This window comes from Paragemmobacter ruber (genome assembly GCF_009908315.1).
GTDB lineage: Bacteria > Pseudomonadota > Alphaproteobacteria > Rhodobacterales > Rhodobacteraceae > Paragemmobacter > Paragemmobacter ruber.
Genome location: NZ_JAAATW010000001.1, coordinates 53,264 through 168,013 on the forward strand (window position 1 = coordinate 53,264; position 114,750 = coordinate 168,013).

100 protein-coding genes and 2 tRNA genes (1 of these 102 running past the window's edge) are annotated in these 114,750 nt (G+C 65.6%); 60 read left to right on the top strand and 42 right to left on the bottom strand.

Going from position 1 to position 114,750, the window contains the following annotated elements; translation table 11 throughout:
- From GU920_RS00355 to lexA, 6 genes are all read left to right on the top strand, one after another.
- Positions 1-431, top strand: the 3' portion of a protein-coding gene (locus GU920_RS00355; protein WP_161764834.1) for an anthranilate synthase component II. The gene continues 160 nt to the left of window position 1, outside the view; the window shows 431 of its 591 coding nt (coding positions 161-591); its start codon lies off the left edge, out of view; its stop codon occupies positions 429-431.
- Complete coding sequence (gene trpD / locus GU920_RS00360) at positions 428-1,444, top strand: anthranilate phosphoribosyltransferase (protein ID WP_161764836.1); 1,017 nt, start codon at positions 428-430, stop codon at positions 1,442-1,444. Before GU920_RS00355 ends, trpD begins: the two co-directional genes overlap by 4 nt.
- A 50-nt stretch (positions 1,445-1,494) precedes the next feature.
- Positions 1,495-2,301, top strand: a complete 807-nt coding sequence (gene trpC, locus GU920_RS00365) for an indole-3-glycerol phosphate synthase TrpC (RefSeq protein WP_161764838.1) — start codon at positions 1,495-1,497, stop codon at positions 2,299-2,301.
- A 5-nt stretch (positions 2,302-2,306) separates the two neighbouring features.
- Positions 2,307-2,792: a cyclic pyranopterin monophosphate synthase MoaC gene (gene moaC, locus GU920_RS00370; RefSeq protein WP_161764840.1), complete on the top strand. Its 486-nt coding sequence runs from the start codon at positions 2,307-2,309 to the stop codon at positions 2,790-2,792.
- Positions 2,789-3,967 (top strand): molybdopterin molybdotransferase MoeA, encoded by a 1,179-nt coding sequence (locus tag GU920_RS00375; protein ID WP_161764842.1) that lies wholly within the window; start codon positions 2,789-2,791, stop codon positions 3,965-3,967. Before moaC ends, GU920_RS00375 begins: the two co-directional genes overlap by 4 nt.
- Positions 3,968-4,061: 94 nt before the next feature.
- Positions 4,062-4,766 carry a transcriptional repressor LexA gene (lexA, locus tag GU920_RS00380; protein WP_161764844.1) on the top strand — a complete coding sequence of 235 codons (705 nt, stop codon included), beginning with the start codon at positions 4,062-4,064 and terminating at the stop codon, positions 4,764-4,766.
- Here lexA and GU920_RS00385 read toward each other — a convergent pair whose 3' ends face one another.
- Entirely contained in the window at positions 4,767-6,845 is a 2,079-nt protein-coding gene (locus tag GU920_RS00385; protein ID WP_328799218.1) for a ComEC/Rec2 family competence protein, read from the bottom strand.
- A 76-nt stretch (positions 6,846-6,921) separates the two neighbouring features.
- On the opposite strand from GU920_RS00385, the gene gltX reads away from it, so the two are divergent.
- Both gltX and GU920_RS00395 read left to right on the top strand, forming a co-directional pair.
- Entirely contained in the window at positions 6,922-8,355 is a 1,434-nt protein-coding gene (gene gltX / locus GU920_RS00390) for a glutamate--tRNA ligase (protein ID WP_161764846.1), read from the top strand.
- 86 nt (positions 8,356-8,441) lie between these two features.
- Positions 8,442-9,737 carry a citrate synthase gene (locus GU920_RS00395; protein WP_161764848.1) on the top strand — a complete coding sequence of 432 codons (1,296 nt, stop codon included), beginning with the start codon at positions 8,442-8,444 and terminating at the stop codon, positions 9,735-9,737.
- A gap of 45 nt (positions 9,738-9,782) precedes the next feature.
- Here GU920_RS00395 and aguB read toward each other — a convergent pair whose 3' ends face one another.
- The 3 genes from aguB to GU920_RS00410 all read right to left on the bottom strand — a co-directional run bounded on the left by aguB (position 9,783) and on the right by GU920_RS00410 (position 14,244).
- The gene (aguB, locus tag GU920_RS00400; protein ID WP_161764850.1) at positions 9,783-10,664 is read right to left on the bottom strand and encodes an N-carbamoylputrescine amidase; all 882 of its coding nucleotides are present in this window, start codon (positions 10,662-10,664) and stop codon (positions 9,783-9,785) included.
- A gap of 62 nt (positions 10,665-10,726) precedes the next feature.
- Positions 10,727-12,997, bottom strand: coding sequence for a xanthine dehydrogenase family protein molybdopterin-binding subunit (locus GU920_RS00405; protein WP_161764852.1), 2,271 nt, complete (start codon positions 12,995-12,997; stop codon positions 10,727-10,729).
- A 101-nt stretch (positions 12,998-13,098) separates the two neighbouring features.
- Positions 13,099-14,244 (bottom strand): type III PLP-dependent enzyme, encoded by a 1,146-nt coding sequence (locus tag GU920_RS00410; protein ID WP_161764854.1) that lies wholly within the window; start codon positions 14,242-14,244, stop codon positions 13,099-13,101.
- A 217-nt stretch (positions 14,245-14,461) separates the two neighbouring features.
- On the opposite strand from GU920_RS00410, the gene GU920_RS00415 reads away from it, so the two are divergent.
- From GU920_RS00415 to GU920_RS00430, 4 genes are all read left to right on the top strand, one after another.
- Positions 14,462-14,893: an Lrp/AsnC family transcriptional regulator gene (locus tag GU920_RS00415; protein ID WP_161764856.1), complete on the top strand. Its 432-nt coding sequence runs from the start codon at positions 14,462-14,464 to the stop codon at positions 14,891-14,893.
- A gap of 135 nt (positions 14,894-15,028) precedes the next feature.
- Positions 15,029-17,938: a valine--tRNA ligase gene (locus GU920_RS00420; RefSeq protein WP_161764858.1), complete on the top strand. Its 2,910-nt coding sequence runs from the start codon at positions 15,029-15,031 to the stop codon at positions 17,936-17,938.
- A gap of 119 nt (positions 17,939-18,057) precedes the next feature.
- Positions 18,058-18,390, top strand: coding sequence for a DnaJ family domain-containing protein (locus tag GU920_RS00425; protein ID WP_161764860.1), 333 nt, complete (start codon positions 18,058-18,060; stop codon positions 18,388-18,390).
- A gap of 163 nt (positions 18,391-18,553) precedes the next feature.
- Positions 18,554-19,660, top strand: a complete 1,107-nt coding sequence (locus GU920_RS00430) for a pyridoxal phosphate-dependent aminotransferase (RefSeq protein ID WP_161764862.1) — start codon at positions 18,554-18,556, stop codon at positions 19,658-19,660.
- Here the strand turns inward: GU920_RS00430 and GU920_RS00435 are convergent, their stop codons facing one another.
- The 3 genes from GU920_RS00435 to GU920_RS00445 all read right to left on the bottom strand — a co-directional run bounded on the left by GU920_RS00435 (position 19,661) and on the right by GU920_RS00445 (position 22,133).
- A complete protein-coding gene (locus GU920_RS00435) occupies positions 19,661-20,026 on the bottom strand; it encodes a DUF4177 domain-containing protein (protein WP_161764864.1) in 366 nt (121 codons plus the stop codon).
- A 115-nt stretch (positions 20,027-20,141) separates the two neighbouring features.
- The gene (gatB, locus tag GU920_RS00440; protein WP_161764866.1) at positions 20,142-21,653 is read right to left on the bottom strand and encodes an Asp-tRNA(Asn)/Glu-tRNA(Gln) amidotransferase subunit GatB; all 1,512 of its coding nucleotides are present in this window, start codon (positions 21,651-21,653) and stop codon (positions 20,142-20,144) included.
- A gap of 105 nt (positions 21,654-21,758) precedes the next feature.
- Complete coding sequence (locus GU920_RS00445) at positions 21,759-22,133, bottom strand: hypothetical protein (protein WP_161764868.1); 375 nt, start codon at positions 22,131-22,133, stop codon at positions 21,759-21,761.
- 72 nt (positions 22,134-22,205) lie between these two features.
- On the opposite strand from GU920_RS00445, the gene GU920_RS00450 reads away from it, so the two are divergent.
- Positions 22,206-22,865 carry a transglycosylase SLT domain-containing protein gene (locus tag GU920_RS00450; protein WP_161764870.1) on the top strand — a complete coding sequence of 220 codons (660 nt, stop codon included), beginning with the start codon at positions 22,206-22,208 and terminating at the stop codon, positions 22,863-22,865.
- A 51-nt stretch (positions 22,866-22,916) separates the two neighbouring features.
- On the opposite strand, the gene pepN is transcribed toward GU920_RS00450, so the two are convergent.
- Together pepN and GU920_RS19670 are read right to left on the bottom strand one after the other, a co-directional pair.
- The gene (pepN, locus tag GU920_RS00455; protein ID WP_161764871.1) at positions 22,917-25,475 is read right to left on the bottom strand and encodes an aminopeptidase N; all 2,559 of its coding nucleotides are present in this window, start codon (positions 25,473-25,475) and stop codon (positions 22,917-22,919) included.
- Positions 25,476-25,558: 83 nt separating this feature from the next.
- A complete protein-coding gene (locus GU920_RS19670; protein WP_161764873.1) occupies positions 25,559-27,691 on the bottom strand; it encodes a sensor histidine kinase in 2,133 nt (710 codons plus the stop codon).
- A 191-nt stretch (positions 27,692-27,882) separates the two neighbouring features.
- Between GU920_RS19670 and GU920_RS00465 the strand changes: the two genes are divergently transcribed.
- The 3 genes from GU920_RS00465 to GU920_RS00475 are packed head-to-tail and all read left to right on the top strand — an operon-like array spanning position 27,883 to position 30,154.
- The gene (locus tag GU920_RS00465) at positions 27,883-29,397 is read left to right on the top strand and encodes an FAD-binding domain-containing protein (protein WP_161764875.1); all 1,515 of its coding nucleotides are present in this window, start codon (positions 27,883-27,885) and stop codon (positions 29,395-29,397) included.
- On the top strand, positions 29,397-29,576 hold the full coding sequence (locus GU920_RS00470; RefSeq protein WP_161764877.1) for a DUF2256 domain-containing protein: 180 nt from the start codon (positions 29,397-29,399) through the stop codon (positions 29,574-29,576). Before GU920_RS00465 ends, GU920_RS00470 begins: the two co-directional genes overlap by 1 nt.
- Positions 29,577-29,599: 23 nt before the next feature.
- On the top strand, positions 29,600-30,154 hold the full coding sequence (locus tag GU920_RS00475) for an REP-associated tyrosine transposase (protein ID WP_161764879.1): 555 nt from the start codon (positions 29,600-29,602) through the stop codon (positions 30,152-30,154).
- Between the two features lie 20 nt (positions 30,155-30,174).
- Here GU920_RS00475 and GU920_RS00480 read toward each other — a convergent pair whose 3' ends face one another.
- From GU920_RS00480 to GU920_RS00490, 3 genes are read right to left on the bottom strand one after another with little or no spacing between them, the layout of a single operon-like run.
- Positions 30,175-31,074 (bottom strand): SRPBCC domain-containing protein, encoded by a 900-nt coding sequence (locus tag GU920_RS00480; RefSeq protein ID WP_161764881.1) that lies wholly within the window; start codon positions 31,072-31,074, stop codon positions 30,175-30,177.
- Positions 31,071-31,553 carry an SRPBCC family protein gene (locus GU920_RS00485; protein WP_161764883.1) on the bottom strand — a complete coding sequence of 161 codons (483 nt, stop codon included), beginning with the start codon at positions 31,551-31,553 and terminating at the stop codon, positions 31,071-31,073. Before GU920_RS00485 ends, GU920_RS00480 begins: the two co-directional genes overlap by 4 nt.
- Complete coding sequence (locus GU920_RS00490) at positions 31,543-31,890, bottom strand: ArsR/SmtB family transcription factor (protein ID WP_161764885.1); 348 nt, start codon at positions 31,888-31,890, stop codon at positions 31,543-31,545. The genes GU920_RS00485 and GU920_RS00490 overlap by 11 nt, the downstream gene beginning before the upstream one ends.
- A gap of 201 nt (positions 31,891-32,091) precedes the next feature.
- Here GU920_RS00490 and GU920_RS00495 point away from each other — a divergent pair, with 201 nt between their 5' ends.
- Positions 32,092-34,242, top strand: coding sequence for a malate synthase G (locus tag GU920_RS00495; RefSeq protein WP_161764887.1), 2,151 nt, complete (start codon positions 32,092-32,094; stop codon positions 34,240-34,242).
- A 249-nt stretch (positions 34,243-34,491) separates the two neighbouring features.
- Here GU920_RS00495 and GU920_RS00500 read toward each other — a convergent pair whose 3' ends face one another.
- Positions 34,492-34,743, bottom strand: a complete 252-nt coding sequence (locus tag GU920_RS00500; RefSeq protein ID WP_161764889.1) for a BolA family protein — start codon at positions 34,741-34,743, stop codon at positions 34,492-34,494.
- A 77-nt stretch (positions 34,744-34,820) separates the two neighbouring features.
- Here GU920_RS00500 and GU920_RS00505 point away from each other — a divergent pair, with 77 nt between their 5' ends.
- Positions 34,821-35,456: a J domain-containing protein gene (locus GU920_RS00505; RefSeq protein ID WP_161764891.1), complete on the top strand. Its 636-nt coding sequence runs from the start codon at positions 34,821-34,823 to the stop codon at positions 35,454-35,456.
- Here GU920_RS00505 and GU920_RS00510 read toward each other — a convergent pair.
- Positions 35,441-35,923, bottom strand: coding sequence for a hypothetical protein (locus GU920_RS00510; protein ID WP_235932971.1), 483 nt, complete (start codon positions 35,921-35,923; stop codon positions 35,441-35,443). The genes GU920_RS00505 and GU920_RS00510 overlap by 16 nt on opposite strands.
- 50 nt (positions 35,924-35,973) lie before the next feature.
- Positions 35,974-36,447, bottom strand: a complete 474-nt coding sequence (gene msrB / locus GU920_RS00515) for a peptide-methionine (R)-S-oxide reductase MsrB (protein WP_161764895.1) — start codon at positions 36,445-36,447, stop codon at positions 35,974-35,976.
- A gap of 214 nt (positions 36,448-36,661) precedes the next feature.
- On the opposite strand from msrB, the gene cobS reads away from it, so the two are divergent.
- From cobS to GU920_RS00540, 5 genes are all read left to right on the top strand, one after another.
- Positions 36,662-37,648, top strand: coding sequence for a cobaltochelatase subunit CobS (gene cobS / locus GU920_RS00520; protein ID WP_161764897.1), 987 nt, complete (start codon positions 36,662-36,664; stop codon positions 37,646-37,648).
- Between the two features lie 79 nt (positions 37,649-37,727).
- Complete coding sequence (locus GU920_RS00525; RefSeq protein ID WP_161764899.1) at positions 37,728-39,818, top strand: AAA family ATPase; 2,091 nt, start codon at positions 37,728-37,730, stop codon at positions 39,816-39,818.
- Between the two features lie 584 nt (positions 39,819-40,402).
- Positions 40,403-41,926 (top strand): methyl-accepting chemotaxis protein, encoded by a 1,524-nt coding sequence (locus tag GU920_RS00530; RefSeq protein ID WP_161764901.1) that lies wholly within the window; start codon positions 40,403-40,405, stop codon positions 41,924-41,926.
- 235 nt (positions 41,927-42,161) lie between these two features.
- The gene (locus tag GU920_RS00535) at positions 42,162-43,685 is read left to right on the top strand and encodes a methyl-accepting chemotaxis protein (RefSeq protein WP_161764903.1); all 1,524 of its coding nucleotides are present in this window, start codon (positions 42,162-42,164) and stop codon (positions 43,683-43,685) included.
- Positions 43,686-43,827: 142 nt separating this feature from the next.
- A complete protein-coding gene (locus GU920_RS00540; RefSeq protein ID WP_161764905.1) occupies positions 43,828-44,220 on the top strand; it encodes a hypothetical protein in 393 nt (130 codons plus the stop codon).
- A 118-nt stretch (positions 44,221-44,338) separates the two neighbouring features.
- Here the strand turns inward: GU920_RS00540 and GU920_RS00545 are convergent, their stop codons facing one another.
- Positions 44,339-44,923 (bottom strand): NADPH-dependent FMN reductase, encoded by a 585-nt coding sequence (locus GU920_RS00545; protein WP_161764907.1) that lies wholly within the window; start codon positions 44,921-44,923, stop codon positions 44,339-44,341.
- Between the two features lie 234 nt (positions 44,924-45,157).
- Here GU920_RS00545 and cobT point away from each other — a divergent pair, with 234 nt between their 5' ends.
- The 3 genes from cobT to GU920_RS00560 all read left to right on the top strand — a co-directional run bounded on the left by cobT (position 45,158) and on the right by GU920_RS00560 (position 49,401).
- Positions 45,158-47,026: a cobaltochelatase subunit CobT gene (gene cobT, locus GU920_RS00550; RefSeq protein ID WP_161764909.1), complete on the top strand. Its 1,869-nt coding sequence runs from the start codon at positions 45,158-45,160 to the stop codon at positions 47,024-47,026.
- 80 nt (positions 47,027-47,106) lie between these two features.
- Positions 47,107-48,903, top strand: coding sequence for an aminopeptidase P family protein (locus tag GU920_RS00555; protein WP_161764911.1), 1,797 nt, complete (start codon positions 47,107-47,109; stop codon positions 48,901-48,903).
- 141 nt (positions 48,904-49,044) lie between these two features.
- On the top strand, positions 49,045-49,401 hold the full coding sequence (locus tag GU920_RS00560) for a DUF427 domain-containing protein (protein ID WP_161764912.1): 357 nt from the start codon (positions 49,045-49,047) through the stop codon (positions 49,399-49,401).
- 18 nt (positions 49,402-49,419) lie between these two features.
- Here GU920_RS00560 and GU920_RS00565 read toward each other — a convergent pair whose 3' ends face one another.
- Both GU920_RS00565 and GU920_RS00570 read right to left on the bottom strand, forming a co-directional pair.
- On the bottom strand, positions 49,420-50,616 hold the full coding sequence (locus GU920_RS00565) for a calcium-binding protein (RefSeq protein WP_161764914.1): 1,197 nt from the start codon (positions 50,614-50,616) through the stop codon (positions 49,420-49,422).
- 150 nt (positions 50,617-50,766) lie between these two features.
- Complete coding sequence (locus tag GU920_RS00570) at positions 50,767-51,174, bottom strand: SufE family protein (protein WP_161764916.1); 408 nt, start codon at positions 51,172-51,174, stop codon at positions 50,767-50,769.
- A gap of 152 nt (positions 51,175-51,326) precedes the next feature.
- On the opposite strand from GU920_RS00570, the gene GU920_RS00575 reads away from it, so the two are divergent.
- Positions 51,327-51,782 (top strand): hypothetical protein, encoded by a 456-nt coding sequence (locus GU920_RS00575; RefSeq protein WP_161764918.1) that lies wholly within the window; start codon positions 51,327-51,329, stop codon positions 51,780-51,782.
- Between the two features lie 46 nt (positions 51,783-51,828).
- Here GU920_RS00575 and rnd read toward each other — a convergent pair whose 3' ends face one another.
- From rnd to purM, 3 genes are all read right to left on the bottom strand, one after another.
- Positions 51,829-52,986: a ribonuclease D gene (rnd, locus tag GU920_RS00580; RefSeq protein ID WP_161766453.1), complete on the bottom strand. Its 1,158-nt coding sequence runs from the start codon at positions 52,984-52,986 to the stop codon at positions 51,829-51,831.
- A 101-nt stretch (positions 52,987-53,087) separates the two neighbouring features.
- Complete coding sequence (gene purN, locus GU920_RS00585) at positions 53,088-53,681, bottom strand: phosphoribosylglycinamide formyltransferase (protein WP_161764920.1); 594 nt, start codon at positions 53,679-53,681, stop codon at positions 53,088-53,090.
- The gene (gene purM / locus GU920_RS00590; protein WP_161764922.1) at positions 53,678-54,715 is read right to left on the bottom strand and encodes a phosphoribosylformylglycinamidine cyclo-ligase; all 1,038 of its coding nucleotides are present in this window, start codon (positions 54,713-54,715) and stop codon (positions 53,678-53,680) included. Before purM ends, purN begins: the two co-directional genes overlap by 4 nt.
- Before the next feature lie 214 nt (positions 54,716-54,929).
- Here purM and GU920_RS00595 point away from each other — a divergent pair.
- Positions 54,930-55,005, top strand: a tRNA-Ile gene (locus GU920_RS00595).
- Here the strand turns inward: GU920_RS00595 and GU920_RS00600 are convergent.
- Positions 54,962-55,891 carry a LysR substrate-binding domain-containing protein gene (locus tag GU920_RS00600; protein ID WP_161766454.1) on the bottom strand — a complete coding sequence of 310 codons (930 nt, stop codon included), beginning with the start codon at positions 55,889-55,891 and terminating at the stop codon, positions 54,962-54,964. The genes GU920_RS00595 and GU920_RS00600 overlap by 44 nt on opposite strands.
- Positions 55,892-56,026: 135 nt before the next feature.
- On the opposite strand from GU920_RS00600, the gene GU920_RS00605 reads away from it, so the two are divergent.
- The 3 genes from GU920_RS00605 to gph all read left to right on the top strand — a co-directional run bounded on the left by GU920_RS00605 (position 56,027) and on the right by gph (position 59,415).
- A complete protein-coding gene (locus GU920_RS00605; RefSeq protein WP_161764924.1) occupies positions 56,027-57,268 on the top strand; it encodes an acyl-CoA dehydrogenase in 1,242 nt (413 codons plus the stop codon).
- 99 nt (positions 57,269-57,367) lie between these two features.
- Positions 57,368-58,756 carry an NAD(P)/FAD-dependent oxidoreductase gene (locus GU920_RS00610; RefSeq protein WP_161764926.1) on the top strand — a complete coding sequence of 463 codons (1,389 nt, stop codon included), beginning with the start codon at positions 57,368-57,370 and terminating at the stop codon, positions 58,754-58,756.
- A gap of 5 nt (positions 58,757-58,761) precedes the next feature.
- Positions 58,762-59,415, top strand: coding sequence for a phosphoglycolate phosphatase (gene gph / locus GU920_RS00615; protein ID WP_161764928.1), 654 nt, complete (start codon positions 58,762-58,764; stop codon positions 59,413-59,415).
- A 133-nt stretch (positions 59,416-59,548) separates the two neighbouring features.
- Here the strand turns inward: gph and GU920_RS00620 are convergent, their stop codons facing one another.
- On the bottom strand, positions 59,549-60,229 hold the full coding sequence (locus GU920_RS00620) for a VOC family protein (protein WP_161764930.1): 681 nt from the start codon (positions 60,227-60,229) through the stop codon (positions 59,549-59,551).
- Between the two features lie 227 nt (positions 60,230-60,456).
- On the opposite strand from GU920_RS00620, the gene GU920_RS00625 reads away from it, so the two are divergent.
- Both GU920_RS00625 and GU920_RS00630 read left to right on the top strand, forming a co-directional pair.
- The gene (locus GU920_RS00625) at positions 60,457-61,662 is read left to right on the top strand and encodes an efflux RND transporter periplasmic adaptor subunit (RefSeq protein ID WP_161764932.1); all 1,206 of its coding nucleotides are present in this window, start codon (positions 60,457-60,459) and stop codon (positions 61,660-61,662) included.
- Positions 61,659-64,721: an efflux RND transporter permease subunit gene (locus GU920_RS00630; RefSeq protein WP_161764934.1), complete on the top strand. Its 3,063-nt coding sequence runs from the start codon at positions 61,659-61,661 to the stop codon at positions 64,719-64,721. The genes GU920_RS00625 and GU920_RS00630 overlap by 4 nt, the downstream gene beginning before the upstream one ends.
- Before the next feature lie 231 nt (positions 64,722-64,952).
- Here GU920_RS00630 and GU920_RS00635 read toward each other — a convergent pair whose 3' ends face one another.
- Both GU920_RS00635 and GU920_RS00640 read right to left on the bottom strand, forming a co-directional pair.
- On the bottom strand, positions 64,953-65,237 hold the full coding sequence (locus GU920_RS00635) for a DUF1330 domain-containing protein (RefSeq protein WP_161764936.1): 285 nt from the start codon (positions 65,235-65,237) through the stop codon (positions 64,953-64,955).
- Positions 65,237-65,935 (bottom strand): GntR family transcriptional regulator, encoded by a 699-nt coding sequence (locus GU920_RS00640; protein ID WP_161764938.1) that lies wholly within the window; start codon positions 65,933-65,935, stop codon positions 65,237-65,239. The genes GU920_RS00635 and GU920_RS00640 overlap by 1 nt, the downstream gene beginning before the upstream one ends.
- 122 nt (positions 65,936-66,057) lie before the next feature.
- On the opposite strand from GU920_RS00640, the gene GU920_RS00645 reads away from it, so the two are divergent.
- From GU920_RS00645 to GU920_RS00665, 5 genes are read left to right on the top strand one after another with little or no spacing between them, the layout of a single operon-like run.
- Positions 66,058-66,660, top strand: coding sequence for an amino acid synthesis family protein (locus tag GU920_RS00645; RefSeq protein ID WP_161764940.1), 603 nt, complete (start codon positions 66,058-66,060; stop codon positions 66,658-66,660).
- Positions 66,632-67,462, top strand: a complete 831-nt coding sequence (locus tag GU920_RS00650; RefSeq protein WP_161764941.1) for an alpha/beta fold hydrolase — start codon at positions 66,632-66,634, stop codon at positions 67,460-67,462. Before GU920_RS00645 ends, GU920_RS00650 begins: the two co-directional genes overlap by 29 nt.
- Complete coding sequence (locus GU920_RS00655) at positions 67,459-68,418, top strand: flavin reductase family protein (RefSeq protein WP_161764943.1); 960 nt, start codon at positions 67,459-67,461, stop codon at positions 68,416-68,418. Before GU920_RS00650 ends, GU920_RS00655 begins: the two co-directional genes overlap by 4 nt.
- Entirely contained in the window at positions 68,415-69,452 is a 1,038-nt protein-coding gene (locus GU920_RS00660; RefSeq protein WP_161764945.1) for an LLM class flavin-dependent oxidoreductase, read from the top strand. Before GU920_RS00655 ends, GU920_RS00660 begins: the two co-directional genes overlap by 4 nt.
- 20 nt (positions 69,453-69,472) lie before the next feature.
- Positions 69,473-70,939, top strand: coding sequence for an aldehyde dehydrogenase (locus GU920_RS00665; protein WP_161764947.1), 1,467 nt, complete (start codon positions 69,473-69,475; stop codon positions 70,937-70,939).
- A gap of 218 nt (positions 70,940-71,157) precedes the next feature.
- On the opposite strand, the gene GU920_RS00670 is transcribed toward GU920_RS00665, so the two are convergent.
- The 10 genes from GU920_RS00670 to GU920_RS00715 all read right to left on the bottom strand — a co-directional run bounded on the left by GU920_RS00670 (position 71,158) and on the right by GU920_RS00715 (position 81,636).
- Entirely contained in the window at positions 71,158-71,511 is a 354-nt protein-coding gene (locus GU920_RS00670; RefSeq protein ID WP_235932973.1) for a winged helix-turn-helix domain-containing protein, read from the bottom strand.
- Between the two features lie 13 nt (positions 71,512-71,524).
- Positions 71,525-73,132, bottom strand: a complete 1,608-nt coding sequence (locus GU920_RS00675; protein ID WP_201743941.1) for a CRTAC1 family protein — start codon at positions 73,130-73,132, stop codon at positions 71,525-71,527.
- Positions 73,123-74,439, bottom strand: a complete 1,317-nt coding sequence (locus tag GU920_RS00680; protein ID WP_161764949.1) for a vanadium-dependent haloperoxidase — start codon at positions 74,437-74,439, stop codon at positions 73,123-73,125. The genes GU920_RS00675 and GU920_RS00680 overlap by 10 nt, the downstream gene beginning before the upstream one ends.
- A gap of 92 nt (positions 74,440-74,531) precedes the next feature.
- Positions 74,532-75,890 carry an FGGY-family carbohydrate kinase gene (locus GU920_RS00685; protein ID WP_161764951.1) on the bottom strand — a complete coding sequence of 453 codons (1,359 nt, stop codon included), beginning with the start codon at positions 75,888-75,890 and terminating at the stop codon, positions 74,532-74,534.
- A 3-nt stretch (positions 75,891-75,893) separates the two neighbouring features.
- The gene (locus GU920_RS00690) at positions 75,894-76,208 is read right to left on the bottom strand and encodes an L-rhamnose mutarotase (protein WP_161766457.1); all 315 of its coding nucleotides are present in this window, start codon (positions 76,206-76,208) and stop codon (positions 75,894-75,896) included.
- A complete protein-coding gene (locus GU920_RS00695) occupies positions 76,208-77,200 on the bottom strand; it encodes an ABC transporter permease (protein WP_161764953.1) in 993 nt (330 codons plus the stop codon). Before GU920_RS00695 ends, GU920_RS00690 begins: the two co-directional genes overlap by 1 nt.
- Positions 77,197-78,162 carry an ABC transporter permease gene (locus tag GU920_RS00700; protein ID WP_161764955.1) on the bottom strand — a complete coding sequence of 322 codons (966 nt, stop codon included), beginning with the start codon at positions 78,160-78,162 and terminating at the stop codon, positions 77,197-77,199. The genes GU920_RS00695 and GU920_RS00700 overlap by 4 nt, the downstream gene beginning before the upstream one ends.
- Before the next feature lie 76 nt (positions 78,163-78,238).
- A complete protein-coding gene (locus GU920_RS00705; RefSeq protein ID WP_161764957.1) occupies positions 78,239-79,747 on the bottom strand; it encodes a sugar ABC transporter ATP-binding protein in 1,509 nt (502 codons plus the stop codon).
- A gap of 50 nt (positions 79,748-79,797) precedes the next feature.
- Positions 79,798-80,790 (bottom strand): rhamnose ABC transporter substrate-binding protein, encoded by a 993-nt coding sequence (rhaS, locus tag GU920_RS00710; protein WP_161764959.1) that lies wholly within the window; start codon positions 80,788-80,790, stop codon positions 79,798-79,800.
- Between the two features lie 33 nt (positions 80,791-80,823).
- Entirely contained in the window at positions 80,824-81,636 is an 813-nt protein-coding gene (locus GU920_RS00715) for a DeoR/GlpR family DNA-binding transcription regulator (RefSeq protein WP_161764961.1), read from the bottom strand.
- A gap of 163 nt (positions 81,637-81,799) precedes the next feature.
- On the opposite strand from GU920_RS00715, the gene GU920_RS00720 reads away from it, so the two are divergent.
- The 9 genes from GU920_RS00720 to GU920_RS00760 all read left to right on the top strand — a co-directional run bounded on the left by GU920_RS00720 (position 81,800) and on the right by GU920_RS00760 (position 93,567).
- Positions 81,800-83,896 (top strand): bifunctional rhamnulose-1-phosphate aldolase/short-chain dehydrogenase, encoded by a 2,097-nt coding sequence (locus GU920_RS00720; protein ID WP_161764963.1) that lies wholly within the window; start codon positions 81,800-81,802, stop codon positions 83,894-83,896.
- 26 nt (positions 83,897-83,922) lie between these two features.
- Positions 83,923-85,167, top strand: a complete 1,245-nt coding sequence (locus GU920_RS00725) for an L-rhamnose isomerase (RefSeq protein ID WP_161764965.1) — start codon at positions 83,923-83,925, stop codon at positions 85,165-85,167.
- 193 nt (positions 85,168-85,360) lie between these two features.
- Positions 85,361-86,011 (top strand): ABC transporter ATP-binding protein, encoded by a 651-nt coding sequence (locus GU920_RS00730; protein WP_161764966.1) that lies wholly within the window; start codon positions 85,361-85,363, stop codon positions 86,009-86,011.
- The gene (locus GU920_RS00735; protein WP_161764968.1) at positions 86,008-88,395 is read left to right on the top strand and encodes an FtsX-like permease family protein; all 2,388 of its coding nucleotides are present in this window, start codon (positions 86,008-86,010) and stop codon (positions 88,393-88,395) included. Before GU920_RS00730 ends, GU920_RS00735 begins: the two co-directional genes overlap by 4 nt.
- Complete coding sequence (locus tag GU920_RS00740) at positions 88,385-89,422, top strand: lipocalin-like domain-containing protein (protein ID WP_161764970.1); 1,038 nt, start codon at positions 88,385-88,387, stop codon at positions 89,420-89,422. The genes GU920_RS00735 and GU920_RS00740 overlap by 11 nt, the downstream gene beginning before the upstream one ends.
- On the top strand, positions 89,412-89,981 hold the full coding sequence (locus GU920_RS00745; protein ID WP_161764972.1) for a pyridoxamine 5'-phosphate oxidase family protein: 570 nt from the start codon (positions 89,412-89,414) through the stop codon (positions 89,979-89,981). The genes GU920_RS00740 and GU920_RS00745 overlap by 11 nt, the downstream gene beginning before the upstream one ends.
- A 127-nt stretch (positions 89,982-90,108) precedes the next feature.
- Entirely contained in the window at positions 90,109-91,572 is a 1,464-nt protein-coding gene (locus GU920_RS00750; protein WP_161764974.1) for a metal-dependent hydrolase family protein, read from the top strand.
- A complete protein-coding gene (locus GU920_RS00755; RefSeq protein ID WP_201743942.1) occupies positions 91,569-92,294 on the top strand; it encodes a hypothetical protein in 726 nt (241 codons plus the stop codon). The genes GU920_RS00750 and GU920_RS00755 overlap by 4 nt, the downstream gene beginning before the upstream one ends.
- Before the next feature lie 133 nt (positions 92,295-92,427).
- Complete coding sequence (locus GU920_RS00760; RefSeq protein WP_161766459.1) at positions 92,428-93,567, top strand: lytic murein transglycosylase; 1,140 nt, start codon at positions 92,428-92,430, stop codon at positions 93,565-93,567.
- Between the two features lie 37 nt (positions 93,568-93,604).
- Here GU920_RS00760 and GU920_RS00765 read toward each other — a convergent pair whose 3' ends face one another.
- Positions 93,605-94,534 carry a LysR family transcriptional regulator gene (locus GU920_RS00765; RefSeq protein WP_161764976.1) on the bottom strand — a complete coding sequence of 310 codons (930 nt, stop codon included), beginning with the start codon at positions 94,532-94,534 and terminating at the stop codon, positions 93,605-93,607.
- Between the two features lie 156 nt (positions 94,535-94,690).
- Between GU920_RS00765 and GU920_RS00770 the strand changes: the two genes are divergently transcribed.
- From GU920_RS00770 to GU920_RS00805, 8 genes are all read left to right on the top strand, one after another.
- The gene (locus GU920_RS00770; RefSeq protein WP_201743943.1) at positions 94,691-95,746 is read left to right on the top strand and encodes an ABC transporter substrate-binding protein; all 1,056 of its coding nucleotides are present in this window, start codon (positions 94,691-94,693) and stop codon (positions 95,744-95,746) included.
- 59 nt (positions 95,747-95,805) lie between these two features.
- Complete coding sequence (locus GU920_RS00775; RefSeq protein ID WP_201743944.1) at positions 95,806-96,777, top strand: Bug family tripartite tricarboxylate transporter substrate binding protein; 972 nt, start codon at positions 95,806-95,808, stop codon at positions 96,775-96,777.
- A 27-nt stretch (positions 96,778-96,804) separates the two neighbouring features.
- Positions 96,805-97,257, top strand: coding sequence for a tripartite tricarboxylate transporter TctB family protein (locus tag GU920_RS00780; protein WP_201743945.1), 453 nt, complete (start codon positions 96,805-96,807; stop codon positions 97,255-97,257).
- Between the two features lie 25 nt (positions 97,258-97,282).
- A complete protein-coding gene (locus GU920_RS00785; RefSeq protein WP_161764978.1) occupies positions 97,283-98,755 on the top strand; it encodes a tripartite tricarboxylate transporter permease in 1,473 nt (490 codons plus the stop codon).
- Positions 98,756-99,636: 881 nt separating this feature from the next.
- Complete coding sequence (gene dndC / locus GU920_RS00790) at positions 99,637-100,797, top strand: DNA phosphorothioation system sulfurtransferase DndC (protein WP_201743946.1); 1,161 nt, start codon at positions 99,637-99,639, stop codon at positions 100,795-100,797.
- A complete protein-coding gene (locus GU920_RS00795; RefSeq protein ID WP_161764980.1) occupies positions 100,798-100,998 on the top strand; it encodes a hypothetical protein in 201 nt (66 codons plus the stop codon).
- Between the two features lie 5 nt (positions 100,999-101,003).
- Positions 101,004-103,088 (top strand): DNA sulfur modification protein DndD, encoded by a 2,085-nt coding sequence (gene dndD / locus GU920_RS00800; protein ID WP_161764982.1) that lies wholly within the window; start codon positions 101,004-101,006, stop codon positions 103,086-103,088.
- Positions 103,085-104,620 (top strand): type IV secretion system DNA-binding domain-containing protein, encoded by a 1,536-nt coding sequence (locus tag GU920_RS00805; protein ID WP_161764984.1) that lies wholly within the window; start codon positions 103,085-103,087, stop codon positions 104,618-104,620. Before dndD ends, GU920_RS00805 begins: the two co-directional genes overlap by 4 nt.
- A 10-nt stretch (positions 104,621-104,630) precedes the next feature.
- Here the strand turns inward: GU920_RS00805 and GU920_RS00810 are convergent, their stop codons facing one another.
- Positions 104,631-105,692, bottom strand: a complete 1,062-nt coding sequence (locus tag GU920_RS00810; protein ID WP_161764986.1) for a class I SAM-dependent methyltransferase — start codon at positions 105,690-105,692, stop codon at positions 104,631-104,633.
- A 319-nt stretch (positions 105,693-106,011) separates the two neighbouring features.
- On the opposite strand from GU920_RS00810, the gene GU920_RS00815 reads away from it, so the two are divergent.
- From GU920_RS00815 to GU920_RS00825, 3 genes are all read left to right on the top strand, one after another.
- Positions 106,012-107,172, top strand: coding sequence for a tyrosine-type recombinase/integrase (locus GU920_RS00815; protein WP_161764988.1), 1,161 nt, complete (start codon positions 106,012-106,014; stop codon positions 107,170-107,172).
- Positions 107,165-107,770, top strand: a complete 606-nt coding sequence (locus GU920_RS00820; protein WP_161764989.1) for a hypothetical protein — start codon at positions 107,165-107,167, stop codon at positions 107,768-107,770. Before GU920_RS00815 ends, GU920_RS00820 begins: the two co-directional genes overlap by 8 nt.
- 307 nt (positions 107,771-108,077) lie before the next feature.
- The gene (locus tag GU920_RS00825; RefSeq protein ID WP_161764991.1) at positions 108,078-110,375 is read left to right on the top strand and encodes a VapE domain-containing protein; all 2,298 of its coding nucleotides are present in this window, start codon (positions 108,078-108,080) and stop codon (positions 110,373-110,375) included.
- A 288-nt stretch (positions 110,376-110,663) separates the two neighbouring features.
- Here GU920_RS00825 and GU920_RS00830 read toward each other — a convergent pair whose 3' ends face one another.
- A complete protein-coding gene (locus GU920_RS00830; protein ID WP_161764993.1) occupies positions 110,664-111,338 on the bottom strand; it encodes a hypothetical protein in 675 nt (224 codons plus the stop codon).
- Between the two features lie 134 nt (positions 111,339-111,472).
- On the opposite strand from GU920_RS00830, the gene GU920_RS00835 reads away from it, so the two are divergent.
- Entirely contained in the window at positions 111,473-111,673 is a 201-nt protein-coding gene (locus GU920_RS00835) for a helix-turn-helix domain-containing protein (RefSeq protein ID WP_328799220.1), read from the top strand.
- 6 nt (positions 111,674-111,679) lie between these two features.
- On the opposite strand, the gene GU920_RS00840 is transcribed toward GU920_RS00835, so the two are convergent.
- The 4 genes from GU920_RS00840 to GU920_RS00855 all read right to left on the bottom strand — a co-directional run bounded on the left by GU920_RS00840 (position 111,680) and on the right by GU920_RS00855 (position 114,200).
- A tRNA-Thr gene (locus GU920_RS00840) sits at positions 111,680-111,755 on the bottom strand.
- Between the two features lie 216 nt (positions 111,756-111,971).
- Positions 111,972-113,009, bottom strand: coding sequence for an alcohol dehydrogenase catalytic domain-containing protein (locus GU920_RS00845; protein WP_161766464.1), 1,038 nt, complete (start codon positions 113,007-113,009; stop codon positions 111,972-111,974).
- 105 nt (positions 113,010-113,114) lie between these two features.
- Positions 113,115-113,354: a phosphoribosylformylglycinamidine synthase subunit PurS gene (gene purS, locus GU920_RS00850; RefSeq protein WP_161764997.1), complete on the bottom strand. Its 240-nt coding sequence runs from the start codon at positions 113,352-113,354 to the stop codon at positions 113,115-113,117.
- A 78-nt stretch (positions 113,355-113,432) separates the two neighbouring features.
- Positions 113,433-114,200: a phosphoribosylaminoimidazolesuccinocarboxamide synthase gene (locus tag GU920_RS00855; protein WP_161764999.1), complete on the bottom strand. Its 768-nt coding sequence runs from the start codon at positions 114,198-114,200 to the stop codon at positions 113,433-113,435.
- Between the two features lie 207 nt (positions 114,201-114,407).
- Here GU920_RS00855 and GU920_RS00860 point away from each other — a divergent pair, with 207 nt between their 5' ends.
- Positions 114,408-114,722 (top strand): DUF1476 domain-containing protein, encoded by a 315-nt coding sequence (locus GU920_RS00860; protein WP_161765001.1) that lies wholly within the window; start codon positions 114,408-114,410, stop codon positions 114,720-114,722.
- Positions 114,723-114,750 lie beyond the last annotated feature (28 nt).

The following is a 114,750-nucleotide window of genomic DNA, read 5'->3' on the forward strand; positions in this document are numbered from 1 at the left end:
GCGATCCGGCACAGGCAGGCATCTGCCTGCCGCTGACCACCGCCGCCGCCGAGGCGCGCATCCCCCTTCTGGGCGTCTGCCTCGGCCATCAGACAATTGGTGAGGCCTTCGGTGGCCACGTCATCCGCTGCCACGAGATCGTGCATGGCAAGATGGGCACCATGCACCATGCGGGCCGGGGCGTGTTCCGTGGCCTGCCCTCGCCCTTCCTCGCAACGCGCTACCATTCGCTGATCGTGGAACGCGAAACCCTGCCCGATTGCCTTGAGGTCACGGCATGGCTCGAGGACGGCACCATCATGGGCCTGCGCCACAAGGAGCGGCTGATCGAAGGCGTGCAGTTCCACCCCGAAAGCATCGCCTCCGAACACGGCCATCAGCTTCTGCGCAACTTCCTCGATGAGGCCAAGGCCGCCACGGTGGCGGCATGAGCGATGTGCTGCGCCCGCTGATCGGGATCGCCGCCGAACGCCCGCTCACCCGGGCCGAGGCGGAAACCGCCTTCACGGCGCTGTTCAACGGCGAAGGGACGCCCGCCCAGACGGGCGGCTTCCTGATGGCGCTGCGCACGCGGGGCGAGACGGTGGATGAATATGCCGCCGCCGCATCGGTCATGCGCGCCAAATGTAACAAGGTCGAGGCCCCGCCCGGCGCCATGGATATCGTGGGCACCGGCGGCGACGGGAAGGGCACGCTCAACATCTCCACCGCTGCGGCCTTTGTCGTGGCGGGAGCGGGCGTGCCGGTCGCCAAGCACGGCAACCGCAACCTGTCGTCCAAATCCGGCTCTGCCGATGCGCTGACAGAGCTTGGCCTGAACGTCATGGTCGGCCCGGACGTGGTGGAACGCTGCCTGACCGAGGCCGGGATCGGCTTCATGATGGCCCCCATGCACCATCCCGCCATGCGCCATGTCGGCCCCGTGCGGATGGAACTTGGCACGCGCACCATCTTCAACATCCTTGGCCCCCTGACCAATCCCGCAGGCGCCAAGCGGCAATTGACCGGCGCCTTCACTGCCCGATTGATCCGCCCGATGGCGGAAACCCTGCTGGCGCTGGGGTCGGAAAAGGCCTGGCTCGTCCATGGCGGCGACGGCACGGATGAATTGTCCATCGCCGCACGCTCCAAGGTTGCCGCCGTCGAAGGCGGCCTGATCCGCGAGTTTGACGTAGGCCCCGAAGATGCGGGCCTGCCCTATCATCCGTTCGAATCCCTGCTCGGCGGCAGTCCGGCCGAAAACGCCGTGGCGCTGCGGGCGCTGCTCGATGGCGCGCCGGGGGCCTATCGCGATGCGGTCCTCTTCAACGCCGCCGCAGCGCTGGTCGTGGCGGAAAAGGTGCGCACCCTGCACGAAGGGGTCGAGGCCGCGCGCGCCTCCATCGACAGCGGGGCCGCCAAGGCCAAGGTCGCCGCGCTCGCCCGGATCACCTCGGCGGCCTGACGCCCCGCCCTGCCCTTCCCTTCCCGCCCGCCAAAGGGTAGCAACGCCGCATGAGCACCATTCTCGACCGTATCAAGACCTACAAGCTGGAAGAGGTCGCCGCCCGCAAGGCCGCGCGATCCCTACATGATCTGGAAGAGGCGGCCAACGCCGCCCCCGCCCCGCGCGGCTTTGCCCGCGCCCTGACCGAGGCCGCACAGGATGGCTATGGCCTGATCGCGGAAATCAAGAAGGCCAGCCCGTCCAAGGGTCTGATCCGCGCCGATTTCGATCCGCCCGCCCTCGCCCGCGCCTATGAGGCCGGGGGCGCCACCTGCCTGTCCGTCTTGACCGACGCGCCCAGCTTTCAGGGCGCCGACGAATACCTGACGCAGGCGCATCAGGCCACCAGCCTGCCCTGCCTGCGCAAGGATTTCCTCTACGACCCCTATCAGGTCGTGGAAGCGCGCGGCCTGCATGCCGATTGCATCCTCTTGATCATGGCCTCGCTGACCGACAGTCAGGCGGCGGAACTGGAAGATTGTGCCATGGAATGGGGCATGGATGTCCTGATCGAGGTGCATGATCAGGCCGAACTTGACCGCGCCGCCCGGCTGAAATCGCCGCTGATCGGGATCAACAACCGCAACCTGCACACCTTCGAGGTGACGCTGGACACCACCCGCACCCTTGCCCGCCGCGTGCCCGAGGATCGCGTGATCGTGGCGGAAAGCGGCCTCTACACCCCTGCCGATCTGGCCGATCTGGCCCGCTTCGGCGCCCGCTGCTTCCTCATCGGTGAAAGCCTGATGCGCCAACAGGACGTGGAGGCCGCCACCCGCGCCATCCTCGCCCGCCCGCTGACCGGACAGAGATAGCCGCCATGGCCCGCACCCCGCTGACGCATTTCGATGACAGGGGCCATGCCCATATGGTCGATGTGTCGGCCAAGCCGGTGACGGACCGGGTGGCGGTGGCCGAGGGCCGGGTGCTGATGTCGGCGGAAACGCTGGCGCTGGTGACGGAGGGGCGCGCGAAAAAGGGCGATGTCTTGGGCGTCGCGCGGCTCGCGGGCATCATGGGGGCCAAGCGCACCGCCGATCTGATCCCGCTCTGCCATCCCCTGCCCATCACCAAGGTCGCGCTCGACCTGACGCCCGACCCTGCCCTTCCCGGCATCCTCGTGCAGGCCACGGTCAAGACCGGCGGCCAGACGGGCGTGGAGATGGAGGCGCTCACCGCCGTCTCGGTCGCGTGCCTCACGATCTATGACATGCTCAAGGCCGCCGAAAAGGGGATGCGGATCGACGGCATCCGCCTGATCCTGAAAGAGGGCGGCAAGTCCGGGCGGTATGAGGCCACCCCATGATCTCGGTCGATGAGGCGCTGGCGCGCTGCTTCGCCCTTGTCGCGCCGCTCGGCACGGAAACCGTGCCCCTGCGCCAGGCCGCGGGCCGCGTACTGGCCGAACCCGCCATCGCCCGCCGCGACCAGCCACCCTTTGCCGCCTCGGCCATGGATGGCTACGCCCTGCAGGGCGACCCCGCCCCCGGCGACCGCTTCACCGTGATCGGCGAGGCCGGGGCAGGACATGCCTATCACGGCCGCATCGGCCCCGGTCAGGCCCTGCGCATCTTCACCGGCGCGCCCATCCCCGATGGCGCCACCCGCGTGGTGATCCAAGAGGATGTCACGGTGGACGGCACCACCATCACCCTGCGCGCCAATGCCGATACAGGCACCCATATCCGCCCCTTGGGGCAGGATTTCCGCGCCGGGGCCGCGCTGTCGCCGCGCCGCCTGCGGCCCAATGACCTTGCGCTCATCGCCGCGATGAACCTGCCCGCGGTGACGGTCCGCCGCCGCCCCGTGGTGGCGATCATCCCCACGGGGGATGAACTGGTGATGCCCGGCGAAGACCCGCGCCCGGACCAGATCATCGCCTCGAACAGCTACGCCCTCGCCGCCATGGTCGAGGGCGAGGGGGCCGAGGCCCGCCTTCTGCCCATCGCCCGCGACACCGAGGCAGAGCTGTTCACCGTGCTGACGATGGCGGAAAGCGCCGATCTGGTCGTCACCATCGGCGGCGCCTCGGTGGGCGACCATGACCTTGTCGGTCGCGTGGCCGAAAGCATGGGGATGGAGCGGGCCTTCTACAAGATCGCCATGCGCCCCGGCAAACCGCTGATGGCGGGCCGCCTGCGCGGGGTGCCGATGCTGGGCCTGCCCGGCAACCCCGTGTCGTCCATCGTCTGCGGGCATCTGTTCCTTCTGCCCATGGTGCGCGCCATGCTGGGCCTTGGCGCGCACCCGCCCGCCACGCAGCGCGCGATCCTCGCCCAGGACACCGGCCCCACCGGCCCGCGCACCCATTACATGCGCGCGCGCCTCACGCCCGGCGCGGGCCTGCCGCACATCACCCCGTTCGACAGGCAGGACAGCGCGCTCATCACCATCCTGACCGAAGCCGACGCCCTGCTGATCCGCCCCTTGGGCGACGGCCCCCGCCCGGCTGGCACCGAAGTGGCCTATCTGCCGCTCTGATCCCGCCAATCCGCGCCCCGATTCGGGAATGGGTTGACACAAAAGGGGAACACTGGCAGAACATTGCACCAACACAGCCGCGTTGGAGGGGCCTATGCTGACCCGCAAACAGCTTGAACTTCTGGATTTCATCAAGACCCGGATGGATGCCGACGGCGTGCCTCCCTCGTTTGACGAGATGAAGGAGGCGCTCGATCTGCGCTCCAAATCCGGCATCCACCGGCTCATCACGGCGCTGGAGGAACGCGGCTTCATCCGCCGCCTCGCCCATCGCGCCCGCGCGCTCGAAATCATCAAACTGCCCGAGGCGATGGAAAAGACGGGCTTCAAACCCCGAGTGATCGAAGGCGCCCGCCCTGCGGCACCCGCCCCCGCCACTCCGCCCCGCGCCGCCATGGCCGTAGAGGCGATCCACGCCATGGAACTGCCCGTCATGGGCCGCATCGCCGCTGGTGTCCCGATCGAGGCGATTGCCGAAGTGTCCCATCACGTCGCCGTCCCCGGCTCCATGCTCTCGGGGCGCGGGCATCACTACGCGCTCGAGGTGAAGGGCGACTCGATGATCGAAGCCGGGATCAACGACGGCGACATCGTGGTGATCCGCGAACAATCCACCGCCGAGAATGGCGATATCGTCGTGGCGCTGGTGGAAGAGGCCGAGGCCACGCTGAAACGCTTCCGCCGCCGCGGCAGCATGATCGCGCTCGAAGCCGCCAACCCCGCCTATGAAACCCGCGTCTTTCCCGATCACGCGGTCCGCGTGCAGGGCCGCCTCGTGGGCCTGATCCGCAGCTACTGATCACTCCGGCAGGGCAAGCGCGGGCGCCGCCCCCCGGGGCGACCAGATCCGCGCCTGCCCCCCGGTCGTGCGCAGGGCAAATCTGCCCTGCACGCCAACCACCGCAACCGTCCCGCTCTGCGCCAGTTCCGCAGCACCCAGCTGCAGGCATGGCCCTGCCATCGCCAACGCCTCCGCCGCAACGATCACCGCATGGCGGGCGCAGGCGCCCGTTGCCGCCACCTCACCCCGGCGCAGGACCAGCCCCGTCAGCGGCCCCTCCTCCCCCGCACCGATCGCAAAGATCATCCCCCCGTCGCCCGCAACAAAACCGGGCCGTGCCGCCGCCTCGGCCCGGCTGGCCAGATCGCCATCATTCTCTAGCCAGTTCTGCACCATGAACCCCGCCCCCCGCGGGGCGGATATCGCCCGCCCCTCCGGCCCCATCACACCGACGATCCCGCCCGGCCCGATCAGCACCGCAGGCCGCGCCGCCCCCAGCCACAGCACCAGCGCCCCCACCACCCCCGTCAGCCCGGCCCAGCGCAGCCGACCGGGCCAGAACACCAGCCAGCACAGCCCCAGCGTCAGGATGGGCAGCACCGCCCCCGGCGGGGCCGGGATCGCCGTCACCGCACCCTCCAGCGCGGCCACCTCATGCGCCACATACAGGATCCAGCGGCAGCCCAGTTCCATCACCGCCAACGGCAGGCCATGCAGCCCCACCGGCGCCAGAAGCCCCGCCACCGCGCCCGCAGGCATCACCACCAGCCCCATTACTGGCCCCGTCAGCAGGTTCGCCAGCAGCCCGTAATCGGTGAAGCGGTTGAAATGCGCCGCCGCATAGGGCGCGGTCGCCACGCCCCCCAGCACTGATGACAGCACCAAGGCCAGCCCGAACTGCACCGCCCGCGGCGCAGCCCCCGGCTCCATCCGGCGGCTGACCAGCCCGAACCCCGCGATCAGCGCCACCGTGGCCGCGAAACTCATCTGGAAGCCGGGCGACAACAGCGCCTCCGGCTGCCACAAAAGCACGATCACCGCCGCGATGGCCACCGACCGCAGGGTGATCGCGCGCCGGTCCAGAAGCACCGCCACCAGCATGACCGCCACCATGATGAAGGCGCGCTCCGTCGCCACGTTCGCCCCCGACAGCATCAGGTAAAACGCCGCCACCCCCAGCGACACCGCCGCCGCCAGTTTCTTGCTGTTCACCCGCAGCGCAACCGGCGGGATCAGCGCCAGCCCATAGCGCAGCAGCGCAAAGACGAAGGCGATCAGAAAGGCCATGTTCATCCCCGAAATGGCCAGCAGATGCGCAAGGCTCGAATCCCGCAGCGCCTCCACCGCCTCGCGCGACAGGCCGGATCTGTCGCCCGTCAGCACACCCGCCGCAAAGGCCCCCGGATCCCCCGCGATCTCGGCCCGGATGCCCGCCGACAGATCGGCGCGCAACCGGCCGATCCGCGCCTCGCCCGCCACGGGCTCCTGCCACAGCAACACCGGCACGCGGGTATAGCCCACCGCGCCCAGCCCGTCGAAGAATGCCATGCGGCGAAAGTCAAAGGCCCCCGGCTCCACCGCCCCCTGCGGCGGCGACAGGAAGGCCGTGGCCATGACCACCGACCCCGGCACCGGGTCCAGCCAGCGCTGATCGCCCTGCAACGACAGCCGCACCCGCGCCGGTGTGGCCTCTGGCGCCACATCCTCCAGCCAGACCCGATCCAGCGTCAGCCGCAGCGCCCCCGATTGCGACCTGTCGATCCCGACGATCCGCCCCGTCACCGCGCCGTACCATTCCCCCTCCAGCATCGGCGCGGCGACCAGCGCCACCCGTACCCCGCAGGCCAGATAGCCGCACAGGATGCAGGCCGCGAACACGGCAAAGGGCTGGACCGGCTCCCATATCCGCCAGAGCAGCACCGCCAGCGCCACCCCCACCAGCGCCAGCGCATAATCCCCCGCCCCCGGCTCCACCGGGCGCTGAAACCACAGGCCGATCCCGATCCCCAGCCCCACGGGGACAAAGGCAAACAACTCGCCCCGCAACTCGGCCAAGCCCGTCGCCACCCGGCCCGCAAGCGCCGCCGCCCCCGCCACCTTGTTTCCCGCCCCGCGATTGCCTAGACAGGCCCGAGCCTATGCCCAGACTGGTTTCCGAAAGGTTAAAGCACCCATGTGCGCCGCCGCCTCCGACCGACCCGCCGACCGTCCTGTCGTCACGCGTTTCGCGCCCTCGCCCACCGGCTACCTGCATATAGGCGGCGGGCGGACGGCGCTGTTCAACTGGCTCTATGCGCGCGGGCGGGGGGGCAAGTTCCTGCTGCGGATCGAAGATACCGATCGCGAACGCTCCACCCCCGCCGCGACCGAGGCCATCCTTCAGGGCCTGCGCTGGCTGGGCCTTGACTGGGACGGCGACGCCGTCAGCCAGTTTGCCCGAAAGGACCGCCACGCCGAGGTGGCGCATGAAATGCTGACCCGCGGCACGGCCTATAAATGCTTCTCCACGGCCGAAGAGATCGCCGCCTTCCGCGCCGTGGCCGAGGCAAAGGGCGCCAGCTACGCCGTGTTCCAAAGCCCGTGGCGGGATGCCGATTCCTCCACCCATCCGGCGGGGGCGCCCTTCGCCATCCGGATGCGCGCGCCGCGCACGGGTGAAACCCTTGTCGAAGATGCCGTTCAGGGCACCGTGCGCTTTGGCAATGACCAGCTGGATGACATGATCGTGCTCCGCTCCGACGGAACGCCCACCTACATGCTCGCCGTCGTGGTGGATGACCATGACATGGGCGTCACCCATGTGATCCGGGGCGATGACCACCTCAACAACGCCGCGCGCCAGCAGATGGTCTATGATGCCATGGGATGGGAGATCCCGGTTTGGGCGCATATCCCGCTGATCCACGGCCCGGATGGCAAGAAACTGTCCAAACGCCACGGCGCCACGGCCGTGGGCGATTATCAGGCGCAGGGCTATCCGGCGGCGGGGATGCGGAACTACCTCGCCCGGCTGGGCTGGGCGCATGGCGATGACGAGTTTTTCACCAGCGCGCAGGCGATGGAATGGTTCGACCTGCCGGGAATCGGCCGCTCGCCCGCGCGGCTGGATTTCAAGAAACTGGAAAGCATCTGCGGCCTGCACATCGCGGCCAGCGATGATGCTGCACTGCTGCATGAAATCGAAGGCTACCTCGCCGCCGCCGGGCACCCGGCCCTGACCGATCCCCAGCGCGATCTGTTGTCACGCGCGCTCTACTGCGTGAAGGATCGCGCAAAGACCTTCCCCGAACTGCTTGAAAAGGCACATTTTGCGCTGATCAACCGCCCGATCGTGGCGGATGAGGCAGCGGCAAAGGCGCTCGATCCGGTATCCCGTGGTATACTGAAAACATTGACGCCGCGACTGCAAAATGCTAGCTGGACGAAAGAGGGTTTGGAACCGATCCTGACCGAGACCGCATCGGAACATGGCATCGGATTCGGCAAGCTGGCCGCCCCGCTGCGCACGGCTCTTGCGGGGCGGACCGTAACACCAAGCGTCTACGACATGATGCTGGTCATCGGTCGGGACGAAACGATCGCGCGGCTTGAGGATGTCGCGGGCTGACAGCCCCCCCTCTGACGGCCGCATCGCTGCTACCAGCCGCAACTCGGGCCTTGCCCGGGAACCGGACTACAGAGGGACGTAGAAAGATGGCCGAAGGCACCAGATCCGCGACACTCACCCTGGACGGCAAGAGCTATGACCTGCCGATCCACAAACCGACGGTCGGCCCGGATGTGCTCGACATCCGCAAGCTCTATGCCGAGGCCGACGTCTTCACCTTCGATCCCGGCTTCACCTCCACCGCCGCCTGCGAAAGCGCGATCACCTATATCGACGGCGACGTGGGCGAACTGCTCTATCGCGGCTATCCGATCGAACAGCTGGCCGAGAAATCCACCCATCTCGAGGTTTGCTATCTGCTTCTGTACGGAGAGCTGCCCACCGCTGCGCAGCTTGCCGATTTCACCCAGCGTGTGACCAAGCACACGATGGTGCATGAACAGATGCACTACTTCTTCCGCGGCTTCCGCCGCGACGCCCATCCCATGGCCACCATGGTGGGCGTGGTCGGCGCCATGGCCGCCTTCTACCACGACTCGACCGATATCAACGATCCCTGGCAGCGCGAGGTGGCCGCGATCCGCATGATCGCGAAACTGCCCACCATCGCGGCGATGGCCTATAAATACTCCATCGGCCAGCCCTTCGTGTATCCCAAGAACAGCCTCAGCTACGCCGGCAACTTCCTGCACATGTGCTTTGCCGTCCCGGCCGAGGATTACGTGGTCTCGCCCATCCTCGAAAAGGCGATGGACCGCATCATGATGCTGCATGCCGATCACGAACAGAACGCCTCCACCTCCACGGTGCGTCTGGCCGGATCGTCGGGGGCCAACCCCTTCGCCTGCATCGCGGCGGGCATCGCCTGCCTCTGGGGCCCCGCCCATGGCGGCGCGAACCAGGCCTGCCTTGAGATGCTCAAGGAAATCGGCACGGTTGACCGCATCCCCGAATTCATCGCCAAGGCGAAGGACAAGAATTCCGGCTTCCGTCTGATGGGCTTCGGCCACCGCGTCTACAAGAACTTCGATCCCCGCGCCAAGGTGATGAAGGAATCGGCGGATGAGGTGCTGGGCCTTCTGGGGGTGGAGAACAACCCGCTCCTGCAGGTCGCCAAGGAACTGGAACGGATCGCGCTTGAAGATGAATACTTCGTCTCCAAGAAGCTCTATCCCAACGTCGATTTCTATTCGGGCATCATCCTCGAGGCGATGGGCTTCCCCACCGCCATGTTCACCCCGATCTTCGCGATTTCCCGCACCGTGGGCTGGATCAGCCAGTGGAAGGAAATGATCGCCGACAAGAACCAGAAGATCGGCCGCCCGCGCCAGCTCTACATCGGTGAAGCCAAGCGCGACTACGTCGATCTGCGCCTGCGCTGATCGCGGCGGAAAAGGACGGAACGGCGGCCCCTTGGCCGCCGTTCTTCATTTGGCGTGCCGGGTTCCGTCCAGCGTGTTCACCGTCCCGTACAACTCCACCCGCCGGTCGCGGAACAGCCCCCAGCTTGCCCGCAGCGCGGCGATGGCCTCCAGATCGAAGGTCGCGGTCAGCACCTCTTCGCGGTCGCGAGAAGCGCGCGCCACCACCTGCCCCGCCTGATCAGCGATGAAGGAGGACCCGTAAAAGGTCACCGCCACCCCCTCCGGCGCGGTTTCCGTGCCGATCCGGTTCGACGCGATCACCGGCAGGATGTTCGCCGCCGCATGGCCACGCATCACCGTCTCCCAATGCGGCTGGCTGTCATAGCCCGGCGCGGGCGGCTCTGATCCGATGGCGGTGGGATAAAGCAGCATCTCCGCCCCCATCAGCGCCATCGCGCGGGCCGCCTCGGGGAACCACTGATCCCAGCAGATACCCACCCCGATCCGCCCATGGGCGGTATCCCACACCCGGAACCCCGTATCCCCGGGCGAGAAATAGTATTTCTCCTCATAGCCCGGCCCCTGCGGGATATGGCTCTTGCGGTACAGGCCCAGCATTGCTCCATCCGCATCCACCATGGCGACAGAATTGAAATGCGCCTGCCCCGCGCGTTCAAAGAACGACACCGGCAGCACCACCCCCAACTCCCGCGCCAGCGACTGGAACCGCGCCACCAGCGGGTGCCCCTCAAGGGGCCGCGCCAGCCGGAAATACTCCGCCCGCTCCGTGATGCAGAAATAGGGCGCCTCGAACAGTTCCTGGATCAGGATCACCTGCGCGCCCTGCGCGGCGGCCTTGCGGATCATCTCCTCGGCCTTGTCGGCATTGGCGGGCAGGTCCCAGCTGCAGGCGAACTGGGTGGCGGCGACGGTGACATGGGTCATGGGCGGGCTCCGGGTCGGTTCGCCCCGCAGTTAACCCGGCGCGGGCGGCCTTGGAAAGCCGCTCACGCGGCGGCCTGCAACCAGTGCCAGATGCGCTGCGGCGAAAACGGCATGTCCACCCGCGTCACCCCGCGCGGGGCCAGCGCATCGCGCACCGCGTTGGAAATCGCGCCCAGCGCCCCCACCGTCCCCGCCTCACCGCAGCCCTTCATGCCAAAGGGGTTCAGCACCGATGGCACGGGCTCTGATGTGAAATCGACAAAGGGCAGGTCCGTCGCGCGCGGCAGCGCGTAATCCATCAGGCTCGCCGCCAGCACCTGCCCCTCCGCATCATGCACGGCCAGTTCCATCACCGCCTGCCCATAGCCCTGCGCCACCCCGCCATGCACCTGGCCGATGGCCAGTTCCGGGGCGATCAGCGTGCCGAAATCATCCACCACCGTATAACGGTCAAGCTGCAGCGCACCCGTCTCGGGGTCGATCTCCACCTCGGCCAGATGCGCGCCATTGGGGAAGGACCGCCCCTCCAGCGTGATCGTCGCCGCCTGATCGCACAGATCCGCCCGGCCCCGCGCGCGGGCCAGATCCGCCGCCTCGGCCAGCGTCAGCCGCAGGTTCGATCCCGGCGCCCCGAAGACGTGATCGGAAAACGCCACCCCGGTCAGGCCCAGTTCACCCTCCAGAAACGCGGCCAGCTTCGCCACCGTCTGCAACACCGTGGCGCGAAGCGCGGTTCCCTGCACGGTCACGGATCGCGAACCGCCGGTCCCGCCACCATTGGTTATCAGATCGCTGTCGCCCTGCACCACGCGGATCCGCTCTTCGGGCAGGCCGGTCATCCCGGCGGCCATCCGGGCGTAAACCGTCTCATGCCCCTGCCCGTTCGATTGCGTGCCGACATAGAGCGTGGCCCCGCCGCCTTCGTCCAGTGTCAGGCGCGCGGTCTCGCTCGGATCGCCAAGGATGGATTCGATATAGGTGGCCAGCCCCAGCCCCCGCAGCATCCCCCGGCTTTCGCTCTCGGCCCGGCGCGCGGCAAAGCCTGCGACATCCGCCTCCACTTCGGCCCGGGCCAGCACGCGGGGAAAATCGCCCACGTCGATCACCTGCCCCGTCACGGTGCGATAGGGAAAGGTGCGGATGAAGTTCCGCCGCCGCAGATCGAACGGGCTAACGCCCAGCACCCGCGCCGCCTCGTCCATCACCCGCTCGATCGTCAGTATCGCCTCGGGCCGCCCGGCGCCCCGATAGGCATCGACCGGCGCCGTATTGGTAAAGACGCCGATGGTATTCTGCCACGCATGGGGGATGTCATAGACCCCGGTCAGAACCTTGGAAAACAGCTCCGACTGGATGGGTTGCCCGAACTGCGAGTTATAGGCCCCCAGATTCGACAGCACCCGCACGCGATAGCCCGTGATCCGCAGCCCGGCATCGAACCCGATCTCTGCCTGCGCCACCAGATCGCGCCCGGCATTGTCCGACAGCATCCCCTCGCCGCGCTCCGACATCCAGCGCACCGGGCGGCCCAGCATCCGCGCCGCCTGCGCGATGACCACATATTCAGGATAGGTCATCGCCTTCATCCCGAACCCGCCCCCCACATCGGGGTTGGTCACCCGCACCGCATCGGGCGCAAGGCCCAGCATCCGCGCCAGTTCCTTCTTCTGGTTCCACACCCCCTGTCCGTTCACGCACAGATGCAGCCGCCCCTCGGCCCAGTCCGCCCATGCCCCGCGCGGCTCCAGCGGGTTCACGATCACTCGGTTGTGGATCACCTCCAGCCGCACCACATGCGCGGCCCCTGCCAGCGCGGCGGCCGTCTCCGCCTCCCGCCCGATCCCGTAATCAAAGGCCAGGTTCCCCGGCGCCTCGGGGTGGATCGTCGCCCCGCCCGGTTCAAGGGCCAGCGCCACCGGCACCTCGTCCAGCGACAGGTCGATCAATTCGCCCGCGTCCCGCGCCTGTTCCAGCGTTTCGGCCACGATCATCGCCACCGCCTCGCCCACGAACCGCACCCGCCCCTCGGCCAGCACAGGCCGCGCGGGCGCCGCGCCCCGGCTGCCGTCGCGATTGGCCACACGGGCAAAGCGCATCCCCGTCTCCACCCCCGCCGCGCGCAGGCCATCGGCCGTCAGCACAAGATGCACCCCCGGCGCCGTTCGCGCCGCCGCCACATCCAGCGCCGTGATCTCCGCATGTGCCCGGTCCGACCGCAGGAACCACGCCTGCAACGCGCCCGCCGGCGCGATGTCATCGACATACCGCCCCTGCCCCGTCAGGAAACGGATATCCTCGCGCCGCCGCGCGGGCTGGGCCTGACCGAATTTCATGAAATGCCCCCTGCTTGGCTGACCGCCGAAAAACTACGCCCCCGGACTGGAATGTCCAGCCGGGGGCGCGGGTTCTTTCCGCAATCAGACCGACGGCGCGATCAGACGCGCAGCGACAGCACCGTTGCCATGGTCAATTCGCCAAAGCCGTTGAAGCGCGTGTTGGTGACGGTGGAATAGGCCCCCATCCCCTGCACGATCACATAATCACCCTCGGCGATATCCGCAGGCAGCATCACCTCGCCCGGCAGACGATCTACCGAATCGCAGGTCGGGCCGAACACGATCCGCCCCTGCAACGCGCCATCCCGATGCACGCCTTCGGGCGACAGCACCTCGGTCCGGTCGATCACCCCGATCAGCGGCAGTTCCGTCAGCGTGCCATAGACACCGTCATTCAGGAACACATGCGTGTCATCCCGCACCGCCTTGACCTTCGCCGCCAGCGTGAAGGCATCGCCGCACAGCGCCCGACCCGGCTCGCACACCAGAAGCGGGCGGTTCTCGCCAAAGGCCTCGGTCGCCACGCGGTCGATCAGCGCGAAGGTCGCCTCCAGCGCCGGCACCACGCCCATCAGGCGGTGCGACGGGAACCCGCCCCCCACGTTCAGCCGCGCAATCTCCACCCCTGCATCGCGCGCGATATCGGCGGCGGTGCGGATATAGGTCTCCCACGCGGCGGGATCGGTACATTGCGTGCCCGGATGGAAGGTCAGCGACGGGATGAAACCCGCCTCGGCCACGCGGCGCAGCAGTTCCGTCGCCAGTTCCGCCGTCGCGCCGAACTTGGCGCCAAAGTTATAGGCCGCGCCCGCGACCGGCAGCTTGAACCGGACCGAGATTTCGCAATCCGCCGCCGGCACCATCTCGATCAGCTTGGCCAGTTCCGATGCGCTGTCCACCGAATAGGACTTCACGCCCCGCTCCACCGCATGCCGGATCTCCGACCGCGCGCGCACCGGGTTGTTGTAATGGATCGCCGCATCCGGGGCGAGGCGACGGATCAGGTCGATCTCAAAGCTCGAGGCGCAGTCATACCCACGCACCCCAGCGGCAGAAAGGTTTTCCACCACTTCCTCACCCGGGTTGGATTTCACCGCATAGGTGACCATGCCGGGAAAGCCGTCGATGAAGCGACGCGCCGCCGCCTGCAACGCAGAGGGGCTAAAGAACAGAACCGGGTTTTCCGGCTGCTGATTGCGAAGAAATTCGGTCGGATTGGTCCAGATCGTTTTGGACAGTCCCATCGGCGTGATCCTTTCTGCCAACAAGACGCAAGCCCTCCCCGCTGCTCGTTCACGGGACGGCAAGGCACCTGCGCGGTTTTTCCAACCAGGCCAGGTGCGTATGAGCCGCCCTTTTCCTGCAACTGAGGATGCCGCATATGGTGTACAAACTCACCGAACAAAACTGTATAAATGCATCGAAACGTCGTTATAATGACGAAAAGATCGGGCAGATTGCATGGACGAACTGGATCGCAACATCATCGGCCTTCTGGGGGCGGATGCCCGTATGTCGGTGGCCACGCTGTCGCGCCGACTAAAGGTTGCGCGCTCCACCATTCAGGCCCGGCTGGAACGGCTGGAAACCACCGGGGTCATCGCCGGATACACGCTGAAACTGGGCGAAGGGGCGCGTCAGGGCCGCATCCGCGCCTCGGTTCTTCTCACCATCGAACCCCGCGCGCAGGCCAATATCCTCACCCGCCTGAAGGCCATCGCCGAGGTGGAGCGTGTCTTCACCACCTCTGGCCGCTTCGATCTTCTGATGCAAATCGCCTGCCCCAACACGCAAGTGCTCGATCAGGTCCTCGATCAGATCGGCGCGATGACGGGGGTGAAATCCTCCGAAAGCCTGATCCATCTCAGCACGCGAATCGACCGCGCGGTGTGACCGCATCGCCGCCCCCTCTGCCAGGCGCCTCTGCCAGGCGCCTCTGCCCAGCCTCGCAGCAGGCCGGGGCATCTGCCGCTTTCCCTTGCCGCGCCCGCGCGCTAGAACCCCGGGCGACAGTCAGGGATGCAAGCGATGCCGATGGAAAAGACCTTCAACGCCGCCGAGGCCGAGGCGCGGATCTCCGCGAAATGGATCGAGAGCAAGGCCTTCCGCGCCGGGGCGAACGCCAAGCCCGGCGCCGAAAGCTTCTGCGTGATGATCCCGCCGCCGAATGTCACGGGCTCGCTCCACATGGGACATGCCTTCAACAACACGCTGCAGGATATCCTGACGCGCTGGCACCGCATGAAGGGCCATGACACGCTGTGGCAACCCGGCACCGATCACGCAGGGATCGCCACCCAGATGGTCACCGAACGCGAAATGGCCGCGCGGGGCGAACCCAACCGCCGCGACATGGGGCGCGAGGCATTCACCGCCCGCGTCTGGCAGCAGAAACAGAAATCCCGCGGCACCATCATCGGGCAATTGCAGCGCCTCGGCTGTTCCTGCGACTGGGACCGCGAGGCCTTCACCATGTCCGGCGCTCCCGGCGCGCCTCAGGGCGAAGAGGGGAACTTCCACGACGCGGTGATCCGCGTCTTCGTCGATCTCTACAACAAAGGCCTGATCTACCGCGGCAAGCGTCTGGTGAACTGGGACCCGCATTTCGAGACCGCGATCTCCGACCTCGAGGTGGAGAATACCGAAGTCGACGGTCACATGTGGCACTTCAAATACCCGCTCGCCGGGGGCGCCACCTACCGCTACGTCGAAAAGGACGCCGAAGGGAACATCCTCGTCGATGAGGAGCGCGACTACATCTCCATCGCCACGACCCGGCCCGAAACCATGCTGGGCGATGGTGCCGTGGCGGTGCATCCGTCGGACACGCGTTACGCGGCAATCGTCGGCAAACTCTGCGAAATCCCGGTCGGGCCAAAGGAACACCGCCGCCTGATCCCGATCATCGCCGACGAATACCCCGATCCCACCTTCGGCTCCGGCGCGGTCAAGATCACGGGCGCGCATGACTTCAACGATTACGGCGTGGCCAAGCGCGGCGGGATCCCCTGCTATCGCCTGATGGACACGCGCGCCTGCCTGCGTTCGGATGGCGTCCCATATGCCGACGCGGCGGGGATCGCGCAGGCCGTGGCGCGGGGAGAGCGGGTGTTGACCGAGGCAGAGGCCGATGCCCTGAACCTCGTCCCCGATCACCTGCGCGGGCTCGACCGGATGGAGGCGCGCAAGCGCGTGGTCGAAGAGATCACGGCGGAAGGTCTGGCCGTGATGACGCGGGCGGATGATCCGCGTCTGGGCAAGGCGGCGGTCAAGAAGGATGTCGAAGGGGCGGATGCCCCCGTGCCGCTGGTCGAAGCGAAGAAGATCATGCAACCCTTCGGCGATCGTTCGAAAGTGGTAATTGAACCCATGCTGACGGACCAATGGTTCGTCGATACTGTTCGAATTGTGCAACCCGCGCTGGACGCTGTCCGCAAAGGAACGGTGAAGATCATCCCCGAAAGCGGCGAGAGGACGTACTACCACTGGCTCGACAATATCGAACCCTGGTGCATCTCGCGCCAGCTCTGGTGGGGCCATCAGATCCCGGTGTGGTATGACGACGAAGGCAACCATTACTGCGCCCCGACTGAGGCCGAGGCGCAGGCCATGGCCCCCGGCAAGCCCCTCACCCGCGACCCCGACGTGCTGGACACCTGGTTCTCCTCCGGCCTCTGGCCCATCGGCACGCTGGGCTGGCCCGATCAGACCGACGCACTGAAGCGCTACTTCCCCACCTCCGTCCTCATCACGGGCCAAGACATCCTCTTCTTCTGGGTCGCCCGGATGATGATGATGCAGCTTGCCGTGGTGAATGAGGTGCCGTTCAAGACGGTCTACCTCCACGGCCTCGTGCGCGATGCCAAGGGCAAGAAGATGTCCAAATCCCTGGGCAACGTCATCGACCCGCTGGAAATCATCGACGAATACGGCGCCGACGCGCTGCGCTTCACCAACGCCGCGATGGCCTCCCTCGGCGGTGTGCTGAAACTCGATACGGCGCGCATCGCAGGCTATCGCAACTTCGGCACAAAACTGTGGAACGCCTGCCGCTTTGCCGAAATGAACGGGGTCTGGGACGGCCACGCCACGCAAACCGTCGCCCCCGACGCCACCGCCACCGCGAACCGCTGGATCATCGGCGAAACCGTCCGCACGCTGGCCGAGGTGGACGCAGCACTTGCCGACTACCGCTTCGATCAGGCCGCCGACACGCTCTACCGCTTCGTCTGGGGCAAGGTCTGCGACTGGTATGTCGAATTCGCCAAACCCCTGTTCGACGGCCCCGCCGCCGCAGAGACACGCCAGACCATGGCCTGGGTGCTGGATCACTGCATGATCCTGCTGCATCCCATGATGCCCTTCCTGACCGAGGAGCTTTGGGCCACCACCGGCACCCGTGCCAAGATGCTGGTCCATACCGACTGGCCCGCCGCCGACCTCTCCCTCGCCACCCCCGCCGCCGACCGCGAAATGGGCTGGGTCACCACCCTGATCGACGAAATCCGCTCCGCCCGCGCGCAGATGCACGTCCCCGTGGGCCTGAAGGTCGACCTGGTCGCCACCACCCTGTCGGATGAGGCCCGCGCCGCCTGGTCCCGGAACGAGGCGCTGATCAAGCGCCTCGCCCGCGTCGAAACCCTGACCGAGGCCAAAGCCGCCCCCAAGGGCAGCATCTCGATCGCGTTGGACGGCGCGGCCTTCGCCCTACCGCTGGAGGGCATCATCGACATCGCCGAAGAAAAGGCCCGCCTCACCAAGGCGCTCGACAAACTGGCCAAAGAGATCGGCGGGTTGAAAGGGCGCCTCAACAACCCGGCCTTCGTCGCCTCCGCCCCGGAAGAGGTGGTCGATGAAGCCCGCGCCAATCTGGAAGCGCGCGAGGACGAGGCCGCAAAGCTCAACGCCGCCCTCACGCGTCTGGCCGAGATCGGGTGATCCCGTCTCTGCAAATCCATCCCGTGGGATCATCCCAAGCCGGGGGGAACAAGGGGGCGTGAAGCCCCCTTTTCCTTTTCTGCCAGACGCGCGACACTTCTCCAAAAAGGAGAGCACCCATGTCATGGCTGTCCCGTCTTGCCGAACGACAGATGCAGAAGGCGCGCCTGAAAGGCGATCTTCAGGGGCTGGAGGGCGAAGGCAAACCCCTGCCCGACCGCCCCGGTGATGCCTTCGTCAGCCCCGGCGACGCCATCGGCTTTCGCATCATGGCCGAGGCCGGCGTCCTGCCCGAGGAGATCGTGCTGAAGAAGGAAGCCGCCCGCCTGCGCGAAACCCTGCAGCACGAGGCCGACCCCGCCCAACGCAAGGCGATCATGGCCGAACTTGCACAGGTCGAGATGCGTCAAGCGATGGCAGAGGAAGCCCGCCGCCGCTTCCTGCGCGACTGATCGCTTCCCCCCCACCCAAGCCCGAAAATTTTCCCGAAAATTTTCGGGCGCGCCTGCCCAAGAATTTTCACCGAAAATTCTTGGGCGAGACGGGGGGAAGAATTTTCGGCCGAAAATTCTTCCCCCCTTGCACTCCCCCGCGCCGCTTGCTTCCCTGCGCGGCATGACCGCGCCCCGTCTCACCCCGCTTGCCGCCCGCCTGCCAGACACTGTTCCCTTTGTCGGCCCAGAGGCACAGGAACGCCAGCTTGGCCGCGCCTTTCGCGCCCGCCTAGGCGCGAATGAAAGCCGCTTTGGCCCCTCGCCCCGCGCGGTGGCCGCCATGGCCGCCGCCGCTGCCGAGGCCTGGATGTATGGCGATCCCGAAATGGCCGAACTGCGCGCCGCGCTGGCGGCGCATCATGGGGTCACGCCCGCCCATCTGATCGTGGGCGAAGGGATTGATGGTCTTCTGGGCATGCTCGTCCGCCTGACGGCAGGCCCGGGGGATGCGGTGGTAACCTCGCTCGGGGCTTATCCCACATTCGCCTTTCATGTCGCAGGCTACGGCGCGGATCTGACCCGCGTCCCCTATCGCGACGATCTCGAAGACCCTCAGGCCCTGCTCGACGCCGCCCGCCAGACGCAGGCGAGGCTCATCTATCTCGCCAATCCCGACAACCCGATGGGCACTTGGCATGACGGTGCGGTGATCGAGGCGATGGTGGACGCGCTGCCCGAGGGCAGCCTTCTGGTCCTGGATGAGGCCTATTCCGATCTTGCCCCTGCCCAAGCCCTGCCGCGCCTTGCCATGGATGACCCCCGCGTGATCCGCCTGCGGACCTTCTCAAAAGGGTATGGTCTGGCCGGGCTGCGTGTGGGCTATGCGCTGGCCGCGCCCGCCCTCATCCGCGCCTTCGACAAGGTGCGCAACCATTTCGGCATGGGCCGCGTGGCGCAGGCGGGTGCCATGGCGGCGCTCGCCGATCAGGACTGGCTCACCCGGGTCAGGGCCGAGGTCGCCACCGCGCGCCGCCGCATCGGCGACATCGCTGCCGAGAACGGTCTGGCGGCCCTGCCCTCTGCCACCAACTTCGTCGCGGTGGATTGCGGCCGTGACGGGGATTTTGCCCGTGCCGTGCTGCGCGGCTGCATCGACCGGGGTCTTTTCATCCGCATGCCCGGCGCAGCCCCCCTCGACCGCTGCATCCGCATCAGCGTGGGAACGCCTGACGATCTCGACGTGCTGGCAGAGGTGTTGCCGCAGGCGCTGGCCGCCGCGCGGGCCTGATCATTCGGCCCGCAGCACGGGCGCCGGGCCGGGCGCCGGTTCCACCGCGGGGCCAAGGCGCGGCGCGGGCGGCTCCGGGGCAACCGCCCGCAAGCTGGCCTCGCCCGGTGCCACCCCAACCGTCCCCGGCCCTGCCAGCGCGCGGCGGAAGATCAGCACCGTCTGCTCCACCACCCGCGTCTTGGTGAACCCCGCCCGCTCTTCGGTGGGCAGCGTCTCGGCGCGGACATATTCCCACCCGTCCCGGCCCAGATCGTTCATCACATTGGACAGGGTCAGCGCGAAGCGGTCCTCGCTCGTCTTGGCTTCGCGCGACTTGGTGCCGCGGCGCGGGGCGGGGATAACCTTGTATTCATGGCGCGACATGGGGTTGGCTCCGGTCGTTTGCGCAGGGAAAGTAGCGTCGGGCGGCACATCTTTGAAGGGACAGGCGCGCGGCAGCGGGCTTTCCCGCCGACCGCGCCGTGATGAGCGTCCCCGATCAGAGCCCCAGCTTCGCGGCCACCATCTGGTTCACCACCGCCGGATTGGCCTTGCCGCCCGTGGCCTTGAGCACCTGCCCCGTGAACCAGCCCGCCAGTTTGGCATTGACCTTGGCCTTCTCCACCTGTTCGGGGTTGGCTGCGATCAGCGCGTCCAGCGCCCGCTCGATCTCGCCCGTATCGGTGACCTGTTTCATGCCGTGCCTGGCGGCCTGTTCTGCCGGATCGCCGCCCTCGTTCCACAGGATCTCGAACAGGTCCTTGGCCATCTTGGTGGTGATCTCTCCGCTGGCGATCAGATCCAGCACGCCGCCGATCTGGGCGGGCGACAGGGGGCTGTCCGCCACGCCCTTTCCGTCCTTGTTCAGCCGCCCGAACAGCTCGTTGATGATCCAGTTCGCCGCCTGCTTGCCATCGCGGCCCTTGGCCACCGCCTCGAAGAAGGCGGCGTTGTCCACCTCTGCCGTCAGCACATTGGCGTCATAATCGGTCAGCCCGAAATCGGCCATGAAGCGCGCCTTCTTGGCATCCGGCAGTTCCGGCATAGATGCGGCGATGTCATCGACCCATGCCTGTTCGATCTCCAGGGGCAGCAGGTCCGGGCAGGGGAAATAGCGGTAATCATGCGCCTCTTCCTTCGAACGCATCGACCGCGTCTCGCCCTTGTCGGGATCATAGAGCCGGGTTTCCTGATCGACCTTGCCGCCATCTTCCAGAATGGCGATCTGGCGGCGCGCCTCATATTCGATGGCCGCCTGAATGAACCGGAGCGAGTTCATGTTCTTGATCTCGCAGCGCGTGCCGAGGTGCGAAAAGTCCTGGCTTGCCTGATACTTCTCGTAATCCCCCGGACGGCAGACCGACACGTTCACATCCGCCCTCAGGTTGCCGTTCTGCATGTTGCCGTCGCAGGTGCCCAGGTAGCGCAGGATCTGGCGCAGCTTGGCCACATAGGCCGCCGCCTCTTCCGGGCCGCGAATGTCGGGGCGGCTGACGATTTCCATCAGCGCCACGCCCGTGCGGTTGAAATCCACGAAGGACATGTTCGGATCCATGTCATGGATCGACTTGCCGGCATCCTGTTCCAGATGGATGCGCTCGATCCGCACGCGGCGGGCGACGCCCGGCCCCATCTCGACGATCACCTCGCCCTCGCCCACGATTGGGTGGTAAAGCTGGCTGATCTGATAGCCCTGCGGCAGGTCGGGATAGAAATAGTTCTTCCGGTCAAAGGCCGACCGCAGGTTGATCTGCGCCTTCAGGCCAAGGCCGGACCGAACCGCCTGCTCCACGCAGAATTCGTTGATCACCGGCAGCATCCCGGGCATCGCCGCATCGACGAAGGCCACGTTGGAATTGGGTTCCGCCCCCACCTGCGTGGACGCACCCGAAAACAGCTTGGCGTTCGATGCGACCTGGGCATGGATCTCCATCCCGATCACCAGTTCCCAATCGCCGGTCGCACCCGCGATCACCTTGGGTTTCGGGGAAGCATAGGAAATATCCAGCATGGCGCGCCGTCCTCATCACCGTTTGCCCGCCTGTCTAGGGCGTCCGGCCAGCCGCATCAAGCCGCCATGCTGCGCCGCGCCCCACCGCGCGCCGCACCGCGCGTCTCAGGGCAAGGCCGACCTTGGCCGCACACGCGCCTCCGGCATGGCCTCGCCCGTCTCCCGGCGCTGCGACAACAGCCACACAAAGGGATACAAGGTCAGAAACAACATGAGGTTGAACAAACGGCCCGCAAGATCGGCCGTCACCGACTGGTGCAGAAAACGCGACATGGCAGTGTCACACCCATTACCAAGGCAGGCCACCCGCGCAGCCTGCGAGACCATCAATCGCCTGCCGGGTGCAACGGGCAGATCGCCACACCGCGCAGACGTGACAAAATTCCGCCAGAATTGTGGCAAAATCGGGGCAGACCACCCACCCGCACCCCCCGAAAAGCGGTTTTCTGCCGATCCGAACCGAGAACAGATCGTTTCCATGGACAGATCAAGCTTCCGTTGATTGAAGGCACAGGTCGCACATGGGGGTGCGATGCTGCCTGACGGAACCTGATGCAACGTCCTTTCGCCGCCTTTGGCCTGATCCTTGCTGCCGCCACGCTGGCGGGCTGCGTGTCCGACACCGGCGATGCCAGCCTCTCGACCAGCGGTCACACGCCGCCGATGCAGTGGGATGTGCGCCCCGAGGGCAGCGAATGGACGCGCGACACGCTGACCGCGCTGGAACAGCACGACCCCGTGCTGGCGGCCACCGTGCCCGCCGATGTGGCGACATGGTGCCCCGGCTACGCCAACGCCTCGATCGAAGACCGCCGCGCCTTCTGGGCGGGCCTCATGTCGGCGGTCGCCCGCTATGAAAGCACCTGGAACCCGCAGGCCTCGGGCGGCGGCGGGCGCTATATCGGGATCATGCAGATCTCGCCCACCTCCGCCGGGTATCACCAGTGCGAGGCCGACACCGTGTCGGAACTCAAGGACGGGTCCGAAAACCTCGAATGTGCGGCGCAGATGATGGCCTCGGCCGTCGCGCGCGATGGCATGGTGGCGGGTGGCGGCAATCGCGGCATCGGGCGTGACTGGATGCCCCTCCGCGATGCAGGCAAACGCGCCGCCATGGCCGAATGGACCCGCGCCCAACCCTATTGCCAGGCGGGGAACGACGGCGGCTTCTTCGCCCCGCGCCAAAGCGTGACCGTGTCGACCAAAGGCTAGGTGCGGCGGCGGGAACCCCGCCCTACCGCGCCACGCAAAGCCGCGACAGGCTCACTCCCCCTGCATCCGCGTGACCATCTCGCCCAGATCACGGCTCAGCCCCGGCGTGGCCGCGATGCGCCCCAGCGCCGCCAGCGCCTTCTCCCCGCGCGCGCCGTCGTAGCGCGGCCATGTCTCGAAGGCCGTCGACATCCGCGCCGCCGTCTGCGGATTGACCGGGTCCAGCCGGATCAGCCAATCCGCCAGCAGCGCATAGCCCGCGCCCGAGGCATGGTGGAACCCCGCATGATTGCCCGACAGCGCCCCCAGCACCGACCGAAACCGATTGGGGTTCTTCCAGTCAAAGGCCGGATGCCGCGTCAGCGCGTCCGTCACCGCCACCGCGCGATCAGGATGGGCGTGCAGGATCTGCAGCGCAAACCACTTGTCCATCACGTTGCGATCCTTGGACCAGCGCGCCTCGAACAGGGCCAGCTCCTCCTGCCCCGCCCCGATTTCCAACAGCGCGGCCAAGGCCCCCACCTCTTCGGTCATGTTGTTGGCCGCCCGGTAGGCCGCCGCCGCCGCCCGCCCGCCATCGACCCGCGCCAGCCAGCCCAGCGCCGCGATCCGCAGCGCCCGCCGCCCCGCCGCCCGCGCATCGGGGCTGAAGGGCCCCGGCTCGGCCAGCCGGTCGATCAGCGCGGGCAGTTGCGGCGCCAGCCGCCGCGCCAGGGCCTCGCCCATCCGCCGCCGCTCGGCCCAGATGCGCGCAGGGTCGGGCGTCACGCCGCCCGCATGCAGCGTGGCCGCCATGTCATCCTCGCCCGGCAGCCGCAGCGCCAGCGCCCGGAACGCTGGATCCAGCGCCTCGTCCATCACCACCCGCGCCACCGCATCCAGCCAATCCGGCCCCGGTGACGCACCCTCCGTCACCATCCGCGCCAGCAGGTCCTTGGCCAGCGCCCGCCCCGCCTCCCATTTGTTGAACGGGTCGGTATCATGCGCCAGCAGGAAGGCGCGCTCCTCGGGGGTAACCTCGCGCTCGATCACCACGGGCGCGGAAAAGCCCCGCAGGATCGAAGGGATGGGCCGCGTGGCCGCCGGGAAACGGAACGACTGCCGCGCTTCCGTCAGTTCCAGCACCGTCGTCGGCAACACCTCATCGCCATTGGGGTTCAAAAGCCCCACCGCGATGGGGATGACCTTCTCCCCCTTCGCCGGCTGGCCCGGGGTTGCCGGGTTTACCTGCGCGAAGGTCAGGGTATAGGTCGCGCCATCCCATTCCTCCCACACCTTCACCCGCGGCGTCCCCGCCTCGGTATACCACCGCTTGAACTGCGCCAGATCGCGCCCCGTCGCATCCTCAAAGACCTTTAGCCAATCCTCGATCGTCGCCGCCTGCCCGTCATGGCGCGTGAAATAGAGGTCGAGCGCGCGCGCATACCCCTCATCCCCCACCAGACGCTTCAGCATCCCGATGATCTCGGCCCCTTTTTCATAAACCGTCGCGGTATAGAAATTGTTGATCTCGACATAGCTTTCCGGCCGCACCGGGTGCGCCAACGGCCCGCCATCCTCGCGGAACTGCAGCGCGCGCAAGAGCAGCACATCCTCGATCCGCTTCACCGCATGGGACCGCATGTCGCCGGAAAACTGCTGGTCGCGAAAGACCGTCAGCCCTTCCTTCAGGCACAGCTGGAACCAGTCGCGGCAGGTGATCCGGTTGCCGGTCCAGTTGTGGAAATACTCATGCGCGATGATCGCCTCGATCCGCGCGAAATCGTCATCCGTCGCCGTCTCGGGGCTGGCCAGCACGAATTTGGAGTTGAAGATGTTCAACCCCTTGTTCTCCATCGCGCCCATGTTGAAATCATCGACCGCCACGATGTTGAACACGTCCAGATCATATTCGCGGCCGTACACCTCTTCATCCCAGCGCATCGACCGGATCAGACTGTCCATCGCATAGGCGCAGCGATCCTGATCGCCCGGACGCACCCAGATGTTCAGCGCCACATCCCGCCCCGATGCTGTGCGGAACGGCGCCGCATGGGCCACCAGATCGCCCGCGACCAGCGCGAAAAGATAGGCAGGCTTGGGCCAGGGATCCTCCCATTCCGCCCAGCCCTGCCCTTGCGCCACGGGATTGCCGTTCGACAGAAGGACCGGCAGATCGGCCTCGATCCGCACGCGGAACGGGGCCATCACATCGGGCCGGTCGGGATAGAAGGTGATCTTGCGGAACCCCTCCGCCTCGCATTGGGTGCAATACATGCCGCGCGACATGTACAACCCCTCCAGCGCGGTGTTCCCCTCGGGCGCGATCTCCACCTCCGTCGTCAGCGTGAAGGCCCCCTCGGGCAAGGCACCCGCCGGGATCGTCAGCCCCGTCGCATCCGGCACCACGGCCAGCGCCTGCCCCTCCACCGCCAGCGACAAAAGCTTCAGGTTCTCGCCATCCAGCCGCAGGTCATGCCGCCCCGGCCGCGCCGGATTGGGCGCGATGCGCAGCACCGCCGCCACCCGCGTGGCCTGCGGGTGCAGCCGGAAGGTCAGCGCCACCTGCTCGACGCGGTGGGTGAATGGCTGGTAATCGGCAAGATGCACGGCGCGCGGCTGTTCGGTCATGGCAATCCCCTTTTGGGGCGCAGGCTATGAACTGGCCCGGGCGAAGGCAAGGCGCGCAAAACCCCGGCGCGCGGGCCGCCGCATCACGCCAGCGGCAGGCACAGGGTGAACGTGGACCCCTCCCCCGCCCGGCTGACAAAGCCCACCTCGGCGCCGATCAGCTCGGCCAGCCTGCGGCAGATCGCCAGCCCGATCCCCGTCCCGCCGATGCTGCCGTTTTCCTGCCCCAGCCGGTCAAATGGGGTGAACAGGCGCGGCTGCATCGCGGCGGGGATGCCGATCCCGGTATCCTGCACCTCCACGCACAGCCGCCCCCCGGCCAGCACGGGCCGCACCGTCACCCGCCCCCCGGGGCGGTTGTACTTCACCCCGTTCGCCATCAGATGCGTCGCGATGCGACGGATCACCTCGGCATCCGCCCGCACCTTGGGCAGGGGCGAGGGCGGTTCTTCCATCTCCACGACCACGCCTCCCGGCGCCGCCGGATCGGGCCGCAACTCGGCCATCGCCTGCCGCAGCAGCGGCATCAGGTCGAGGGGTTGCAGGTTATGCGCCACCTCGCCCTGTTCGATCCGGCTCAACTCGATCACTCCGTCCACCAGCTGCAAAAGCTGCCACCCGGCGGCATGGATCGCCTGCACCTGCCGCCGATCCTCGTCCGACAGGGGTTCGACCGGCGCGCTCGCCAGCAGGTCGGAATAGCCGATGATCGCGTTCAGCGGCGTGCGGAACTCGTGGCTCATGGCTGACAGGAAATTCGCCTTCGCCCGGCTCGCCGCCTGCAGCTTCTCGCCCATCGTCACCAGATGATCGCCCACCCTCTGCACCTCGGCCACCGCATAGCGATGCCCCGCCGGCACGCTGCCCCCGGCGGCGATCTGGCCCATGTTGCGCTCGATCTCGGCCAGGGGGGCCGCCACGCGATCCGACATGGCAACCGACCGCCGCCACAGGAACAGGAAGAACCCCGCATAGAACAGCACAAGGATCGCCAGCATCCCCTGGCTCACCAGCCCCAGCTGCTCGCGCAGCCGCGCGGCCCCGCTCAGCACGCTCTCTTCGCTGGTCAAGAGCATCAGCTTCCACTGCGGCCCCGCGATCGTGGCCCAGGCCGCGATCATCGGGCGGCCCAGATCCACACGCCGGTTGCCCTCGGGCGCTGATTGCAGCGCATCGGCCACGGCGAAAAGCTCGGCCCGGCGATACATGTTGAAACTGTCGGGCTTGAACGTGTCCTGCAGGATCGCCTCGCTATAGCTGTGATCCGACAGGACGCTCACCCCCAGATCGCCCTCGCCCTCGGGCGGCAGGGCAAGGATGGTGCCGTCACGGCTGACAAGGATCGCATAGCCATCGCCATCCAACTCGATATCCAGCACATCCGCCACGATGCTGCCCAGCGTCACGTCGATCCCGACCACGCCCTCCAGCCCCGCCCCCCCGGCGCCCGCTTCCGCGCCCACCTCCGTGCCCGCCGATCCGTCCGCCACAGCGCCGTAAACCGGCGCGATGGCCGAAACCATCCAGCCCGATCCCGCCGGATCCAGATAGCTGTCCGTCCACACCACCCCCCGCTTGGGGTTATGCGTGGCATCCGCCTCGTAATAGAAATTGTAGCTCGGGATATCCATCTTGGGCGGATAGATCGCCAGCACATCGAACCACGGATAGATGCGGTTCAGACTGTCATGCGTGTTCAGATAAACCTGCTGGATCAAGGGATCGCTGTCCGCAATCGACCGCATGATCGGATCAAGCCGCGCGCTGCGCCAAACCTTCTCCCGCTCCGCCGGACCCACCGGCACGATCCCGCTGTAGAACACCGCCGATCCACCAGCATCCACCGTGCTGTAGAACACCCCGTCCGGCGTATAGGCGTACCGCGCCGCCTCCTCGGGCGCGACCCCGCCTGACGGCGTGGCCAAGGCCCGCGCCGCCTCGCCCGCATAGATGCGCGTCATCGCCCCGATCGTCTCCAGCCGCCGCGCGATGATCTCGCCCTCGCGGCGGGCGGCGGCGGTCAGGGCTTCGGTGGAAATCTCGCTGATGGCGCCGGCGCTGCGGTCATAGACAAAGCGGCTGGTCCCCCAGTACAGCGCCACGAAGGTCAACTCGATCAGCAGAAGCGGCACCAGCGCAGCCCGCAGATAGGATTGCCACAACCACCGCGTCAGCGGCGGCGGGTCCTCAACCCCCGTGCCTGCACCTTTCCGCATTCTGATCCGTGTCCAGGGCCGCCCTTGCGCAATCCGGCACCGCAAGACGGCCGTCCCCGGAAACAACCACCGGGCGACGCCATATGACACCTCCGCGCAGGCTCAGTCACTTATCCTAACGGATAGGATCGCCCCCCCGCGGCGGCAATCAGGCCTTTACGAATCCGCCCGCCCCGCTACATAAATGTTCCATGAATGTTCTCGTCTGGTTCAAACGCGACCTGCGCCCCCACGATCACCCCGCCCTCGCGCGCGCCGCCGAATGTGGCGCCGTGCTGCCGCTCTACATCGTGGAACCCGCGCTCTGGCAGCAGCCCGACGCCGCCGCCCGGCAATGGTCTTTCATCGCGGAATCGCTTGCCGATCTGCGCGCCGAACTGGGCGCGCTGGGCGCCCCCCTCGTGATCCGCGTGGGCGAGGCGGAACAGGTGCTCGACCGGCTCTGCCGCCAGCACCACATCGCCCGCCTCCTCAGCCATGAGGAAACCGGCAACCTCTGGACCTATGCTCGCGACCGCCGCGTCGCCGCCTGGGCGCGCAGCGCGGGCGTCCTGTGGGAAGAGATGCCCCAGCAGGGCGTCATCCGCCGCCTGCCCCATCGCGACGGCTGGGCGCGCCGCCGCGACAGTTTCGTGGCCGCCGCCCCGGTCCCCGCACCCGCCGCACTCACCCCCGTGCCGGGGGTGGAACCCGGCGCCATCCCCACCGCCCGCGCCCTGCGCCTGCCCGATGACGCCTGCGCCCACCGCCAGAAGGGCGGGCGCGCGCAGGGCCTGCTCCTGCTCGACAGCTTCCTCACCCGGCGCGGCGAAGGCTACCGCGCCGCCATGTCCTCGCCCGTCACCGGCGAACGCGCCTGCTCGCGCCTCTCCGCCCATCTCGCCTTCGGCACCCTCTCCTCGCGCGAGGTGGTGCAGGCCGCCGCCGCCCGCGCGGCAGAACGTCCCGGCGGGCGCTGGCCCGGCGCGCTGGCCAGTTTCCAAAGCCGGATGGCCTGGCGCGATCACTTCATGCAAAAGCTCGAATCCGAACCCGCGATCGAGATCCGCGCGCTCCACCGCGCCGCGGATGCCCTGCGCCCGCGCGAACCCGACGCCGCCCGCCTGCAGGCCTGGGAGGCAGGCGAAACCGGCCTGCCCTTCCTCGACGCCTGCATCCGCTATCTGCGCGCGACAGGCTGGCTCAACTTCCGCATGCGCAGCATGGTGATGGCGGTGGCCTCCTATCACCTCTGGCTCGACTGGCGCGCGACCGGCGCGATCCTCGCCCGCCGCTTCACCGATTACGAACCCGGAATCCACTGGCCGCAGGTTCAGATGCAGGCGGGTGTCACGGGGATCAACACGATCCGCATCTACAACCCCGTAAAGCAGGGCCATGATCAGGATCCGACCGGCGCCTTCACCCGGCGCTGGCTGCCCGAACTCGCCGCCGTGCCCGATCCCTTCCTGCAGGAGCCGTGGAAATGGCCCGGCGCGCGCGGCGTTCTGGGGCGGCTCTATCCCGAACCCGTGGTCGATGTCGCCGCCGCCGCCCGGGCCGCGCGGGATGCCTGCTGGGGCCTGCGCAAGGACCGCAGCTACCGGCAAGAGGTGGCCGAGGTAATCGAACGCCACGCCAGCCGCGCCGATCCCCGCTTCGTCAACGACCGCAGCCCAAGGCCGAAGCGCCGCGCAGATGCGGCCCAGATGAGCCTCGACCTCTGATGGCCAAGATGCGCAAGAAGGGCGATCTGCCCACCAAAACCTGCGCCTCCTGCGGCCTGCCCTTCACCTGGCGCAAAAAGTGGGAGAAGGTCTGGGACGAAGTGAAATACTGCTCCGACCGCTGCCGCGCCCAACGCAGCATGGGCAAGTCTGCCCATCCTACGGAAACGAAGCGTTAACTCCGCGCCGCTACCCTGCGGCGATGACCAGCTATCGCCGCTTGCGCATCTCCGGGGGCAGCTATGCCTTCACCCTGTGTTTGGAAGAACGGGGCAGCACGCTGCTCCTGGACCGGATCGACCCGCTGCGCGCCGCCTGGCGCGAGGCGTTCATGGCCTTTCCCGCCACCCTCCATGCCGTGGTGATCCTGCCCGACCATCTGCATGTCGTTCTGACCGAGCCGGAGGGTGAGGTGCATTTCTCCCACCGCTGGCAACGGCTGAAGGCCCGCTTCAGCCAAGGCATTGCCGAGCGTGCGCCCCCGCGCCCGAGCCTCGCACGCAAGCGCGAGGCGGGCATCTGGCAGCGGCGGTTCTGGGAACATGCGCTGCGCGACGGGGATGCGGTGCAGCAGGCCATGGCCTATTGCCGGCATGATCCGGTGCGCCATGGTCTGGTCCGCGACGCGGCGGACTGGCCCTATCTCACGCTCCGCGATGGCCCGGCCCGGGCGTGGCCCAGCCCCCCAGGCGCGCGGGTGGCGGGGCCGCGTAGGATGGGCCATCCGGCCCATGGGCCGTTCGGGCCGTCCCCGTAGGATGGGCACAAGTGCCCATCCTACCCCAGCAGCGCCGCCAGCTTGCCCAGCGTCTGCAGACCCAGCGCCTCGGCCCCGAAGCCCTTCGCCTCCTGCCACTCCCCCTCGGTGGCAAAGGCCATGCCCAGCGTCACCCGGGTCGCGCCCCCCGCCTCCTCGAACCGCACCCAGGCATCGGCGTGCTTCGGCCCGTCCTCGCCCCAGTGCAGCGCATAGTCGATCCGCGCCTCAGGGATCACCGCCGCATAGCGGTGATGGTTCGGCCAGACCGTGCCATCCGGCCCGATCATGTCGAACACCCATTCCCCGCCCGCCCGCAGGTCGATCCGCCGCGTCCGGCAGGAAAACCCCTCCGGCCCCCACCAGCGCGGCAAGGTCTCGGCGCTCCACCACGCGCCCCAGACGGCCGCCGGGGGCGCCGCGATCACCCGTTCGATCACCATCACCCGCCGCGCCAACGCCGCCAGGTTGTCCAGCCCGGCCGCAAATCCAGCGCGATAGCCTGCCGTCATGTCCTCGGCCAGATTGGCCAGCTGCACCGTCACCTGCAGGCCGCTGCCCCCGCCTTCCGCCGCGATCCGCGCCGTCACCAGCGCGCCGGACAAGCTAACCCCGGCGCGCGACACCACCTCGTAATTCACGCTGCGGCCCGCAGCGCGATCCAAGGCCCCCTCCCCCGGCGCCACCATGTCCAGCCAGCCCAGCTCGCAGCGGATATCCGGCTCCCCCGCGACCTTGCAGAGCGACACCTCCCGCCCGCCCACCCGGCTGTCGGCCTCAAGGAATTCCACCGCCACCACCGGGCTTGGCGCCGCCCAGATCGCCCGCGCGGCGGGTGCCGTCCAGACCTGCCACAGCACCGCGGGCGCCACCGGCAAGGCCCGCTCGAACGCCAGCGTCGCAAAGGATCCGGCCGTCACGCACCCAGCCCCTGCGCATGGGCCTCAAGCTGCTGGGCCACCGTGCCCCACCCGTCGTGAAAGCCCATCTCGCGATGCTGCCGCGCCGCATCGGCGTTGCGATGCCGCGCCACGGCCTTGTACCGCGTGCGCCCCCCGCCCAGATCATCGAAGGTCACGATCGCCGTCATGAACGGCTCCGGCGCGGGCTTCCATCCCACCGTATAGGCATCGGTGAACACCAGCCGCGCCTCCGGCACCACCTCGAGATAAACCCCCCTGTTCTCCATCAGGTTGCCCTCAACCTCGAAGGTCGTGTTGCAGGCCCCGCCCACCCGCACCTCCAGCAGGCAATCCACCACGCGATGCGGCTTTGGCACGAACCACTGCTTCAGATGCTCGGCTTGCGTCCAGCAGCGCCAGATCAGCGCGCGCGGCGCCGCCAGGTCACGTTCCAGCACAAGATCAAGCTCCGGGTCCAGATCGCTCTCACTGGTCATGCCCACCCTCCTTCATCAGTTGCATCACGTAGGCTTCCAACCGGTCCAGCCGCGCCTCCCACAGCGAGCGCTGCGCCTCCATCCAGTCTCGCGCCGGCGCCAGCGCCCCCGGCACAAAGGCGCAGGTGCGGATGCGCCCGTCCTTCGCCGAAGCGATCAGCCCCGCCGCCTCCAGCACCCCCAGATGCTTGAGCACCGTCGGCAGCCGCAGCCCCGTAGGCGCGGCCAGCTCCGTCACCGTCAAAGGCCCCGCCGCCAGACGCGCCAGCATCGCCCGCCGCGTCGGATCGGACAGGGCGTGAAACAGCGCGGAAAGGTCAGGATCATGCTTAGCCATACGGCTTAGTAACACACCCCACCCGAGTCGTGAAAGAAAAACTTAGCCAAAAGGCAAAGCTTTCACCCGCCACCCCATCCTCTCGCAAAGCCAAAAGGTGATGTTCGGAAATTCCCGCCAATCTCCCCGGCCTCATGGTTGCGGCCCCCGGCCTGCATTTTATATGGTGTGCCATCGCATACCGAAATTCAGGAGGCGCGCATGGAACGTCTGGATCGCAACGGCCTGCAGGTGGATGCCCGCCTCGCGCGCTTTGTCGAGGAACGCGCCCTGCCCGGTACCGGCATCGCGCCTGCCCGCTTCTGGCAAGGGCTGGCCGAGGCCGTGGCCACCTGCGGCGCGGAAAACCGCCGCCTCATCGACATCCGCGCCCGCCTGCAGGCGCAGATCGACGACTGGCACCGCGCCCGGCGCGGCCAACCCCATGACGCGGTCGCCTACACCGCCTTCCTGCGCGAGATCGGCTACCTCCTGCCCGAAGGCCCCGATTTCACCATCCGCACCTCCGGCACCGATCCCGAAATCGCCACCACCCCCGGCCCGCAACTGGTGGTGCCGGTGATGAACGCGCGCTATGCGTTGAACGCCGCCAACGCCCGCTGGGGATCGCTTTACGATGCGCTCTACGGCACCGATGCCTTGGGCGACGCGCCGCAGGGCAAGGACTACGATCCCGCCCGCGGCGCCCGGGTCATCGCCTGGGCCAAGGCCTTTCTCGATGACGTGGCCCCCCTCGCGACGGGCAGCCATGCCGACACAACCGCCTACCGCGTGCAGGACGGGGCCCTGTCGCCCGCGCTCAAGACCCCCGCCCAGTTCGCAGGCTATCGCGGCGACCCCGCCGCCCCCTCGGCCGTCCTGTTGCGCAACAACGGCCTCCACCTTGTCCTGCGCATCGACCCCGGCCACCGCATCGGCGCGGCCGACCCCGCCGGTGTCGCCGACATCCGGATGGAGGCCGCGCTTTCCGCCATCATGGACCTCGAAGACAGCATCGCCGCCGTGGATGCCGAAGACAAGGTCGCCGCCTATGCCAATTGGCTCGGCCTGATGAAGGGCGATCTGGTGGAAATGGTGCAGAAAGGCGACCGCACCATCGAACGCCGCCTGCGCGACGACTATGCCTTCACCGCCCCCGATGGCACCCCGCTCACGCTCAAGGGCCGCGCGCTCATGCTCGTGCGCAATGTGGGCCATCTGATGACCAACCCCGCCATCCTCGATGCGCAGGGGCGCGAGGTGGGCGAAGGCATCATGGATGCCTTCATCACCACGCTCTGCGCGCTCCACGACCTGCAAAAGACGCAAGGCCCGCGCAACTCGCTCCACGGCTCGGTCTATGTGGTCAAGCCCAAGATGCACGGCCCCGAGGAAGTCGCCCTCGCCTGCGCGATCTTCGACCGGGTAGAGGAAACGCTCGCCCTCCCCCGCTTCACCGTCAAGCTCGGCATCATGGACGAGGAACGCCGCACCAGCGCCAACCTCAAGGAAGCCATCCGCGCCGCCGCCGACCGCGTGGCCTTCATCAATACAGGCTTCCTCGACCGCACGGGGGACGAGATCCACACCGCGATGGAGGCAGGCCCGATGATCCGCAAGGGCGACATGAAGAACGCCCCCTGGATCAAGAGCTATGAGGATCGCAACGTCGACATCGGGCTGGCCTGCGGCCTCAAGGGCCGCGCCCAGATCGGCAAGGGCATGTGGGCCATGCCCGACCGGATGGCCGACATGCTCCGCGCCAAGATCGCCCACCCGCAGGCGGGCGCCACCTGCGCCTGGGTGCCCTCCCCCACCGCCGCCACCCTGCACGCCACCCATTACCACCGCATCGACGTGCTGGCCCGGCAGGCCGAGATCGCCGCCGCAGGCCCCCGCGGGCGGCTGGAGGACCTGCTCACCCTCCCCCTCGCCGAGGGCGTGAACTGGTCCGACGCCGACATCCGCGACGAGGTGGAAAACAACGCCCAAGGCATCCTCGGCTATGTCGTGCGCTGGGTGGATCAGGGCATCGGCTGCTCCAAGGTGCCCGACATCCACGATGTGGGCCTGATGGAAGACCGCGCCACCTGCCGCATCTCGGCGCAGGCGCTGGCCAACTGGCTGCACCACGGCGTGGTGACCGAGGCGCAGGTGATGGCCGCCTTCCGCAAGATGGCCGCCGTGGTGGATCGGCAGAACGCAGGCGACCCCGCCTATCGCCCGATGGCCCCCGCCTTCGACGGCGTGGCCTTCAAGGCCGCCTGCGATCTGGTGTTCCAGGGCCGCGCACAGCCCTCGGGCTATACCGAACCCGTGCTGCACCGCCGCCGTCTGGAACTCAAGGCCCGCGCGCGGCTCCACGCCGTCTGACGCCAATCAGATTGCGCGGGCATACGCCCGCATGCCTTTTGCCTCGCCTGCGCGCGTGCCGCGCTCGGCTCAGGTTTTTGGGTATTTTTCCAAGGTGAAAGCCGCTTCATCTTGGCCAAAATACCCGCGGGGGAGACGCCCGGAACGGGCGACGGGGGCGGCAGCCCCCCAACCCCGAGCCGAAGCGCGTCCGCGCGCAGGCGAGACAAAGGGAATGCGCAGCCCCCTTGGGGGCAAGCTCAATTCACCTCACGCGATATCCAGCGCCAGCGCATGGATGCGGGTGTTCAGGTCCCCCAGCGCCTTCTGCACCGCCCGGTGCCGCTCCAGCCGGCCCATCGTCGCGAAGGCGGCCGCCCGGATCTTCACGCGGAAATGGCTTTCGCCCGATCCGTCATCGCCCGCATGGCCCGCATGGCGGTGACTTTCGTTCTCCACCTCAAGCAACGTGGGCTGGAAAGCCTCGGTCAGCCTCTGGGTGATTTCGTCGCGCACGGCCATTTTTCGCCGCCCCCTCTTCTCTCTGCTGCAAGAACCCCTAAACTCTCGCCTCCGAGTCGGAAAGGCCAGCCTCACCCATGTCCACCCGCCCCCCCTTCGAGTTCGATATCCGCGTCTCTTCCGACAAGAAGCGCCGCAAGACCGGCCGTCGCGGCATGTCCGGCGCGTTCGAGACGTCGCAGAAGAATTGCGACTATCCCGGCTGTTCCGAACAGGGGGCCTACCGCGCGCCGAAATCGCCCGACCACCTCGATGAATATTTCTGGTTCTGCAAGGATCATGTCCGCGAATACAACCTGAAGTGGAACTTCTTCCAGGGCACCACGGATGAGGAGTTCCAGAAATTCCTCGAGAAAGACCGTTTGTGGGGCCGCGAAACCCAACCCTTCGGCAAAAGGCCCGATGAAGGCCGCGCCTGGCAACGGCTGGGCGTGGATGATCCGATGGCGATCCTGGGCGAAAAGGCCACGCTGAACCCGGCCAAGCCCACGGGCAATGCCACGCGCAAGCTGCCCGCCACCGAACGCAAGGCGCTGGAGATCCTCGACGCCCGCGACACCATGACCAAGGCGGAAATCCGCAAGCAGTACAAATCACTGGTCAAGGATCTGCACCCCGACATGAACGGCGGCGACCGGTCGGATGAAGACCGCCTGCAAGAGGTCGTCTGGGCCTGGGATCAGATCAAGGACAGCCGCTACTTCCGCGACTGATCCCCCGCGCCGTCGTCGAACCGGCGCGGGCGCCGCTGGCGCAGCGCCATCACCTGCGCCGCCCCGCAGGCAAAGACCGCACTGCCCCAGGCCAGCGGATGCGCAGGCAGCGCCAGAAGCAGGCCCAGCGCCCCGCCCTCGGGCGGCAGCACCGGCAGGATCACCGCCCCGGCCAGCCCCGCGCCCGCCAGCACCACCAGCGTCAGCCCCGCCGCGCGCAGCCAACCCGCCACCCCCGGCGCGCCAAAGCTCGGCGCCACCAGCCAGCCCAGCAGCACCGCCACCGGCAGGGCGCGCACGAAGGCAGGCGTGAACAGCGCCGAGGCCTCGGTATCCGCGCCCAGTTCCGCCCGCGCCACCGCCGCCGCCGTCAGCAGCGCCAGCGGCAGCACCAGCGTCAGACGATGGCGCAGCGTCATGGGAAGGGGATGGGGATGGGGTCGGGCCGCGGGGTCGGGCAGGGTCATGGGAACTCCGGTTCGCTCACGCCCCTATCTGGCCCGCCCGCCCCGCCCGATCAAGCCGGGCGAAAGATCAACGCCGCCCCGTTCAGGCAATGCCGCTTGCCCGTGGGTTTCGGGCCATCATCGAAGATATGCCCGAAATGCCCCCCGCAATTGCGGCAATGCACCTCGGTCCGCGTGGCAAACAGCCGGTTGTCCTCTTTCGTCCCGATCGCCCCGGGCAGCGCCTGCCAGAAGCTGGGCCAGCCCGTCCCGCTGTCATACTTGTGCTCCGATGCATAGACCGCCAGATCGCAGCCCGCACAGTGGTAAAGCCCCGCCCGCGTCTCCTTGTCCAATGGGCTGGTCCCCGCCCGCTCCGTCTCCTCCTGCCGCAGCACGGCATATTGCAGCGGCGTCAGCCGCGCCCGCCATTCGGCATCGGTCAGGCGGAAGGGGAAATCCCCCCCGGCCGCGACACCCCGGCCCGGCAGCGCAAGGGCAAAGGGGGCAAGCGCGCAAAGGCGCAGAAGCTGGCGGCGATGCATCGGATGTCCTCCCTTTGATGCGGATCACTCTACCCCATCTTACGCCGCCCGCCGCCCCCGGGTTTCACCGCCTCACGCAATCGCGTTCCGCCCCCACCCCGCCACCCCCGCAATGTCGCCTCCGGCCGCAATCACGCCGCCCTTCCCCTTGCAGCCCCCCGCGTTATGTTCCACACACGCGCAAGGGCCCGATCCCCGGGCGCAGGCGATAACGATGGCGGACGGCATGCTCGACACTGTGATGAAACCCACCGAAGAAATCTCCGTCCGCGACGTGTTCGGCATCGACACGGATATGAAGGTCAAGGGCTTCCCCGACCGCACCGACCGCGTCCCCGACATCGACCCCACCTACAAGTTCGACCCCGACACCACGCTCGCCATCCTCGCGGGCTTCGCCTACAACCGCCGCGTGATGATCCAGGGCTATCACGGCACCGGCAAATCCACCCATATCGAACAGGTCGCCGCCCGCCTCAACTGGCCCTGCGTGCGCGTCAACCTCGACAGCCACATCTCCCGGATCGACCTCATCGGCAAGGACGCGATCAAGCTGCGCGACGGCAAGCAGGTGACCGAGTTTCACGAAGGCATCCTGCCCTGGGCGCTGCGCAACCCCGTCGCCATCGTGTTCGACGAATACGATGCCGGCCGCGCCGATGTGATGTTCGTCATCCAGCGCGTGCTGGAACATGACGGCAAGCTCACGCTTCTCGACCAGAACGAGATCATCACCCCCCACCCGTCCTTCCGCCTGTTCGCCACCGCAAACACCGTGGGTCTGGGCGATACGACGGGCCTCTACCACGGCACCCAGCAGATCAACCAAGCCCAGATGGACCGCTGGTCGCTGGTGGCCACGCTGAACTACCTGTCGCATGATGCCGAGGCCGCCATCGTCCTGGCCAAATCCCCGCATTACAACACCGACAAGGGCCGCAAGACCATCAGCCAGATGGTCACCGTGGCCGACCTCACCCGCACCGCCTTCATGAATGGCGACCTGTCCACGGTGATGAGCCCCCGCACCGTCCTCAACTGGGCGCAGAATGCCGAGATCTTCCGCAACGTGGGCTACGCCTTCCGCCTGTCCTTCCTGAACAAATGCGACGAGCTGGAACGCCAGACCGTGGCCGAGTTCTACCAACGCTGCTTCGGCGAGGAACTCCCGGAAAGCGCGGCGAGCATGGCGATGAAGTGAGGAAGTTGAAAGCGCAAATCCTAGTCGGATATTGCTTGTATAAGAAATACCTGCATGAGTTCAACGAGTTGGTTAGGCAATGATCTATAACTTAATCGTCGAAAACTGCAATTCCATCGACCGCGCGAGCCTAGAAATAGCCAAGGGAAGTCTTAACATAAAGTATGGACCAAACGGTCTTGGGAAAAGCACTATCGCAAAAGCCATCGCTTCAAAGGCGAAAGCAGATGATAGTCTTAACTCGCTGACGCCATTTAAGCATCGGGCGAACTCTGCGGCAAGTCCTCCAAAAGTTTCGGGCATCGACGACATTAAATCTGTTTTGATTTTCGATGAAGAATATGTAAGTCAGTTCGCCTTCCAACAGGATGAAGTTGTAAAGAATAGCTTCGATATCTTTATCAAGACGCAAGAGTATACTGCGACTATGGAAGAGATTGAAAAACTATTCTCGGGAATAAAGAAGGCGTTTTCTGATAATCCAGAAATCGAGCAAACTGTCAAAGACCTCAAAGATCTTCGCGACGCTTTTGGGACTATGAACAAAGATGGCTCAATTGCAAAGTCAAGTAAGATCCTAAAGTCTTATGGCTCTGGCAACAAGATCGAGCACATTCCCGAAAAGCTCAAGCCATTCGAATCTTTTATCAGGGGTTCAGAGCCGTCCAAATGGATTGCATGGCAAGTTAAGGGAAATGACTTTCTGAAACTTGGTGATACTTGCCCATATTGCGCCACTCAGTTACCTGATCAAGCGCAGAAGGAAACGGCTCTAGCAGTAGCCAAAGAGTATGATGCGACGGCGATAGGCCATCTCAACACCATTAAGGCAGTAATTGAAAGGCTCGGCAAATACTTCAGCGCAAAGTGCCGAGAGAATATCGAAAAAGTTACGAAAGCCAAGATTGAACTTGGCGCGCCTGAGAAGAGCTTTCTCAGCAGTTTAAAAAATGACATTGATGCCCTTATAGTAAAGCTTGAAGGCTTGAGAACAATTTCCTTCTTCTCTCTCCGTGATGTTGACGAAATAAGTGACAGAATTCAGTCGCTAAAGATTGATCTTGGCATGATCGATAAACTGGACTCCGACGAAACAAGGACAGTTGTAAATCCAGTCAATCAACAACTTGAACAGCTCATCAAACAGGTTGGCACCCTGAAAGGTAATATCAACAAGCATAAGTCGCGCATCAAAAAAGCCATTGAGGACAACCAAGACAGCATTAATAGCTTTCTCAAGTCGGCAGGATACAAGTATAACGTAGTAATTATGGCTGAGCCTGAAACATATAAGATGAAGTTAGTTCATAATGATATGAGTGAGCATATCTCATCAGCATCTAAGCACCTGAGCTATGGTGAAAGAAATGCCTTCGCTCTTGTACTATTTGTGCATCAGGTCCTTAGCGAAAACCCAGACTTGGTTATTCTTGATGACCCAATATCTTCCTTTGACAAGAATAAAAAGTTTGCGATTCTTCATCAACTCTTTAAAGGAAAGGCTAACCTCAGAGGCCGAACGGCTTTGATGTTGACGCATGATATTGAGCCAGCCATCGACATGATAAAAAGCACTGCTGCGGTGTTTGAAGGTGCACGACCGAATGCGTCCTTCCTTTCTTCTAGAAATGGCGTGGTTTCTGAGAAGCCAATTGGCAGAACCGATATCCAGACCTTCGCTCAGGTTTGCCAAGATGTAATTGCAACTCAACAAGATGCGATCATCAGTTCAATTTATTTGCGACGTCACTATGAAATAGTTAATGATAAGGGCTTAGAATACAATCTTCTCGCAAGCCTTTTCAAGAAGCGCGACGTTGCATGCTTCCGCAGTGCCACTGGCGATATAGATATGACTGATCAGCAGAAGACGGAAGCCGAGGCAAATATTCGCAAATTTATTCCAGGTTTTGATTACGACAATCTGATTTCGGTCGTTAAAAACGATGTTGAGATGCGCGCTCGATATGCTGGCACAAGCGTCGGATATGAAAAGATACAGCTATTCCGAATCATTCATGGGAAGCATGATGATCACGTGATTACAAAGTTCATCAACGAGTCATACCACATCGAAAATGAGTATGTAATGCAACTTAATCCACACAAATTTGAGAGCGTTCCCGAGTATGTTATCGATGAATGCAACAAGTTACTCGCTCCGGCCTAACTTGCTCCGGCAAGAGTTGATGCAACTTGAACTCTTCTGCAGGGCTTCCGGCATCGGTTGATAGCCACCTTCAAAACGCCCACTCGCTAAGCACAAAGTCCTGTCTCATGCGGCAAACATGGGCGGTTTGCGACTTGCCTTCCCCCGGGCCCGCCCCGCCCCCCACACAGCCCCGGCCGGATTACCCCCCAACCCCAATCAACCCCCGCAAACCCCCACCCCACAAACACCCGCCCCGACTCACCCCCGCCCCCTTCCCACACGTTAACCTTAACGCCCCGTCACCGCGCGCTGCGTGCATACGCCTGTCTGCACTGCGCTGCTGCACAGGTTCCTGCACGCCCCAAATCTGCCAACCCCTTGTGTTAACGCCACAAATCATCGGCAAACAAAGAAACAACCGCGCCCAAATGGCCACCCCGCCCCCCACCCGCGACAGGCCCCAAAACCACCCCCCATCGCGCGCCGCCCATACCAAAGCTGCCCATACCTACGGTTGTCCAGCCACCGCCTGCGTAAACCCGCGCGCGACCCTGCCGTTCAAGTAGCTGAATCCTGTTCCTATCTTTCCGGAGACCCGCCGCATGAAGCTGATCCCCAAACTCTCCCTCAGGACGCGCCTCCTCGCTGCCCTTGTCACCACCATGGTGATCGTCACCGCCATCGTGATGGTGGCCGTCCTGTCGCTCAAGGAACAGGAACTGCGCAACTCCACCGCCGAACGGGTGGATGCGGCGATCTGGGCGCTCTCGCGCAGCCTGCCGTTCGAGGCGCCGGGCTTCGCCACCGGCCCCGCCACCGAGGGCCGCATCAACGCGCTGCTGGCCGACAGCAGCGCCGTCAGCATCGACGAAGCCGTTGTGGATGCAGTGTTTTCCGGCCTCGATACGCATGTCACCTACTTCGCCTTCCTGCCCGAGACGCAGGAATTCATCCGTGTCATGACCAGCATCACCGCCGCCGATGGCACCCGCGCCGTGGGCACCCCGCTCGATCCGACCGGCCCCGTCATGCCCGTCCTGATGCGCGGCGAGGTGTTCGTGGGCGATGCCACGATCCTCGGCCAACCCTTCATCACCCGCTACGAGCCGGTCTTCGATGCCCAAGGCGCGATCGTCGGCGCAGTCTTCGCGGGCAAATCCATCGCCCAGATCCGGGCCGTCTTCATGGAAACCGCGCTCTGGCTCGGCTCGGTCATGGCGGGCCTTCTGGTTGTGGCGACGCTCGTGTGCCTCTTCCTGATCAACCGCACGATGCGCCCGGTGCGGCGTCTGGCCGATACGGTCAACCGCCTGAAGGACCGCGACTATGACATCACCATCCACCCCGTCGCCACCCGCGATGAGGTGGGCGAACTGACCACCGCTTGCATTAAGCTGCGCGATGACCTGCGCGAAGGCGCCGAGGCCGCCAAGATCGCCGCCGCGCAGGCCGCCGAGCGGGAAGAGCGCCGCGCCGAGATGGACCGCCTCATGCTCCAACTCAGCCGGGGCGCCACCGAACAGGCCGCCGCGGCAGAGAAGGCCAGCGCCTCGATGGAGGAAATGCGCGCCAACATCCGCCAATCCGCCGAAAATGCCGCCCAGACCGAACGCATCGCCCTGATGGCCGCAACCGATGCGGCCGAGACGGGCGCGGTGGTGACGGATGCAGTCAAATCCATGTCCACCATCGCCGAAAAGATCGGCATCATCCGCGAAATCGCCCGCCAGACCGACCTTCTCGCCCTCAACGCGGCGGTCGAGGCCGCCCGCGCGGGCCAGCACGGCCAGGGCTTCGCCGTCGTCGCGGCCGAGGTGCGCAAGCTGGCCGAACGCAGCCAGCAGGCGGCGGTGGAGATCGGTCAGCTTTCAGGCAGCACCCTGCAGGTCAGCCGCAAGGCGGGCGAAAAGCTCAACGCCCTCGTCCCCGCGATCCAGGAGACCGCGAACCTCGTGCAGGCGATCAGCCTGGCCTCCAGCGAGCAAAGCATCGGGATCGAACAGATCAACGAGGCGATCCGCGATCTGGACAGCGTCATCCAGCAGAACGCCTCTGCCGCCGCGCGGCTCGGCACCGATGCGAACGACCACATCGCCCCGCCCATCCGCCGTCTGCGGGCGGCCTGATATCCGGCGCCGGGGATGGCGCCAGCGCGCGCCTTGCGCCCTGCTACATCCACCCCACCGGCCCCGCGCGCCCCCCGCGCGGGGCCGCTGCCTTTTGCGATATCCTGCGAACGGTGGCTGGCGGACCCATACCTGCGCCCATACCTACGGTTGTGTCACGGTCACGCGCGTAAATCCCCGCGCGAGGCGGCCGTAAAAATAGATGAATCCAGTATTCATCTTTCCGGAGCCGTGAATGTCCTTTCTTCCCCGATTGTCCCTTCGAACCCGCCTGATCGCCGTGATCGTCGCCGCCATGATCGCCGTGACGGCGGCGCTCATCGCCTTTGTCCTGTCCGAGAAGGAACGCGAACTGCGCGATTTCGCCAGCGAACGCGTCGATACCGCCATCTGGGCCCTGTCCAACAGCCTGCCCGTCAATGCCAGCGGCTTCACGCTTGGCCCCGATGTGGAAGGCCGCATCAACAGCCTGATCGTCGATGACGCCAAGGTGGAGATCGCGCCCTCCGTCAACGACGCCATCTATGAAGGCACCGGCGTCCATGTGACCTATTTCCGCCTCAACCCCGAAGCCAAGGAATTCGTCCGCGTGATGACCAGCGTCACCGCCGCCGATGGTACCCGCGCCGTGGGCACCCCGCTCGATCCAACCGGCCCCGCCACCGCCGCGCTTCTGCGGGGTGAAACCTACACCGGCGACGGGATCATTCTGGGCGCCCTGCACCTGACGCGCTATGAGCCCGTCTACAACGCGGAAGGCGAACTCGTGGGATCCGTGGGCGTGGGCAAATCCATCGCCCAGATCGAAACCATGCTGCACGACACGACCAGCCGGCTTGCGGTGGTGATGCTGGTCCTCATCCTTGCTGCTGCGGTCGGTTCCCTCTTCCTGATCAACCGCACGATGCGCCCGGTGCGGCGTCTGGCCGATACGGTCAACCGCCTGAAGGACCGCGACTATGACATCACCATCCACCCCGTCGCCACCCGCGACGAGGTGGGCGAACTCACCACCGCTTGCATCAAGCTGCGCGACGACCTGCGCGAAGGCGCCGAAGCCGCCAAGATCGCCGCCGCCCAGGCCGCCGAGCGGGAAGAGCGCCGCGCCGAAATGGACCGCCTGATGCTCCAACTCAGCCGGGGCGCCACCGAACAGGCCGCCGCGGCCGAAAAAGCCAGCGCCTCGATGGAGGAAATGCGCGCCAACATCCGCCAATCCGCCGAAAACGCCGCCCAGACCGAACGCATCGCCCTGATGGCCGCGACCGATGCGGCAGAGACGGGCGCCGTGGTGACGGATGCGGTCAAATCCATGTCCACCATCGCCGAAAAGATCGGCATCATCCGCGAAATCGCCCGCCAGACCGACCTTCTCGCCCTCAACGCGGCGGTCGAGGCCGCCCGCGCGGGCCAGCACGGCCAGGGCTTCGCCGTAGTCGCGGCCGAGGTGCGCAAGCTGGCCGAACGCAGCCAGCAGGCCGCGGTTGAGATCGGCCAGCTTTCCGGCAGCACCCTGCAGGTCAGCCGCAAGGCGGGCGAAAAGCTCAACGCCCTCGTCCCCGCGATCCAGGAGACGGCGAACCTCGTGCAGGCGATCAGCCTGGCCTCCAGCGAGCAAAGCATCGGGATCGAACAGATCAACGAGGCGATCCGCGATCTGGACAGCGTCATCCAGCAGAACGCCTCTGCCGCGGCGCGGCTCGGCACCGATGCGAACGACCACATCGCACCGCCCATCCGCCGTCTGCGGGCGGCCTGACATTATGGGGGCCCGGCCATGGCATACCGCGCGCGGTGCCCATGGCCGGGCCTTCACGCCGGCCCTGACTGGGAACGGCACTGTTGCGAAGTTTTCAGATCGCCTTCTTGATCGGCGTAAAATTATTTCTCATGCTGCAATCATGGGCGGTTTGAAAACTTACCTCTCTCTTCTGATGCTGCTTTGCGCGCTTGCGGGCCCCTCCGCCGCGCGGGCGGGAAACGACGTTCCCGACAATCCCCTTCAGTTCTTCGCCACCTGCGCGGGCCGCATGTCGGCGCTGATGGAACATCAATGGCTGGTCGATGGCCCCGCCTCTGACCTGACCAAGGCACGGCGCGCGGCGGTTCTCGATGTGGTGGCCTCGATCACCCCGGCGGGGCAGGAGGCGCAGGTCATGGCGTGGCGGATCGAGGCAAAGGTCGCCCATGCCGCCCTTCTCGGCGCCAGCCGCCACGGCACGGCCCAAAGCCGCGCCAGCGCGGCGCGGCAGGCAGCAGGCCTCATCTCCCCGTGCGAGGCCTATCTGTCCTGACCGCCCCCTGCCACGGGGTGATGCGGTGCCACCCGGCTGCGCCACCATGACCAGCGCCGCCAAAGAAAAAGGGGCGGCCCAAGGCCACCCCTTCCCCGACAGGGAGATGTCGTCCAGATCAGCCGCGCGCGGCCTTGGTCGCGTTCGCCCACCAGACCAGTTCGTCCAGCGAGGCCTGCGCCGCGGGCAGCAGGTTGGCTTCCACATCGGCCATGTTGCCCGAACCGCCCAGGCCCGGATGCACCTTGAAGAAATCGGCCATCCCCAAATGCACGGCATTGCGCGTGGGCACCATCATCAGCTCCACCCCGATCAGGCGCAGATGCTCCAGCGCGCGGGTGCCGCCGACCGACCCATAGGCGATGGCGGTAAAGGGCTTGCGGTTCCAATCCACATAGGACTGATCCAGCGCGTTCTTCAGCGCGCCGGTGATCGACCGATTGTATTCCGCGACCACGAAGATGTAGCCGTCGAATTCCGCGATCTTCTTCTGCCATGCCACGGCGCGCGGATCAGACGAGGGCGCCCAGAGGTTGGAGGCAACCTCGTCAAACAGCGGCAGGTCGAAATCGCGCAGGTCGACCAGTTCCACCTCGATGTCGGTGCGGGCCTTGGCCTGCGCCAGCATCCATTGCGCGGGGATATCGGCGAAACGCGATTTGCGGGTCGACCCGATGATGAGGGCGATCTTGGGTTTGCTCATGGCTTGGGTTCCGTTCCGTTGAGGAGGGGTTGAATTCCGTGCCCCGATAAATGGCCCCCCTGCGATTTTCCGCAATTCGGCGCGCCCGCAAGACTGTTGTGCGGGAATGCACGGACTTCGCCCCTTTTGCCCCGATTTCCGCGCGCGCGCCCTTGCCCCCGCCCCACCCCGGTGCAATTCTGCCGCAAAGCCGGGGGGCCATTCGGCCCCCCGGACCCCCCTTCGCGTGATCCCATGACCAAACCGAACGACAACCCCGCCGATCCGTTCAAGAAGGCGCTGGCCGAAGCCACCCGCACCATGGCCGATGACCCGGACATGACGGTGCAATATTCGGTGGATCCCCCGGGCATGAACCGCGAAGGCGTGCGCCTGCCGCAGGTCAGCCGCCGCATGACGCGGGATGAGGTGATGCTGGCCCGCGGCACCGCCGATGCCTTCGCGCTGCGCCGCAAGTTCCACGATGACGGCGTCGCCGCCCGCTATGCCCCGCAGGGCAACCTTGCCCGCGAAATCTACGAGGCGATGGAAACCGCAAGGTGCGAGGCCGTAGGCGCCCGCGCCATGCCCGGCACCGCCGTGAACATCGACGCCAAGATCGCGCATGAGGCGGATCGCAAGGGCTATTCCCAGATCACCAGCATGCAGGACGCGCCCCTTGCCGTTGCGGCGGGCTATCTTGTGCGCCACCTCGCCACCGGGCGCGACATGCCCAAAGGCGCGGGCAATGTGATGGACCTCTGGCGCGGCTTCATCGAGGAACAGGCCGGCGGCACGCTGGAAAACATCGACCACGTGCTGGAAGATCAGGCCGCCTTCGCCCGTCTGGCGCGCAAGGTGATCTCGGACCTCGGCTATGGCGATCAGCTGGGCGACGACCCCGATCAGGACGACCCCGACGATCAGGAAGGCGAGGCCGAGGAAGATCAGGACAGCCCCGACAGCACGGGCGAAGAGGAACAGGAAAGCGACGACTCCGAGGCCGCGCCCGAACGCAGCCAAGAGGAACAGCAGGATCAGTCGCAGGCGCAGGTCACGATGGAGGACAGCGCCGACATGGAACAGGGCGACGAAGCCGAGATGCCCGAAGGCGAGGCCCCGCTGGAGCCGCCGCCGCCCGCCCCCCATTCCGACGCCGATCCGAACTATACCGTCTACACCTCTGATTTCGACGAGGAAATCCGCGCCGAAGAACTGGCCGAGGCGGCCGAACTGGAACGCCTGCGCGCCTATCTGGACCAGCAGCTTGAACCCCTGAAAGGCGCCGTGTCGCGGCTGGCGAACAAGTTGCAGCGCCGCCTTCAGGCCCAGCAGAACCGGTCCTGGCTCTTTGATCTGGAGGAAGGCACGCTGGATGCCGGCCGTCTGGCGCGGGTGGTGGCGAACCCCACCACGCCCCTGTCCTTCAAGCAAGAGAAGGACACCGAATTCCGCGACACCTGCGTGACGCTGCTTCTGGACAATTCCGGCTCCATGCGGGGCCGCCCCATCTCCATCGCCGCGATCTGCGCCGATGTGCTGGCGCGCACGCTGGAACGCTGCTCGGTCAAGGTGGAAATCCTGGGCTTCACCACCCGCGCCTGGAAGGGCGGGCAGTCGCGCGAACGCTGGCTGGCGCAGGGGCGCCCGCAAGGCCCCGGTCGCCTGAACGACCTGCGCCACATCATCTACAAGGGGGCCGACGCGCCATGGCGGCGCGCGCGGCCGAACCTCGGGCTGATGATGAAGGAGGGGCTGCTCAAGGAAAACATCGACGGCGAGGCCTTGGAATGGGCCCATCGCCGGATGCTGGCCCGGCCCGAGGCGCGCAAGATCCTGATGGTGATCTCCGACGGCGCGCCGGTGGACGACTCAACATTGTCCGTCAACCCCGCGAATTTCCTTGAAAAACACCTGCGCGACGTGATCGCGATGGTAGAGCGGCGGCGGCAGGTGGAGCTTATCGCCATCGGCATCGGCCATGACGTGACACGCTACTATCAGCGGGCCGTGACGATCACCGATGTCGAACAGCTGGCCGGCGCGATGACCGAACAGCTGGCCGGGCTTTTCGAGGTCGATCCGAAGAAACGCGCCAAGGCGGGCCTGCGGCGGGCGGGGTAAGGGAGGGGGGGCCGTCTGCCCCCCTCTGGGCCATGCGGCCCATTCACCCCCCGAGGATATTTGAACAACGGGGAAGAGCCATGTTCCAGACATTCGAGACGACCGCCGACCCTTCTGCCGGGCCGGGGCGTCTGGCGCGGCTGCGCGATCACCTGCGGGGCGAAGGGTTGGCGGGGTTCCTCGTGCCGCGGGCCGATGTGCATCAGGGCGAGTATGTGGCGGCGCGGGATGAACGGCTGCAATGGCTGACCGGTTTCACCGGCTCGGCGGGTTTTGCCATCGTGCTGCCCGATATCGCGGGGGTCTTCATCGACGGGCGCTACCGGGTGCAGGTCAAGCATCAGGTGGACCTGTCCGCCTTCACTCCCGTGCCATGGCCCGAGGTGAAGCCGGGCCCCTGGATCGCGGAACATCTGGCAGAAGGGGCCATAGGCTTTGACCCCTGGCTGCACACGGCCGACGAGATCGGGCGGATCGAAGAGGCGCTCAACGGATCCGGCGTGACGCTCCGCCCCGTCGCCAATGCCGTCGATGCCATCTGGCCCGACCAACCCGCCGCACCGCAGGGGGCCGCCTTTCCCCATCCCGTCACCCTGGCGGGCGAGACGTCAGAGGCCAAGCGCGCGAGGCTGGCCGAGGGGCTGCGCAAGGCCGGGCAGGATGCAGCGATCATCACCCTGCCCGATTCGCTTTGCTGGTTGCTGAACCTGCGGGGCGCGGATGTGCCGCGCAATCCGATCCTGCATGGCTTTGGCATCCTGCGGGCGGATGGGTCGGTCGATGTCTTCGTGGCACCCGCCAAACTCGGCGATGCCACGCGGGGCGCGCTGGATGCGGGCCTGCGTCTGCATGCGGTGGAGCAGTTTGGCCCTGCCCTGCACTCCCTGTCGGGCAGGATCCGGGTGGACCGCGCCACCGCGCCCCTCGCCGTGTCCCAACGGGTGGAGGCAGGCGGCGGCACGGTGGTCTGGGGCGATGATCCCTGCCGCCTGCCCAAGGCCGCCAAGAACGCCGCCGAAGTGGCCGGCATGCGCGAGGCGCATCTGCGCGACGGCGCGGCGGTGGTGGAGTTTCTCTGCTGGCTGGACGGGGCCGCCCCCGAAGGCGGCCTGACGGAGATCGACGTGGTGACCGCGCTGGAAGGCTATCGCCGCGCGACCAACCGGCTGCACGATATCAGCTTTGATACGATCTGCGGCGCGGGTCCGAACGGCGCGATCATGCACTACCGCGTCACGGAACAGACGAACCGCCCGGTCCGGCGCGATGAACTTCTGCTGGTGGACAGCGGCGCGCAATATGCCGATGGCACGACCGACATCACCCGCACCCTTGCCGTGGGCGATCCGGGCGATGAAGCGCGCGATTGCTATACCCGTGTGCTGCAGGGCCTGATCGCCATCTCGCGCGCCCGCTGGCCGCGCGGGATCGCGGGCCGCGATCTGGATGCGCTGGCGCGTTTCCCGCTCTGGACGGCGGGGATGGATTTCGACCATGGCACCGGCCATGGCGTGGGGGCCTTCCTGTCGGTGCATGAGGGACCGCAGCGCATTTCACGCATTTCGGAGGTGCCGCTGGAACCCGGCATGATCCTGTCGAACGAACCAGGCTACTATCGCGAAGGCGCCTTCGGCATCCGGCTGGAAAACCTGATCGTCGTGCAGGCCGCGCCCGCACTGGGCGACAATCGCGATCAGCTGTGTTTCGAGACGCTGACCTTCGCCCCCTTCGACCGCCGCCTGATCCGCGCCGACCGGCTGTCGCCCGACGAACGCGCCTGGCTGGATGCCTACCATGCCGAGGTCATGGCAAAACTGTCCCCCCGCCTGTCAGAGGCGGCCCGCAACTGGCTGGCAGCGGCCTGCGCGCCGCTCTGACGCGCCCTTCTGACGCAAGGATAGGCAGCATCCCGCCGCCCAAGGCCCGTTTCGCGCAGAAGCCGGCCTATCGCGGAGGGAACGCTTGTCACAAACCTGTGAGAGGTTCATCCTGCCTGACAACTGGGGGAGGAAAGCCGAATGACCGTTACATTTGACAGTGTCACACTGGAAATCCGGCCCGCGCCGGGCCGCTACATCGTGCGCGCCCAAGGGGCGATCATCGGCGAAACCGACCGCGCGCTGGAACTGACCGAAGGCACGCGCGCCCCGGTGATCTATGTCCCGCGCGAGGATGTGGCGATGGCGCTTCTGGATGCCAGCGACCGGCACAGCACCTGCCCTTTCAAGGGCGAGGCCCGTTACTTCAGCATCTCTACGCCGGAGGCGCGGCTGGAAAATGCCGTCTGGTCCTATGAGAACCCCAAGCCGGGGGCCGAGGCGATCGCCGGTTACCTCGCCTTCTACCCTGACAAGGTGCGGGTAGAGCCGCGCTGAACCCTGTGGCGTGCGGCATCAACTCGTGACGTTGAAGAAACGCGTGAGGATCACGTCATATTCGGCATCAGGCGTCGGGTTGCCATCGAGATCGGTCAACGCGTCAACATCCGCCCCGATGGAAAGCCCGGTCACACCGCGCAGGGTGGCCAAAATCTGGCCGCCCCGTCCAGAGATGATCGTGTCGCCTTCCGGGGTTTCGGTGACCGTGACTTCGCCGGTGAACGGGACCGGGTCGCGGTCGGGACCCGTGCCGTCCCGACCGAAAAAGTCATGGGTGATGATAAGCCGGTCCTGCGTCGGGTCGAAATCCGTGATCTCGACTCCGGACAGGTCAAGATCGGCATACAGATAGACATCGATGAAATCCGCCCCCGCGCCAGAGGTGACAAGATCACCATGCGAGGCGCCGATGCTGTCGTTCCCCATCCCGCCATCCAGCGTGTCAGGATCACGGCTTGCGTAAAAGGAAAGAAAGTTCGTGGCCGACGGCAGGAAGACCGAGTCCGATCTCGTGCCGATCAACGTGTCATCACCCGCGCCGCCAAGGACCGAAGAGGCACCGTTTTCCCCGAAGAACCAGTCATCCCCCTCGCCCATGTCGACCTGCCCGGAGCCGGAATGGATAAGGGCATCGTCACCGCCGCCCATGGTGATGTCCCCGCTAGTGGAACTGCGCACGAGATCGGTGCCATCGGATCCGAGATAGGTGGACGCGCCCGCCAAGGTCGCCATCCCCCCGCCAGAGCCAGCAATAACCGTATCGGCACCGTCCGCAAAGACCAGCACCCCCGTGGCATCGCCCAGTTCGATGTTGTCATCTCCGTCACCGCCGGTGACGATATAGCCGCTCCCGGACAGGATGAGGGTGTCGTTGCCCGCCCCGCCATCTATGGACATGGGGTCTGCACCAAGATCGGTGTCATAGTAAAACGTCAGCGGCTTATTCTCGGAAAACAAAAGCGCCCCTGTCTCGGCCTTGACGGTGATCACGTCATCGCCGCCGAGCGCATCGAACTCTCCCGTCGCGGTCTTGGGCAGCGTCAGTTGATCGGCCCTTTGGGTGGCAACGGGAAGGGAAGGCGGTTCTTCGTCATCACCCCCGTCATCGTCGGGACCTGCGCTGCCTCCGGTTCCGTCCCCATCCGGGGTGCCGCCATCCGTGCCGGGTGGATCATCCGAGGCTTGATCCTCTGGCAGATCGTCGTCGTCCATGACGTGGTTAAGGACAAGACCCGCCGCCAGCATGGACATAACCAGAGCAAACATCGCCAGCACCACACAACACAACAACACAACAACACAGAATTGTGAGGTTACCTGCAAAAGAATGAAATCAACAGGGCCTTTTGGCCCGCGCGGACGTCAGGCCGCCGCTGCCACGGCGCGGATACGCTCCACCATCGCGCGCAAGCCATTCGACCGCTGCGAGGACAGGTGATCCGTCAGGCCCAGCCGCGCCAGTTCCGCAGGCGCGTCCACCCGGCCCACCTCTGCCACCGGCAGCCCGGCATACAGCGCATGCAGAACCGCGATCAGGCCCTTCACGATCATTGCGTCGCTGTCGCCCTGAAAATCGAACCGGCCATCGGTGATCACGGGTTGCAGCCAGACCTGAGACGCACAGCCCTGCACCTTGGTCGCAGGCACCTTGAACGCCTCGTCCATCGCGGGGAAGGCCTTGCCCAGTTCGATCACATGGCGATAGCGGTCTTCCCAGTCGTCAAGGAAGTCGAAGGTTTCGGCGATCTCTTCGAATGCGGGGGTGGCCATCACGCGCTCCTGTTCTGGGGGACAGACCTAGGCGGTGCGGGGCGAAACGTCCAGCCCGGCCAAGGTTCTTGCCGCCATGGCCTTCGCGCAAGGCGGCGCTTTTCAAACCCGCCGCCATCGGCTACCCAAGGGGCAACAGACGGGGGACCGGCATGAAGAAGACAGTTCTGGCGGCATTTGGCGTGGTTCTGATCGTGGCAGGCTGCGGGGGTATCCGCGAGTCGCGGCTGAACCCGTTCAACTGGTTCGGCCGCGCCGAGCCGCGCGAAACAGTCGCCGCCGTCGCCACGCCCGAAGATGCCCGGCTTCTGGTCGAACAGGTGGTTGATCTGAAGGTTGAACCCTTCAGCACCGGTGCCATCATCCGCGCCCGCGGCATCCCGCCCAGCCAAGGCTGGTGGGATGCGGAACTTGTCGCCCGCCCGCTGGATGAAAACGGGGTCCTTGTGTTCGATTTCCGGGTGTTCCCGCCCATCGCCCCCACGCCGCAGGGCTCCCCCCGCTCGCGCGAGATTACGGTGGCCACGTCGCTGTCGAATGTGCGGCTGGATGAGGTGCGCGAAATCGTCGTCCAAGGCGGGACGAACGCGCTGTCCTCGCGCCGCTAGGGCGCCGGGCGCCCCGTCACACGACACCCCGTCACAGAACGCCCCGTTATAGGCGGATCACCCGCACCTCCGTGCCCTTGGCCGACAGGGCAATCTCGCCCTTGCACAGGCGCAGCGCATCCTCGCCAAAGGCCTCGAACCGCCAGCCCTTCAGCGCCTCCACATCCCGCTCGCCCGCCGCGATGGCATCCAGATCGGCGGCCGAAGCGATCAGCTTCGACGCCACGCCCAGCTGCTCTGACTTGGCCTTCAGCAGCACCCGCAAAAGATCGGCCAGCGCCGGGTTCACCTGCAACTGCTCGCGGCTCAGATCGGGCTTGGGCAGATCCTCCTGCCGCGCCTCCATCCCCCGCTTGATCGCCGCCAGAATCCCGTCGGCAATCTCGGGCTTGCGCCCCTCGCGCAAAAGCAGGCGCGACCGCCCCAGCTCTTCCATCGAACCGGGCCGGGTCGAGGCCAGTTCCAACAGCGCGTCATCCTTCATCACGCGCGACCGCGGCACATTCATGCGCTGCGCATAATCCTCGCGGAAGCGGGCAAGTTCCCGCACCACGGCCAGAAACCGCCCCGATGTGGTGCGCGTCTTGACCCGCTGCCATGCCTCGTCGGGATGCACGGTATAGGTCGCCGGATCGGTGAGGATCGCCAACTCCTCCTCCACCCAGCGGGTGCGTCCATTCTTGGTCAGTTGGCCTGAAAGCCATTCATAGATCACCCGCAGATGGGTGACATCGGCCAGCGCATATTCCTGCTGCGCGGTGGACAGGGGGCGGCGCGACCAATCGGTGAAGCGCGAGGTCTTGTCGAGGTTCTCTTTCGCGATCTTCTTGACCAGCGTCTCATAGCCCACCTGTTCGCCGAACCCGCAGACCATGGCCGCGATCTGGGTGTCGAACAGCGGTTCGGGAAAGACCTTTCCCTCTACGAAGAAAATCTCCAGATCCTGCCGCGCCGCGTGGAAGACCTTCACGGTCGCCTTGTGGCGGAACAGGTCATAAAGCGGCTCAAGGCTCATGCCTTCGCCAAGGATCGGGTCCACCAGCACCGCCTCGCCGGTCTTGCCGGGCAGCGCCATCTGGATCAGGCACAGCTTTGACCAATAGGTCCGCTCGCGCAGGAATTCCGTGTCGATGGTGACATAGGGCTGGCTTTTGGCAGCCTCGCAGAAGGCAGCAAGGTCTTCGGTCGTCGTAATCGTGCGCATCATGCCTTCCGATCGGCCAGGGTGGCACGGGGTCATCCCGCCTGTCTGCTATAGGGCCGATGTCGAAAAATGGAAAGATGCGTTGACGCGCGCGTCAGCCGTCACAAGAAGACGGGCGTCCGATCCCCCGCCGCGAAACGGCGCAGCACCGCCGGATAAAGCCGATGCTCCTGCACCAGCACCCGCGCGGCCAGCGTATCCGCCGTATCCCCCGCCAACACCGGCACCCGCGCCTGACCCAGGATCGGGCCTGCATCCAGCACGGGCGTCACCTCATGCACGGTGCAGCCCGCCTCGGCATCGCCGGCCTCCAGCGCGCGCTGATGCGTGTGCAGGCCGGGATATTTCGGCAAAAGCGAGGGGTGGATGTTCAGCATCCGCCCGGCAAAACGATCCACAAAAGCAGGCGTCAGCACCCGCATGAAACCCGCAAGGCACAGGATATCGGGGCGCGCGGCCAGGATCGGCTCCAGCAGCGCCGCCTCAAAGGCCGCGCGGTCGCCGCCAAAGGGCCGATGATCCACCGCCGCCACGGCAACCCCAAGAGCGGCCGCCCGCGCCAGCCCCGCCGCGCCCGGATCGTTCGACGCCACCAGCACGGCCTGCGCCGGATGGTCGCCAGACGCCATGTCCCGCAGCAGCGCCAGCATGTTCGACCCGCCACCGGAAATCAGGATGGCGACGCGGGCTGTCACAGAAGGCGGCCCGAATAGACCACGCCCTCGCCCGGCACCACATGGCCCAGCGTGACCACCGTCTCGCCCATCCCCGCCAGCAGATCGGCAAGCGCCGCGGCCCGCTCCGGCGCCACCACAAGGATCATCCCGATCCCGCAGTTGAAAGTCTTGAGGAGTTCCGCCTCAGCCATGTTCGCGGTCGTGGCCAGCCAGCGGAACACCGGCGGCAGGGTCCAGGCGTTCAGGTCGATCGCGCAGGCCAGTCCTTCGGGGATCACGCGCGGCGGGTTCTCAGTCAGCCCGCCCCCGGTGATATGCGCCAACCCATGCACGCCCCCCGCCCGGATCGCCGCAAGGGCCTGCTTGACATAAAGCCGCGTCGGCGCCAGCAGCGCCTCGCCCAGGGTGCCGTCCGAGAAGGGCGACGGCGCATCCCAGCCAAGGCCCGACAGTTCCACCACCTTGCGCACAAAGCTGTAGCCGTTGGAATGAACCCCGTTCGAGGCCAACCCCAGCAGCACGTCACCCTCGGCCACACCGGCGGGCAGATCCGCCCCCCGCTCCATCGCGCCCACGGCGAAACCGGCAAGGTCGAAATCGCCCTTGTGATACATCCCCGGCATTTCCGCCGTCTCGCCCCCGATCAGCGCGCAGCCCGAAGCCTCGCACCCGGCGGCGATGCCTTCGATGATCCGCGCGGCCTGATCCACATCCAGCTTGCCGGTGGCGAAATAGTCCAGAAACAGCAGCGGTTCCGCCCCCTGACAGACCAGATCGTTCACGCACATGGCGACAAGGTCGATCCCGATCGTGTCCACGTTGCCCGTGTCGATGGCAATGCGCAGCTTGGTGCCCACACCATCGGTCGCAGCCACGAGGATCGGGTCGTTGTATCCCGCTGCCTTCAGATCGAACAGCGCGCCAAACCCGCCCAGCCCCGACATCGTGCCGGGCCGGTTGGTGCGCTTGGCCGCCGGCTTGATCCGTTCAACCAGCGCGTTGCCCGCGTCGATATCCACCCCCGCCTGCGCATAGGTAAGGCCGTTCGTCATCGCGCTTGCTCCGCCAGTCTGTCCCTGATGGGCGCAGGCCATATACCAGCGCCCGCCCCATCGCAACGGCGCAAAGGCCCCTCGCAGGCCCCTGCCTGCCGCCGCCCGCGCGCGCGGCTAGCATAACCCGCCCGCAACAGCGCCACAGGAACCGCCGCCGCTGGCCTCCCCCGACCTTGACCACCCCCGCGCGAAGCCTTACCCCAAAAGACGTGGGGCTGTAGCTCAATGGTTAGAGCCGGGCGCTCATAACGCCTTGGTTGGGGGTTCGAGTCCCTCCGGCCCTACCACATCGCCCACCTGCCCTGCGATCCAGCCGCGAAACGCGGCCATCGCCGGGCGCGGCGGCACGGCGCGCGGCCAGACCAGCCAATAGCTTCCCGCCGCCCGCACCGGCCCGCCCCAGGCGGGCATCAGCCGCCCCGCAGCCAGATCCTCGCCGATCAGGAATGTCGGCAACAGCGCCACGCCCAGCCCATGCACCGCCGCCTGCTGCATCGTGGCGAACTGGTCAAACAGCATCCCCCCCGGGCGCTGCCCCGCCAATCCATGCGCCGCGAACCAGCGCCCCCAGTCCCCCGTCCGGCTTTCGATCTGCAACAGGGGCAGCGCCAACAACCCCTCCACCCCCGCCAGCGGTGCCGCGATCAGCCCCGGCGCGCAGACGGCCTGCACCTCTTCCTGCATCAGCAGCAGATGCTCCGCCCCCGGCCAATCCGCCCGGCCATAGTGGATCGCGGCATCGAACGCCTCGGCCTCCATGTCAAAAGGGCGCAGCCGCGTGGTCAGCGTCAGCCGCACCCCCGGATGGGCGGCGCGAAAGTCGCGCAGGCGCGGGGCCAGCCAGTGCATCCCGAAGGCGGGCAGGATCGCCAGCGACAGGCTCTCCGCCCCGCCGCCCGCCCGCAGCCGCTGCCCCGCCTGCCCCAGCACGCCCAGCGCGCGCCGCGCCTCGGCCACATAATCCCGCGCCGCAGGCGTCAGACGCAGCCGCTGCCGGTCGCGGATCAGCAGCGTCACGCCCAGCTGCGCCTCCACCTCCTGCAACGCCCGGCTCACCGCACCCGGCGTCAGGTTCAACTCCGCCGCCGCTGCCGTGGCCGTTCCCAACCGCTCCACCGCCTCCAGCGCCAGAAGGCCGGGCAGGCTGGGCAGATGGCGGCGCGGCGGGATCATGTGCGCAAACCTCAACAAGTATGAAATAAGTTTCGCTATAAACTCACAAATTCCTGCGCCATACAAGCGCCATCCCCGGCATGGCGCGACTCAGGCCCTGCTGTCACACTGCCTCATCCAAACGGAGGACCGGCCATGAGCCTTGACGCCCCCCATACGACTGACAAGCCCAAGATCAAGGCCAAGGATGCCCCCGATCTGGGCCGCTTCGATTGGGAAGACCCGTTCCGCCTGAACGACCAGCTGACCGAAGAGGAACGGATGCTGCGCGACGGCGCCCGCGCCTATGCGCAGGAAAAGCTGCAACCCCGCGTCGTGGCCGCCTATCGCGAGGAAACCACCGATCCCTCGATCTTCCGCGAAATGGGCGAGATGGGCCTTCTGGGCGTTACGATCCCGGAAGAATACGGCGGCCTCGGCGCGTCTTACGTCGCCTACGGCCTCGTGGCGCGCGAGGTGGAGCGTGTGGACAGCGGCTATCGCTCGATGATGTCGGTCCAGTCGTCGCTGGTGATGTATCCCATCTACGCCTACGGCACCGAAGACCAGCGCCGCAAATACCTGCCCAAGCTCGCCTCCGGTGAATGGATCGGCTGTTTCGGCCTGACCGAACCCGATGCCGGCTCCGATCCGGCGGGGATGAAGACGACGGCCAAGAAAACCGCCAACGGCTATGTCCTGAACGGCGCCAAGATGTGGATCTCGAACGCCCCCATCGCCGATGTTTTCGTCGTCTGGGCGAAATCCGAAGCACATGGCGGCAAGATCCGCGGCTTCGTGCTGGACAAGGGCATGAAGGGCCTTTCCGCCCCCAAGGTCGGCGGCAAGCTGTCCCTGCGCGCCTCCATCACGGGCGAAATCGTGATGAAGGATGTCGAAGTGGGCGAAGACGCCCTCCTTCCCTTTGTCGAAGGCCTGAAAGGCCCCTTCGGCTGCCTCAACCGCGCGCGCTATGGCATTTCCTGGGGGGTCATGGGCGCGGCCGAATTCTGCATGCACGCCGCCCGCCAGTACGGCCTCGACCGCAAGCAGTTCGGCAAGCCCATCGCCGGAACGCAGCTGTTCCAGCTGAAACTCGCCAACATGATGACCGAAATCTCGCTTGGCCTGCAGGCCAGCCTGCGCGTCGGCCGCCTGCTGGACGAGGCGAATGCCGCGCCCGAGATGATCTCCATCGTCAAGCGCAACAATTGCGGCAAGGCGCTGGATGCCGCCCGCTGGGCGCGCGACATGCACGGCGGCAACGGGATTCAGGAAGATTTCCAGATCATGCGCCACATGGTGAACCTCGAAACGGTGAACACCTATGAAGGCACCCATGACGTGCACGCCCTGATCCTTGGCCGCGCGATCACCGGGGTGCAGACCTTCTTCTGATCCCCACCCCGCCCGGAAAACCGGCACGCGTCGCCCGTCGGGCGGCGCGTTGTCGTTTTCGGGGATGACAAGCCGCGTGGCGCGGATAGGTTTTGCACCATGACTGATCATTCCCCCCGCCGCATCGGCGACATCTCCTTCTGGTATGCCGATATCGGCCTGCCCCAGACCCGCCGCCCGCCCCTTGGCGGCGACACCACGGCGGACGTCTGCATCATCGGCGCGGGCTATACCGGCCTGTGGTCGGCCTATTACCTGAAAAAGGCCGATCCCGGCCTGAACATAGTCATCTGCGAAAAGAACTTCGCCGGTTTCGGCGCCTCGGGCCGCAATGGCGGCTGGCTCACGGGCGGCTTCGCGTGGAATCACGAACGCTATCTCGCCACCTCGGACGAGGCGTCGGTCCGCGCCATGGTGAAGGCAATGACCGGCACCGTCGATGAAATCATCCGCGTGACACAGGCCGAAGGGATCGAGGCCGACATCCTGCGCACCGACGAACTGATGGTCGCCACCAGCCCCGCCCAGCTTGCCCGATGCGAGGCTGAGACCGCCCACCGCCGCCACTGGGGCGAGGATCGGGTGCATATGATCGGCGCAGGGCAGACCGCCTCGCGCGTCAATATCCCCGGCGTCCTCGGCGCCATGGTCGTGGGCGGCGTGGCCCGCGTGCAACCCGCCAAACTCGTGCGCGGTCTGGCGCAGGTGGTGGAAGCCATGGGCGTGCGCATCTGCGAGGAAACGGAAGTCACCGCCATCGCCCCCGGCCGCGTCACCACCCATCGCGGCACCGTCACCGCCCACACGATCCTGCGCTGCACCGAAGGCTTCACCGCCACCCTGCCGGGCTTGCGGCGCGAATGGCTCCCCCTCAACTCCGCCCAGATCGCCACCGAACCCCTGCCGCCAGAGGTCTGGACCGAAATCGGCTGGCACGGCCATGAAATCCTTGGCGATTTCGCCAATGCCTATTGCTACTGCCAGCGCACGCGCGAAGGGCGCATCACCGTGGGCGCGCGCGGCGTGCCCTATCGCTTCGGCTCGGCCATCGACAATTCCGGTGCGCCGGATGCGGAAACCATCCGCCGCCTGACCAACATCCTGCACACCCATTTCCCGGCCACCAAGCGCTTCCGCATCGACCATGCGTGGTGCGGCGTGATCGGCGTGCCGCGCGACTGGTGCACCACCGCAGGGCTCGACCCCGCCACCCGCATCGGCTGGGCGGGCGGCTATGTCGGCGTGGGCGTCTCCACCTCCAACCTGTCAGGCCGCACGCTGGCCGACCTGACGCTCGACCGCCAGACAGACCTCACCCGCCTGCCCTGGGTCAACCGCCGGGTGCGCAAATGGGAACCCGAACCCCTGCGCTGGCTGGGCGTGCACGGGATGTATGGCCTCTACGCCATGGCCGACCGGCGCGAGGCGGCCCGCCGCGGCCCGCCGTCCCGGCTGGCCAAGTTCGGCAATTGGCTGACGGGCCGCTGATCCCCATGACCCGCGCCCTGATCTTCGATCTCGACGGCACGCTGGTGGACAGCGCCCCCGACATCCATGCCGGGGTGAACGCCATCCTTGCCGAGCAGGGCCTCGCCCCCCTGCCCTTTGACACCGTGCGCGGCTTCATCGGCGGCGGTGTCCCCATCCTCATCACCCGCGTGATGCGCGCGCTGGACCTGCCCGAGGATCCGGCACGCCACGCCGATATGGCCGCCGCCTTCACCGCGCGCTACGAACATGATCCGGGCGGCCTGACCCGCCCCTATCCGGGGGTTGAGGCGGCGCTGGATGCGCTGACCCTGCCGCTCGCTCTCTGCACCAACAAACCCGAAGGCCCGACCCGCGCCCTCCTGGCCCATCTGGGCTGGACCGACCGCTTCGCCGCACTTGTCTGCGGCGACAGCCTGCCCGTGCGCAAACCCGACCCCGCCCCCCTGCACCATGCCATCGCCGCGATGGGGGGCGGGCCGGTCCTGTTCGTAGGCGACAGCGAGGTGGATGCCGAAACCGCCGCCCGCGCGGGCGTGCCGCTGCTTCTGTTCACGCAAGGCTACCGCAAGACGCCGGTCACCGACCTGCCGCATCATGCCGCCTTCGACCACTGGCAGGATTTCCCGGCCCTCGTGTCGCGCGCGGGCGATGTCTGACACAGACATCGCGTAAAATTCTGACACAGAATTTTGCCGCGCGCGCCCACCGCGACCCTGCGCATGTGCCAACCGTGGGACGCGAAATCTGTGCCAGATTTCGCCGCGATGTCTGCGCGCGATCCCGCCCGCCTCAGACCACCGCCACCCGCAGCCCATCCGGCCCCTCGCGCAACCCGGGCGCCAGCGCCGTCCCCTGCAGGCGCAGCCCGCGCCACAGCGCGGGCGCGGCAAAGCCCGCCCGCGCGCCCCGCAAGGCGGGCGGTTCATAGAGTTCCACCATGCTGTCGCCCAGCGACAGGAACCGCACCCGCGTCACCCCGTCCGGGCGCGCAAGGTCGACCGCCGCCACGGGTGCCGCACCCAGCCCCTCCCAAAAGGCCGAACTCGCCGCAATGTCGGTGCAGGGAATACCCAGATGGTCATGCCCCGGCAGGCCGGGGCGCGCCGCGCCGCCCAGATGCGCGCATAATTCGATCCGCGCGCCCTCCGGCCCCTCCAGAAAGACGTAGCGCACCCCCGCGCCCCAGAATTCGGCGATCTCGCGCGGGCCCTTGGGCGTGGTCGCCTCCAGCCGCGCACCGCGCGCCACGAACGCGGCCAGCGCCGCATCCACATCGGCCACCGCCAGCGCCAGATGGTCCATCACCCCATGGCCCGGCGCCGCCTCGGCCTGCACCAGCGCCACCGCCTGCCCCCCGAAGTGCAGCAGATCCCCGCCCCGCGCAAAGCCAAAGACCTGCACCAGCATCGCCTCGGCGGCCGGTCTGTCCAGCACCGCCAATTCGGGGATCACCCTCACCTCTGCGGTCATGCGCGCCCCGTTCATCTGTTGCCTAATCGTTACCCGCCTGTGGCAGAAGCGCAGCCGTCAATCAATATCCTGACCGGGCTTTTGTGCACTCCTGCTGTTTTGTTGTCCGAACCCGTTCAAAAAATGCCGGGGCAGATTGACTTTGCCGCAGCATAAGTAAATTCAGGATACAGATATTGCCACTTTGGCGGCCTGCTGCCGCCATTTCCACGTAAAGGCCCCTTCCCATGGTCATCCGTTTCATCATCGCCATCGTCCTTTTGGGTGCAATCGGCGGCGGTCTGGTCTGGTTCAACCTGTTCCGCGACAGCATGATCGCGCAGGTCTTCGCCAACATGCCCCAGCAACCCGCTACCGTCTCGACGGTCGAGGCGGCCCCCGTCACATGGTCCCCTGCGATCGAGGCGATCGGCACCGTCAACGCCGCGCAAGGCGTGGATCTGACGGTGGAAAGCGCAGGCGTGGTGAAAGAGATCCTCTTTGAGCCGAACACCACCGTGGAAACCGGCGCCGTGCTGCTGCGCCTTGATGATGTCGTGCAGCGCGCCGATGTGGAAACCGCACGCACGCAGGCGGAACTGGAACGCAGCAACCTCGCCCGCGCGCAGGATCTCACCCGTCGCGGCGTGGCCACCAATGTCTCGCTCGATCAGACGCAGGCCGCCGCACAGGCGGCCGAGGCGCAGCTTGCCCGCGCCATCGCCGTGCTGGAACAGCGCCAGCTCGCCGCGCCCTTCACCGGCACGGTCGGCCTGCCGCGCGTCGATCTGGGCCAATACGTGGCCCCCGGCACCATCGTCGCCACGCTGCAGGATATCTCCACCATGCGGGTGGATTTCAGCCTGCCGGAACAGGAACTGCCCAACCTCGCCATCGGGCAAAAGATTGAAGTGCGCATCGAAGGGCTGGACGAGGCCTTCCCCGGCGAACTGACCGGGATCGACCCGCGCGTGGATCCGGCCACCCGACTTGTCGCGCTGCGCGGATCCATCACGAACGCGCAGGGCAAGCTGACGCCGGGCCAATTCGTCCGCATTCAGGTCAGCCTGCCTTCGGAAGAAGGCGTGATCGCCCTGCCGCAGACCGCCCTCTCCAGCAGCCTTTACGGCGATTACGTCTATGTCGTGCGCCCGTCGGAAGAGAACGCCGAACAGCTTCAGGTCAGCCAGATCTTCGTCACGCCGGGCCGCCGCTCCGGCGGGCTGGTCGAGATCGCCGAAGGCGTCGCGCCGGGCGATCAGGTGGTCACCGCAGGCCAGAACCGCCTGACCAACGGTCAGCCTGCCGTCATCGACAACACCGTGAACCCCGCCGCCGCCACGACAGGCCCCGCCGTCACGCCCCCCGCCGAAACGCCGCCCGCAGGCGATGATGCCGCCGCCGAACCCGCTAGCGATGCGGACGCCGACACAGCGACCGGAGCCGACCAATGAGCCCCGCCGACATCTTCATCAAGCGCCCGGTGCTCTCCACCGTGCTGGGCCTCCTGATCATGCTGCTGGGCCTTCAGGGCTTTTTCAACCTGCAGATCCGCGAATACCCCGAGGTGGAAGAGACGGTGGTCACCATCACCACCGTCTATCCCGGCGCCTCTGCCGACCTGATCCAGGGCTTCATCACCGCCCCCATCGCCTCGGCCGTCGCGACGACCGAGAATGTGGATTACATCACCTCCACCTCCTCGCCCTCCGCCTCCACCGTCACCGTGAACATGCGCCTTGGCGCCAATCCCGACGTGGCCCTCACCGAGGTGATGTCGAAGGTGCAGCAGGTCCGCTCCAGCCTGCCGTCCGAGGCCGAGGATCCCACCATCGTCAAGGGCACGGGGATGACATTCGCCACCATGTATCTGGCGATGCAGAACCCCAACATGACCTCCACGCAGATCACCGAATACATCGAACGCGTGATCCGCCCCCGCATGTCCACCATCCCCGGCGTGGCCGAAATTCAGGTGCTGGGCGGGCAGGAATATGCCATGCGCATCTGGATCGACCCGATCCGCCTCGCAGGCCGCGGCCTGACCGCGGCCGAGGTGCTGGCCGCCGTCAACAGCGCCAACTTCCTCGCCGCGCCGGGCAAGACGCAGGGCGAATACACCGCCTATTCCATCACCATGGAAACCACCCTGCAAACGCCCGAGGCGTTTGCCGCCCTGCCCATCTCGGGCAATGGCGCCGATGTGGTGCGTCTGGCCGATGTGGCGCGGGTGGAACTCGCCGCCGCCTCAACCGACACGATCGTGAACTTCAACGGCGAACCGGGCACCTTCATCGGCGTCTTTCCCACGCCGGGGGCGAACCCGCTCGACATGTCCGCCGCCGTGCTGGCCGAACTGCCCATCATTCAGTCCAGCCTGCCGCAGGGCATGACGCTGACGCTGATGTATGACGCGACCGAACAGATCAGCGCCTCGATCGAAGAGGTGTTCATCACCATCGCCGAAGCCGTGGCCATCGTCATCGTCATCATCCTGCTCTTCCTCGGCTCGTTCCGGTCGGTGCTGATGCCGGTGGTCACGATCCCCCTGTCGCTGATGGGGGTGCTGTTCGTGCTTTATGTCTTTGGCTATTCGATCAACCTTCTGTCGCTTCTGGCCATGGTGCTGGCCATCGGCCTCGTCGTCGATGACGCCATCGTCGTGGTGGAAAACATCCACCGCCATATCGAGGAAGGCTATCGCCCGATCCAGGCCGCCTTCATCGGGATGAAGGAAATCTACGGCGCCGTCATCGCCATGACGATCACGCTGGCCGCGGTCTTTGCGCCGCTGGCCTTCACCGGCGGCCTGACCGGCGCGCTGTTCCGCGAATTCGCCGTCACGCTGGCGGGCGCGGTCATCATCTCGGGCCTCGTCGCCGTGACGATCACGCCCATGATGTCGGCCCGCCTGCTGCAAAAGGGCAATCATTCGCGCTTCCAGATCGTGGTGGACCGCGCCTTCGACCGGCTCGCCGGCTGGTACGAACGCCGCGTCAACGGCTCGCTCGACTATCGCTTCATCACCGTGCTGATGGTTGTCGTGCTGGCAGGCCTGACCGGCTATCTCTTCACCAAGACCTCGAGCGAGCTCGCCCCTGAAGAAGATTCGGGCGCCCTCTTCGCCTTCGTCAACGCGCCGCCCTACGCCACGTCGGAATACACCCGCACCTATATCGACCAGATGCGTGCGCTGACCGAGGACCTGCCCGAACTTTCGGCAAACTTCTCCATCGTCGGCATGGGCGGGGCCACGAATTCCGGCATCGCGCTCTGGGCCTTCAAGGACTGGTCCGAACGTGACCGCTCGCAGGCCGAACTGCAGGCCGACATCCAGGCCAAACTGAACAGCGTGGCCGGCGTGCAGGCCTTCGTCTTCGCGCCCCCCTCGCTGCCCGGCGCGGGCGGCGGCCTGCCAATCAGCGTGATCCTGCAATCCACCGGCCCCTCCGACCGCATCTTCGAAGTGGCCGAAGAGGTGAAGAACGCCGCCATGGCCTCGGGCCGCTTCATCGTGGTGCAGAACTCGCTCTCCTACAACTCGTCCCAGATCGTCATGCGGATCGACCGCGAACGCGCGGCCGCCCTCAACCTGCCCGCCCGCGACATCGGCACCACGCTCGGCCTTCTGGTCGGCGGCGGGGCGGTGGCGCAGTTCGACCGCGACAACAACAGCTATGACGTGATCATGCAGGTCCCCGAAGAGTATCGGAACAACCCCGAACGGCTGACGGATTTCTTCATCCGCTCCGCCACCGGGCAGATGGTCCCGCTCTCTGCCGTGGTCACCGTGGAAACCCGCGTCGCCCCCAGCGCCATCGAACAGTTCAACCAGCTCAACTCAACCACCATCAGCGCCCTGCCCATCCCCGGCGTCTCGACCGGCGACGCGCTGCAGGTGATCGTGGATGAGGCGGAAAAGGTGATGCCCGACGGCTTCTTCATTGACTATTCCGGCCAATCCCGGCTGGAGGTGACCGAAGGCAACACCATCCTTCTCGCCTTCGGCCTCGCCGTGGTGGTGATCTACCTCGTTCTGGCCGCACAGTTCGAAAGCTTCCGGGATCCGCTCATCATCATGATGTCGGTGCCGCTGTCGATCTTCGGCGCCATCGTGCCGCTGAACCTCGGGCTCGGCACGCTCAACATCTACACGCAGGTGGGGCTGATCACGCTGATCGGGCTGATTACGAAGCACGGCATCCTGCTGGTGGAATTTGCCAACCAGCTGCGCCACGAACGCGGGCTGTCGGCACGCGAAGGCATCGTCGCCTCGGCCAAGGTGCGCCTCCGCCCGATCCTGATGACCACCGCCGCCATGGCGCTGGGGGTGATCCCGCTCATCATCGCCGATGGCGCAGGCGCCGCCGCGCGCTATTCCGTGGGTCTGGTGATCTTCTCTGGCATCACCATCGGGACACTCTTCACGCTCTTCGTGGTCCCGGCCTTCTACACGCTGATCTCGCGGAAAGAGATGGCCAAGCCCGTGGAAGACCCCGTCGCCACCCACTGACGGCAGGCATCGACGCAAAGGATAAGGGCGATCCGCACCCGCGGATCGCCCTTCGATTATTCGCAGAAGAATCGCCCCGCCCCGGATATCCACCGGAAACTTTTCTCGATTTTTCGACGAAAAATCGCCTGCTCCCGCCCCGCACCACGCGCGCCCGATTTTTCGAAGGAAAATCGCCCAAAGCTGCCCCAGCCAGGACCTCCCCCGATTTTTCGCCGAAAAATCGCGCCCCTAGACCCCGTCCACGATCACCAGCGCAACCTCTGCCGCGCCCGCCCGCGCCGCCCGTGCGGCGCGGTACGCGTCCGAGGCATAGCAGGCCCGGGCCGCCGCCAGATCGGGAAACTCGATCACCACATGGCGCGCCTGTTCCGGCCCCTCCAGCACATCCGCCTCCCCCCCCCGCGCCAGAAACCGCCCGCCAAAGCGGGCAAAGGCCGCCGGGGCCAGCGCCTGATAGGCGCTGTAGCGTTCCGGGTCCGTCACCGTGACATGGGCAATCCAATAGGCCGCCATCACACCCCCTCCAGCTTCCGCTGCGCCAGCGCCGCCGCCTCGCGCAGATGATCCTCCACCGCCTGCCGCGCCGCGGTCGCGTCATTCGCCGCAATCGCCGCCGCGATCCGCGCCATGCGCACCCGCCCCGGCACCGCCCGGTCACTTGCCGCCAGCGTCAGCGCGCGCAACCGGCTGATCCGCCCGTTCAACCGCTGCACGATCTCCCACGCGATGTCATGCCCGGCGGCGCGGAAGATCACCTCGTAAAACCGCGTGGTCGCCTCGAACAGCGCATCCTCCCCGCCCGCCGCTTCCAGCGCGGCAAAGGCCGCCGCCAGATCGGCCTTCACCCCCGCATCGGCCCGCACCGCGCAATCCGCCGCCGCCGCCCCCTCGAGCAGCAGCCGGATGTCATAGATCTGCCGCGCCTGCGCCCAGTCCAGCCGCGCCACCACCGGCCCGCGATTGGGCAGGCTCTCCACCAGCCCCTCCGCCTCAAGGATGCGGATCACTTCGCGCACCACCGACCGGCTCACCCCCAGCTGATCGCACAGGGTCCGCTCCACCAGCCGTGCGCCGGACGGGAACCGTCCCGCGATGATCGCGGCCCGCAGCCGCGCCAGTACCATCTCGCGCAGGGTTTGCGGCATCCGCTCGATCCGCAGATCGCCCACCGCCTGCCCCGCACCCTGCGCATCGGCCACAGCCTGTTCCATACCCTCTCCCCCGGCTCTCCCCTGCCCCGGCGTCCCTGCGGCACGACCGCCGCGCAACGACTCATTGACAGACCATCTTATGGTATACCATCTTACCAACATCCGCAAAGCCCGAGGTTCCGATGCCCGCCCAGATCCGCAAGACGCTTCTCCACGTCGAAACCACCCTCATCGAAGGGGGCCGCGCCGCGCCCACACCGCTCAAGCTGATTGCTGCGGCGGCGGTGATCCGCAACCCATGGGCCGGCATGGGCTTCGTGCAGGATCTCAAGCCCGCCATCCACGCCATCGCCCCGGAACTGGGCGCGCTTCTGACGGGCATGATCCTTGATGCCGCAGGCGGCGGCGACCGGGTCGAAGGCTATGGCAAGGCCTCGGTCGTCGGCCTGGATGGCGAGGTGGAACACGCCTCCGCCCTGATCCACACCCTGCGCTTCGGCAACCACTACCGTCAGGCGGTGGGGGCGAAGACCTATCTCGCCTTCACCAACATCCGGGGCGGCGCCAATACCCCCGTCATGATCCCCCTGATGGACAAGAATGACGAAGGCCGCCGCTCGCATTACCTGACCGTGCATTTCGCCATCCCCGACGCCCCCGCCGCCGATGAAATTCTCGTCGCCCTCGGCGCCTCCATCGGCGGGCGTCCGCATCACCGCATCGGCGACCGCTATCAGGATCTGAAGGATCTGGGCCATGATGTCGCGAATCCTGCGGCTGTCTGATGGCAGCGCCGTCGGCCTGATCGAGGTCGGCCCCCCCGGCCAAGGGGGGGAGCCGCTCCTCCTCATCCATGGCGTGGGCCTCAACGCCCGCGCCTGGGCGCCGCAGATCGCGGCGCTCGCCGCCACCACCCGCGTCTTCGCGGTGGACATGCCGGGCCATGGCCGGTCCGACCCCCTCCCCCCCGGGGCCACATTGCCCGCCTTCGTCGATTGGGCGGCGCGCGTGATCCTCGCCCTCGGGGTGGGCGCGGTCAATGTGGCGGGCCACTCCATGGGCGCGCTCATCACCACGGGCCTTGCCGCCGACTATCCCGAACTTGTCCGCCGCATCGCCATCCTGAACGCCGTCCACCGCCGCACGGCCGAGGCGCGCGCCGCCGTCCTGGCCCGGGCCAATGCCATGGCGCAGGGCGAATTTGACGCCACCGCCCCCCTGAAACGCTGGTTCCCGGATGACGCGCGGGATGCCGCCCCCCGCGCGCAGGTCGCCCGCTGGCTGGCCGAGGTGGACCGTGCCGGCTATGCCGCCGCCTACCACGCCTTCGCCACCGGCGATGATGTCTATGCCGATCGGTGGGAAGCGATCACCTGCCCCGCCCTCGTCCTCACCGGCGATGGCGATCCGAACTCCACCCCCGACATGACCCGCCTCATGGCCGCCTCCGCCCCGCGCGGCCGCGCCATCGTGATCGAAGGACACCGCCACATGGTCAACCTCACCGCGCCCGACCGGGTGACGGCGGCGCTGCGCGACTGGCTGCAAACCCCGCTCTGGGCGCAAAACATGGGCCTGCGCGCATGACCGCCGCCCCCGACACCCGCCGCGCGCTGCGCGATGCCTTCGGCACCTTCATGACCGGCGTCACCGTGGTCACGGCGCTGGATGACCACGGCAACCCCTTGGGCTTCACCGCCAATTCCTTCGCCTCCGTCTCGCTCGACCCGGCCCTCCTCCTGGTTCAGATCGCCCGGACCTCGGTCAATTACGCCGCCTTCACCTCCGGGCGCGGCTTTGCCGTCAACATCCTGTCCGAAGGCCAGAAGCACATCTCCAACACCTTCGCCCGCCCCGTGGCCGACCGTTTCGCCGGGATCGACTGGCAGCCCGGCCCCCACGGCGCGCCCATCCTGCCCGATGTGGCCGCCTGGTTCGACTGCGCCCTCCATCAGGTGGTGGAGGCAGGCGATCACGCCATCCTCATCGGCCGGATCGAGGCCTTCCACGCCACCCAGGCCCCTGGCCTTGGCTATTACCGCGGCACCTATTTCACCCCCGTCGCCACGCAGGGCGCCGTTCCCACCGGGCCGGATATCATCGTCTCGGCCATCCTCGAACGCGAAGGTCAGGTCCTCTTGATCGACGATGGCTTCGGCGGCCTGACGCTGCCCACCGCCCGCGTGGGCCGCGACGGCACCGCCGCCACGCTGGCCGCCCTCATCGCGCAATGCGGCCTGACCGCCACCCCCGGCCCGCTCTACTCCGTCTACGAAGACGTGGCCCGCGCCCAGCAGCACATCGCCTTCCGCTGCCCCGCCGCCGCAGGCAGGCCCGCAAAAGGCGCCTTCGTCGATCTCTCCCCCACCTCCTTCACCGATGTCACCGATCAAGCGCTGCGCACCATGCTCGACCGTCTGGCCGACGAAACCCGCATGGGCAATTACGGCATCTATTTCGGCAACCAGAACGCAGGACAGGTCGCGCGCGTCGCGACGGGCCAGGCTGGCAAACGCCCCCTCGTCAAAGGAACCACCCGATGAAATTCTCGCTCTTCGTCCATATGGAACGCGTCAGCCCGACCGATCCCGAACCCCGCCTCTATCAAGAGATGCTGGACCTGTGCCACATGGCCGACGAAGGCGGGATGCACGCGATCTGGACGGGCGAACATCACGGCATGTCCTTCACCATCGCGCCGAACCCGCTTCTGAACCTTGTCGATATCGCGCGCCGCACCAAACATGTCCGCCTCGGCACCGGCACCGTCATCGCCCCCTTCTGGCATCCCATCCGGCTGGCGGGCGAGGCGGCGATGGCCGACCTCATCATGGATGGCCGGCTGGAGCTTGGCATCGCGCGCGGCGCCTACAGCTTTGAATATGAACGCCTCTTGCCGGGGCTTGATGCGTGGAACGCGGGCGGGCGGATGCGCGAACTGATCCCCGCGATCAAGGGGCTCTGGGCGGGCGATTACGCGCTGGATGGCCAGTACTGGCAGTTCCCCGCCACCACCTCGGCCCCCAAACCCCTGCAACAGCCCCACCCGCCGATCTGGGTCGCCGCGCGCGATCCCAACAGCCACGAATTCGCCGTGGCACAGGGTTGTAATGTCCAATGCACGCCCCTGCACAACCCGCATGAGGAAGTGGTCGCCCTGATGGCCCGCTTCAACGACGCCTGCGCCAAGGCGCCCGAACAGCCGCGCCCCCGCATCATGCTCCTGCAGCACGGCTATGTCGCCTCTGATGCCGCCGATGCCGATCTCGCCGCGCGCGAGCTTAATCACTTCTACAACTATTTCGGCGCTTGGTTCCTGAACAAGCGGCCCATCCAGAACGGCCTGATCCAGCCCCTGACCGAAGATGAGATCGCCGCCCACCCCTTCTATTCGGCCGATGTCATGCGCAAGAACCTCCTCATCGGCGACAAGGCCGAGGTGATCGACAAACTCCACGCCATCAAGGCGCTGGGATATGATGAATTCTCGCTCTGGATCGACAGCGGCCAATCCTTCGCGCGCAAGAAGGCGGGGCTCAAGCGCTTCATCGAAGACGTGATGCCCGCCTTCGCCTGAGGCCCGCGCAAGGGATGCCCATGGATCGTTTCCAACTCTATATCGACGGCCAGTTTCAGGATGGCGCCGCCACCTTCGCTAGCCTGAACCCCGCCACCGGCACTCCTTGGGCCGACATGCCCGAGGCGCGCGAAGCGCAGGTGAACGCCGCCGTGGACGCCGCGCATCGCGCCTTCACCTCCGGCCCATGGCCCGCGATGACCGCCACGCAGCGCGGCAAACTCCTCCTCCGCCTCGCCGATCTGGTCACGGATGCCGCGCCAGACCTCGCCCGTCTGGAAACCCGCGACACGGGCAAGATCATCCGCGAAACCACCGCCCAGATCGCCTATGTCGCCGATTACTACCGCTATTACGCAGGGCTCGCCGACAAGATCGAAGGCGCGCATCTGCCCATCGACAAGCCGGACATGGAGGCATGGACACGCCGCGAACCCATAGGCGTGGTCGCCGCCATCGTGCCGTGGAACAGCCAACTGTTCCTCTCTGCCGTCAAGCTTGGCCCCGCGCTTGCCGCGGGCTGCACCGTGGTGCTCAAGGCGTCCGAGGATGGCCCCGCCCCCCTGCTGCACTTCGCCCGCCTCATCCATCAGGCAGGCTTTCCCCCCGGCGTGGTCAACATCCTTACGGGCTTTGGCCCCACCTGCGGCCATGTGCTGACCACCCACCCGCGCGTCGCCCATATCGCCTTCACCGGCGGTCCCGGCACGGCACGGGCCGTGGTGCGCAACTCGGCCGAAAACCTCGCCTCCACCTCGCTGGAACTGGGCGGCAAATCCCCCTTCATCGTCTTTTCCGATGCCGATCTGGACAGCGCCGCCAATGCCCAAGTCTCGGGTATCTTCGCCGCCACCGGGCAAAGCTGCGTGGCAGGCTCGCGCCTCTTGGTCGAAGCGGGCATCAAGGACACCTTCCTCGCCAAGCTGAAAGCCAAGGCCGACACGATCCGCATTGCCGCCCCTGACGACATGGCAACCGAGGTGGGCCCCCTCTGCACCGCGCGCCAGCGCGACCACATCACCGCCACCATCGCCGCCTCCCTCGCCAAGGGCGCGCGCCTCATCACCGGCGGCCAGCCCCTGCCCGGCCCGGGCTTCTACTTCCCGCCCACCATCCTCGACTGCTCCGATGCGCCCGATGCCCCCGCGCTGTCGGACGAATTCTTCGGCCCCGTCCTTGCCGTGACCACCTTCACCAACGAGGCCGAAGCCCTGGCCAAGGCCAATGATACCGCCTATGGCCTTGCCTCCGGGGTATTTACGCGTTCTCTGACCCGCGCCCATCGCATGATCCGGGGCATCCGGGCGGGCGTCGTTTGGGTCAACACCTACCGCGCCGTTTCGCCCATCGCCCCCTTCGGGGGGCATGGCCTGTCGGGCCACGGGCGCGAAGGCGGTCTCGCCGCCGCGTTGGATTACACGGTCACCAAAACCGTCTGGCTCCGCACCTCCGACGATCCGATCCCCGATCCCTTCGTCATGCGCTAGGGGTTAACAAAACAGCCCAAAGTCTTAAGTAAACGCACGCCGCGTGCATACAGGTTGCTGCACGCAAAGCGGCACCGCAGGCATACCGCCACGCACAGGTCATTTCCGTTCAGGATCAACGCCTTGCCCCTGCTTAGGCCGCACCGCAAACGCCTCTCGTGCAGCCGCAGGATCGCATGACAACCGCAGATCACGAATTGTGACAGCCTGCCCCCCGCTCAGGCCCCCGCCGCCCCCGCAGGGCGCAGCATCGCCTCCAGCTCCGCCAGTTCCACCGCCGCCGCCTCTGCCGCCCGCTCCACCACCGCCCGATAAAGCCGCAAGACCGCCTCGCCCGCCTCGGTCACTTCCGCCCCGCCTCCCCCGGCCCCGCCGCGGGTCGAGGTGACGACCGGCGCCCGGAAGGCCCGGTTCATCTCTTCCACCAGCATCCAGGCGCGCTTGTAGCTCATCCCCATCTGCCGCCCTGCGGCCGAGATCGACCCAGTATCCCGGATGCGCGCCAAGAGTTCCGCCTTGCCCGGCCCCAGCATCGCGTCGTCAAACAGGATGCGCAGCTTCAGCACCGTCATTGCACCGACCCGCTCACTCCCGCCGCACCGGCTCTGCCCCCGGCGCCAGCGTCCAGAACGCATCCGCCGCCAGCGCCTGCCACGGCCCCACCGTCCCATCGGGCCAGCGCACGCGCACCTCCGTCGTCTCTGCCGTGCCCAGCCCGAAATGGTGCCAGCCCAGCACACCCCCGACATGGCCCCCGCCGATCGTCACCTCGCGCTGCTGCACCAGGCCATCGGCCAGCTTCACCTCGATCCACGCGCCCACCGCCTGCCGGTTCGGCCCCGGCATCTCCAGCGCCACCTGCACCCAGCGCCCCGCATCAGCACCCGCATCCGCCCCCATATTCCGCCAGACCTGCGCAGGCTCGTTGCGGTTGATCACCACCATATCCAGCCAGCCATCCATGTTCAGATCGGCCAGCGCCCCGCCCCGCCCCTGCCGCATCGACGCCACCCCCGCCCGGTCGCCCGACTCAAGGAAGGTACCATCCGCCCGCTGCAACAACAGGTTGTTGGGATCGGCCTGCGCGAAATCCGGCATCTCCCAGACATTGCCCTTCACCACGAACAGATCCGACAGCCCGTCATTGTTCACATCGCCAAACTGGGCGTGCCACGCGGTCGAAGGGCGCAGGTCATCGCCCGTATAGGGCCGGTGCGCCGTCACCCCCGCCTTCAGCGCCACATCGCGATAGCGCGGCTTGGGCGCCCCCTCGGCGGGCACCTCGGCCAGCGTCTGCAACTTGTTGTCGGCCATGCTGGTCAGGTAGAATTCGGGAAAGCCGTCGAAGGTGATGTCCTCCTGCGCGATGCCCATCCCCCAGATACGCAGCCGCTGCCAGCCATCCGCCTCGGTAAAGGCCACGGGCGGCTGGCCGGGTTCGATCCGCCACAACTGCTCCTGCCCGCCCTTGTAATATTCGCGGTCGTTCGACACCCGCAGATCGGGCGTTCCCTGCCGGTCCCAATCGGTGAACAGGATCGACAGCGCGCAGAACCCCGGCTCCAGCGGCAGCGGCGCGGCAAAGCCGCCGCCCCCAGCCGGGCGATACAGGTGGTTGGGCGTGCAATTGCCCCAGGGAAAGGCCTCCTGCGCCCGGTCGATATAGGTGCCCACCGCCAGCGTGGGCCAATCCTGCCCGGCCTCCCATGTCGCGGCAAAGGCGGTGGACCACAGGTCCAACCCGTCAAAGCCCCAAGCCGCGCTCGCATCCTCGAACCGGCACTCGCCAAGGCCCCGCATCAGACGGTCCGGCCCCACCCGCAACAGGGCCACGTCGATCACCCCGTCGCCGTCGATGTCGATCGGATAGGCGCCCGACACGGCCTCCTGCTCCAGCCCGCTCTCCACCGGCGTCAGGCGCAGCGCCCCGCCCGTCTCGCTGTCATTGCGGAACATTTGCCCGGGCGCCGTGCCCCCGGCGGCAAAGACATCCGGCCGCCCATCCCCCGAACAGTCAAAGACAGCGGTGCCGCCGCCCACCATGAACTCCCATTCGCCGGTGAAGCTATGGGCGAAGCCCGCCGCCTCCGTCTCTTCGGCAAAGGTCGCGATGGCCGGGTCCTCGGCCCGCACCGGGCCCGCCGCCAGCGCGGCACAGATCATCAGCAGCCCACGCCCGCGCGTCATTTCCATGTCTTCAACCCGTTCACGAAATCCCCGACGCAGGCCCCCTGCTCCAGCCCCAAATCAATCGCCGCCCGGAAATGAATGCCCCCATACAGCCGCGATATCCCCGCCTCGCGCGCCGCCGTCCAGAAATCCGGGAAATCCCGTGGCGCCAGCCCGTCATCCACATGGGTGCTGTCGGTGAAGGCAAAGCCCTCGCCAAACACCGCCGTCAGGACCTGCGCCACGGCCCCTGACTGGGTGGAATGGCCCGACGGATATTCCGGGAAAGGCGGCGTGTTCAACAGCGGCTCCCAGGCCGGGTCGATCACCCGGCGGATATAGGTGATGGGGCGCAGCAGATCATAGCGATACTTGTCGCGCCAGTTCACGATGAACCCGTCCGACACCGCGATCCCCAACCGCACCAGCGCATCCACCTGCGCCTCGACCGGGCGCTGATCCCGCGCGGCAATCTGGAACAGGATCGCCACCCAATGCCCGGGCGGCGTGGGCGACAGCATCGGATCATCCGACCAGAACCGCGCGATCCGCTTCTGCTCATCGGTCAGCGCCCTCGATGTCTCGTACACCTCCATCGCCTGCGCGTGGAACTCCGACCCCGGCTCTTCCGAATAGGCCGGCGGCGGCGGCAGCGGGCAGGCCTCGCCACTGGGCAGCACCATCGGGCGGTTCGTCCCCCATGCGGGCAGAAGTGGGGCCTGCTGCAGCCGGATCAGGTTCGTGGGCACCCAATCCTGCGGCTCGCCGCCCAGCGTATGGGTCATGGGAAACCCCATGTTCTCGATCACCGCGCCCCCGTCATCCTCCGACGCCGCGATCACATGATCGGCCACCGCCGTGCCATAGGCCGCCGACCGCGCCAGCACATCCGCCGCCACGCCCGCGCCGACCTTGCCCTCCAGTTGCTTATAAAGTGCGGCCTTGGCGCGCTGCCCGGTCGGCCCAGTATTGGCGAAATACACATCCACCGCCCGCGCCATCGCCGCGTTCAGCACCACGTCATCGGCATAATCCACCCCCGCCTCACGCACAGGCAGCGGGTCCAGCCAGACCAGCTGCCCCGCCAGCGTCTGCAACTCCGGCGCGCCCGAGGCGGTCGCCTCATAGGCGATGATCGCAGTATAGGCGAAGGACCGGCTCGCCACCGGCGGGGTCTGGGTAGGGGTGTGGCGCACCAGTTCAAGGATCATGCGATACCAGTTCGCCAGAACCTCGGATCGGTCATCCTGCGCAGGCCCCGCCAACGCAGGCGCGCCGCCAAGGCAGGCCACCACCGCAAGGGCCACATAGACCCCCTTGAATATCTTCATGTTTCCCTCCCGAAGGCCCGGCTGCGCCTGTCCGGCGTCTTCCCGTCAGGCAAGCACGATCCCGCCCGGAAAAGCAAGCGCCGCGCGCCGCATCAGCCTTGGCTCAGCACCGCGCGCCGCCACGCCGCGGCATAGGGCATCAGCGCGGGATCGGGCGTAACCTCCCGCCCCGCCGCCCCGCCTCCGCCCGCCGCACCCCCGAACAGCAGCGCCGCCCCCAGCGCCGTTCCCGTCCGCGCCGACGAGGCGATCACCGGCCGCCCCGTCGCCGTGGCGAGCATCGCGAGAAAGGCCTCATTCCCGCCAAAGGGCCCCTCGATCAGGCTCGGCCCCGCCGCCCCGATCATCCCCAGACATTCCGCCGTCATCAGCGCAAGGTAATAACCCAGTGCCACCGCCCGCTCGCCCTCTGTCGCAGGCTGTTGGGTCCAGCGATGCACCCGGCCCGGAAACGGCCCGCTCTCCCCCACGACAGAGGGCAGCAGCATCACGCCCCCCTCCCGCACCCGCGCAGCATCCCCCGAACTGCCCGTCCCCACCCGGCCCTGCCGGATCAGGTCATGCTCTCGCCCGCCCATGAACCGCGCCGAAGGCACCGGCGCGCCCAGCGCGTTCACGTTCACCAGCGTATCCCGCGCCGGGTCCAGCGTCACCGCCGCCCCACCCACCGCCATCGAGATCACCCATGTCCCCGTCGAGACCACCGCGAAGGGCGCCGCCCGCCCCCGCAGATGCGGCAGGAGCGAGGCGTTGGAATCATGGATCCCCGCCAGCACCGGCACCGCGCCGATGCCCAATTCCGCCTGCAACTCCGCCCGCAGCGGCCCCAGCACCGCCTCCGGGCGCCGGGCAGGGGCCATCCGACCCGCCAGCCCCAGCCGCGCCACCAGCCCCGACCACTCCCCCCGCCACGGGTTCCACAGATCGGTGTGGCAGCCCAGCGAACAGACATCCGACGCCACCACCCCGGTCAGACGGTGCCCCCAATATCCCGGCCATGTCACCACCTGCGCCACCCGCCCGCGCAGGCCCGCCATCCCCTCCAGCATCCAGTGCAACTGCGCGCCAAGGTTCAACCCGGCGGGCAGCGCCGGGCTTCCCGTCTCGTCGAAGTCCGGGCGGATCGCGTCATAGGCGGCCCGCAGCGCGTCTGGCCCCGGATGCTCGTAATCCAGCACCGGCGCCGCCAGTTCCCCCGCCGCATCCAGAAGCGCGGCACAGGCGCCATGCGTCGTCACCACGATCCCGTCGATCCGCGCCGCACGGCCAAGCCGCCGCAGCGCGGCGGTGATAAAGGTCCACTGCCCCGCCACATCGAAATGCGGCCAGGGCGGGCCGGGGATCACGGCATTGGCCTGCGTCTCCACCGCGATCTCGGCGCCGCGGCCAAGATCGACCAGCGCCACCTTCACATTCGTCTTGCCGATGTCGATGACGGCTGCGGTCTGCATCGGTCAGGCCATGTGGAACAGCGTCACCAGCGGCACGGCGACAGGTTCAAGGTCGGGCTTGGTCTCCATGATATCGGCCATGTGCGCCCACCAGCGCTTCATCACCGGATGGGCGGGCAGGTCCGCCATCCCGTGATCCGCGCGCCGCCACAGCACGCCGAACAGCAGGTTCGTCTCGCGGTCCAGATGGATCGAATAATCCTCCACCCCCGCCGCGCGCAGCAGATCCACAAGGTCCGGCCAGATCGCATCATGGCGGCGGCGATACTCCTCTTCCATCCCCGGGTTCAGCCGCATCCGAAAGGCGTATTTCTCCATCATCCCCTCCGCAGCAGGCGGGGCAGCGCGATCACCCCGATCAACAGCGCGCCCAGAAAGATGCTCATCACGATCCCCGGCACATTCAGCAGGCCGAACCCGAAGGTCACCATCCCCATGATGACCGCCGCCAGCACCACCCCCGGGATCGTCCCCGATCCGCCAAGGATGTTCACGCCCCCCAGCACCACCATGGTCACCACCTCCAACTCCCACCCCGTCGCGATGGAGGGCCGGGTAGAGCCGAGGCGCGACGTCAGGCACACCGCCGCCACCCCGCTCATCACCCCCGTCAGCAGGAACAGGATGAACCGCACCCGCTGCACCCGGATGCCGGAAAACGCCGCCGCCGTGGCGTTGTTGCCGATGGCATAGACCGCCCGGCCAAAGGTGGATCGGTGCAGCACCGCCCAGAAGATCACCGCAAAGGCCGCAAACAGCACCAGCTCGAACGAAATCACCCACCACACATAGCCTTGCCCGAAATAGGCGAACTCGGGCGGATAGCCGGTAAAGGCCTGATCCCCCAGCACGATGAAGGCGATCCCGCGGAACAGGCTCATCGTGCCGATCGTCACCACGATGGACGGCAGGCCCAATCCCGCCACCAGAACTCCGTTCACCGCCCCGCAGATCAGCCCCGTGCCGATCCCAACCAGCACGATCACCGGCACCCCCGCCCCCGCCGTCATGGCAAGCCCCATCGCGGTAGAGGCCAGCGCGATGATCGACGCCACCGACAGGTCGATCTCGCCCGCCACGATCAGCATCGCCATGGCAAAGGCGATCATCGCCTTTTCGGTGAAGTTGAAGGTCGCGTCCGACAGGTTCCACGCATTCAGGAAATAGGGCGACAGCAGCGTGTTTCCGATGAAGACCGCAATCGCGACTACCAGAAGGATCGCCTCCCAACTGCGCAGCGCGCGGCGCAGCGGCGAATGAAGGCGGTCCGCGACAATCCGGGGGGCGGGCTTGGTCACGGGCGCAGTCATTGCGCGGCCTCCCGCAGGATCAGCCGCCCCCGGGGCCGCCGCTGCGCGGCGTTGAAGGCCACCGCCAGAATGATCGCCAGCCCCGAAATCGCCATCTGCCAAAAGGGCGAAATGCCCACCACCGGCAGCGCGTTCTTGATCACCCCAAGGAACAGCGCCCCCAGCATCGCGCCCCAAAGACTGCCCGCCCCGCCCGCGATGGCGATCCCGCCGATCACGCAGGCCGCGACCACGTCCAGCTCGAACCCGCCCGCCACATCGACATAGGCCACCGCATAGCGCGCCACCCACAGATAGCCCGTCACCCCCGCCAACGCGCCCGAAATCACAAAGGCCCAGAACTGCGTGCGACCCACATCCAGCCCCGCATAGACCGCCGCATGGGGATTGCCGCCCACCGCATAGAAGGCCCGCCCCAGCGCCGTGCGTGCCAGCACCACCGCAAAGACCGCGATGGTGGCGATGGCGATCCAGCTCATCACCGGCAGGCCAAGGATCACATGGCGCGGCAGCGCCTTGAAGGCATCGCTCATCTCATGGGCATTCACCCATTTGCCTTCCGTCATCAGAAAGATCGTCCCGCGGTAGATCGTCATCGTCCCCAGCGTCACCACGATGGACGGGATGCCCAGCTTCCAGACCAAGACCCCGTTCACTGCCCCCAGGGCCGCTCCCAAGGCAACCACCGCGCACAGGATCAGGGGCAGCGGCACCCCCGCCCCGTTCATCAGCGCGGCCACCATGCCGGTCAGCGCCAGATTGGCCGCCACCGACAGGTCGATGCACTTGGTCAGGATCACGATCATCTGCCCGATGGCCAGCAGCATCAGGGGCGCCGTGTCATTGAACACATTGGCCAGATTGGACGGCGCGACAAAGGCCGGAAACCGCGCCGCGATCACCCCAAGGGTGACAAGGATCGCCAGCGCCAAAAGCGCCTCGCGACTTTTGAACAGCGTCATCGCCCAGCCCCCCACCCGATCCAAATTTGTTCGAACAAATTTGCAAAATTCTTCGAAGAATTTTGGTCGCGCCCGGTCATGCCGCCACCGCCAATCCCGCCGCAGCGCGCACCAATGTCTCGGGCGTCATCCGCTCTCCGCTCACCTCATCCACGATCCGCCCCTCGCGCATCACGATCACCCGGTCCGACATGCCCAGCACCTCGGGGATTTCCGACGACACCATGATGATCGACAGCCCCTCTGCCGCCAGTTCCGCCATGAAGGCATGCACCGCCGCCTTCGACCCGATGTCGATCCCCTTGGTGGGCTCATCCAGAATGATGACGCGGGGCCGCGTGGCCAGCCACTTGGCGATCACCACCTTCTGCTGGTTGCCCCCCGACAAAAGCCCCACATCCTGATCCAACGCCGCCGCCCGCAGATCCAGCCGCCGGGTATAGTCGCGCGCCAGCGCCAGTTCCTCGGCCATGCGCAGGAACCCTGCCCGGCTGACCGCCCCCAGCGACGGCAGCGTGACGTTCTGAAAGATCGGCAGCCCCTTCACCGCCCCCTGCCGCCCGCGATCCTCGGGGACATAGACGATGCCCGCATCGACCGCCTCGGCCGTCGACCGGATCACCCGCACCTGATCATCGACCCGGCAGGCCCCCTTGGACGGGGTGGTGATGCCGAACAGCGCCTGCATCACCTCGGACCGCCCCGCCCCCACAAGGCCGTAAAAGCCAAGGATCTCGCCCCGGTGCAGGGTGAAGGAGATGTCTGCGAATTCCGTCGGATGGCTGTAGCCCGCCACCGTCAGCACCGGAGCGCCCACATTATGCACCCGCGCCGGGAAGATCTGATCGACCGACCGGCCCACCATCATCTGGACCAGCGCCCCCTCCGTCACCTCGGCCATCCGCCCCTCGGCCACGAACTGGCCGTCCCGAAACACCGTGTAGCGGTCCGCGATGCGGAAGATCTCGTCGAACTTGTGGCTGATGAACAGGATCGCCTTGCCCTGGCGTTTCAGCTTTTCCACCAAATCGTAAAGCTCGTGGATTTCCTTGTGGCTCAGCGCCGCGGTGGGTTCATCAAGGATCACCACCCGCGCCTCGATCGACAGCGCCCGCGCGATGGCCACCATATGGCGCGAGGCGATGCCCAGATCGCCCAGCCGCGCGCCGGGGTCGATCTGCGCGCCGATCCCCGCCAGAAGCCGCGCCGCGCCCTCGCGCATCGCGCGACGGTCGATCAGCCCGAACCGCCCGCGCGGCGCATGGCCCAGCCAGATGTTCTCGGCCACCGTCAATTCGTCAAACAGCACCGTTTCCTGATGGATCGCCGTCACCCCTGCCCGCGCCGCCGCATCGGCGCTGGTCAGGCGGACCCCGCGCCCGTCGATCTCGATGGTCCCCTCCTCGGGTTGGTAGATCCCCGTCAGCACCTTCACGATGGTGGATTTGCCCGCACCATTCTCGCCGATCAGGGCGGTCACCTCGCCGGGATAAAGGTCAAGCTGCACCCCCTGCAGCGCCTTGACGCCCGGGAATGACTTGGAAATGCCGCGCAGGCGGAGGACGGGTTGCATCATCATGTCCATGAAGAAAGGGCCCCGGGCGGGGGAGCATCCGCCCGGGGCACGTTCACCGATCAGAAGATCGACTTGAACTGATCAATGTTGGACGCGTCATAGGTGAAGGGGTCCGACATCGCGGCCTCGTTCCCCTGATCCAGCGTGGCGGTGCCCATCCGGCCCATGCCGATCTCGGCGCCCGGCTCGGCGGCGGCGTTGCCCTTGACCAAATTGTAGGAAATCATCGTGGCCGCATAGCCCAGATCAATCGGGTTCCAGATCGCGAAGGATTTGGTCGCCCCCGACGCCACGGCGCCGGCCATCTCGGACGGCAGGCCAAGGCCCGTCACGTTGATCTCTCCGATCTTGCCCGCATCCGTCACGGCCTGACTTGCGGCAAGGATGCCCACGGTCGTTGGCGCGATGATCGCCTTCAGGTTGGGATAGGTCGCCATCAACCCCTGCGCCTCGCGATAGGATTTATCGGCAAGGTCATCGCCATAGACCGTCGCCACCAGATTGATGCCGGGATAGTTGGGCAGCACCTTCGTGGCCTCTTCGATCCAGATGTTCTGGTTCGTCGCCGTGGCAGAGGCCGACAGGATCGCCACATCGCCGCCCTCGGGCAGGTGATCGGCCGCCAGCTTGATGATCGTGTTGCCGATCAGCGCATTGGACGACGGGTTCAGGTGCATCATCCGGCCCTCGGGCGCCACGCCCGAATCCCACGAGATGACGGTGATCCCCCGCTCCATCGCCTTTTGCAGCGTGGGCACCAGCGCGTCGCGGTCATTGGCCGACACGGCAATCGCATTCACGCCCTGCGCGATCAGGCTGTTGATCACCTCGATCTGGCCTTCCGCCGTGGTGTCGGTCGGGCCGGTATAGATGATCTCCACATCCCCCAGTTCCGCCGCCGCCTCTTCGGCGCCCTTGGCGGCGGCCTCGAAAAAGCCGATGCCCAGCGCCTTCACGACCAGCGCGATCTTCACATCCTGCGCCGCCGCCGCTTGCGCCATCAGCGCGGTCGCAACCGCCGCCGTCGCCAGTGCCTTTGTCCAGATGCCCATTTTGTCCTCCCTATGAGCCGCTTCTCTTCCGCCTCAGGCTTCGCCCGCGCGGTCCTCCGTCCTGTCTGCGGCGCCGATCCGCGCCACGATCAGCCTGACCTCGGCCGCCTCCAGCATGGCGGCGTCGCGGTCGGTGATGCCTTCATCGGTGATCACCGTATGGATGCGCTTGAGCGGGCAGAGAAGCAGGCTCGACCGCGCGGCGAATTTGGAACTGTCGGCCAGCACCACCAGCTCCTCCGCCTGCCCGATCAGCTTCTGCTCTGCCTGCACCAGAAGCGGGTCCCCCTCCATCAACCCCAGCGGCCCCAGGCCCCGGCACCCCATGAACATCCGCCGCGCATAGAAGTGGCGGCTGCCATCTTCATCAAATGGTGAGAGAATGATGTTCTGCTCCCGGTAGATCGCTCCGGCGGGCAACAGAACGGTATTGCGCGAATGTTTCAGCAGATGGTCGGCGATGGGAAAGCTGTTGGTGAACACCTGACAGCGCTTCGCGCTCAGCGGGTGGACCATCTGAAAGGTCGTCGTCCCCCCGTTGATGATGATCGCCTCGCCATCGCTGCACAACTCCACCGCCGCCCGCGCGATCGCGCGCTTCTCGGCCAGACGGATGCCCTCGTTCACGCTGAAGGGGCGCGCATTGATCCCAACAAAATTCGGCGGCGCGATGGATTCCGCCCCGCCCCGCACCCGGCGCAGCTTCTTGGCCACATGCAGCGCGGCGATGTCGCGCCGGATCGTCGCCTCGGACGCGCCGGTCAGCGTGACCAGATCTGCCACCGTCACGACGGGACGCCCCTCAATGGCCGACAAGATGATCCGGTGCCGTTCGCTTTCGTGCATGGCGTCCTCCCTACATGGAAAGCTTTCACTTGAATCGCTCAGTGTCAATCATTTTCAATCACACAATTTCATTCTGCACCGCAGCATGATTGAACTTGATTGTTTGTGATTGACTTTCCCGCTCACCTCGGCACATTTGCCACTAGGACCGAGGGAGGAGCGCATGACCACAACCGCCAACCGGCTGCAAAGCCTGTGGGATGAAACCCGCGCCAAGGGAATGTCAGAGCCGGAAAAGCTGCTCTACCGATCCAACCTGCTGGGGTCGGACAAGCGGGTGACGAATTACGGCGGCGGCAACACCAGCGCCAAGGTGATGGAACGCGATCCGCTGACGGGCCAGATGGTGCAGGTCCTCTGGGTCAAGGGATCGGGCGGCGATATCGGGTCGATGAAGATGGATGGCTTCTCCACCCTCTACATGGACAAGCTGCAGGCGCTGAAGGGCCTCTATCGCGGCCTCGCGCATGAGGATGAGATGGTGAGCTACCTGCCCCACTGCACCTTCAACCTGAACCCCCGCGCCGCCAGCATCGATACGCCGCTTCATGCCTTCGTGCCCCGCGCCCATGTCGATCACGTCCATTCCGACGCGATCATCGCCCTCGCCGCGTCGGTCAATTCGCGCGATCTGACGGCGCAGATCTTCGGCGACAGCATCGGCTGGCTGCCGTGGAAGCGCCCCGGGTTCGAGCTGGGCCTGTGGCTGGAAAAATTCGCACTGGAAAACCCGCAGGCCCGCGGCTGCGTCCTGGAAAGCCACGGCCTGTTCACCTGGGCCGATGACGCGAAGGACTGCTATCTGACAACGCTCGATGTCATCAACACCGCCGCCGACTGGCTGGCAGAACAAAGCGCAGGCAAGCCCGCCTTTGGCGGCCCGGCCCGCCCCACCCTGCCGCCCGCAGACCGCCGCGCCGTCGCCGCGCGGCTGATGCCCGCCATCCGCGGCCTGATCTCGAAGGACCGCCACAAGGTCGGCCATTTCGACGACAGCCCCGCAGTGCTGGAATTCGTGGGCTCGGCCATGCTCGAAACCCTCGCGCCGCTTGGCACCTCCTGCCCCGATCACTTCTTGCGCACCAAGATCGCGCCGCTGGTGGTGGCCTTTGATCCGGCACAGCCCGATCTCGACGCCACCCTAGCCGCCCTGCCCGCCGCCGTAGACGCTTACCGCGCCGATTACGCCGCCTATTACGACCGCTGCAAACACGCAGACAGCCCCGCCCTGCGCGACCCCAATGCCGTGGTCTATCTGGTACCGGGCGTGGGCATGATCACCTTCGCGCTGGACAAGGCCACCGCCCGCATCTCGGGCGAATTCTACATCAACGCGATCAACGTGATGCGCGGGGCAAGCCAAGTTTCCACCTATCAGGCGCTGCCCGAGCAAGAGGCCTTCGACATCGAATACTGGCTTCTGGAAGAGGCAAAGCTGCAACGCATGCCACGCCCCAAAGCGCTGGCCGGCCGCGTGGCGCTGGTCACCGGGGGCGCGGGCGGCATCGGATCGACCACCGCCGAACGCCTGCTGTCCGAGGGCGCCTGCGTCCTCTTGGCAGATATCGACGACGCCGCAGTGACGGCCACCGCCGATGCGCTGGCCAAACGGCACGGGCGCGATGTGGTGCGCCATGTGGTGATGGATGTGACGCAGGAAGAGGCCGTCGCCCGCGCCCATGCCGAGATCGCGGTGGAATTCGGCGGGATCGACATTCTGGTGTCGAACGCAGGCATCGCCTCCTCCGCGCCCATCGAAGACACCAGCCTCGCGCTGTGGAACCGCAACATGGACATCCTGTCCACGGGCTATTTCCTTGTCAGCCGCGACACGTTCCGCCTCCTGCGCGCGCAAGGGATCGGCGGGGCGGTGATCTTCGTAGCCTCCAAGAACGGCCTCGCCGCCAGCCCCAACGCAAGCGCCTATTGCACCGCCAAGGCGGCCGAGATCCACCTCGCCCGCTGCCTTGCGCTGGAAGGGGCCGAGGCAGGCATCCGCGTGAACGTGGTAAACCCCGATGCCGTGCTGCGCGGGTCGAAGATCTGGTCGGGCGAATGGCTGGATCAGCGCGCCAGCACCTACAAGACCGACAAGGAAGGCCTTGAAGAGATGTATCGCCAGCGCTCGCTGCTCAAGCGCGCGGTCCTGCCCGAAGACATCGCGGAAGGCGTCTATTTCTTCGCCTCTGACCTTTCGGCCAAATCCACCGGCAACATCCTGAACGTCGATGCCGGCAACAAGGAAGCCTTCACGCGCTGACCGCGCGCCATCCGGGGGGAGCCGCGATGACCAAAGCCTATGATCTGGCCAGGGATGCCTATGCCGCATGGGGCGTGGATACCGAAGCCGCCCTCGCCGCCCTGTCTGCCATCGCCATCTCGGTGCATTGCTGGCAGGGCGATGACGTGGGCGGGTTCGAACGGAAATCCGGAACGTCCGGCGGCGGAATTCAGGCCACCGGCAATCACCCCGGCCGCGCCCGCACCCCCGATGAACTGCGCGCCGATCTGGATTTCGCCTTCTCCCAGATCCCCGGCCGCCACCGGCTGAACCTGCACGCCTTCTATCTCGACAGCGCCGACAACCCCGACCGCGACCAGATCGAATACCGCCACTTCACCCCATGGGTGGATTGGGCGCGCGACCGGGGCCTCGGGCTTGACTTCAACCCCACCTTCTTTGCCCATGCCAAGGCCGACGACAACCTGACCCTGTCGCATCCCGATCCGGGCATCCGCGATTTCTGGATCGAACACGGCCGCCGCTCGCGCGACATTGCCGCCCGCATCGGTGCCGCCTTGGACAGCCCCTGCGTGAACAACATCTGGGTCCCCGACGGCTACAAGGATACACCCGTGGACCGGATGGCCGCGCGGCAGCGGCTCTGGGCCTCGCTCGATGCGATGCTGGCCCCGGCGCATGACCCTGCCCACCTCCTCGATGCCGTGGAATCAAAGCTGTTCGGCATCGGGGTCGAGGCCTGCACCGTGGGCAGCCATGAATTCTACATGGGCTATGCCGCGCGCCGCGACATCGCGCTCTGTCTCGACATGGGGCATTTCCACCCTACCGAAAGCGTGGCCGACAAGCTGTCGGCGGTCGCCCTGTCGATCAGCAACCTGCTTCTGCACGTCTCGCGCCCCATGCGCTGGGACAGCGACCATGTGGTGCTTCTGAACGACGATCTTCTTGCCATGGCGCAGGAACTGGTCTTTGCCGGGCTCTTGGGGCGCACCCGCATCGGCCTCGATTTCTTCGACGCCACGATCAGCCGCACCGCCGCATGGGTCACAGGCGTGCGCAATATGCAAAAGGCGCTGCTGCGGGCGCTGCTGCTGCCGCAGGCCCACCTCAAGACGGCCGAAGAACAACTCGACTTCACCGCCCGCCTGCTCTGGACCGAAGAGGTGAAGGATCTGCCCCATGGCGCGGTCTGGGCCGAATTCTGCGCCCGGCACGAGGTGCCTGCGGGAACCGCGCTGATCAGCAGCCTGAACGCCTATCAGCAAAAGGTCGCGGCGCGCGGCTAGGGCCGCGCCCCTGCCCCCGCCGCCGTGACGCGGGCTATCCCGCACCCGCCCCCGCATTCGTGCGGGTCTCCCCCGTCCCGGGCGCGGCCCCGCCGTGACATTTGGCCCCACGCGGGATGTTTTCCCATGCCGCAGCGGGCTTTGCCTTTCCTGCGCCGCCCCCGGCCTTATCTTGCGCGCCAGGAGATGCCCCATGCTGCTCAGCCTGCGCGACGTGACCAAGACCTATCCCCAAGCCCCGGCCCCGGTGCTGCGCGGCATCGCGCTCGATCTCGCGGCGGGCGAGATGCTGGCGCTCACGGGCGAATCCGGCTCGGGCAAAAGCACGCTCCTGCACCTGATCGGCGGGCTGGACCGCGCGGATTCGGGCACGATCCGCGTGCAGGGCACCGATCTTGCGCCGCTCGACGATGCCGGTCGCGCGGCGCTGCGGCGCGGCACCGTTGGGGTGATCTTCCAGCAGTTCAACCTGATCCCCTCGCTGACGGTGGCCGCCAACATCGCCTTTCAGGCCCGTCTTGCCGGCCGCCACGATCCCGCCCGCGATGCCGCGCTGGCCCAGAGGCTGGGCCTTGCCGATCACCTGCGCAAATACCCCGAACAGCTTTCGGGTGGCCAGCAGCAGCGCGTGGCCATCGCCCGCACCCTTGCCCCCCGCCCGGCGCTGGTGCTGGCCGATGAACCCACCGGCAATCTCGATGAGGCCACCGCCGACAGCGTGCTGTCGCTGTTGCAGGAACTGGTTGCGGAAACCGGGGCCGGGCTGATCATGGTCACCCATTCCGAACGGCTCGCCGCGCGGCTGCCGCGCCGGGTGCACCTCAGCGCGGGGCAGATCGCGTGACCGCCGCGCTTCTTTCGGCGCTGGCCGCGCATTGGCGGCGCAACCCGCTGCAACTGATCACGCTCACCCTCGGCCTTGCGCTGGCCACGGCGCTGTGGTCCGGCGTGCAGGCCATCAACGCCGAGGCGCGCGCCAGCTATGACGCCGCCGCCGCCACACTGGGCGAGGGGCGGTTCTCCCAGATCACCGCCACGGATGGCGCCCCCATCGCGCAGGAAACCTACATCGCCCTGCGCCGCGCGGGCTGGCTCGTCTCGCCCGTGATCGAGGGGCGGCTCGCAGGCGTCCGCCTCCTGGGGATCGACCCGCTCACCGCGCCCGGCGGCCTTGGCCCCGTCCGCCCGCAGTCAGGCGGCGATCTGACCACCTTCCTCTCCGGCCCGGGCCAGATCTTCGCGCGCAGCGACACGCTGGCCAGCCTGCCCGAAACCGGGGCCACGGGCGTGGCCGCCCTCGATGTGGCCCCGAACACCGCTATCACCGATATCGGCCTTGCCCAGCGCCTGCTCGATCGCGCAGGCCAGATCGACCGCCTGATCCTCGCCCAAGATCAGCCGCTGAACCGCCCGCCCCTGTCACAGATCGCCCCCGACCTGACCCTGTCGCCCCCGCAGGATGGCAGCGATGTCGCCCGGCTGACCGACAGCTTCCACCTAAACCTCACCGCCTTCGGCCTTCTGTCCTTTGCCGTGGGGCTGTTCATCGTGCATGGCGCGATCGGCCTCGCCTTCGAACAGCGCCGGGCCACGCTGCGCACGCTGCGCGCGCTGGGCGTGCCGCTGCGCCGGCTGATCGCGGTGATGGCGGCCGAGCTATCGGTGATAGCGCTTCTCTCCGGGGGGATCGGCGTGGGATTGGGCTATGTGATGGCGGCGGCGCTGATGCCCGATGTGGCGGCCACGCTGCGCGGGCTCTATGGCGCGGATGTGTCGGGACAGTTGACCCTGCGCCCGGAATGGTGGCTGTCGGGCCTTCTCATCGCGCTGGGCGGCACGGCCTTTGCCGCCACGGGGGCGCTGCGCGGCATTGCGCGGATGCCGCTTCTCAGCGGCGCGCATGAACGCGCCGCCGCCATGGCCCGCCGCTGGGGGTGGCAGGCCGGGGCCGCCGCCGGGCTGATCGCGCTGTCGGGCGCGCTCGCGCTGGCGGGGGGCGGGCTGGTTGCGGGCTTTGCCATGCTGGGCGCGCTCCTCATTGGCGGGGCGCTGGCCCTGCCCCCCGTCCTGTCCACCCTTCTCGCCGCGGCCGAGGCGCGGGCGCGCTCGGCCACCGCGCAATGGTTTTGGGCCGACACCCGCCAGCAGGTGCCGGGCCTGTCGCTCGCGCTGATGGCGCTGCTTCTGGCGATGGCGGCCAATGTGGGCGTCTCGACCATGGTCTCCTCCTTCCGGCTCACCTTCACCGGCTTTCTCGACCAGCGCCTCGCGTCCGAGTTGTACGTCAGCGCCACCGATGCCGCGCAGGCCGACGCGATCCTCGCCATCGCCGCCACGCAGGCCGATGCCGCCCTTCCCCTGCTCAGCATCGACCGCGAGGTGGCCGATCTGCCCGCCCAGATCTATGCCGCACGCGACCACGCCACCTATCGCGACAACTGGCAATTCCTGCGCGCCGTCCCCGATGTCTGGGGCCGTCTGGCGGCAGGCGAAGGCGCGCTGGTCAATGAACAACTCTACCGCCGCGCCCAGCTGGATCTGGGAACACGGATCACCGTCGCCCCCGGCACAAGCCTGCCCATCCTCGGCATCTATGGCGATTACGGCAATCCCATCGGTCAGGTCATCCTCGGCGAGGCGCGGTTCCGCGCGCTCTTCCCGCAGGTGCAGGCGCTGCGCTTCGGCCTGCGGGTGGCGCCCGACAGCGTCCCCGCCCTGCGCGAGGCGCTCAAATCCAGCGCAGGCCTCACCGACGCCGCGATGATCGACCAGGCCGCGATCAAGGCGCTGTCGCTGTCGGTCTTCGAACGCACCTTCGCGGTGACGGCGGCGCTGAACATCCTCACCCTTGCGGTCGCGGGCTTTGCCATCCTGACCAGCCTGCTGACGCTGGCCGCCATGCGCCTGCCGCAGCTTGCCCCCGTCTGGGCGCTGGGGCTGACGCGGCGGCAGCTTGCGCTTCTCGATCTTTTGCGCGCGCTCATCCTTGCCGTGCTGACCGCGATCCTTGCCCTGCCCTTGGGCCTTGCGCTGGCTTGGGCGCTCCTCGCCGTGGTGAATGTCGAAGCTTTCGGCTGGCGCCTGCCGCTCTATCTTTTCCCGCTCGATTACCTGCAACTGGCCGCACTTGCCCTGCTGGCGGCCGCGCTGGCCGCGCTCTGGCCCGCATGGCGGCTGTCCCGCACGCCGCCTGCACAGCTTCTGGGGGTATTCCGCCATGAACGCTAAGGTTCTGATCCTGCTCCTCTTCTGGCCCTTCGCCGCGCTTGCCCAGGGTTTCGCGGGCCTCGGGACCGAGGCCGGGGATTTCGCCACCCCCACCCCCGGCCGCGCCTTCGACTTTCCCGCCGATCACGGCGCCCATCCCGACTACCGCATCGAATGGTGGTATCTGACCGCCAACATGACCGGGCCGGACGGCACGCCCTACGGCCTGCAATGGACGCTGTTCCGCTCTGCCCTCCAGCCGCGCGACGGCACGGGATGGGACACGCCGCAGCTCTGGATGGGACACGCCGCCGTCACCACGCCCGACCGCCACCATGTGGCCGAACGGCTGGCCCGCGGGGGCATCGGTCAGGCCGGGGTGATCGGCGATCCCTTCTCGGCCTGGATCGACGACTGGTCGATGGCAGGCCCCGACATGGACAACCTCCGCCTCACCGCCACCGGCCCCGACTTCGCCTATGACGTGCAACTGCGTGCCACAGGCCCGCTGGTGCGCCACGGGCAGGATGGCTATTCGGTGAAATCCGCCGCAGGACAGGCCAGCTATTACTATTCCCAACCCTTCTTCACGCTGACAGGCACCCTCAGCCTGCCGCAGGGCGACATCCCCGTGATGGGGCAGGCGTGGCTCGATCGCGAATGGTCCTCGCAACCCTTGGCCGAGGATCAGGAAGGTTGGGACTGGTTCTCGCTCTCCTTCGATACGGGCGAAAAGATGATGGGCTTCGTCCTGCGCGGGCAAAGCGATTACACGTCGGCCACATGGATCGCGCCCGACGGCACCGCCACCGCCTTCCCCGACGGGGCCTTCGCCGCCACGCCGATGGGCTGGCACCGCGTGGCGGGCCGCGATGTGCCTGTCACATGGTCCGTCCGCCTGCCCGCGCGGGGGGTGGATGTCACCGTCACCGCGCTCAACCCCGATGCGTGGATGACAACATTGGTCCCCTATTGGGAAGGCCCCGTCACCCTCAGCGGCAGCCATGGCGGCGTGGGCTATCTGGAGATGACAGGCTATGACGACTGATCCCCACCCTTGGGCCGAACGGCTGGACAGCCTGCTTGATCAGGCGTGGTCGCGTCTGCTGCGCGGGGTGCATGACCGCCACGCCCCCACCCGGCACCCGACGCTGGCCACGCAGGCCCCCGACGGCTGGCCCGAAGCGCGCACCGTCGTGCTGCGCGCCGCCGACCGCACGGCAGGCACGCTCGACCTGCATACCGACCTGCGGTCGCCCAAGATCGCCGCCCTCGCCGCCCTGCCCCGCGCGGCGCTGCATGTCTGGGATGCCTCGGCCCATCTGCAATTCCGCCTGCGGGTCGAGGTGGCGGTGCTGACCGGCCCCGACACCGCCGCCCTGTGGGATCGCGTCCCGCCCGCCTCGCGCATCAGCTACGGCACCCTGCCTCCCCCCGGCCAGCCCATCCCCGGCGCACTGGACTACAGCACGCAGCCCGATCCCGACCGCTTCGCCGTGCTGCGCTGCCATCTGGTGGAGATGGACCTCCTCCATCTCGGCCCCCGCCATCGCCGCGCCCGCTTTTCCCGGGCCGACGGCTGGGCGGGCACATGGCTCGCCCCCTGACACCCGCCCCGCCCCGAAACTGACCGCGCGGCCGCAGTTTCTGTTGCCATCTCCCCTGACAGGCGACATCGTTAACCTAGTTTACCGGATTGAGAAGAAGCGCCCTCTTACCCAAGGAGCATTCTGCATGTGCCTGTCCTGCGCCGAGGCGGTTGCCGCCGGTCACGCGCCGATCAACCCCTGCCTCTGCGGCGCGCCGGAAACGCAGGCCGCCATGCGGCGGCTCGAGGCCGATCTCGACCGCCGCCGCCTCTTGGGCGGGATGGCCGCCATCGTGGGCATGTTCGCAGGCTTCGGCCTTGCCCCCGGTGAATTGCGCGCCCAGACCGCAGGCCGCCCCACCGTGCTGACCAACCTGCGCTTCTTCGACGGGCGCACCCTGTCGATGCAGACCGGCCGCGACATCGTGATCGAGGGCGGCCGCATCACCGCCCTGCCCGCCACCGGCACAGGCCCTGCGGATGCGGATGTGATAGATTGCGGCGGCCGCGCCGTCACGCCGGGCCTTATTGATTGCCACTGGCATTCCACCCTTGTCGCGGTCAGCCAGATCGCCGCCGTCACGCAGGATATCGCCTGGGTCCACCTAATGGCCGGGCGCGAGGCAGGGGCCACCCTCCTGCGCGGCTTCACCACGGTGCGCGATACGGGCGGCCCGGCCTTCGGCCTGAAACAGGCCATAGATCAGGGGGCCGTCACCGGCCCGCGCATCTTCCCCTCGGGCGCGATGCTGTCGCAGACCTCGGGCCATGGCGATTTTCGCCTCCTGAACGCGGTGCCGCGCATGCCGGGCGATCCGGCCGATTACACCGAACGCACCGGCGTTGCCGCCATTGCCGATGGCGTGGACGAGGTGCTGCGCCGCACCCGCGAACAGCTGATGAAAGGCGCGAGCCAGATCAAGATCATGGCCGGCGGCGGCGTCGCCTCGCCCTATGATCCGCTCGACACCACCCAGTACACGCTGGATGAGATGCGCGCGGCGGTGCAGGCCGCGGCGGATTGGGGCACCTATGTCTGCGCCCATGTCTACACGCCCACCGGCATCCAGCGCTGCATCGAGGCCGGGGTGAAATCCATCGAACACGGCCAGCTCGCCGATACCGCCACGATCCGCGCCATGGCCGCGGCCGGCGCCTGGTGGAGCATCCAGCCCTTCCTCGCCGACGAAGACGCAAACCAGTATTCCGACCCGCGCAGTCAGGCCAAGCAGCAGCAGGTCGCCGAAGGCACCGTCCGTGCCTTTCAGGAGGGCCGCGCCGAAGGCGTCAACATGGCCTTTGGCACCGATGTGCTGTTCAACCCCACGGGGGCCGCGACCCAGGGCCGCCAATTGGCCAAACTCACCCGCTTCATGTCCCCGCTCGAGGCGCTGCGCATGGCCACCGGCGCGGCGGGCGATCTGCTGGCGCTGTCGGGCGAACGCGCGCCCTATCCCGGCCCGCTCGGCGTGATCACCGAAGGCGCGCTCGCCGATCTTCTGGTCTGGGATGGTGATCCCGAAACCAGCCTCGATTTCATTGGAACCCCCGATACCAGCCTCCGCCTCGTGATGAAGGGCGGCCGCATCTTCAAGGACGCCCTCGCATGATCCGCCGCCCCGCTACAGCCCTTCTCGCTGCCACCCTTGCCCTCGCCGCGCCCCCGGCGCTGGCGCAGGACTGGTCCGGTCAGGTCACCGTCTACGGCTGGGGCGCGGGTGTGGGGGGCGATTTCACCCCCTTCACCGGCGCGCCGACCCTGTCCTTCGACAAGTCGCTCTCTGACGTGCTCGAAGACCTCGACGCCGCCGTGTTCATCACCGGCCTCGCCCGGCGGGGCGATCTCGTGTTCTTCGGCGATCTGACCTACACCGCCTCGTCGCGCGCAGGCCTCGTCCCGCCCGGCATCCCTGCCGCGGGCGAGGTCAGCCTGCGCGCCCTCACCCTCGCCGGGGGCAAGCGCCTGCAGGCGGGCGGCGGCACCACGGTCGATGTTCTGGGCGGCCTGCGCGCCTGGAAGATCGACGGCGAGGTGACCTCCCCCGTCCTCAGCGTCGCCCCCTCGGCCAGCTTTGTGGACCCCATCCTCGCCCTGCGCGTGAACACCCCGCTCTCGGATCGCTGGTCGGTCCTGTCCTATGTTGATGTGGGCGGCCTTGGCGTGGGGTCCGATTTCACATGGCAGATCGCGGTGACCGCCAACTATCAGGCGCGCGACAACCTGTTCTTGTCGGCAGGCTGGCGGCATCTGGCGGTGGATTATTCCGACGGCGGCACGGTCTTCGACGGCGCGCTGAGCGGCCCGATCCTCGGGCTGACCTACACCTTCTGACCGGGGGACCGGCGGATCGGCGCTGGTGCCGCCCCCCCGGCCCGCAATTTGCGGGCCGCGGGTCTGTCCACCATTGTCTGCGGGCCGAACAGGCCGCACTATGCGCAAAACGCAGACAGAGGTGAGCAGACCCATGCAGATCAACCGCCGCCAATTCGCGCTGGCCTTCTCCGCCCTTGGCCTTTCGGCCTGCATGCCCAGCCTGCCCAGCGGCAGCGGCATGTCTGCCGACCTGCCCGCCGATTTGCGCCCTGTCCCCAACGCCGCCTATGATGCCTGGGTGCAGGCCTTCCAGTCGCGCGCCGCCGGTCAGGGCATCTCGCCCTCCACCCTGTCACTGGCCTTCCGCAATACGGGCTATCTGCCCGGCGTCGTCACCCGCGACCGCAACCAGACCGAAACCTCCCGCAGCCTCGAAGATTACCTCTCCATCGCCGTCTCCGACGAACGCGTGGCCAAAGGCCGCGCCGCCTTCGCGCAATATCGCGGCACCCTCGCCACGCTTGAGGATCGCTACGGCGTGGATGCCGAAATTATCACCGCGATCTGGGGGCTCGAAAGTTTTTACGGCGAACGGCGCGGGAATGTCCCCGTCATCTCGGCGCTGTCGACACTGGCCTATGACGGGCGGCGCGGGGCCTTTTTCGAACAGCAACTGATCGCCGCCCTGCGCATCCTGCAGAATGGCGACATCACGGTGGACCGCATGACCGGCAGCTGGGCCGGGGCCATGGGCCATACCCAGTTCATCCCCACCTCCTATCTGGAGTTTGCCGTCGATTTCACCGGCGACGGGCGGCGCGACATCTGGTCCGACGATCCGACCGATGCGCTGGCCTCCGCCGCCGCCTATCTGCAACGCAACGGCTGGACCCGCGGCCTGTCCTGGGGCGGCGAGGTGGGCAGCAGCGCGCCGGCCGGCGCGGTGATCCAGCCGCAACCGGGCGGCCCCCGCTTCGCCACCACCGCCAATTTCCGCGTCATCAAGCGCTACAACAACTCCGATGCCTATGCGATCGGCGTGGGCCATTTGGCCGACCGGATCGGCGGCGCGGGCCCCCTCCAGACCGCCTTCCCCCCCGATGCCAACGGCCTGACCAAGGCCGACCGCATCACCCTGCAACAGCGCCTCACCGCGCGGGGGTTTGACACGCAAGGCAGCGATGGCGTGATCGGCAAGAACACCGAAACCGCGATCCGCGCCTATCAGGCGGCGCAGGGCCTGCCCGTGACCGGCACCCCCTCGCCTGCGCTGCTGCAGATGCTGCGCTGACCACGGGCGGCGGGCACAGACGGGCCGCGCAGGCCCGTCAGGCCACCACGAACTCTTCCACCAGCGCCTGCAAAAACCGCTCTGCCGATGGCGCCAGCGTGCGCGATCGGCGGCGGCACAGGCACATCCGGGTGGATGTGCTGTCCAACCCCTCGATCTCGATGGGCAAGAGATCGCCGTCGCGATCCTCGTCCCAGATCGCCACCTCTGGCATCACCGCCACCCCGATCCCCGACCGGGCATAGGCCTTCAGCGCCGGGATGGAATTGGCCGTCATCTGGGGCGTGCTGTCCCGGTTCTGGCTGGGCACCACCGTGTCAAACGTCACGCGGCTGGTGTAACTTGGCGGCATCGCGGCATAGGGACCGGCCATCAGGTCCGCCATCGTGATGGATGACGCCCCGGCCAGCGGATGCGCCGGGCTCACCACCCCCACGATACGGTTGCGTCGCTCGGCCACGATCTCGATATCCGGGTGGTCCGGCGCCGTCACGACCAGCGCGAAATCCGCCAGATCATGCACCAGCGCCCGTTCCGCCTGCCGCCCCGCGGCGATGTGCAGATGGGTTTTCAGATGCGGATAGGTCCGCGCCAGCCGGATCAGGCAGGGCATCAGGAACCGCTCGACCAGCGATTGCGACACATGGATGCGCACGGTGCCATGCCCGACCTGCTCCACCTCGTCGATATCGGCGGCCAGCCGCTCCATCCGCTGGATGATCTGGCGCGCCGCCTCCACCACCAGCTTGCCCGTCGGCGTCGGCCGCATCCCGCGCGAATGTCGCTCGAACAGCGTGACGCCCAGCTCATGCTCCAGGAGCGCGATCTTCCGGCTCAGGCTTGAGGCGGTCAGATTGACGATCTCGGCCGTGGCCAGCGTCGATCCGGTTTCGGCAATCAGCACGACATAGCGCAAAACTTCCAGAGGCAAGCGCGGCAGCGCACCAACAATCTTTGACCGTCCCATCACCGCCCCTCCAGACACCTGCGCTTCACGCTTTGCAGGATATGCACAACAGCTGTCAACATTCACTGATTGTCGACAGCCCACCCCCGCCCCAGATTGCACCCCCGTGGCACAGGGACATTGTGCCGCATCGACAGTCCAGGGAATTATCCACGCATGACCTCTTCGCCGTCCGACCTTTCCTTTGATGCGGCACATCGCGATGCCGTCCAGCCGGGCGTGGCGCGGACACGGATCACCGTGGCCACCTGGGATCATGACCGCGCCGTTCCGGTGCTCAAGGGCGATGTCCCCGTTCCCGGTTTCGTGGTGGAACCGCATGTCCTGCCCACCACCCAGCTTTTCCCCATCGCGGTGAACGAGGCGCGCTTCGACGTGACCGAACTGTCGCTGTCCAGCTACATGCTGCAGGTGTCGCGCGGCACCTGCGCCTATACCGCCATCCCGGTCTATCTGGCCCGCGCCTTCCGCCATAACGGCTTTTTCACCCGCGCGGGCAGCGGCATCCGCACGCTCGCCGATCTGAAAGGCCGCACCGTGGGCGTGCCGGAATACCAGATGACGGCGGCGCTGTGGATGCGTGGCATCCTCAAGGATGACCACGGCATCGACGCCACCGATCTGACATGGCGCACCGGCGCGCTGGATCAGGGCATCCGCAACGAACGGCTGGAACTTGACGCCCCGCCCAACCTGTCGATCACCCCCATCGCCGCGGGCGAGACGCTGCAAGACCTGCTCCTGTCCGGGCAGGTGGATGCGCTTCTCGCGCCCAACCCGCCCCGCGCCTTCCGCGATGGCGATCCTCGCATCGTCCGCATCCTGCCCGATTTCCCCCGCGCAGAAGAGGATTACCACCGCCGCACGGGGTTCTTCCCGATCATGCACCTGATCGCGGTCAAGAAAGACCTCGTCGCCGCCCATCCCGGCCTTCCGCGCGCGCTGTTCGATGCCTTCAGCGCGGCGCGCGACATCGCGCTCACCCGGCTCGAAGATGTCTGGCTCGGCTCGGCCAACCGTCTCAGCCTGCCATGGCTCAACGCCGCGATGGAACGCACGCGCGGCGCCATGGGCCGCCACTACTGGCCCTACGGCTTTCGCGCGGCGCGGGCGGAACTGGAAACCGCCTGCCGCTATTCCGTCGAACAGCACCTGTCGCGCCGCGCGCTGACCCCGGAGGAGCTTTTCTACCCAGACTTACTGGATACCTGACCGGGCGCCCCCGGGGCGCCCGCCACACCTGAACCTGCAATCTTTGGGAGGAGATGCCGATGAACATGAAACTGAACTTGGGTGCCGTGCTGGCCCTCGGGCTGACCTGCACGACCGCGTTCGCACAAGAGATGCGCGCGCCGGAAGGCCCGATCGAATTCACCGTGGGCTCTGCCGCGGGCGGCACGCCCGATGTGATCATGCGCACCATCGCGCAGATCATGAACGAGGAAGGGATCGTCGAGAACCCGATCGTCATCCAGAACCGCAGCGGCGCGGGCCATTCCAACGCCTATAACCACGTCCTCGGCCTGCCGGGGGATGAGAACACGCTGCTCACCCTCGCCTCGCCGGTCTTCACCACGCCCATCGTGCAGGGCACGCCCTCGGTGATCGACCAGATCACGCCCATCGCGGGCTTCGTGCAGTCCGAACTGATGCTGCTCACCACGCCCACCAGCGAATGGACCGGCATCCAGGACATGGTCGCCGCCGCGCAAGCCAACCCCGGCGCGGTGCGTGTCGCAGGCGGCGCCTCGGGCGGCAATGACCACATCGCCACCGGCCTTGTGGAAAAGGCCGCGGGCATCACGCTGACCTACATCCCGCATGAAAGCGGCGGCGCGGCCCGCGCCACCTTCCTCGGCGGCAATGTGGAGTTGCACTTCGCCACGCTTGCCGAAGGCATGGAACAGATCGCCGCGGGCACCGCCAAACCGCTGGGCCTTCTGTCGGCCGCGCGCCGCACCGAGGCGGGCGTCGCTGACATCCCCACCCTGCAGGAACAGGGCGTCGATGTCGTCTATACCCAGTTCTGGGGCGTGGGCGGCCCGCCGCAGATGGACCCGGCGCTGGCCGCGTGGTGGGCGGACAAGTTCCGTCAGGCCACCGAAACCCAAACCTGGAAGGATGGTCTGGCCGCGAACATGCAACTCGGCAACTTCTACGCGCTGGACGAGGCCAAGACCTATTTCGCCGCGGAACAGGATACCTTCCGCGCTGTCCTCACCCAGATCGGGCTGGCCAAGTAAGGCCGCGGCACGGAAAGCGAGGCAATCATGATGCGGTTTCTGCAAGCCGTTCCCGCCCTCTTCATGATCTGCCTCGCGGCTGGCGTGATGATCGGGACAGCGGGGCTTGCATTCTGGGATGGGTTCACCCCCGGGGCGCGCTTCTTTCCCGGTCTCCTCTCGGCGGCGGCGGTGATCCTGTCACTGGCGCTGCTCCTCACCCTGCAGCGCGGCACGGATGCGGGGCGGCCCGAACTGCCAGATGCCCCCGGCGCGCGGCGCGTGCTGGCGGCGATGGCGGGGCTGGTGACGCTGGCGCTCCTGATCCCGGTGATCGGCCTTCTGCCCGCGGCGGGGCTGTTCATGCTCTTCCTGCTCCTTGTCGTGCTGCGGGCGGCGCTCCTGCCCTCGCTCCTGACCACCGCGATCCTCCTTGTCGGGGTCGAGGTGATCTTCGTGCGCTGGCTGGCCGTGCCGCTGCCCGCACCGCTCTTCCAATGATCCAGACACCCCGGGAATACCAAGAATGATCGAAGCACTGCTGCAAGGGTTCTCCGTCGCCATGATGCCGGAGAACCTGCTGTTCATCTTCATCGGCGTGCTGATCGGTCAGGTCGTCGGCGCCCTGCCGGGCGTGGGCCCGGCGGCGGGCATGGCGCTGCTTTTGCCCCTCACCTTCGGGCTGGAGCCGGTCACCGCGATCATGATGCTCGCCGGCATCATGTATGGCGGCCAGTATGGCGGCACGCTCACCTCGGTCCTGATCAACGTCCCCGGCGAGGCATCGGGTGTGATGACGGCGATGGATGGCCACGCCATGGCGCGACAGGGCCGCGCCGGGGCAGCGCTTGCGATCGCGGCCATAGGATCGTTCATCGCGGGTCTCGGCGCCGTTCTTGCCGTGGCCGTGATCACCCCGCCGCTCGCCAGCATCGGGCTGAAATTCAACGCGCCCGAATATTTCCTCCTCGCCCTTCTGGGCGTGATCGCGGTGGGCAGCCTCGGCGACGCACCGATCCGGTCGCTGCTGGCGGGCGTCCTCGGCCTTCTCATCGCGCTGGTGGGGGTGGACCCGCTGACCGGGACGCCGCGCCTCAACTTCGGCATCCCGGCCCTCTATCAGGGCATCGACTTCATCCCCGTCGCCATCGGCGTCTTCGGCATCGCCGAGGTGCTGCACTCGCTCGAACGCAGCGAAAAGGTCGAACCCATCCGCACCCGGCTCAAGGACATGTGGCTCACCTCGCAGGACTGGGCCGCCTGCCGTTTCTCCATCCTGCGCGGCGGTGTCATCGGGCTGTTCGTGGGCATTATGCCTGGCGCCGGGGCCTCGGTCGCCTCGCTCCTGTCCTATCTGACGGAACGCAAATTCTCCAAACACCCCGAACGCTTCGGCAGCGGCGCCATCGACGGCGTGGCGGCGGCGGAATCGGCCAATAACGCGGCCTCGCATGGCGCGCTGATCCCGATGTTGTCCTTGGGCATCCCCGGCTCGGCCAGTTCGGCCGTGCTGCTTGCCGCGCTGATCCTGCACGGGATCAAGCCCGGCCCGATGCTGATGAGCACGGAAAGCGCGCTGGTCTGGGGGCTCATCGCCTCCATGGTGGTGGGCAACCTCTTCCTGCTGATCCTGAACCTGCCGATGGCCCCGGTCTTTGCCGCGCTCCTGCGCGTGCCTTACGTCTATCTCGCGCCGGGCATCCTGGTGATCTCGCTGGTCGGGGCCTATGCGGCCACGCTCAGCATGGCGACCGTGTGGATGTGCATCGTCTTCGGCCTTCTGGGCTGGCTGATGATGAAGCTCGACATCCCCCGCGCGCCGCTGGTCCTCGCCCTCGTGCTGGCCCCGCTGATGGAGGCGTCGCTGCGGCAGGCCCTGCTCCTGTCTTTGGGCAGCCCGATGATCTTCGTCGAACGGCCCATCTCGGCGGTGCTTCTGGCGGCGGTCCTCTTCGCGCTGATCGCGCCGATCGTGCGGGTGATGCGCAAACGCCCCTGACCGCGCCCCCGCACCCACCGCCCGCTGACGGCGCATGATCCAGCAAGAACCCGGCCCCCCGCCGGGTTCTTCGCCTTTGCGCAACCCGCCACCGCCCATCGCCGCGCACGCCACCGCGCGATGCCTGCTGACCGGATTTTTAGGGAAGTGGTGCCGCTGAAGGGACTCGAACCCCCGACCCCATCATTACGAATTGTTTTCCTAAGCAATATCAATATATTGGAGCTCGACTGACAGCGTTGCAGCAACCATCATAACGCATTGGCAGGCCTCGTCTTTCCCGAACTCAAGTCTCGCAGACCGTTGGACGCCACCGGGCCACACCTTATGGCGCTTTCGTACTATGGCCCTACAGATTTTCGTTTGCCCTACTAAATCGCGATTGCACGGAACCATCATCAGTCGCTTGCCGAGGCGAGCCGGTTTGGCACCCTCCTACCCTGCCTTGCCCCCCACCGCACCCCATCAACGGGCCGTCCAGAACCCAGCTGGCAGGCCGCTCTCCAGTTGACCCCTCTCTTGAGGTGGCTTGATCCTCGCGTGCGAAACTTCCTTTTTGGCGCTGTTGGTCGCCGCGATGGCTGCACTGGTTGATCGAGTCGTAGTAGCGACCGGCACTGAGGCCAACACCCTGAAAACGCACAACTTGCACAGGTGACCTCGACTGATGGACAAACTATGTCTTAAGCCAGTGATCATGCTGTTCAGGGTTCGCATGCGCGCGTTCGACCTACGCATCTACTAGGGGACCACAGCAGTCACTTCATAACGTCAGTGACAGGGCCACATCGCCTCGATCCAGCAAGCGAGTGCAATTTACAGTGTCCCACGCTCCCTGCTACACAAGATGCAGAAAAAACTTGAAGAATCAGGAGGGCGGTATGGGGCTGGACAACGCTTCGACCATGGAGCGTACGAAAGACAGCGCTGCGATAATCGCTGCTATTCGCGCTGACATGCTCGACGAATACCGCCAGCCTCACAGCTACCCGTGGATCATTGGTTATTCCGGGGGCAAAGACAGCACCCTAGTGACCCATCTCGTCTTTGAAATGCTCATGTCGTTACCGCCTAGCCAACGAACGAGACAAGTCCACGTCGTTGCAAACGACACTTTGGTCGAAAGTCCGCTCGTCGTGCAGCACCTTGTAGAGAGCGTTTCCGAAATTGAAGAAGCCGCGCAAGCTTTTGCGCTCCCCCTAGTAACGAAGATAACCCGCCCGGCTCCTGACCAGTCATTCTGGGTAAATGTGATCGGGAGAGGCTACCCTCCGCCTAACCGCACCTTCCGTTGGTGCACAGACCGGATGAAGATCCAGCCAACCAGTAGGTACATCAAGACAAAGGCCGATGAAGAGGGACAAGTTATTCTTCTCCTTGGGGTACGGCGCTCGGAAAGCGCGACACGGGCAGCATCCGTTGGGCGCTATGACAACGGTGAGCGCCTGAACAGGCACAACGATCTCATGGGATGTCTAGTCTACCGACCAATTGTTGAGTTGGACACCGAAGATGTTTGGGAGTTTCTTGCGCTTAAGGACCCACCTTGGGGCGGATCGCACTTGAAGCTTATCGGCCTCTATCGTGATGCCAGCGGAGGCGAATGTCCAGTCGTCACCCAGAAGTCCGACGCACCGTCGTGCGGCACCACCTCGTCTCGCTTTGGTTGCTGGACCTGTACCGTAGTGGAGAAGGATCGAAGTCTGGAAGGTTTCGTCGAAGCTGGGTACGCGGAGTTCGGCCCCTTGCTAGATTTCCGGGACTGGCTGGCTTCTATCCGCAATGATAGGGACCGCAGACAGGCACGTCGCCGCGATGGTCGGATTACCATCACGGATGGAGGGACGTTCGTCCCCGGTCCCTTCACCTTGAAGGCACGTGCAGAGATCTTTGAACGCCTGCGTCAGCTAGAGAAGACCACCGGACAAGCCTTGATTAATGAAGAGGAAGTTGGTCTCATACATGAAATATGGGCGCATGAGATCGTCGGGCAGACTAAGGCAAAGCCGATGGACGTCCGGGAAATCAAGAAGGGTCGTTGAATGTCGCGGAACGTGGTAGTTTTACTGGATAACCCCGAAGGTCGCACGCTAGTAAGAGATGCCTGCAGAACGAGCGGAATCCTGTTCTTCGAATTTCAGGAATTGGTACAAGCTGAAATCGAGCAAACTGGCAAGCAGCGCAAGAAAGGCTTGTGGGATGACTTCGATGATATTCTTGATCGCATCCAGGTGGATGACTGAGACCTATGCACATTTCTCAAATTGTTCTTCGGGACTGGAAAGCCTACACAACCGCTACATTTGATTTCCCAGCACCTTCAGCTGGCCGCAACATCATTCTTATCGGCGCGCCAAACGGCTACGGCAAGACCAGCCTATTTGAAGCGATTGTTCTTGGAATGTTTGGGCGCGATGGTCTGCCGCTGATTGCGCGTTCGCCATTCTCGGGGGGGGACAAAGAGCGTCTTGCTACGTCTTATAAGGCGTTTCTTGAAAAAGCATTGCACAAGGGCGCAACAGACGCAGGTCGTACGTCCTGTTCTGTAAAGATCACCTTTGTGGATGACGAAGGCGAACATTTAGAAATTCAACGCATTTGGCACTTCAGCGATAGCGGCGGCTACCGCCCTCTTGATGAAGAAGTTCATATCTTCGAAGGCCCGACCCGAAAGGCTGTTGGTCCAACGGGCTTGCAGGGCAATGACCGCATGGATTGGTACCGGGACTATATTGCCCGAACTTTCCTGCCATACTATCTTGCATCATTTTTTCTTTTCGATGGTGAACAGGTAAGTGCTTTCGCCGAGCGCGAAATGGCTGCACAAGTCCGCACAGGGATTGAAGGTCTATTGGGAATTCCGGTTCTCAAGCAATTGGCAGAGGACCTACGTGCGTACGCTGCTGTACGGCGGCGTGAGTCGCCTAACGTGTCGGACAAGACCATTGAGAAGCTGGAGCTTGATCGGGATGTTCTCAAGTTTCAGTATGACGAAAAGCGCAGGCGCTTTGAAGAAATTGAACCTGACCTAGCAAAGCTGAAGGAAGAACGGGACAATCTCACTCGCGAGCTAGCTAGCTTCGGCGCAGGCTCGCAAGCACAATTGCAAGAACAATTGGAGCAACTCAATCAGTTGCGACGCGCTGTTGAAGCAGGGCGCGCCCAACTTGAAGAATTGATGGCCAAAGATATCGCGCTAGCTCTTTCCGGCCTTGGCCTCCGGGAAGCGTTAAAGGCTCGTTTAACGAGTGAGACTGTATTGGAGCGCTGGGAAAGCGGAAAGAAGCAAGGCGACACTAATCTTGAACGGTTTTTGGGGGCCGTTGACAGTGGTATGATGGGCATCGACCCACACTTGACCGAATCACAGCGTAATTCTGTGCTGACAACCGCTCGAAGTGCGTGGGAGCAGCTTTGGTATCCGCCGCCTGACAACTGCGCCAAATCTTTCCTTCATCCGCATCTAAATGAACTGGAGCGCAGTAAGGTAATTGATCGGTTGGATGAGCTTGATGAATTGGGTGCACCCGCTATTGTAGAGTTGCTTAATGATATAGCATTCAATGAAGAGGCTCTTGAGCGACTGCAGCAAGAAGTCACGCGGACGGAGTCGGTTGCGCCTCATGTGGACAAGAAGCGCGAACGCTTGACGGTTCTGAACGGACAGATTCAGGAACTAGATCAGGAAATTGGAGCGCTCAAGCGTGAACTTTCTGCGCTAGAGAGCCAAATCAACCAGAAGAATACGGACCTAACTAAACTAGCCGGGCAGTGGGATCAGGCAAAGCCATCAATGCGCAGAGCGATGCGCGCGCTCAAAGTTGCCAGTATGGTAGATGATATTGTGTCGCAAGCAGTTCCCAGCCAGATCGACGCTATCGCAAAGGCTATGTCCGCGGCGCATCGCTCTATGGCGCACAAGAAAGACCTTGTTGAGCGGATTGCCATCGATGAGAATTGCGATGTGCAACTCTTGAACTCACAGGGCATCGACGTTCGGCGTTATGATCTTTCCGCAGGCGAAAAGCAGATTTTTACTCAAGCACTGATTTCAGCAGTATCGTCAGTTTCCGGGCGAGGCTTTCCGATGGTTGTTGATACCCCGTTGGGTCGGCTGGACATTGAGCACCGCAAAGGCGTTCTCAATCATCTGGTGAAGAGGGAGCATCAGGTGATTTTGCTTTCAACAAATACTGAGGTAGTCGGCGAATACCTGAAGGAAATTGAACAGCACGTGCAGAAGAAGTACCTGATTCATTTTGAGCGCGTGGGCGACATTGGGCAGTCCACCGTTAAGCCGGGATATTTTGACAATGCGGGGAGCGCGTCATGAGCATTTCCCTCGTTGAAGTGGCCGGAGCAAATTTTCGTACGGATGAGAAGAGCGACACCCTGAACACCGCATTCATGGGCAGGCTCGGCATGCGCAAGCGCTATCTGCCTGCGCGTCTAGCAATTTCGCGTTCGCTCGCAATGCCTGCCCCCCCTGAGTTGGCCGATGATGAGTCTGATCCCGGCAAGGCAATTAAGGGCGATACGCTGTTTGGTACTGGAACAACGCTATCGGTCTGGCTGGCGCTGATGGTAGAGCGCTCAGCTGACCCTGAACTTGACTTGAAGAAGCTTATTGCTCTCGTTGGAGCTCACTGGAGGCGTGGTCTAAAGCTTCTGGACAGGGAGTGGGAGCAGGCTGATCAGGATGTCGCAAAGTTCGTCAAGCGGCTAGTGGAGGTCGCAGAGTTGCCTCTGTCCAAGCAGGGGTCCTTGCGTTCCGGCGGTGCAAGCCAAGGCATGACGTTCTCCAGCGGTCGGATTACCGTTCCGATTGGCGAGATTGCGGAAGACTTTGCAACCAAAGAGAAAATCGTCTGGGATCTCAATGGTTCTGGCGGCTCCCCGCACAGTGCGATAATGGGAGGCGTGGGGTCGGGCAAGACCAGAACTGCTGTGGCCATGCTTCGCTCGATCCGGCAGCAGGCTTCTGTCCCGCTGATCGCTTTCGACTTCAAAGGCGACCTTGGCACGGACTCAACCGGTGGAGGCTACCGGATTGACGAGCTCTTCGAAGCGAGGAGCCTTGAGCCTCCCCGCGCACCAATTCCGCTTGATGTTCTTTCGCTTCGCTCGCGAGGTGAGATTGACGTTGCGGAAGCAGCCTCGCGGTTCCGGGAATCTTTCTCGCGACTGAAGGGAAGTCGCCTTGGGGATCGTCAGCGGACCGCCTTGCACGAAGCTGCAACGCGGGCGCTTGCTGCCGAAACTCCTTGCGAATTGCACCATATCAGGGACGCCCTCGTAAGCGTATATGCTGAACATGAAATGAAGGAAGACGGCGCAATCGCGATGATGCAGGAGCTTTGTCGCTTCCCTCTTTTCGAACCTACCTACGATCCGGCATCTTTCTTCCAGCAAAGCTGGATCATTAAGCTGCCGCCGAACGTGGCCGAAGACAGCCGTACAATCGTGGTCAACCTCGTTCTTGACGCGCTGGATCAGTACTTGAACAGCCTAGTCGATTCTGAGCGCAGCGCCGATGGATCGCGCGGCCTTCGGGTACTGTGTATGGTAGATGAAGCACATCAGATACTTGGGTCCAAGCTTCCGTCGTTGGCAAACCTTATCCGCATGAGCCGCTCAAAGGGTGGAGCAATCATGCTAATATCGCAATCTCCAGATGATTTCTCAGGCGAAGATGATGAGTTCCTCTCTGAAATGGGCCTAGTTGCCGCTTTCGCTACCAACGCGCCGCCCAAGAACGCAACGCGTATTCTTGGAAAGGGCGCGAATCTCAGCGCACTACAGACAGGTCAGTGCTACGCCAAACGGCGGGGGGATCAGACTGCTAAGCGGATTAAGGCATGGTAGGGCTACGAGATTAGCTCTTTGGCCTGTCGATCCTGATCGCCTGCCAGACTATATGGCTTCGACCCAGTAGGTCGCTCTGCGAGGCAAGTGACTTTACAGGGATCGACAGGTTGGAAGCAAGGCGGCGGAAATCTTCCAGTGACACGCTGTGGATTCCCCTGCTTGGCTCTTCAGGACCAATGCGCAAGGTGAGATAGGCTGTTCCTCCGGGAAGCAGCAGGCCGTAGACGGAGGTAAGTGCCTTAGCTCTATCTTCCTCTGGCAAGTGCATCCAAACAGCGCTCAGAATGACAAGGTCGAAGCGTTTTCCCGTCGCATGGATCTCGTCCAACGTGGGCAGGGTGTCGAAGACCCAAGAAATTCCTTCGTCGCTATGCAATCGCTTGCCGATGGCCTGCATTGCTTCGGAGGGTTCTACCGCAACGACCCGGTGGCCCCGATGCGCTAGCCAAGCTGCGTCTCTACCTGTACCTGCGCCAACATCCAGTATGTCCAAGACAGACCCAGCGCGCTCCGTCATAAGGATCCTGACAAGGTCGGGATGGGCATCTTCGAAGGCCAACGCTTCGTAGCCGTCTGCCAAATCTGCTGCATGGCGACGATAAAATGATAGTGCGTCGCTCTCTGGCTTAGGTCTCAGAACAGCCTCCCAATCGGCTTGCGATGCAGATACATAGAGCAACCCAAAGCTTACAGCCGCAGCAAGTCCTAGCATGCCCTGAAAGGCATAGCGCACGACATATTGTCGGTTGAATGGGTTTGTGCCCTCCGCCACAACAGCACCGTCCGGGTGCTTGTCTCTCAGCCAGTCTAGGTACAAGCCCATGACATACCGAAGACGATAGAGCACTACGATCAATGCAATGTTAGCTAAGCCCGCAAGAAGTAGCAGGGCCATCGTGAAGAGAGCATAATCTTCGGTTCGCGATACGCCAAACCAAAGGCCACCTGTCAGCGTCATAGCGATCAACGGAATCTGCCACATTTGCTGGTTGAGCGACCTGAAGGCCTCGTGGTTCTGGTTGAACGCAGCTAGCCGAAACTCTTGGTCTTCAGTTGGTTCAGTCTGCAACACGATCTCCGTCTAAGGAAAACTGTACTCGGACGGTCAACTTAACTGATCAGCCGCTTTTCGTCGATGACTGGCTTCGACCACAAACGAGTGCGCCACCTAGAGTACCGGCGAGTTCGTCCATTTTTGTTCGCAAATCGAAGCTGTCGGTAGGACAGCCCGGCATTCCCTCGCAAGAGCTTCAGCACCATCTCATAGACTGCACTTCACGACGTTGCAGACGGCTTCACGAGGCTGGACAAAACACACAAACATCTGATTTTGCTTGCATTTTTGCGATCTTTTGGCGAGGATGAGCTGAGGCCAAAAGGAGGTCTCAATGCCAAGCCTGCGACTTACACGCCGTCAAATTGATGAACTACCGCACCCTGAGGCGGGTCAGGTCTACTACCGCGACACAGCGCTGCCGGGCTTTGGCCTCCGTGTGGGATCGCGAACTAAGATGTACTTTGCAGAAGGCCAAGTGCATGGCCGAACGCGCCGGGTCACAATCGGTCGTGCCGACGTGTTCGCACCAGAGGTTGCTCGGAAACGGGCTTTGGCCCTGCTTGCTGAAATGTCCGAGGGACAAGACCCTAATGAACAGAAGCGGAAGGCCCGGACAGAACAGATCACGCTTGCCACTGCGTTCACGAATTTCTTCGAAGCCCGTACGAACCTTTCGCCCTACACGGTCGGGAGCTACCAGCGGAGCGCGAGGCTCTATCTTAAGTCTTGGCAGAAGACGGCGCTGACCATGATCACCCGGCAAATGGTGCTGAAGCGGCACCAAGAAATCGCCAAGGCGCATGGGGAAACGACCGCGAACAATGTGATGCGCCACCTCCGGTCGGTGTACAACTTCATCGCTGCGACCGAAGAAGATTTCCCACCGAACCCCGTCCAAATCTTGTCACAAGCACGCGCTTGGTATCGTGAACGTCGGCGGCAAACGGTGGTGACAGCCCTTGACCTGCCCATGTGGTGGAAGGCCGTGATGGCCGAGCCGGAGTACTCGCGGGATTTTCTTTTGCTTGCACTTTTCACCGGCATGCGTCGCGGCGAGTTGTCCAGATTGCGTTGGGAGAACGTTGACCTTAGGGCACGCACCCTGCACTTGCCGACCACAAAGAACGGCGATCCGCTGTCTTTGCCGTTGGCGGGTTTTCTCGTCGAACTGCTTGAAGCCCGTTCAAAAGCAAGTGGGGGTTCGGAATGGGTCTTCCCCGGCACCGGAAAGGTTGGCCACCTTGTCGAAACGAAGAAGTTCCTCGCTCGGGTCGGCGCTGGATCGGGGGTCGCCTTCACCATGCACGACCTTCGGCGGACGTTCATTACCATCGCTGAAAGTCTCGATGTGCCCCATTACGCGCTGAAGCGCTTGCTCAACCACCGCACCAACGGTGACGTCACTGGGGGCTACATTGTGATTAATGTCGAAAGACTGCGCGATCCGGTCGAAAAGGTCGCTACTCGCATTCTGGAGCTTGCAAATGTCTGAGCAGAACGGACCGGACAACATATTTGACGACGCGGTCGTTGCCAATGCCGGGCAAGCATTCGGGGCCAGTCCCTTCGAACGGCTGCTGCTTGCGATCATTTCTGCCCATCCCGATCAAAGCGGGAAGACTTCAAAGCAGCGGTTGGATGCAGCGATGAAAATGCTGGTGGGTGAGCGCGCAACTCCGCATCCTGAGCCGGGCAACCGCGATGATCGCGCCTTGATCTGGATGGGTAGTGAGCGCCACATCGACAAAGCCAATAGGGACATGTACGCGCTCAACCTCCGTATAAAGCCTGACCGGACGGCTACTCCCCCCCGGAAACCTCGCTCTGATCTGGCCCTTGCAGAGGAGGCAGCGGACCTTTTCTTCGGGCAAGAGAATGCCGAAGCTCGTCACGCGATAGTTAATCGGCTTCGCGAGAAGTTTTCAGGCAGTTACGCCCGGAAGCAGGGCAAGGGACACGGTGTGGACTTCGAGGCGACGTACATCTATCGGGCCGTTGAGCACGACTATGTGCAGGAAAGTCTTGAGGCAGAAACGTTGAAACGAGTTTGCGACGCACTCGCGGAATGGGGTGTCGCAACCAAACTGTAGCGTCGCCTCTGGTTGCGCAAAAAGGCGCAAGTTGTTCGCAACATTACTGTCCGGTTCACTGGCAGCGTCCTTCCATCTGCAACGGAGGGCAAAATGCCAAACAGATCAACATCGCTGCTTACGACCAAGCAGCTCCCGGAAATCACTGGTCTAAGCGTTAGCTTTTTCGAGAAGGGTCGCATCTACGGGTACGGCCCACGGTACATCCGTATTCAGTCCGGTGCCAAGGCTGGGAAGGTCCTTTATCGCCGCGAGGACGTGGACAACTGGCTCATGGCTCAGTCATGCACGCCGGAGGCAGGTCGCCATGGCCACTGAGTTTCAGCCAAACCCCACGAAGGCTGTGCAGTTCTACCGCTGGCTGCACCCCGACGGACCACTGCACATCGAGACGATGGCAAGTGTTGGGCCTGCGAAGCCGATTGTCCGTCAGTTCGCGCCGGGAGAAGAAGCCCAAGCCGTCGAGTTCATTTCGGCGGCAAACAACGATGACTCTCGACGCAATGTCTACTTTTTGTCGACCGCTAAGTTTCTGAAAGGCTCTCGGAAGAAGGAAAATCTTTCCTTCGCCCAGACGCTTCATGTTGATCTGGACAACAAGGACTACCCCGGCACAGAAGCGGAGCAGCTTGATAGAATTCTTGCAGTGCTGCTTGATCCAAATGTCCGACCAAAGGGAGTACCTGAACCCTCGGCCGTGTGGTGCACTGGTGGCGGCTGTCAGGCAATCTGGAAGCTTTCAGAACCCATTGCTGTTGAGGCGGCGGAGGCACTGAACCTTGCCATTTTGGCAGCAACGCAGGGCGGTCCCGGCACTCACAATGCGGACCGACTTCTCCGTCTGGCTTGGACTATGAACTGGCTGAACGACAAGAAACGTGCTGCGGGTCGGCAACCCGCAACGGCATGGCAGGTGCATCCAGTTCGCCTTGACGCACCTCCGAAAACCTATCGCCCCGCCGATTTTTTGGTGAAGGCACCAAAGTCGAAAGGTACGTCAGAACAGTTAAAGGGTGCTGGACTATCGGGGCCGGAAGAAATCGCGCCACTGCCTCTTTCCTCCAACCTGATGGAAATTGTGCCGTTTGATCCAAAATGGGTCGACGCCATCATTTCTGGCAAGAACCCACCTCACCACGACTACTCTTCCCGTTCTGAACTCGTACTTGCCGTATCACTTTGGTTGCTCAGTCAGGGGGTTCTGCCGGGCCACGTGCTGTCGATCATTACTGCACCTGACCTTGGGATTAGCGCCCATGTACGCGAAAGCCCCGATGTCATGCGCTACGCGCAACGTCAGGTGAAGCGGGCGATGGCGCTTCTTGAGGCACGGCGCGGGGATTGGCCGGTCTTGAACGAAAAGTTACAGCCAGTGGCACACCATCCCAAAAACGTGCGCTATGCGCTCGCCCGCCTTGGGGTGGATGCACAGCGTAACCTGTTCAACAAGACTGACGAAGTCAGAGGGGCGGGGCTTGATGGCCGGGACCTGAACGATATCGCGGAAATTCTCTGTAGTCAGATTGGCCGCGAACTCGACTTCGCGGCAACTCCTGCTGCGATCAAGAGGGAACTGCTCGCGATTGCCCATGAAAACCCATACCACCCTGTTTACGACTATCTAGACGGGTTGACGTGGGATGGAACGCCAAGGATCGACCGGTGGCTAGCTACCTATTGCGGTGCCGACGATACGGAACTCAACCGAGAATTTAGTTCCAAGCTGTTGATTGCGGCCGTCCGCCGCATCAAGCAGCCGGGGTGTAAGTTCGACACGATGTTGGTACTCGAAGGTCCACAGGGTGCCGGGAAGTCGCAGGTCGCCCAACGGCTAGCGGTGCGAGACGAATGGTTCTGCGGCAGCCTTGACCTCAAGAGTGACGACAAGACCAAGGCCGAGTTGCTGGCGCGTGCGTGGATCGTCGAGTGTCAAGAGTTGGATGGGCTGACCAAGGCAACAAGCCAGAACCTCAAACGCTTCCTTAGCACTGCAACCGACAGCTATCGGCGCGCCTATGGCCGCGATGCTGGGGAATACCCCCGACACTGCATTATCCTTGGGACCACCAACGAGGGGGCGTATCTGCGCGACCTCACGGGCAACCGTCGGGTCTGGCCGGTGATGGTCGGGCAGATCGACCTTGTCCGCTTTAGCGCCGATCTGGATCAACTTTGGGCAGAGGCCGTCGTCCGTGAGCAAGCAGGCGAGAGCATCACGCTATCGCCGCACCTTTGGGCTGCCGCTGCCGAGGCGCAGGGTCAACGAATGGTCGGGGACGCGTATGCTGACGTTTTGGAGGACACCTTTGGTGACCTAACAGGCAGGGTATCCATGGACAGCGTGAAGTTTCTGCTGGGCCTTGATACGGCACGCATGTCACCCCTCGACACCAAGCGCATAATGGCAGCCATGACCACGCTGGGGTGGGAGTACGGAACCCACCGCCTGCATGACCTTAGCGGAAGGGTGAAGACCCAAAGGAAAGGTTTTGCGCGCGGCGGCGACGATGATCGGAAACGAGAGTTCATCGCCAAACGGATGGACGGCGGGGGAGTAGTCCTTCTTCCTGTGCGTGGCGCGTCCGACGATGAGCCGCCATTTTGATTGCCCGTTTCAAGTGCCGTAACCGGTAACGTAACCCAAGGGGTAAAAGAAATGTGCGGGGCGCTGCTGTGCCCCGCACAGTTTTTTGCTCTGCAACCTTTCGAACAAAGTTACGGTTACAAGTTACAAAACCATTCAAAATCATATACTTAGATCAAGCGCCGCTTGAAAGCGCCTGCTGCGCCGTTAAGGCGTGTGCTGGGCCAGCCTACAACGTATACCCAGCGGCCCTTTAACGCCCCCTGTATGGGCCGCTGCGCGCGCCGTAGGTGGATGCAACGTGCAGGGCTAGCCTTCAACCTTCAGTTCCAGCGTCCGCCATCCACCGCTTTCTGGGAAATACTGCACTTTTCCTTCGAAGGTGGTGCGCAGCATTGCCCCGAACCCGTTTTGAGCGTCCACCTTGCCGAACACTTGGTAGATGCAGTCACCGAGGTGCCTCGTGCCCGGCTCATATCTGCCGGGAAAATCCGCCGTCGATGGTGCGCGTAACTGCTCGCGTACTTCGTTTTGGAGCATCACGTATGCCAGCCCTGCTTTGTCGTCGGTGCACTCGGCTAGGTAGGCACCCGTCGCGGTGTTCTGGCGTCGCTTCGCTTCGACCTCGTATTCCTCGGGGCGGAGTTCCTTCAGCGCGTTCAGCCACCGGACTTCGTCTTGGCTACGCAAAGTGGTGAGATACGCTTCGACGTCGGTGGCGCGCAGATTGGCCAACTCAGCTTCCTGATGGGCTTGGATCTTCGGCCCCATGAAGATGGCCGCGCCAAAGCATACAAACATGACCATGAATGCCTTGAAGCGCCCAGTAATGCGGGGCGGCTTCCAACCGAAAAGCAAGCAGAGCGTCGCCACCACGAAGATGCCGAACGTTGTCCACATGGCGACTTCAACATGGGCATAGGTGAGGATGACCAAAAGCACCGTAAGCGCGGTCAACTCCAAGTAGGCAATCAAGAAATGCATCGGAAAGTCTCCACAAAACCGAGACTTATAGTCTGCACACGCCAAAGCAGAGCGACAATAGAAAATGAGACTCATAGTCTGTAGATCAATAGTCTACAGCATTGCGCTATGGCCGTATGAACATAAAGGCGGTCGTGGGCAAGAACGTGAGGCGGTATCGGGAGCTGAAAGGCATCTCACAGGAAGAACTTGCCTTCGACGCTGAATTGCACCGCACCTATGTCAGCGGAGTTGAACGCGGGGTGCGCAACCCCACCGTTCTTATCGTAGGCCAACTAGCCAATGCGCTTGGCGTTGCGCCTTGCAAGCTGTTGGAATTTCATGAGAAATCTTGAGAAGGATGGTGCCGGTGAAGGGACTCGAACCCCCGACCCCATCATTACGAATGACGTGCTCTACCAGCTGAGCTACACCGGCATCCTTCTCTGCGTTGGCCCTACTATGGCCCTACTAACAATACAACCCCCGATCTAACTACTTGGCTTTACACGTCTTTCACGAGCGGACCCGCTACTTACGAATGACGTGCTCTACCAGCTGAGCTACAGCGGCCTGGTGGCGCGCTATTAGCACCCCTCTCTGGCGGTGTGTAGCCCCCCGGCACAGAAAAATCGCGCCGCGCGCAAAAACCTGTCACCGCGTGAAATCGTCGATCACCGCCACACCGGGCGGCATCGGCGCACCAAAGGCGCGCAGCTCGGCCGACGCGCCCGACAGGGGCACCCTGCGCGCGATCAGCGGCTGCATGTCCACCACGCCGCGCGTGATCATGTCCAGAAGCGACGGATATTTCCACGACGGCATCCCCCGCGTGCCGTACAGCGCCAGCTGCTTCATGTAGACCGCGTTCATGTTGATCTCCATCCGCGCGGTATGGCCCACGGGCAGACCCACCTGCACATGACGGCCCAGCGTCCGCAGCCCCTCGATCGAGGCATTGGCGGTGGCCTCGATCCCCAAGGCCTCGATCGACACATGCGCCCCGCCGCCCGTCACCTCGACAATCCGCGCGGCCACGTCGCCCTCGCGCGCGTCAATCGCCGCGTCCGCCCCCAAGGCCAGCGCATGGGCCAGCTTTTCGGCCACCACATCCACCACCACCACCCGCGCGCCCAAGGCCCGGCCAAGGATCAGCGCCGACAGCCCGATCCCGCCCGTGCCATGCACGGCCAGCCACTCCCCCGCCCGCAGATCCGCCCGCCCCGTCAGCGCATGCCACGCTGTCGTCACCCGGCAGCCCAGCCCCGCCGCCAGCACGGGCGAGATGCTGTCAGGCAACCGCGCCAGATTATGCGCATGGGGAACCGAGATGTATTCCGCATAGGCCCCCGGCTCGCCAAAGCCGGGCACACGCTGGGTCTTGCAGGTGTTCGACAGGCCCGCCCGGCACTCCGGGCAATCCCCGCAGGCAAGGATGAAGGGCGCGATAACCCGGTCTCCCACCCGCCACGTCGCAAGCGGCCCGGCCTCCACCACCTCGCCGCAATATTCATGCCCGGGAATGGCACCGGGCTTCACCTTGGGATGCTCGCCCACCCAGCCGTGCCAGTCGCTGCGACAGATGCCGCAGGCCAGCACGCGCAGCACCACGCCATCCGGCTCGCAGACCGGATCCGGCACCGTCTCGATCACCAGATCGCTGTTATAGGCTTTCAGCACCGCCGCGCGCATCGTATCCCCCGCCGCTCCTTTGGCCACAGGGGAAGGCAGCGCCACCGCAAGGTCAAGGGCGTGTCGCGCCTGCGCGTCGGCGGCAGGCGCCCGCCACGCGCCGGATCAGATAAGCTCCACCCGGTAGCTTTCGATCACCGTATTCGCAAGCAGCTTGTCGCACATCGCGCGCACCTCGGCCTCGGCCTTGGCGGCATCCGTCTCGGCAAGGTCCAGCTCGATCACCTTGCCCTGCCGCACGCCGTTGACCCCGGCAAAACCAAGACTGCCCAGCGCATGGCGCACCGCTTCGCCCTGCGGATCAAGGACGCCGTTCTTCAGCATGACGGTCACGCGCGCTTTCATGTCGTCCCCCTTGGGCAGAAAATACAGGCCCCGTCCTAGCGCCCCGCCCCGACCGGGACAAGGCCCGAAGCGGCCTGCTCAGTTGATCAGCGTGGGCTTGGGCTTGTGCGTCACGTTCGACGGCAGAACCCCCAGCCGCCGCGCCAGTTCCGTATAGACATCGGCCAAGGGCCCCGGCTCGCGCACCACGCCCTCGCGCTCCATCGCCTCCGAGGCGGAGCGCACATCCCACAGGCGGCAGGAATCGGGGCTGATCTCGTCGGCCACGATCAGGCGCATGTAATCGCCATCCCAGACCCGGCCCACCTCGATGCGGAAATCGGCCAGCCTGATGCCCACCCCCATCATCACGCCTGACAGGAAATCATTCACCCGCAGCGCCAGCGCCACGATGTCATCCAGATCCTGCTGGCTGGCCCAGTTGAAGGCGATGATATGCTCCTCGCTCACCATCGGCGTGCCGAGACGGGAATCCTTGTAGTAGTATTCCACGATCGGCCGCGGCAGCGGCGTGCCCTCCGGGATGCCCAGCCGTTCCGACAGGCCTCCGGCGGCGAAATTGCGCACCACCACCTCCAGCGGGATGATCTCGGCCATCCGCACCAGCTGCTCGCGCATGTTCAGGCGGCGGATGAAATGCGTGGGCACGCCGATGGCGTTCAGCCCGGTCATGAAGAATTCCGACAGGCGGTTGTTCAGCACGCCCTTGCCTTCCACCGCTGCCGGGGCGGGGATGGCGGCGGTGGGGGCGCTGTCATCCTTGAAGTACTGGATCAAGGTGCCCGGCTCCGGCCCTTCGTAAAGGATCTTCGCCTTGCCCTCGTACACCTTCTTGCGACGTGCCATGAATTCTCCGCGGAAACACCGATGGCGGGGCCACCCGCTGGTTCCCCGCCTCATCCCCGGGCCTATAAGCCAAGCCGCCTTTCGCCGCAAGCTGACCCTCGGATCTCGCATCCCGCGCGCGGCCGCCCTCGGGCCCCGCCCCCTTGCGGCGCGGCCCCCGCGCAGGCATATGAAGACCCAAGCGAACACAGAACCAAGGGGCCTGCCATGACCAGCTTCGACGACCGCGAACGCGCGTTTGAAACCAAATTCGCCCATGATGCCGACATGCAGTTCCGTGCCGAGGCGCGCCGCAACAAGCTGGTGGGTCTGTGGGCCGCGGGCCTGATGGGCAAGGCGGGCGATGCGGCCGCGGACTATGCCATGTCCGTCGTCTCGGCCGATTTCGAAGAGGCCGGGATCGAGGATGTGGTGCGCAAGGTGGCGGGCGATCTGGACGGCAAGGCAAGCGCCGATGAGGTGCGCGCCAAGATGGCCGAACTGCTGCCCGTGGCCAAGGCGCAGCTGATGGAAGAGATGTGATCCCGTAGGATGGGCCGCGGCCCATCCT

What these genes read in the sequence shown, in the direction of transcription:
- trpD (WP_161764836.1), top strand. Translation starts at nt 428, where the DNA reads ATGAGCGATGTGCTGCGCCCGCTGATCGGGATCGCCGCCGAACGCCCG.
- trpC (WP_161764838.1), top strand. Translation starts at nt 1,495, where the DNA reads ATGAGCACCATTCTCGACCGTATCAAGACCTACAAGCTGGAAGAGGTC.
- moaC (WP_161764840.1), top strand. Translation starts at nt 2,307, where the DNA reads ATGGCCCGCACCCCGCTGACGCATTTCGATGACAGGGGCCATGCCCAT.
- GU920_RS00375 (WP_161764842.1), top strand. Translation starts at nt 2,789, where the DNA reads ATGATCTCGGTCGATGAGGCGCTGGCGCGCTGCTTCGCCCTTGTCGCG.
- lexA (WP_161764844.1), top strand. Translation starts at nt 4,062, where the DNA reads ATGCTGACCCGCAAACAGCTTGAACTTCTGGATTTCATCAAGACCCGG.
- gltX (WP_161764846.1), top strand. Translation starts at nt 6,922, where the DNA reads ATGTGCGCCGCCGCCTCCGACCGACCCGCCGACCGTCCTGTCGTCACG.
- GU920_RS00395 (WP_161764848.1), top strand. Translation starts at nt 8,442, where the DNA reads ATGGCCGAAGGCACCAGATCCGCGACACTCACCCTGGACGGCAAGAGC.
- aguB (WP_161764850.1), bottom strand. Translation starts at nt 10,664, where the DNA reads ATGACCCATGTCACCGTCGCCGCCACCCAGTTCGCCTGCAGCTGGGAC.
- GU920_RS00405 (WP_161764852.1), bottom strand. Translation starts at nt 12,997, where the DNA reads ATGAAATTCGGTCAGGCCCAGCCCGCGCGGCGGCGCGAGGATATCCGT.
- GU920_RS00410 (WP_161764854.1), bottom strand. Translation starts at nt 14,244, where the DNA reads ATGGGACTGTCCAAAACGATCTGGACCAATCCGACCGAATTTCTTCGC.
- GU920_RS00415 (WP_161764856.1), top strand. Translation starts at nt 14,462, where the DNA reads ATGGACGAACTGGATCGCAACATCATCGGCCTTCTGGGGGCGGATGCC.
- GU920_RS00420 (WP_161764858.1), top strand. Translation starts at nt 15,029, where the DNA reads ATGCCGATGGAAAAGACCTTCAACGCCGCCGAGGCCGAGGCGCGGATC.
- GU920_RS00425 (WP_161764860.1), top strand. Translation starts at nt 18,058, where the DNA reads ATGTCATGGCTGTCCCGTCTTGCCGAACGACAGATGCAGAAGGCGCGC.
- GU920_RS00430 (WP_161764862.1), top strand. Translation starts at nt 18,554, where the DNA reads ATGACCGCGCCCCGTCTCACCCCGCTTGCCGCCCGCCTGCCAGACACT.
- GU920_RS00435 (WP_161764864.1), bottom strand. Translation starts at nt 20,026, where the DNA reads ATGTCGCGCCATGAATACAAGGTTATCCCCGCCCCGCGCCGCGGCACC.
- gatB (WP_161764866.1), bottom strand. Translation starts at nt 21,653, where the DNA reads ATGCTGGATATTTCCTATGCTTCCCCGAAACCCAAGGTGATCGCGGGT.
- GU920_RS00445 (WP_161764868.1), bottom strand. Translation starts at nt 22,133, where the DNA reads ATGGAAACGATCTGTTCTCGGTTCGGATCGGCAGAAAACCGCTTTTCG.
- GU920_RS00450 (WP_161764870.1), top strand. Translation starts at nt 22,206, where the DNA reads ATGCAACGTCCTTTCGCCGCCTTTGGCCTGATCCTTGCTGCCGCCACG.
- pepN (WP_161764871.1), bottom strand. Translation starts at nt 25,475, where the DNA reads ATGACCGAACAGCCGCGCGCCGTGCATCTTGCCGATTACCAGCCATTC.
- GU920_RS19670 (WP_161764873.1), bottom strand. Translation starts at nt 27,691, where the DNA reads ATGCGGAAAGGTGCAGGCACGGGGGTTGAGGACCCGCCGCCGCTGACG.
- GU920_RS00465 (WP_161764875.1), top strand. Translation starts at nt 27,883, where the DNA reads ATGAATGTTCTCGTCTGGTTCAAACGCGACCTGCGCCCCCACGATCAC.
- GU920_RS00470 (WP_161764877.1), top strand. Translation starts at nt 29,397, where the DNA reads ATGGCCAAGATGCGCAAGAAGGGCGATCTGCCCACCAAAACCTGCGCC.
- GU920_RS00475 (WP_161764879.1), top strand. Translation starts at nt 29,600, where the DNA reads ATGACCAGCTATCGCCGCTTGCGCATCTCCGGGGGCAGCTATGCCTTC.
- GU920_RS00485 (WP_161764883.1), bottom strand. Translation starts at nt 31,553, where the DNA reads ATGACCAGTGAGAGCGATCTGGACCCGGAGCTTGATCTTGTGCTGGAA.
- GU920_RS00490 (WP_161764885.1), bottom strand. Translation starts at nt 31,890, where the DNA reads ATGGCTAAGCATGATCCTGACCTTTCCGCGCTGTTTCACGCCCTGTCC.
- GU920_RS00495 (WP_161764887.1), top strand. Translation starts at nt 32,092, where the DNA reads ATGGAACGTCTGGATCGCAACGGCCTGCAGGTGGATGCCCGCCTCGCG.
- GU920_RS00500 (WP_161764889.1), bottom strand. Translation starts at nt 34,743, where the DNA reads ATGGCCGTGCGCGACGAAATCACCCAGAGGCTGACCGAGGCTTTCCAG.
- GU920_RS00505 (WP_161764891.1), top strand. Translation starts at nt 34,821, where the DNA reads ATGTCCACCCGCCCCCCCTTCGAGTTCGATATCCGCGTCTCTTCCGAC.
- GU920_RS00510 (WP_235932971.1), bottom strand. Translation starts at nt 35,923, where the DNA reads ATGACCCTGCCCGACCCCGCGGCCCGACCCCATCCCCATCCCCTTCCC.
- msrB (WP_161764895.1), bottom strand. Translation starts at nt 36,447, where the DNA reads ATGCATCGCCGCCAGCTTCTGCGCCTTTGCGCGCTTGCCCCCTTTGCC.
- cobS (WP_161764897.1), top strand. Translation starts at nt 36,662, where the DNA reads ATGGCGGACGGCATGCTCGACACTGTGATGAAACCCACCGAAGAAATC.
- GU920_RS00525 (WP_161764899.1), top strand. Translation starts at nt 37,728, where the DNA reads ATGATCTATAACTTAATCGTCGAAAACTGCAATTCCATCGACCGCGCG.
- GU920_RS00530 (WP_161764901.1), top strand. Translation starts at nt 40,403, where the DNA reads ATGAAGCTGATCCCCAAACTCTCCCTCAGGACGCGCCTCCTCGCTGCC.
- GU920_RS00535 (WP_161764903.1), top strand. Translation starts at nt 42,162, where the DNA reads ATGTCCTTTCTTCCCCGATTGTCCCTTCGAACCCGCCTGATCGCCGTG.
- GU920_RS00540 (WP_161764905.1), top strand. Translation starts at nt 43,828, where the DNA reads ATGGGCGGTTTGAAAACTTACCTCTCTCTTCTGATGCTGCTTTGCGCG.
- GU920_RS00545 (WP_161764907.1), bottom strand. Translation starts at nt 44,923, where the DNA reads ATGAGCAAACCCAAGATCGCCCTCATCATCGGGTCGACCCGCAAATCG.
- cobT (WP_161764909.1), top strand. Translation starts at nt 45,158, where the DNA reads ATGACCAAACCGAACGACAACCCCGCCGATCCGTTCAAGAAGGCGCTG.
- GU920_RS00555 (WP_161764911.1), top strand. Translation starts at nt 47,107, where the DNA reads ATGTTCCAGACATTCGAGACGACCGCCGACCCTTCTGCCGGGCCGGGG.
- GU920_RS00560 (WP_161764912.1), top strand. Translation starts at nt 49,045, where the DNA reads ATGACCGTTACATTTGACAGTGTCACACTGGAAATCCGGCCCGCGCCG.
- GU920_RS00565 (WP_161764914.1), bottom strand. Translation starts at nt 50,616, where the DNA reads ATGGACGACGACGATCTGCCAGAGGATCAAGCCTCGGATGATCCACCC.
- GU920_RS00570 (WP_161764916.1), bottom strand. Translation starts at nt 51,174, where the DNA reads ATGGCCACCCCCGCATTCGAAGAGATCGCCGAAACCTTCGACTTCCTT.
- GU920_RS00575 (WP_161764918.1), top strand. Translation starts at nt 51,327, where the DNA reads ATGAAGAAGACAGTTCTGGCGGCATTTGGCGTGGTTCTGATCGTGGCA.
- rnd (WP_161766453.1), bottom strand. Translation starts at nt 52,986, where the DNA reads ATGCGCACGATTACGACGACCGAAGACCTTGCTGCCTTCTGCGAGGCT.
- purM (WP_161764922.1), bottom strand. Translation starts at nt 54,715, where the DNA reads ATGACGAACGGCCTTACCTATGCGCAGGCGGGGGTGGATATCGACGCG.
- GU920_RS00600 (WP_161766454.1), bottom strand. Translation starts at nt 55,891, where the DNA reads ATGATCCCGCCGCGCCGCCATCTGCCCAGCCTGCCCGGCCTTCTGGCG.
- GU920_RS00605 (WP_161764924.1), top strand. Translation starts at nt 56,027, where the DNA reads ATGAGCCTTGACGCCCCCCATACGACTGACAAGCCCAAGATCAAGGCC.
- GU920_RS00610 (WP_161764926.1), top strand. Translation starts at nt 57,368, where the DNA reads ATGACTGATCATTCCCCCCGCCGCATCGGCGACATCTCCTTCTGGTAT.
- gph (WP_161764928.1), top strand. Translation starts at nt 58,762, where the DNA reads ATGACCCGCGCCCTGATCTTCGATCTCGACGGCACGCTGGTGGACAGC.
- GU920_RS00620 (WP_161764930.1), bottom strand. Translation starts at nt 60,229, where the DNA reads ATGACCGCAGAGGTGAGGGTGATCCCCGAATTGGCGGTGCTGGACAGA.
- GU920_RS00625 (WP_161764932.1), top strand. Translation starts at nt 60,457, where the DNA reads ATGGTCATCCGTTTCATCATCGCCATCGTCCTTTTGGGTGCAATCGGC.
- GU920_RS00630 (WP_161764934.1), top strand. Translation starts at nt 61,659, where the DNA reads ATGAGCCCCGCCGACATCTTCATCAAGCGCCCGGTGCTCTCCACCGTG.
- GU920_RS00635 (WP_161764936.1), bottom strand. Translation starts at nt 65,237, where the DNA reads ATGGCGGCCTATTGGATTGCCCATGTCACGGTGACGGACCCGGAACGC.
- GU920_RS00640 (WP_161764938.1), bottom strand. Translation starts at nt 65,935, where the DNA reads ATGGAACAGGCTGTGGCCGATGCGCAGGGTGCGGGGCAGGCGGTGGGC.
- GU920_RS00645 (WP_161764940.1), top strand. Translation starts at nt 66,058, where the DNA reads ATGCCCGCCCAGATCCGCAAGACGCTTCTCCACGTCGAAACCACCCTC.
- GU920_RS00650 (WP_161764941.1), top strand. Translation starts at nt 66,632, where the DNA reads ATGATGTCGCGAATCCTGCGGCTGTCTGATGGCAGCGCCGTCGGCCTG.
- GU920_RS00655 (WP_161764943.1), top strand. Translation starts at nt 67,459, where the DNA reads ATGACCGCCGCCCCCGACACCCGCCGCGCGCTGCGCGATGCCTTCGGC.
- GU920_RS00660 (WP_161764945.1), top strand. Translation starts at nt 68,415, where the DNA reads ATGAAATTCTCGCTCTTCGTCCATATGGAACGCGTCAGCCCGACCGAT.
- GU920_RS00665 (WP_161764947.1), top strand. Translation starts at nt 69,473, where the DNA reads ATGGATCGTTTCCAACTCTATATCGACGGCCAGTTTCAGGATGGCGCC.
- GU920_RS00670 (WP_235932973.1), bottom strand. Translation starts at nt 71,511, where the DNA reads ATGACGGTGCTGAAGCTGCGCATCCTGTTTGACGACGCGATGCTGGGG.
- GU920_RS00675 (WP_201743941.1), bottom strand. Translation starts at nt 73,132, where the DNA reads ATGGAAATGACGCGCGGGCGTGGGCTGCTGATGATCTGTGCCGCGCTG.
- GU920_RS00680 (WP_161764949.1), bottom strand. Translation starts at nt 74,439, where the DNA reads ATGAAGATATTCAAGGGGGTCTATGTGGCCCTTGCGGTGGTGGCCTGC.
- GU920_RS00685 (WP_161764951.1), bottom strand. Translation starts at nt 75,890, where the DNA reads ATGCAGACCGCAGCCGTCATCGACATCGGCAAGACGAATGTGAAGGTG.
- GU920_RS00690 (WP_161766457.1), bottom strand. Translation starts at nt 76,208, where the DNA reads ATGGAGAAATACGCCTTTCGGATGCGGCTGAACCCGGGGATGGAAGAG.
- GU920_RS00695 (WP_161764953.1), bottom strand. Translation starts at nt 77,200, where the DNA reads ATGACTGCGCCCGTGACCAAGCCCGCCCCCCGGATTGTCGCGGACCGC.
- GU920_RS00700 (WP_161764955.1), bottom strand. Translation starts at nt 78,162, where the DNA reads ATGACGCTGTTCAAAAGTCGCGAGGCGCTTTTGGCGCTGGCGATCCTT.
- GU920_RS00705 (WP_161764957.1), bottom strand. Translation starts at nt 79,747, where the DNA reads ATGGACATGATGATGCAACCCGTCCTCCGCCTGCGCGGCATTTCCAAG.
- rhaS (WP_161764959.1), bottom strand. Translation starts at nt 80,790, where the DNA reads ATGGGCATCTGGACAAAGGCACTGGCGACGGCGGCGGTTGCGACCGCG.
- GU920_RS00715 (WP_161764961.1), bottom strand. Translation starts at nt 81,636, where the DNA reads ATGCACGAAAGCGAACGGCACCGGATCATCTTGTCGGCCATTGAGGGG.
- GU920_RS00720 (WP_161764963.1), top strand. Translation starts at nt 81,800, where the DNA reads ATGACCACAACCGCCAACCGGCTGCAAAGCCTGTGGGATGAAACCCGC.
- GU920_RS00725 (WP_161764965.1), top strand. Translation starts at nt 83,923, where the DNA reads ATGACCAAAGCCTATGATCTGGCCAGGGATGCCTATGCCGCATGGGGC.
- GU920_RS00730 (WP_161764966.1), top strand. Translation starts at nt 85,361, where the DNA reads ATGCTGCTCAGCCTGCGCGACGTGACCAAGACCTATCCCCAAGCCCCG.
- GU920_RS00740 (WP_161764970.1), top strand. Translation starts at nt 88,385, where the DNA reads ATGAACGCTAAGGTTCTGATCCTGCTCCTCTTCTGGCCCTTCGCCGCG.
- GU920_RS00745 (WP_161764972.1), top strand. Translation starts at nt 89,412, where the DNA reads ATGACGACTGATCCCCACCCTTGGGCCGAACGGCTGGACAGCCTGCTT.
- GU920_RS00750 (WP_161764974.1), top strand. Translation starts at nt 90,109, where the DNA reads ATGTGCCTGTCCTGCGCCGAGGCGGTTGCCGCCGGTCACGCGCCGATC.
- GU920_RS00755 (WP_201743942.1), top strand. Translation starts at nt 91,569, where the DNA reads ATGATCCGCCGCCCCGCTACAGCCCTTCTCGCTGCCACCCTTGCCCTC.
- GU920_RS00760 (WP_161766459.1), top strand. Translation starts at nt 92,428, where the DNA reads ATGCAGATCAACCGCCGCCAATTCGCGCTGGCCTTCTCCGCCCTTGGC.
- GU920_RS00765 (WP_161764976.1), bottom strand. Translation starts at nt 94,534, where the DNA reads ATGGGACGGTCAAAGATTGTTGGTGCGCTGCCGCGCTTGCCTCTGGAA.
- GU920_RS00770 (WP_201743943.1), top strand. Translation starts at nt 94,691, where the DNA reads ATGACCTCTTCGCCGTCCGACCTTTCCTTTGATGCGGCACATCGCGAT.
- GU920_RS00775 (WP_201743944.1), top strand. Translation starts at nt 95,806, where the DNA reads ATGAACATGAAACTGAACTTGGGTGCCGTGCTGGCCCTCGGGCTGACC.
- GU920_RS00780 (WP_201743945.1), top strand. Translation starts at nt 96,805, where the DNA reads ATGATGCGGTTTCTGCAAGCCGTTCCCGCCCTCTTCATGATCTGCCTC.
- GU920_RS00785 (WP_161764978.1), top strand. Translation starts at nt 97,283, where the DNA reads ATGATCGAAGCACTGCTGCAAGGGTTCTCCGTCGCCATGATGCCGGAG.
- dndC (WP_201743946.1), top strand. Translation starts at nt 99,637, where the DNA reads ATGGGGCTGGACAACGCTTCGACCATGGAGCGTACGAAAGACAGCGCT.
- GU920_RS00795 (WP_161764980.1), top strand. Translation starts at nt 100,798, where the DNA reads ATGTCGCGGAACGTGGTAGTTTTACTGGATAACCCCGAAGGTCGCACG.
- dndD (WP_161764982.1), top strand. Translation starts at nt 101,004, where the DNA reads ATGCACATTTCTCAAATTGTTCTTCGGGACTGGAAAGCCTACACAACC.
- GU920_RS00805 (WP_161764984.1), top strand. Translation starts at nt 103,085, where the DNA reads ATGAGCATTTCCCTCGTTGAAGTGGCCGGAGCAAATTTTCGTACGGAT.
- GU920_RS00815 (WP_161764988.1), top strand. Translation starts at nt 106,012, where the DNA reads ATGCCAAGCCTGCGACTTACACGCCGTCAAATTGATGAACTACCGCAC.
- GU920_RS00820 (WP_161764989.1), top strand. Translation starts at nt 107,165, where the DNA reads ATGTCTGAGCAGAACGGACCGGACAACATATTTGACGACGCGGTCGTT.
- GU920_RS00825 (WP_161764991.1), top strand. Translation starts at nt 108,078, where the DNA reads ATGGCCACTGAGTTTCAGCCAAACCCCACGAAGGCTGTGCAGTTCTAC.
- GU920_RS00830 (WP_161764993.1), bottom strand. Translation starts at nt 111,338, where the DNA reads ATGCATTTCTTGATTGCCTACTTGGAGTTGACCGCGCTTACGGTGCTT.
- GU920_RS00845 (WP_161766464.1), bottom strand. Translation starts at nt 113,009, where the DNA reads ATGCGCGCGGCGGTGCTGAAAGCCTATAACAGCGATCTGGTGATCGAG.
- purS (WP_161764997.1), bottom strand. Translation starts at nt 113,354, where the DNA reads ATGAAAGCGCGCGTGACCGTCATGCTGAAGAACGGCGTCCTTGATCCG.
- GU920_RS00855 (WP_161764999.1), bottom strand. Translation starts at nt 114,200, where the DNA reads ATGGCACGTCGCAAGAAGGTGTACGAGGGCAAGGCGAAGATCCTTTAC.
- GU920_RS00860 (WP_161765001.1), top strand. Translation starts at nt 114,408, where the DNA reads ATGACCAGCTTCGACGACCGCGAACGCGCGTTTGAAACCAAATTCGCC.